This is a genomic window from Streptomyces sp. CNT360 (genome assembly GCF_000424785.1).
In genome coordinates this window covers 785,741-901,083 of record NZ_AUKO01000001.1, presented here as the reverse complement: position 1 = coordinate 901,083, position 115,343 = coordinate 785,741, and the positions used below count along the sequence as shown (strand labels likewise).

Sequence of the window (115,343 nt, the reverse complement as noted above, 5' to 3'; positions counted from 1 at the left end):
CGACGGAGAGCAACCATCCCATGTTCCATGCCGTCAGGGAGCGGGTCAGCATCGTGACCGACGAGAAGGCCCGATGGTGCTCACGCCAGATGTTCGCGATGACCGCGAAGCTGAGCAGGAAGCTCCAGATCTGGCTGAGGTGACCGGTGATCACCTCGCTGGCGCCCTCGTGAGCGGTCGCGACTTCCGGGACGATGTCCACCAGCGGAAGGATCAGCAGGGTGATGGAGATCGCGGTCACTGCGTCGGTGAAGAGGATCAAGCGCTCTCCGGAGACGCCCCCCTCGATTCTGTCCGACGGAACAGACGACTCCGCAGGGTTCCCTCCCGCCTCGGTTTCGTCGATGACGCCACTGGCACCCATGCGTGTGCACCTTTCCCTGTCATGCCCGCCGCGCCTGCCGTCGCTACCGGACTCCGATATTCGTGTACGTTCCAATGAACCGTACAGACTCCGTTCCTGGCGACGGCGGGGGCTTGATGGGACCGCTGATCCTCAGCACAGGGCCGTCTTGCCGCGGCGCGGCAGGAGGCGGCGGCTCGGAGGAGTTGCCGGGTGTCCTCCACCGGTGCATGGACTGCCCGACGCGTTGCCACTTCGAGCAGCGCGGCCATACGTCCAGGGGGGCCGCCCGACAAGGAACCCCCGACTCTCACCCCGGCCTGCTGGCCTTCGACCAGCGCTGGTGAGTGTATCCGGACGGAATATCGGACCAGGGGGCCGTCCCGGCCGGCTCCTGCTGTTCCGGCACGATCGATCCCACGACGCGGCTGATCACCGACGACGTGAGTGCCGGGCTCACCGGCAGCCGCCGCACACCACGCATGCCTGGTGGACGACGCAGGGAGGTGCGCGGCGCTCCGCCCGCTCCGAGGTGACCGCAGGCTCTTCGGGCGCGTGGGGCCGCATGCTCTTACCCTTTGCAACTTCCCTCTCCGGGCAGGGCCCTCTCCGCCTCGTCCTCGTTCCGCGCTGCACCGGGTCGCCGTCGAGTTCTCAGGGGGCGCATCTCAGGCGCCGGTGCCGAGAGCCCGCTCGAGCGAGTCGAGGGCGACGTCAACAACGGCGCGCAGCTCTTCCGCACTCGTTCCGGCTCTGCTCATGACGGCGAGGGACTGGTTCACGGCCGCGAGGTGGGTCGCGAAGGAACCGGCCGCCTCGTCCTGCAGGCGGCCGGCCTGCAGTGCGGCGCGCAGCCGGGTGTGCTGGAAGCCGACCGCCTCCCGCGCACGCGCCGCGACGCTCGCGCTCAGCACGGGAGTCGCCATGACGGTCTGGGCCACCAGGCATCCGTCGGGCAGAGCGGGGTCCGCAATGCGTTGCATGGTGACGTCGAAGAACGCCCGCACGGCCGCGAGGGGCTCCTCGGCGGCGCAGGACAACGCGGCGTCGTACTTGTCTCCATACCGTGCGCTGTAGCGATCCAGGCAGCGGACGAAAAGCGTGTCCTTGTCGCCCAGCGAGGAGTAGATGGAACTGCGGTTGAGCCCGGTGGCCCGGGACAGGTCCTCCACTGCCGTGTGTGCGTAGCCGGCCCGCCAGAACTGGATCATCGCGGCATCAAGCGCCGTATCGATGTCGAAGCGCTTCTTGCCTGCCACGCCGCACCTTCCTCTCGCCGGTGACCAGCTTCGCATCTTGAACCGATCGTTTCAAGATACGTTAGGGTGCAGGTACGGACATGGCCGGACGCATCGGCACGGCTCCACCGGCTGACTTGTGAAGGAGAAGCATGAAGGCTCCTGCAACCGCACCCCACGATCGGGGCAACCCGGTCCCCGACGTGCCACTGCCCGACCTGGCCGGTTTCACCCACCGCTGGGTCGACGCCGACGGCGTCCGGCTGCACACGGTCGAGGGAGGCCGACCGGACGGTCCGGCCCTCGTGCTGCTTGCCGGGTTCCCGCAGACCTGGTGGGCATGGCGCAGGGTGATGCCGCACCTGGCCGACCGATTCCACGTCATCGCGATCGACCTGCCGGGGCAAGGCCACTCCGAACGCCCGGACATCAGTTACGACACGCACACGGTCGCCGCGCACGTCCATGCCGCGGTCAAGGCGCTCGGAGACTCGGCGTACTGGCTGGTCGCCCACGACATCGGCGCATGGGTCGCCTTCTCCCTCGCGCTGAAGTACCCAAGCCGGTTGCGTGGTCTGGCACTGCTCGACGCCGGCATCCCTGGCATCACACTCCCCGACAGCATTCCGACCGACCCCGAACGGGCGTGGAAGACCTGGCACTTCGCCTTCCACCTCGTGCCCGACCTGCCCGAGACACTGCTCACCGGCCGCGAACGGGAGTACGTGGGCTGGTTCCTGCGCACCAAGACCTTCTCTCCCGACCTCTTCGACGACGCCGAGATCGAGCAGTACGCGGCGCCCGTGGCCGCCGCCGGTGGCCTTCGTGCGTCCCTGGCCTACTACCGGGACGCCGCCGAGTCGGCACGGAAGAACCACCTGGCACTGAAAGGCCAGCGCCTGACGATCCCGGTTCTCGGAATCTCCGGCAGTCACGGCTCCATCCCCGACATGGCGGCTTCCCTCAGGCCGTGGGCCGACGACGCCACCGGGGTCGTCGTGCCGGAGGCGGGACACTTCATTCCCGATGAACAGCCCGCCGCCGTCGCTGCCGCGCTGAGCGACTTCATCACCGGCAACGCTTGAGATGCGACAGAAGCAAGCGTACGGAACGGCACCCGAGCTTCGGGGGATTCTGCGGTAGCGCCAAGTGAACCCGACATGCCCGGAAACAGGCCCGGCCCAGAGACCTGGAGCGTGTCTCCTCGATGGGTTGATCACTGATCGGATGTGCCTGTCCGATCAGTGATCACAGACACGATGCGGGACCGGATCAAGCCGCTGATGCCGGCCGATCCGGTCCGCGCGGCGGTGGGCCGACCACCGCCGCACGAGCGAGGCCATCGCTTGGAAGCACCGCACCAGCTCACTCCGGCGCGACCTTTCCGACGCACCCGGACCGTTCCCCCAACGGCACACGCGCGGCTGATCGAAAGGTGCCGTCGCGTCGACGGCACCTGCGAGAGAATCCTCTTCGCGGTTCTGGCGGCGGTGGACGCTGATGACGACCTCGGACCGGACGGTGTCGCCGGACTCCACCGCCGTGCGGGCCCACCAGTACGTTGCCGGAGCGCTCGAAATCGGAGACGTACACGTCCGCGGCAAGCTGCGAGAGACACCAGGAGGACTCCATGCCGCTGCATCCCGTACTGCAATACCGCGACCCCCGCGCCGCTCTCGACTTCCTCCAGGAGGCGTTCGGGTTCGAGACCGTCCATGTGTACGAGGCCGAGGACGGTACCGTCGCCCACGCCGAGCTGCGCTTCGGGGACGGGATGGTCCTCCTCGGTACCTCCCGTGACAGCGGCGTGATGGGCGGCCTGGGACCGTGTGCGGTCTACGTGCCGGTCGCGGACCCGGACGCGCACCACGCCAGGGCGGCCGCCGCGGAGGCGGAGATCGTGATGCCGGTGACCGACATGGACTACGGCTCGCGGGAGTACGCCGCCAAGGACCCGGAGGGCAACCTGTGGTGCTTCGGCACGTACACGCCGAAGCCCTGACCGGCCCCCGCTCCGCCCTCCCGCCTTCAGTCCTGGGGCGTCTCCTGCTGGGCGCCGGCGAGTGCGGCGATCCCGTTTCCGGCCGCGGACCTGTCGACGCCCAGTCCGTGCAGCAGACCGGTTCCCTCCTGGAGCTCCTCGTGCTCCAGGAGGGCCAGCAGCAGGTGCTCGGTGCCGACGTGCTCGTGGCCCAGCCGCACGGCCTGGCGGAAGGTCAGTTCGAGAGCCTTCTTGGCCCCGGCGTCGAACGGTACGAGCGCCGGCATCGCGCCGTCCGCGGCCGGGGGCAGCGCGGCGGTGGCCGCCTCCCGGAGGACGTCGAAGGTGACGCCCTGGGCGGTGAGGGTCTGCGCGGCGAGGGCGTCCGGTTCGGCCAGCAGACCGAGCACCAGGTGTGCGGTGCCGATCTCGGCGTTGCGCGCGGTGCGGGCCTCGTTCTGGGAGGCCACGACCACGTTGCGGGCCTGCGCGGTGAAGCGGCTGAACCCCTGGCGCGCGTCCAGGTCCGCCGGCTCGCCGGGGTCCTTGGCCACGAAGCGCTTCTGGGCCGCCTGCCGGGTGACGCCCATGCTCGCGCCGATCTCCGTCCAGGAGGCTCCCGAGCGCCGGGCCTGGTCCACGAAGTGGCCGATCAGGTGGTCGGCGAGTTCGCCGAGGTGGTCGGCCGCGACCACCGCTCCGCTGAGCTGGTCCAGGGCGTCGGGATGGGTCTTCTTGATGGCCTCGATCAGGTCGTCGAGGCGGACGGGCTGCGTCATGCTCACTGTGTTCCCCATGTGGCAACCGTAGGTTGACAGTCGCGTGACGTCAACCGCCGGTTGACAGCTCGTGCGGGCGTGCGCGGTCCCGTGGGAGGGCGGGCCGTCTCAGCCGGTCAGGGTCGAGAGGTATGCGGTCACCTCCTGCGGGTCCGTGGTGACCAGCGCGAGGTAGCCGTCCGGGCGGACCAGGTGGAGGCCGTCGGCGTCGTAGGGCGGTGCGGCCGCGACCGGGTGGGTCCGCACGTAGGGCGGGAGCCCCCGGGGAGGGGCGGCCTCGCCGACGGCCAGGAGGCTGAAGTGCGGGCCCCGCAACAGGTCGAACACCCGCGCCGGGGCGCCGTCGGCCCCCGTGAGACGGGCGTCGGGGGCACGGTCGCCCGGCGCGAGGGAGCCCGGGTGAGGCGTGGCCGGGCGGCGGGTCAGCGGGCTGTCGGGGTAGGCGAGGCCGAGTTGGTTGGTGTCGGCACCCCGGCGGGCGGCCCTCCCGTGGAGGCGGGTGGAGAGGCCGAGGATGTGGGCGGCCACCGGGGCGCGCTCCGCCTCGTAGGAGTCCAGCAGTGCCGTACCGGCCTGCCCCGCCAGCACCATGCCGAGCTTCCAGCCCAGGTTGTAGGCGTCCTGCACGCTGGTGTTGAGGCCCTGCCCGCCGGCGGGGGAGTGGATGTGGGCGGCGTCGCCCGCGAGGAGGACGCGGCCGGAGCGGAAGCGGTCCGCCAGTGCGGCGTTGACCCGGAACTCCGAGGCGTGGACGACCTCTTCGAGCTGGTCGGCGGCCAGGTCCGTGCGGGTGGTGAGCAGCCGGCCGAGGGTTCGTAGGAGCCCGCCGGCCCCGCCGTCGCCGTCCGGTCCGCCGTCCAGTCCGGCGTGCTGTGCGGCGAGTTGGAAGGTGTCCGTGCCCGCCAGTGGGCACAGGGCGAGGGGTCCGTGCTGCGCGTCGTACCAGGCGTGCCAGTGGCCCCGGTCGAGTCCGGTGACGCGCACGTCCGCGACCACGGAGGGCTCGGGCTGCACCGTCTCGCCCGTCATGCCGATGCCGAGCGTGCCCCGCACGGTGCTGCGGCCCCCGTCGCACCCCACCGCGTACGCGGCCCGCACCGTGCGTGCCCCCTTCCCGCTCGCCAGGTGAGCCCTCACCCCGGTGGCGTCCTGTTCCAGGCCGGTCAGGGCCGTGCCGAACTCGACGTCTCCGCCCAGTCGGCGCAGCCGGTCCAACAGCAGCTCCTGGGTGCGCCACTGGGGCAGCATCCACACCTCGGCGTAGGGGGCGTCGGGGCGGGGTTCGGCGCGTTCGACCATGTCCCATTCGACCGGGGGCCGCCCGTCCCGGCGTACCAGCATCCGCGGGTAGGGGCCGCCCGCCTCCCGTACCGCGTCGACGATCCCCAGGTCGTCGAAGACCTCCATGGTGCGCGGCTGGATGCCTTTGCCGCGGGAGCCCGGGAAGAGGGCCTCGCCGCGCTCGACGACGTGGACGCCGATGCCCCGCCGGCGCAGTTCGCAGGCGAGCGTGAGGCCGGTGGGCCCGGCGCCCACAACAAGGACGCCGGTGGGCGGCGCGGCAGGTCCCGCTTCCTTAACGCCGTTAAATTCAGTCATGGCGGAAGCATCTGCTTAACGCCGTTAAGATGTCAACCGTGGCTGCCGAGAACGCCCCCGAGAGGGAACCGGAGAGGACGCCGCGGACGGAGCCGGCCACGAGGCCGGAGGGCGCCTCGCGGACGACCGGGACCGAGGCACGCCCCCCGCGCCGCCGCCCGGCACGGAAGAAGCCGGCACCCCCGCGGCTGGACCGCGCACAGGTCGCCGCCACCGGGCTGCGGCTGCTCAACGAGACCGGCCTGGAAGGGCTCAGCCTGCGCCGGATCGCCAAGGAACTGGACGTACAGGCGCCCGCGCTCTACTGGCACTTCGACAGCAAACAGGCGCTGCTGGACGAGATGGCCACCGCCATGACCCGCGATCTGGCCTCCGCCCCCGACCAGCTCTCCGCCACCGCCGGCTGGGACGCCTGGTTCGCCGAGAGCCTGCGGCTGCTGCGCCGGGTACTCCTTCGCTACCGCGACGGCGCGAAGGTCTACAGCGGAACCCGGCTGACCACCACCGAGCACGGCGCGGGCCAGGAGCGCTACCTGAAGCGCATGACGGACGCCGGCTTCACCGTGCACGCCGCCGCCCGCGCCTACGTCGTCGCCTTCAGCTACACCCTCGGCTTCGTCATCGAGGAGCAGGCCGTCCAGCCCGCCCCCGGCGAGCGCACGCCCGGCTACGACCCCGCCGAACGTGCCGCCCGCATGGCCGACCACCCCCTCGCGGGGCAGGCCGGCGCCGACCTGTTCACCGACTACGACGCCCGCTTCGAAGAAGGTCTCCAGGCCGTGATCGCGGGCCTGCGGGCGACGGTGCTGCGCCTGCCCTCCGACGGCCCGCCGCCCGCCGGCGTCTGACCTCAGCCCAGCGTGGCCCGCTTGAGCGCACGGGCACGGCGCGCCACCCTGCGGACCGCCGGACTGCGGGGCACGAACGCGAACTGCCGGGGCACCGCGCCCGGGAGCGCCAGCGCGGTGAGGCGGCGACGCTTGAAGTAGCGGCGGGTGGCCGGCGACAGGTGCTCGGTGAGGTAGCGCTCGGCCTCCGGACGCAGGTGGGGGAGGATCTGCGGCTGCATGCAGAAACCGACCGCACGGACCAGCCCCGACAGCTCCGCACCCGCCACCGGCCGGAACCCGGCGCCCGTGGCCGCGTCCAGGTCCGGAAGCAGCGCGTCCACCAGCGTCACCGGTATCCGGTTGCTGTTCTGGTACGGCGCCACCCGCTCCAGCAGCTGGCGGGTTCCCGTACGGGCGACCGGCAGCCCGTAGAAGGCCGACGCGGTCAGCAGGGCCGTGGAGAAACAGCCCACCACCAGCGCCGGGCGCATCCGCGCGTACAGCGTCTCGGCCAGCACGGGCGCGGTCAGAACGGTCAGGCCGACGCCCAGCTCACCGGCCTCCTTCTCCAGCGTGCGGGAGTAACGGGCCGGAGCCAGCGGATGCGGCTTGAAGACGACCTCCCCGTGACCGCGTGCGGCCGCTCCGCGCAGCATGCGCAGGTGGAGCTCCTCCTCCTCGTCACCGGTGAGGATGTCCAGCGCGGACAGGTACTGGCCCAGCAGCAGCGCCCCGCCGTGCGGCGCCCGGGTCACCGACGGCGGCACGTCACCGGAGAGGTCGGCCAGGACGGCCCGGAAGGCGTCCGTGGGCACCAGTTCGGCCGCCACCCCGAACTCGGTCAGCAGCAGCGGGGCCAGCGAGGGCACCAGGTCCAGGTGCAGAAGGCGGCGCACCCGCCCGCCCACCAGCGGGTCCAGCTTGTTGCGGGTCGGCCCGTAGCTCATCAGCCCGTCCGCGTACACGTCGACGGGCGCGTCCGCGAACAGCCGCGCCACCGCGAGCGCCGGCTCGACCTGGAGGGACTCCAGCACGAGGACGACGTCGTCGCCGGGCCCGTCGCCCAGGCCCCACAGCGACCGCAGGTACCGCTCCCACAGCGGGGCGTCGTCCGGCCGGGGCGACCACCCGGAGGGATGGAAGGGGCGGATCGTCTCGTTCCACGACAGCACCCGGTCGAAGCGGTCACGCAGCCGTGCGAACCCCGGCATGGCGTCCAGTGCCGGCGCCGTCTCGGGGTTCCCCGCGTTGTTGCTCACCAGCAGCAGCCGCTGGTCCGCGCCCTCGAAACAGCCCGCGTCCAGCGCGGCGGCGAGCGTGGCGGCCCCGTAGAGGGTGGAGGCGAAGAAGATCTGCGTACGCATCAGGCAGCCGCCTCCGTCCGCGGGCGCCCGCCCGGGGCGGCGGACCCGGACGGACCGGGGCGCCGCCGGAGCCGCCGCAGCCGGGCGGCGCGCTCGGCATCCATCGAGTCCAGGGCCTGGTCCAGCACGTCGGCCGGCAGCCGCTTGAGGGCTGCCGCGCTCCGCGCCCGCAACGTGCGGGCCACCTGCGGCTCGAACCGGCCGCTGGTCAGGTGGTGCGAGATGATCGCGCAGTAGGTGCGGACCGCCTTGGGCAGCAGCACCTCCGCGTCGCGGTCCCGCGCCGTCTCCTCCACCACCTGGTCGAAGGCGCGGATGAAGTCGAGCTGCCGCACGTCACCGATCTGCGTGAGCGACGAGGCCACCCCCCGCCGGTAGAAGACCCCCAGCAGCCCGACGGCCGCGAACGAACGCGCCTCGCGGTGCAGCCGCCAGATCCACGGCCGGTCCTCTGCGGTGCGCAGTCCGTCGGTGAAGTGCAGCAACCCCGCATCCAGCAGCCGTCGGTGATAGACACCCGCCCAGGCGTAGGCGTAGTCCACGGACGTGCTGCGCCCGGCGGGCAGGATCGCCGCGCGTGGATCGTCCACCACCCCGCGCCGGCCGTGCGGCACCCGCGCCAGCGTGCGGGCCCGGCCCGTGCACTGCACGTGGTCGGTGCGGACGAAGTCGCAGCCCAACTGCTCGATGCACGCCACCAACCGCGTGCAGTGACCCGGGGCCAGCCAGTCGTCCCCGTCCAGGAACGTGACGAACTCGCCGCTCGCCCGGTCCAGACCCGTGTTGCGCGCGGTCGCCAGCCCGCCGTTGCGGGAATGCCGCACCCGGACCACCCGCGCGACATTTGAGAGATCCTTTTCGGCGCGCTCCAGAATCGCCGGGGTCTCGTCCACAGAGGCGTCGTCGACGAGAATGAATTCGAAGTCCCGGCGGGCGTTCGCACTGAGAGACCGGAGCGTTTCTGCGGCGTATGACTGCACGTTGTAGAACGGCACGATGACGGAGAGCTTGACCACCCGACGGACGGTAGGTCCTGCGGCGCCATCCGTCGTGACCTGCGGCGGGCCACCGGGTGAACGGCGCGTGGCGGGACGGTGAACGGGGCCTGGGCGCAGCCTCGTCGGCCGTTCGGCGGCACGCTGTTAACCGTATGTTGCCTTCGCGTTGGGCCGCCCCGGCGCATCCCTTCCTAACGTCGGCGACGTGCCCTTGCGAGAAACTTCGAATCCCGTGAAAGCGCCGTCGCGGCGGACAGTCGCCGTGCTCGCGGATTCCGACACCCGGTGGAAATGGGGTGCCCTCACCGCCCGCAGGCTGATGCCCGACGCACACCTCGACGGGCTGCTGCTGCGCGGTCGCGCCACCCCCACACCGCGCCAGCTCGCCGAGGTCGGCGTGACCGTCGAGAGCCTGCGCGAGGTCACCACGCGCCAGTTCCTGCGCGCCGCCACCGCCCCCGGCGCCTACGACGTCCTCGTCCTCGCCTGCGTCGGCGGCGCCGTCCAGGCCATGCTCCACGGGCTGCGCCAGGCGGTCACGGCCACCGGCCCCACCCGCGCCACCGGTGTCACCGGTGGCACCGGCGTCACCGGCGAGGAGAGCCAGACGTCCGGGAGTGCACGGATCGGTACCCGGGACGCGTGCGTGCGACGGCCCGTGATCGTCACCGGATACGTCGGCGTCGTCTACGAGAAGCTGACCGACGGATTGCTGCTCCGGCACGGCGCCGACCTCGTCCTGGCCAACTCGGCCTACGACGCCGACCGCTTCCGCGCCGTGTACGAGGGGGTGGGCGCCGACGCGAGCGGCGTGGTCGAATGCGCCCTGCCGTTCCTCGCCGATCGCGCCGGTCCGGGTGGTGCCGGCGGACGCGGAGACGCCGTCGCCCCCGCGCCGCCCGCAGCGGGGAGCAGCGGCAGCGGGTGCGGGCCGTTCACCGTCGTCTTCGCGGCACAGCCCTCCGTGCCGGCCTCACACGCCGACCGCGCCTACCTGCTGCGCCGGGCCGTGACCCACGCCCGGCGGCACCCCGAGCGCGAGGTGCTGATCAAGCTGCGCAGCAGGCCCGGCGAACACACCACCCACATCGAGGAACTGCCCTACCAGAAGCTCGCCCGCAAGGTGCCCGGCGGCGACGGCCCCAGGAGCGGTCTGCCGCCCAACTGCCGCCTCGTCTACGGCAACATGGGTGAGCTCCTGGACCGGGTGCGCCGCACCGGCGGAATGCTCGTGACGGTCAGCTCCACCGCCGCGCTCGAATCCCTCCACCGGTCCGTACCCACTGCCGTCCTCACCGACCTCGGGATCCGCGAAGCCCTGGGCAACCACTACTTCACCGGCTCCCACTGCCTCGCCTCCTGGGACCAGCTCGACGACGGCCTGCTGCCCCGGGTGGACGAACAGTGGGCACGCAGCCAAGGAATCCTCGGCGGCGACAGGTACGCGCCCGCACGCCGACGCGTCGCCGCACTCACCGGCCTCGCCCGACAGCGCGGCCTCGCACCCCCGGCGCCGTTCTACACGCCACGCACCGCCCCCGGTTACCTGCCCGGCATCCTGCGCCGCTACGGCCTCGCCCCCGACGGCACACCACTCGGCGGGCCCCTCACCGGCGCGGACGACGCGGCCGACGGCGCCGGGGACCACCCGGAGGCGGCCACCCTCGGTGCGGCCGGGCGCGGCCTGGTGCGGCGCGCCGTGAGAGAGGCGGCACGCGGCGCCTACCGGCACGGGGTGCAACGCGTCGCGCCCCTCATCCGGAAGGCGGGCGAGCTGTGACGCCGCCGGCCCGGAAGGCGGGCGCACCGACGACTGCCGTGACCTCTCGCGCCCGGAAGGCGGGCGAACCGATGAGGCCGCTCGACCGGAGAGCGGGTGAGCGATGACGCCGCGCCCGCTGTCCTGCCCGCACGCCGGGACGCGGCCCCGGCCGCGCTCCTCGGACGGTCCCGCCGCCCCCGCCCGGCCGCCCGCGCCGTCACCCGGAGACGGCTTCCTGCCCCAGTCCCCGCCCGACCCTGGAGCCCCCATGTCGTCGACCCCCGTCGTCCTCGCGGTGATACCCGCCCGAGGCGGATCCAAGGGAGTGACCGCCAAGAACCTGGCCCCCGTCGCCGGGATCCCGCTCGTCGCCCGCGCCGCCCGGGAGTGCCTGGCCGCCCGCAACGTCACCGACGTCGTCGTCTCCACCGACGACCCCGCCATCGCCGAGGCCGCCCGCTCGGCAGGGGCCCAGGTCGTCGAACGGCCCGCGGAGATCGCCGGAGACCTGGCCAGCAGCGAGGCCGCCGTCCTGCACGCCATGGACGCGTGGACCGCGCGGCACCGTACGCCCCCGCACACCGTGCTGCTCGTCCAGTGCACCAGCCCGTTCCTGGTGCGGGACGACATCGAGCGGGTCGCCGCGGCCGTCGTCGAGGACGGTGCCGACAGTGCGCTGAGCGTGGCGCCCTTCCACGGATTCGTCTGGCGCGACGGTGCCGCGGCCGTCGAGGCGGAACCGCACAGCGCGTACGGCGTCAACCACGACCGCGCCGTACGCCCACGCCGCCAGGACCGGCCCGAGGACCTCCTGGAGACCGGCGCCGCCTACGCCATGGACGCCGCGGGCTTCCGGAAGGCCGGGCACCGGTTCTTCGGGCGGACCGCCGTCGTACGCACCGACCCCGCGCGCGTCCTGGAGATCGACGACCCGCACGACCTCGACCGCGCCCGCGCGCTCGCCCCCCTCCTGGACGCACACCGCGACGGGCCCGACACCCTGCCCACCCGCGACGACGTGGACGCCGTCGTCCTCGACTTCGACGGCACCCAGACCGACGATCGCGTGTACGTCGACTCCGAGGGCAGGGAGACCGTCGCCGTCCACCGCGGGGACGGGCTCGGCATCGCCGCCCTGCGCCGCGCCGGACTGGAAGTGCTCGTCCTCTCCACCGAGACCAACCCCGTCGTCGCCGCCCGCGCCGCCAAACTGCGGCTCCCCGTACTGCACGGCATCGACCGCAAGGACCTCGCCCTCAAACAGTGGTGCGAGGAGCGGGGCATCGCTCCCGAGCGTGTGCTCTACGCCGGGAACGACGCGAACGACCTGCCGTGCTTCGCCCTCGCGGGCTGGCCCGTCGCCGTCGCCGACGCCCACGACGCGGTACGGGCCGCCGCCCGCGCCGTCACCACGCGGGGCGGCGGTGCGGGCGCGGTACGCGAGATCGCGGGGTGGCTGGTGGGGGCGGAGTTGGGTGGGGGTGGGGGTGTGGCCGCGCCTGTGGGCCCACCCATAAAGGAAACCCGCCCGAACCCGGCGCCCACCCCCGCCGCCTCCTGACCTGCCAGAACCCTACCGCCGGTCACCCCACCGCCCCCCTCCCCTGCCACCGACCCCCTCTGTCCTCATCCCAGAAGGAAACTCCCGGAAATGGTGAACATGAGCACCCCCTCCCACGCCCAGCCGCACACCTCCACCACGGCTTCCCCCTCTGCCGCTTCCGCCGCCGCCCGTCCCCGCACCCGTGCGCTCGGTACCAGGACGGTCGGCCCCGGCCACCCCGTCTACGTGACGGGCGAGATCGGCATCAATCACAACGGTGACCTCGACAACGCTTTCGCCCTCATCGACGCCGCCGCCGAGGCGGGGTGCGACGCGGTGAAGTTCCAGAAGCGCACTCCGGAGATCTGCACCCCCCGCGATCAGTGGGATCTGGAACGGGACACTCCGTGGGGGCGGATGACCTACATCGACTACCGGCACCGCGTGGAGTTCGGCGAGGAGGATTACCGGGCGATAGGTGAGCACTGTGCCGAGCGCGGTATCGACTGGTTCGCCTCTCCCTGGGACGAGGAGGCCGTCGCCTTCCTGGAAAAGTTCGACGTGCCCGCGCACAAGGTGGCATCGGCTTCCCTCACCGACGACGACCTGCTGCGTGCCCTGCGGGCCACCGGCCGGACCGTCGTCCTCTCCACGGGCATGTCGACGCCCAGGCAGATCCGGCACGCCGTGGAGGTGTTGGGCAGCGAGAACATCGTGCTGTGTCACGCCACCTCCACCTACCCGGCGAAGGCGGAGGAGCTGAACCTGCGCATGATCCACACGCTGCACGAGGAGTTCCCCAACGTCCCGATCGGGTACAGCGGCCACGAGACGGGGCTGCAGACGACGCTGGCGGCTATCGCTCTGGGCGCGGTCTTCGTCGAGCGGCACATCACGCTCGACCGCGCCATGTGGGGTTCCGACCAGGCCGCCTCGGTGGAGCCGCAGGGACTTTCCCGCCTGGTGCGGGACATCCGCACCATCGAGGAGTCCCTCGGTGACGGTGTGAAGAGGGTGTACGACAGCGAGCTGGCCCCCATGCGCAAGCTGCGTCGCGTCAAGGGCGTGGTCGCGGAGGCCGCCGAGGGGGCCGTGGTGGCCGGGGACCGCGAGCCGGTCACTGTCTGACGGCGCCCGAGACGGCCTGCCGGGGGAACGGAGCGTGTGCGTCGATGTCCCGTAGCGGCTCCGTTCGCGGAGCACCAGCGGACGAGTCCGTGAGCGGTGCCGGGGGAGGAGCCACCCTCGGTGCCGTTTCCGGGTGCGCGGGCGGGGCTCTGGCTTTCGTCGAGAGCCCCGTCCAGCTCCTCAACGTCCTCGAATGGGCGCACAATCATCCCGCGCCGGCGGCGGTCGGCCCGTTGACCCTGGTCGTTCTGCCGCCGACCGACCCGATGACCCGTGGGCAGTTGCGCCGCATGGCCGAGCTGGCCCGGGACGAGGGCATCGCGGTGCGCTGGCAGGAGGCCCGCGACGGCGGGTTGGGGGCGTTGGCCACGCTGCTCGCCCTCGCCCGGCGGGTGCGCCGGGCCCGTGCTCTGGTCATCGGGGATCCGTTCTCGCGGTATGTCCAGCTGTTGCTGGCTCTGACGCCGGTGCGTGCGGGGCGCCGTGTCACCGTCGTCGACGACGGCACCGCCACCATGGAGTTCGTTGCTCAACTGGCCCGCGGTGAGCGTTTCGTCCGCTGGCACCGCAAGGGTGCGCGGGCCGGGGCGCGCGGGCTGCTGTTCGCTCCGGTGTCGCGCCGCGCCCGCCGTTGCCTGACTCCGCGTGCCGACGGTTCCCGTCCGGTGGAGGTGTTCAGCTCCATGCCGGTGGAGCCGCCGGAGAACGTCACGGTGACGGCCAACGAGTTCGCCTGGACCCGTGCCCGTTTCGGTCCGCCCCGCCTGACGAAGGGCGCCGACCTGGTGGGCACCTCTCTCGTGGAGACGGGTGTGGTGGACGCCGAGCGCTATGTGACGGCCGTCGCCACGCTGGCCCGCGCCCACGGTGCGACCCGCTACTTCGCGCACCGCCGGGAGAGCAGCGAGAAGCTTCAGCGGGTGAGTGCTGCGACCGGGTTGGAGATCGTGCGTCCCGATCTGCCCCTCGAACTGGTCGCCCGGCGCGGCCCGGTCGGCCGTACGATTCTCAGCTTCCCCTCCACCGTCGTCCACACCCTCCCGCTGGCCCTGGCGGGTACGGCGGTGACCGTCGCCGTCTGCGACATCGACCCCGCCTGGCTCACCACCGCCGCCTCCCCCCGGGCCCAGGGCTTCCTGTCCGGCGTCACGGGCACAGCCCGAGGCGCCCACCGGCTGCCCCCGGTGGTGCCGCAGCCGCAGCGGAGTGCTTGACCGGATCGTGCCTACCGTCCGGCTCCTGCGTGACGGGGTGCTTCGTCGGGCCGGTCCGAGACCAAGCGAACAGGCATACCCAGCCCCAAAGCGACATAACCGCCGCCTGGTCGAGATTTTCTTCCCCTGAGAGGTTGAACTTTTGTGGATCTCTCTCCAGTTGCGGCTTCGGTGCGCCTACCCTGCGACCATGAACGAACTCCTGTCCCCTGCAGCCCCGGAGGTAGACGCACGCGGAGCCGCCGGCGTACTTCCCGAGCTGCCCGGCCGCCTGACCGACCCCCTCCGGCGCGAGCTCATCGCCTTCCGTCGCGACCTCCACATGCACCCAGAGCTGGGCAACCAGGAGTTCCGCACGACGACCGCGATCAAGACCCGGCTGGAGCGTGCCGGGCTGCGCCCCAAGGTGCTGGCCATGGGTACGGGCCTCATCTGTGACATCCACCCCGGCCTGGGCAAGGACGGGGAGGCTCCCATGGAGGGGGAGGCTCCGGGCGGGGGCGCCGTGCCGTTGCTCGCGTTGCGGGGTGACATCGACGCGTTGCCCATCCCGGACACCAAGGAGGTGCCGTACTGCTCGACGGTCCCCGGGCGGGCGCACGCGTGCGGGCACGACGTCCACACCACTGTGGTGCTCGGTGCCGGTCTGGTGCTGGCGGAGCTGGCCCGCGCCGGGGCGTTGCCGCGTCCGGTGCGGCTGTTGTTCCAGCCTGCCGAGGAGGTGCTGCCGGGCGGTGCTTCGGATGCCGTGGACTGCGGGGTGCTGGACGGGGTCGGCGCGATCCTGGCGGTGCACTGCGATCCGCGCGTGGACGCGGGCCGTATCGGGCTGCGTGCCGGCCCGATCACCTCGGCCTGCGACCGGTTGGAGGTGGCGCTGAGTGGCGCGGGCGGTCACACTGCGCGTCCCCATCTGACGACCGACCTGGTCACCGCTGCCGCGAGGCTCGTCACCGACGTGCCGGCGCTGTTGGCGCGACGGGTGGACGCGCGGTCCGGGATGGCGTTGACCTGGGGCCGTATCGAGTCCGGGCACGCGCCCAACGTCATTCCGCAGCGCGCCGAGCTGGCCGGTACCTTGCGCTGCCTGGATCTGCCGACCTGGCGGGAGGCCCCCGACCTGGTGCATGCGGCGATCGACGAGCTGGCGACGATGCACCGTGCCAAGTGCGAGCTGACGTATGTGCGGGGAGTGCCGCCGGTCGTCAACGAGCCTTCGGCGACGGCGCTGTTGCGGGAGGCGATGACGGCCCGCGCGGGTGCCTCCTGTGTCGAGGGCACGGAGCAGAGCCTCGGCGGTGAGGACTTCTCCTGGTATCTGGAGCACGTGCCCGGCGCCATGGCCCGGCTCGGTGTGCGGCCTGTGGGTGAGCGGCGCAGCCGCGATCTGCACCAGGGGGACTTCGATGTGGACGAGTCCGCGATCACCACGGGTGTCGAGCTGTTCACGGCCGCAGCTCTGCTGCACCGTTCCTGATCCCCGTCCCCGACCGCCGGCCGACTGTTCCCGGCCCACGCTGCACCGCTCCCGCCGCCGCCGTGTCCGACCGGAAGCTGCTTCGGGGGCCGGTGTCGTTGCGGGGGCGAAGGCCCTCTCCTCCGCCCGGGGGAGGGGGCCCGTTCGCGACGATCCGATAACAGCTGGTTCCCGGCTTCTTCTGCTGGAAATCTACGCGCGTTAATGTGTGCCCGTCTCAAGGACCGGAACCCAACTTCGGTGCCGGAACCGGTGCTTCCACGACCACAAAGGGGACTCCGTTGCGTCGGGTAACAAAACTGGCTGCCGCGGTCGCCGCCACCGCGACTCTCGCACTGACGGCCACCGCGTGCGGTGAGAGCTCTACGGAGTCGAGCGGCAAGAAGAACAAGGGTGTCGGGCTCGCGTTCGACGTCGGGGGCCGGGACGACCACTCGTTCAACGAGGCGGCGGCCCGGGGGACCGACAGGGCCGAGAAGAAGCTCGGCGTCAAGACGAAGGAGATGACCGCCGGCAACAACGAGACGGAGGAGACCCGCGAGCAGCGTCTCACCTCTCTCGCCAAGGCGGGCTACAACCCGGTCATCGGCGTCGGCTTCAACTACGGCAAGTCCGTCAACAAGGTGGCCAAGGACTTCCCGGACACGACGTTCGGCGTGGTCGACGAGCAGTCCCACGCCAAGAACGTGGTCGGCATGACGTTCGCGGAGAACGAGTCGTCCTACCTGGTGGGCGTGGCGGCGGCCAAGAAGACCAAGTCCAAGAAGGTCTCCTTCATCGGCGGCGTGGACAACGCGCTCATCCAGAAGTTCGAGGCCGGTTACGTCAAGGGCGTCAAGGACACCGACCCCAAGATCAAGGTGGAGGTCGACTACCTCTACAAGGAGTCCGACGAGGGCTTCAACGCCCCGGACCGCGCCAAGAACATGGCCAAGGGCATGCTCGCCCGCGGCAACGACGTGATCTACACCGCCGCCGGCCAGTCCGGTGCCGGGTCCATCGAGCAGATCAGCAAGAAGAAGGGCGCCTGGGCCATCGGGGTCGACTCCGACCAGTACCGCCAGAAGGGCCTGGGGAAGTACAAGGACGCGATCCTGACCTCCTCCGTCAAGAACGTCGACGTCGCGGTCTACGAGCTGATCAAGAGCGTGAAGAACGACAAGCCGCTGAAGGGGAACCAGACCTTCTCGCTGAAGGAGGACGGCGTCTCCGTCGCGACCTCGGGCGGCTTCATCGACGACGTCATGGGCGACATCGACAAGTCCAAGAAGGACATCGTCTCGGGCAAGGTGAAGGTTCCCGCCCGGCCGTGACGTTCCGCAGGCGGCCCCGGGTGCCCCCGCGCAGTGTGCTGCGCGGCGTGGCGTGCGGGGCCGCCGCTGTCCGTCTCCTCTTCCGCACTCCGTGTGCGCCTGATGTCCGCACGTGGTGTGCGTGCGATGTCCGCATCGTGTGTGCGCCTCTGCGCGGAGGGACTGTGCCCTTCGCGCCCGCCTTTCGAGCTCAACCAGGGAGCACGTCAGTCAAGTGTCCAGCGAGTCCAGCGGCAGCAGCAGCGCGCCGTCCGGTGCGGGCCCGGGGCCCGCACCGGACGGGAGCGCGGTCGAACTGCGCGGCATCACCAAGCGGTTCCCCGGCGTGGTCGCCAACCGCGACATCGACATCACGGTGGAGCGCGGCACCGTGCACGCGCTCGTGGGGGAGAACGGCGCGGGCAAGTCGACCCTCATGAAGATCCTCTACGGCATGCAGCGGCCGGACGAGGGCACCATCGCCATCGACGGCGAGGACGACGTCACCCTGCACAGCCCCGCGGACGCCATCGCGCGCGGCATCGGCATGGTGCACCAGCACTTCATGCTGGCCGACAACCTCACCGTGCTGGAGAACACGGTGCTGGGTGCGGAGAAGCTGCACGGTATCGGCTCCCGGGCCCGCCGGAAGATCAAGGAGCTGTCGGACGCCTACCAGCTGGGGATCCGCCCCGACGCCCTCGTCGAGGATCTGGGCGTGGCCGACCGGCAGCGGGTGGAGATCCTCAAGGCCCTCTACCGCGGCGCCCGCATCCTCATCCTGGACGAGCCGACGGCCGTGCTGGTCCCGCAGGAGGTCGACGCCCTCTTCGACAACCTGCGCGAGCTCAAGTCCGAGGGTCTGACCGTGGTGTTCATCTCCCACAAGCTGGGGGAGGTGCTCTCGGTCGCCGACGCGATCACCGTCATCCGGCGCGGCACCACCGTGGCGTCCGTACGGCCGCAGGAGACCAGCCCCCGGCAGTTGGCGGAGCTGATGGTCGGCAGCGAGCTGCCGTCCGCCGAGACCCGCGAGTCGACCGTCACCGACACCCCGATGCTGCGCGTGGACGGGCTGCACCTGACGGCCGTCGACTCCGACGGGGTCGAGCGTGCCGTGCTGGACGGGGTCTCCTTCACCATCCACAAGGGCGAGGTCCTCGGCGTCGCGGGGGTCGAGGGCAACGGGCAGGCCGAACTGGTCGAGGCCGTCATGGGGATGAGCGACCCGGACGGCGGCACACTGACCCTCGACGGGGAGGACCTCTCGCACGCCCCCACCCGCGTACGGCGGGAGAGCGGCATCGGGTACATCCCCGAGGACCGGCACCGGCACGGGCTGCTGCTGGACGCACCGCTGTGGGAGAACCGCATCCTGGGGCACGTCACGGAGAAGCCGAACACCGGCGGCCCTCTCTTCGGTGTTCCGGGCGCTCCGAAGCTGCTCGCGCTGGGGGAGGCGCGGGCCGACAGCGAGCGCATCGTGGCCGAGTACGACGTGCGGACTCCCGGCATCGAGGTCACCGCGGCCAGCCTGTCGGGCGGCAACCAGCAGAAGTTCATCGTCGGCCGCGAGATGAGCCACCGGCCCAAGCTGCTGATCGCCGCGCACCCCACCCGCGGGGTGGACGTGGGCGCGCAGGCCCAGATCTGGGACCAGATACGCGCGGCCCGCCGGGAAGGGCTGGCCGTGCTGCTGATCTCCGCCGACCTTGACGAGCTGATCGGGCTCTCCGACACGCTGCGGGTGATGTACCGGGGCCGTCTGGTCGCCGACGCGGACCCGGCGCACGTCACCCCGGAGGAGCTCGGCTCGGCCATGACGGGCGCGGCCAGCGGCCACCTGGAGCACCAGCAGGACGGCCAGGAGCGCCAGGACCCGGCGGACGCCCGTGGGAACGACGACACGAACGGGGGCGCCAAGTGAGCCGCCTGAAGGAGAAGTTCGGCGCGGGAGCGGTGCTCCAGGCGCTGGCGGCGCCCGCGCTCGCGCTCGTCGCGGCATTCGTCCTCTCCTCCGCCGTCATCGCGGCGACCGGTGAGGACCCCTTCCACGCCTTCTACGTGATGATCGACTTCGGCTCCAAGAGCGACAGCCAGGTCTGGATCATCAACAAGGCCATCCCCTACTACCTGTCGGCGGCTGCCGTGGCCATCGGCTTCCGCATGAACCTCTTCAACATCGGTGTGGACGGCCAGTACCGGGTGGCGGCCTTCTTCGCCGCCGTCGTCGGCGGAGCCCTCACCCTGCCCGGCATCGTCCAGATACCGTTGATCATCGTCGTCGCGATGGCCGTCGGCGCGGTCTGGGCGGGCATCGCGGGCTTCCTGAAGACGACCCGCGGGGTCAGCGAGGTCATCACGACGATCATGCTGAACTCCATCGCGGGCTCGCTGATCGGCTACTTCCTCTCCGAGGACAAGCTCGCCGTCAAGGACGGCAACCTCTTCCACACCCCGAACCTCCCCGGCTCCAGCCACTTCTTCCTCATCCCCACCTCGCCGGACCCGGTCTACGGCACCGTCGTCATCGCCGCCGTCATCGGTCTGGCCTACTGGTTCGTACTGGGCCGCACCCGCTTCGGCTTCGACCTGCGTGCCGTGGGACGCAGCGAGTCGGCGGCGAGCGCCAGCGGGGTGAGCGTGCGCCGCATGGTCGTCACCAGCATGCTGCTCTCCGGCGCCGTCGCCGGTCTGGTCGGTATGCCGACGCTGCTGAACAAGTCCTTCAACTACGGCACCGACTTCCCCACCGGCGTCGGCTTCACCGGCATCGCCATCGCCCTGCTCGGCCGCAACCATCCCATCGGCATGGGCCTGGCCGCCCTGCTGTGGGGCTTCTTGGAGCGCACCGGCATCCAGCTGGAGTTCGAGGGCTACAAGCAGGAGATCGTCGGCGTGATGCAGGGGATCATCGTGCTGTGCGTCGTCATCGCGTACGAGATCGTCCGCCGCGTCGTGCTGCGCCGCCAGCAGCGTGAGGTCGGAGCCGAACTGAGCGCCCGGGCGGGCGCGGGCACCGCCGGGCAGGACGAGACCGAGCAGAAGGCGGGGGCCACCGCATGAGCACCACCTCCACACCGTCCACGCCCGCCGCGCCGAAGAACGCGCCGGCCGCGCAGTCGTCGGCGGGCGGCCGGCGGAAGCTGTCCTACCCCGTCGTGCTCCTGCTCATCGCCGGCGGCCTGCTGCTGCTCTCCCTCGTGCGGACCGTCACCGGTGACGAACAGCTCTCCAACAGCGGCCAGTTCTCCACCGCGATCGCCGCCGCCGTCCCCATCGGCCTGGCCGGACTGGGCGGGCTGTGGGCCGAACGCGCCGGCGTCATCAACATCGGCCTCGAAGGCATGATGATGCTCGGCACCTTCGGCGCGGGCTGGATCGGCTGGCAGCACGGACCCTGGGCCGCCGTCCTCGCCGGGATCGTCGGCGGTGCCCTGGGCGGCCTGCTGCACGCGCTGGCCACCGTCACCTTCGGCGTCGACCACATCGTCTCCGGCGTCGCCATCAACATCCTCGCCCTCGGCGTCGTCCGCTACCTCGCCAAGCTGTGGTTCGGCGTCGACGGCAGCGACGCGGCCCAGGCAGGCGGCAACGACAAGCAGTCGCCGCCCATGGACAACATGCCGAGCTTCACCGTCCCCGGACTCGCCCACGGACTCGGCAGCATCGAGAAGCACCACTGGTTCCTCGTCTCCGACCTCGCCGGCATCCTGCGCGCCGTGGTCAGCGACGTCTCCTGGGTGACGGTGCTGACCGTCCTCCTGTTCGTCGGCAGCTTCTTCGTCCTGTGGCGGTCCCCCTTCGGGCTGCGGCTGCGCTCCTGCGGTGAGAACCCCGTCGCCGCCGAGTCCCTCGGCGTCAACGTCTACACCTACAAGTACGCCGCGCTGCTCGTCTCCGGCGCGCTCGCCGGGCTCGGCGGCGCCTTCCTCGCCATCGGCGTGCACTTCTACCAGGAGAACCAGACCGGCGGCCGCGGCTACATCGGCCTCGCCACCATGATCTTCGGCAACTGGCGCCCCGGCGGTGTCGCCATGGGCGCCGGGCTGTTCGGCTTCATGGACGCCCTGCGCGTCGTCGGCGGCGGCACCACCGTGCACGCCATGCTGCTCCTGATGGCCGTGCTGCTCGTCGGCCTCGCGGTGTGGAAGTTCCGCGCCGGGCTGCGGGGCGCACGCGGCGCCCGTATCCAGGCAGCCGTCGCCCTCGTTATCGCCGTGCTGCTCGTGCTGTGGTACGCGCTGACCGACACCGTGGCGCTGGAGTTCGTCGAGATGACGCCGTACGTCACCACCCTGCTGGTGCTCTCCCTCGCGGCCCAACGGCTCCGCGCCCCACGCGCGGTCGGCAAACCGTACCGACGAGGCGAGGGAACGTGAGCGTGACGGACGCACCCACCGACGCACCTGTCGACTGGCACACCCTGCGGGAAGCCGCCCGGGCCGCCATGGCCCGGGCCTACGCCCCCTACTCCGGCTTCCCCGTCGGCGCCGCGGCCTTGGTGGACGACGGCCGCACCGTCACCGGGTGCAACGTGGAGAACGCCGCCTACGGGGTCGGCCTGTGCGCCGAGTGCGGGCTGGTGAGCGACCTGATCGCGTCCGGCGGCGGGCGGCTGGCAGCCTTCACCTGCGTCGGCGGCGACGGCACGGTCGTCGCCCCCTGCGGCCGCTGCCGCCAACTGCTGTGGGAGCACGGCGGCGGCACCCTGCTGGTGGAGGCGCCCTCCGGGGTACGCCCCCTGTCCGAACTCCTCACGGACGCGTTCGGACCGGCCGACCTGGCCCGCGGCCTGCCCCGCTGAGGGGGCACCGCGCAGGGGCCCGCCGACAAGGGCCCCGGACAAGGGCCCGCCGGCAAGGCCCGCAGCGGGCTCGCCGAGCACACCTGCCGAGCACCAACGGGAGCCCACCGGCACCCCCGGAAGGAATCAGGGAGTACGCCCATGGACGCCATCTCCGTCATCCGCGCCAAGCGGGACCGCCAGGAGCTGACCGGCGAGCAGATCGACTGGGTCGTCGACGCCTACACCCGCGGCGCCGTCGCCGACGAGCAGATGTCGGCCCTCGCCATGGCCGTCTACCTCAACGGCATGACCCGCGCGGAGATCTCCCGCTGGACCGCCGCCATGATCGCCTCCGGCGAGCGCATGGACTTCTCCGTCCTGCCCCGGCCCACCGCCGACAAGCACTCCACCGGCGGCGTCGGCGACAAGATCACCCTCCCCCTCGCGCCCCTCGTCGCCGCATGCGGCGCAGCCGTCCCCCAGCTCTCGGGCCGCGGCCTCGGCCACACCGGCGGCACCCTGGACAAGCTGGAGTCGATCCCCGGCTGGCGGGCGTCGCTGTCCAACCCGGAGATGATGGACGTCCTGCGCGACGTCGGCTCCGTCATCTGCGCCGCGGGCGACGGCCTGGCCCCGGCGGACAAACGCCTCTACGCGCTGCGGGACGTCACGGCCACGGTGGAGTCCCTGCCCCTGATCGCCTCCTCGATCATGTCCAAGAAGATCGCGGAGGGGACGGGTGCGTTGGTCCTGGACGTCAAGGCGGGCTCCGGCGCGTTCATGAAGAACGTGGACGACGCCCGCGAACTGGCCGCCACCATGGTGGAACTGGGCCACGACCACGGGGTGCGCACCGTCGCCCTGCTCACCGACATGAACACCCCCCTCGGCCGGACGGCGGGCAACGCGCTGGAGGTCCGCGAGTCGGTGGAGGTCCTGGCGGGCGGCGGCCCGGCGGACGTGGTCGAACTGACCCTCGCCCTGGCGAGGGAGATGCTCGACGCGGCGGGCCTGTCCGACGCCGATCCCGCCAAGGCCCTGGCCGACGGCTCCGCGATGGATGTCTGGCGCCGCATGGTCGCCGCCCAGGGCGGCGACCCGGACGCCACCCTGCCCCGTGCCAGGGAGCAACACGTCGTGACCGCCCCGCACTCGGGCGTGCTGACCCGCCTGGACGCCTACGCCGTCGGCCTCACCGCCTGGCGCCTGGGCGCGGGCCGAGCCCGCAAGGAGGACCCCGTCCAGGCGGGCGCGGGCGTCGAACTCCACGCCCGCGCGGGCGAGCACGTCACGGCGGGGGCGCCGCTGCTCACCCTGCACACGGACACCCCGGAGACGTTCCCCTACGCGGAGAAGGCCCTCGAAGGCGCCTTCGAGGTGGCCGAGTCCGCCCCGTACGAACCGACCCCCCTGATCCTGGACCGCATCGGATGACAACAGGACCCCGGCGTTCGGGTGCGGGGCGGGGTGGGCGCGTCCACCGTTGCCCGAGGTAGTGCTTCTGTCACGGCACCGAGGACGGGCCCACATTCTCGACCCGCGCACCCCGAACGCACGACAAGGTGAGGGGTTGCGCCCGGAGGTCTGCCCCGCCAGTTGGAGGCGGAGGCGATGCATGAGTTCTCGAACTCCGAAAGGCCGCCTGCTTGCTGGACAGGCAGCCGAGGCTCTGCTCGCGTGGCCCCGTAACGTATCCGAGTCCGGGTGATGGGCCATCGTCGTCAGCGACGGGAGGTCCACAGAGGGCGCTTCGACTGCGGTAGTGGGTCTGGTCTCCTTTCTGCACGACGCAGCGACGGGGGAATTGCAAACGTCGATGCATTCCTGGGGCCCCGCCAGCGGGACCGCACACCTGCGCTTGGGGTAGACGGGATCGGCATACTGGTCGCTTCATCAGGATTGAGACCAGAGCGGGAGGGAACCGGAAGCTGACAGGAAGGCCAGTCATGCTGTTGGGCTGCTGGGGCCTCCCGTTCTTGGTCCTGGGGGTGCTGTTCATCACCGATTTCACAGGTTTCACGGAGAGCGCCTTCGAGTTTTCTCAAACAATCTCCCCACCTCAAGTTCAGCCCGTCCGGGAAACCTTCGAGCGGTTGGATCGATTTTCGTCGTTGGACCCCTGTTCATGATTGGTGGCGGCTTCTCAGGTTCCTGAAATGACCTGTCGCCATCGCTAATGACCTGTCGCCATCGCTCTTGAGGTGAAGGTGAGTCACGCTCGGCTGCCCGATCACAAATTCCGCTCTCGTCCAGCACGGGATCGCGCCTGCATGCGTGCGAGCGCGATCCCACCTCATCACCGTCACCGAACGCAATCTCGCACGTCGGCTGCCGACGGCAGGCGCGGGTTTCGGCCCGCCGGCGGGCAGGGCCGTCGGCGATGGCTCAGCGCCCGGTCAGGTACGGCCCCAGGAGGCGGCCCAGGTCCGCCATGGCGTGGGGGGTGCCCAGGGTGGCGTGGGTGTAGGGGAGGTCGTGGACGGTGAGGGGACCGGTGACAAGGGGGCGCCAGGACTCCGGGGTGGGTGGGGGAGTGGGGGCGTGGGCCGGGTCGGTGCGGGTGGCACGGACGTAGAGGGCCGGGCCCGTGCAGGGGGCGGGGGCGGTACAGGTCGGCAGCAGGGCGGCGTAGTGGGTCAGCATGCGGGTGACCGCGGCCAGTTGGGCGTCGTCGGCCGGGCCGGAGCCGAGGGCCTCGGCCACCAGGCGCCGGACCAGTTGCGGGTGCGCGGCCGGGTTCACGCGGACCGTCGGATCGACCGGTGCGGCGTCCAGCAGGGCCAGCAGCTCGATCTCCTCGCCCTCCGCCTGGAGATGGGCGGCGATCGCGTGGGCGAGGGCGCCGCCCAGGGACCAGCCCAACAGCCGGTAGGGCCCGTGTTCTTGTACGGCGCGGATCTGGACGACGTACGCGGCGACGAGTTCCGTGAACGTCGTCGCCAGGGGGCCGTCCGCCGTGCGGAGCCCCTGGGCCTGGAGGGCGTGGACGGGAACCGTCGGCGGCAGATGCGGGGGGAGTGTGGCGTAGCACCAGCCGAGGCCGCCCGCCGGGTGGACGCAGAACAGCGGCAGGTCGTCACCGGCCGCGCGCAGCGGCAGCAGCATGGCGTAGGCGTCGTCCGCGGCGGGGGCCGACCCGGTCGCCGTGTCGAGCAGCTTCACCAACTGGGCGACGGTCGGGGCGTGGTAGAGCGCTCCCAGGGACACGTCGGCACCGAGGTCGGCGCGGATGCGGGTCAGCAGCCGGGTGGCGGTCATGGAGTGGCCGCCGAGGGCGAAGAAGTCGTCGTCCAGGCCGACCTCGGGTACGCCGAGCACCGTGGCGAAGAGGGCACACAGGGCGCGTTCCCGCGGAGTGCGTGCCCGGCGTGCCGGGGCGTCCTGAGCGGGGACGGCCACCTCGGCCGGGGTCGGCAGGGCGGCGCGGTCCAGTTTGCCCTGCGGGGTGAGCGGCAGTGCGTCGTGAGTGACGTACACCGCGGGCACCATGGCGGTGGGCAGACGGCGGGCCGCCCACGAGCGCAAGGCGGCGGGCCGCAACTCCGTGTCGTCGAGCTCCACCTCGTCGATCGGGCCGCCGACCCCGACGCCGGTGGAGTGGGTTCCGGTCGAGCCGGTTGGGGACGGGTCGGTCGTGGCCCGGCTGATCGTGGCCGGGCCGGTCGTGGCCGGGCCGGCCTCCGGCGGGGCTGTCCCGGTCGGCTGGGCGCCGTTGAGGCCGCCGGTCCCGGTCGGATCGCCGGTCCCGGTCGCCCCAGATCCGTTCCGGTCGCTTCCGGCAGGCCCGCTGCCGGCAGGGCCGCTCCCGATAGGCCCGCTCTCGGCGGGGCCGCCCCCGGTTGAGGCGGCCCCGGGTTGGCTGCTCTCGGCCGGAGCGGCGCCGAGTCGGTTGCTTCCGGCTGGGGCGGCCGGGAGCTGGCTGCTTTCGGCTGGGGCGGCCCTGAGCCGGTTGCTTTGGGACGGGGCAACCCCGAGCCGACCGCCTCCGGTCGGGGCGGCGTCGGGGTGGTCGCTTCCGGGCTGGCCGTTTCCGGTTGGGGCGGTGTCGGGCTGGTCGCTCGCGGGCTGGTCGCTCCCGAGCTGGCCGCTCCCGGTTGGGGCCGCTCCGGGCTGGCCGCTCCCGAGCCGGTCGCCTCCGGTTGGGGTCGCTTCGGGCTGGTCGCTCCCGAGCCGGTCGCCTCCGGTTGGGGTCGCTTCGGGCTGGCCGCTCCCCGGCTGACCGCTTCCGGTCGGGGTGGCGTCGAGCTGGCTGCTCCTGAGCTGACCGCTTCCGGTCGGGGTGGCGCCGGGCTGGTTGCTCCCGGGCTGACCGCTCCCGGGCGAGGTGGCCCCGAGCTGGTCGTTTCCGGGCGAGGTGGCCCCGAGCTGGTCGTTTCCGGGCGGGGTGGCCCCGCCCGGGCCTGCGGTGCCTGTCCGGCCGTTTCCGGTCATCGTGCCGTTGCCGGTGGTGCCGGGGCCCGTCGGGCGGTGACCGGCCGGGTGGTGGCGGGTGGCGTCGCCGGGTGGCCGCGGCGCGGGGACGATGTGTGCCGCGAGCCGGAGGGGCCCCTCCGGCGAGCCCGTGCGCTGGGCCGCCACCACGACGTGGGCCACACGCGGGTGGCGGGCCAGTACGGCCTCCACCTCGCCCGGCTCGATCCGTACGCCGCGCACCTTGATCTGGGCGTCCGTACGGCCCAGGTACTCCAGTACGCCGTCCTCGGTCCACCGCACCAGGTCACCGGTGCGGTACATCCGCGCGACGGGCGCACCAGGCGCACCAGGCGCGTCGGCCCCACCGGGCCGGCCCTCGTCGAAGGGGTCGGGGACGAACCGCTGGGCCGTGAGGGTGTCCGCGTCGGCGCCCAGGTAGCCGCGGGCCACCTGGGCGCCGCCCAGGTGGAGTTCACCGCGTACGCCGGGCGGGACGAGCCGCCCGCAGCGGTCGAGAACGTATGCGTGGACGTTGTGCTGCGGCCGCCCGATGACGGGCCGGTCACCCTGCGCGTCGAGGCGGCACCAGACGGCGTCGACGGTGCACTCGGTCGGACCGTAGTAGTTGAGGACGGTGGTGTGCGGCAGGTTGCGCAGCCGCTGCCACAGGGCCGCGTCCAGCGCCTCCCCGCCGACCATGAGGGTGCCCGGGTGCGGGCCCTCGCCGGCGAACAGCCCGGCGTCGAGCAGTTGCCGCAGGTAGGAGGGGGTGACGTCGAGGAAGTCGAGGTTCCATTGCGCGATGCGTTCGACGAGCGCGGCCGGATCGTGCCGCACCCCGTCCTCGACCAGGTGCACCTCGTGGCCGGCCGCCAGGAACAGCCAGCCTTCCCACGAGGTGTCGAACGAGAACGAGGCCGTCAGGCCCGCCCGCAGCCTGGCGGCCCCTGCCGGGCTGCGCCGGGCAGCCGCGGGGGCGATGAGGGCGGCGAGGTGGTCGTGGAAGAGGTTGGCGAGCTGCCGGTGCTCGACGACGACGCCCTTGGGGCGGCCGGTGCTGCCCGAGGTGAAGGCCAGGTATGCGGCGTCGTCGGGCCGTGCGGGCCGCGGCAGTTCGCGCGGGGCGGGGTCGTCGGCGGGCTGCGCGGCGAGGGCGTGGTCGGTCTCGGTGGTGTCGGTCAGGAGGAACGGGACGCCGTCCACCGCAGGGGGGCCGCCCGGCGGGGCCGTCGAGAGGGCGCCGGTCGTGGCCCGGTCGGCCAGCACGCACAGCGGTGCGGCGTCCGCCAGCATCATCCGGGTGCGTTCGGCGGGGTGTCCGCTCTCCAGTGGCAGGCAGGCGGCGCCGGTCTTGAGGACGGCAAGGAGGGCGACGGCGTACGCCTCGCTGCGCGGCAGCGCCAGGGCGATCGTGGTGCCGGGGCCCGCGCCGCGTTCCAGCAGCAGGTGTGCGAGGCGGTTGGCCCGCGCGTTCAGTGCGCCGCGGGTGAGCACGGTCGCCTCGGCGAGGGGACCGCACACCACGGCGACGGCGCCGGGTTCCTCCCGTACCCGCTGCTCGAACGCGGCGTGCAACGGGGTGTCGGGCACCGCCAGTGCGGGCCCACGTCCCCAGGCGAGCACCTGCCTGCGCTCGGCCTCGGTCACCAGGTCGAGCTCCGCCACGCGCTGCGTGCCCGGGCAGGTGGCGAGCGAGCGCAGCAGGGTGAGGAAGCGGCGGAGGTGGGCGGCGACCTGCTCGGCCGGGTACGCCGCCGGGTCGGCCTGGAAGTCGATGCGCAGGGAGCCGTCGCTGGGCCGGTCGTAGACGTTGACGGCCATGCCGGTGACGGGGCCGTTGGACAGGTTGTGGAGGACGGCGGGGTGACGGCCGAAAGTGATCTTGGGGTCGTGGGTCATGACGTTGATGCCCCAGTCGGACCTGCCGTCGCCGCCGGCCGCCCGCGCGGCCCCCACGTCCCGCAGCAGGTACCAGAACGGGTACCGCTGGTGCCGCACCAGTTCCTTGGCGCCGGTGGCCGTGCGCCGCAGCAGTTCGTCGACGGTGCCCCGCGCGGGGGCGGGCACCCGCAGGGGGAGGACGTTCGCGAGCATGCACGGCACGTCGCGGGTCGCCCCGCCGCGCCCGGTGACGGTCACGTCGAGGACGACGTCGCCCCCGGAGCCGTCCGCGCCGCCGCCCGACGGCCCTGTCTCCCCTGCGCCCTCCGCCCCCTTGTCGCATCCGGCGTCGTCGCCGAGCCGGTGCACGTACAGGGCGAGCGCCGCCATCGCCGCCGTCGCCAAGCCCGTGCGGGCCCCGCGGGCGAGTGCGCGCAGGCCCACCGCGGCCTCGGGCTCCAGGTATCCGGTCTCCCGCACGAACGAGCGGGCCGGTCCCCGCCAGTGCCGCGGGGTGCGGCCGGGGGAGCCCCAGGCGGTGAGCTGTTCGGTCCAGTAGGCCCGGTCCCGTACGACCCGCTCCGAGCGGTGGTACGCCGCCTCGTCGTCCACGGCGTCGGCCAGGGGGCCGAGTTCCGACTCGGGGACGGGGGTTCCGCTCTCCAGTGCGGTGTAGATGCGGGCGAGCCGCGGCAGGAACAGCGACATGGCGTAGCCGTCCATGGCGATGTGGTGGATGGCCAGGTAGAGCAGGTACCGGTCGTCGGCCGTACGCAGCACCGCGAACGTGAAGACCCGGGAGCGGTGCAAATCCACCGGCTGTGAGAGGTCGGCCCACATCCAGGCGTGCGCGGCGGCGTCCGGGTCGGGCTCCTCGCGCAGGTCGACCAGCGGCAGCGGCCAGTCCTCGCACGGCTCGACGATCTGCCGGACGCACTCCCCGGTGTCTCCGACACCCCCGACGCCTCGGGGGTTCCCGGCGTCCCCAGCGCCCCCGGTCCCGCCCGCCGTTGCTGTCGTGCGGCTCGGCGCGGCGCCCCGGCTCGCCCGGTCGGCTTCCGCCTCGCCGGGCGTGGGCCCCTCGTCCTCGCCGGGTGCCGACCCTCCGCCACCGGCGCGCGTGACGAAGGAGACACGCAGAGCCTCCGTCTCGGCGACGGTACGCCGCAGCGCCCGCTCCAACAGCTCCGTGTCGACGGCCCCTTGGATCTCGACCGCCTCCGCGGCCCGGAAGCACGGGCTGTCCGGTTCGAGCTGCTGCGCGATCCACATGCCCGTCTGCGCCGCCGTCAGCGGCAGCCCTTCTCCGCTGCCGATCTGTCCCATCGAAACCAGCTCCCGATCGCACGCACACGTCCGGGAGCACAACGAGAGGGGCAGTCAGAGGGCACCTTCACAACTCGGCCCCGCCGCTTCGGGCCGGTTGCACTGCGGCTGCGCGCCCCGCTTCAGGCCCGTTCCGGGACCATCGCCGCGCGCCGGGTCGCGTACAGGGTGATCCCTCCCGCGAGCACCATGGCGCCCAGGGCCAGGGCGACGGTCGCCGTCCAGCCGCCCGCGGCGAACGCGGCGGCACCCAGCGCACCGCCCACCGAACTGCCCACGTAGTAGGCCATCTGGTACAGGGCGGAGGCCTGGGCGGGCCCGTGTGCCGCGGTGCTGCTCACCGAGCCGGAGGCGACGGCGTGCCCCGCGAAGAAGCCCGCGGTGACGAGGACGAGCCCGGCGACGACGGCGACGAGGCTGTCCGCGAGGCTCACCAGCAGCCCCACGGAGGCGGTACCGATGCCCAGGTACAGGGTGCCGCGCCGGCCGAGCCGGGCGTTGAGCCGCCCCGCGGTGGCCGAAGCGGCCGTACCCACCAGGTAGATGACGAAGACGGAGCCCACCAGGCCCTGCGAGAGGCCGAAGGGTTCGGCCACCAGCCGGTACCCGATCACGGTGTAGACGGCGCCGAAGACCACCATGAACAGCAGCCCGATCGCGTACAGCCGCAGCAGCAGCGGGTTGCCCAGGTGGGAGCGGACCGTGGCGACGACCCGCCGGGGGTGCAGCGGGACGGGGTTGAAGTGCCGGGCCTGCGGCACCAGCAGTCGGAAGGCGACGGCGCACAGCAGCGAGGTGAGGGCCACGGCGCCCAGCCCGGCCCGCCAGCCCCACGCCTCGGTCACCCAGCCGGTGAGGATGCGCCCGCTCATGCCGCCCACGCTGTTGCCCGCCACGAACAGTCCGACGGCGCCCACCAGGTGCTTGCCGCGCACCTCGTCGGAGAGGAACGCCATCGCCGAGGCGGGCACCCCGGCGACCGCCGCGCCCTGCAACGTCCGCAGGGCGATCAGCACGGGCAGGCTGGGGGCGAACGGGACGAGGAGTGCCAGGGCGACGGCCACCGCCATCGAGACGGTCAGCATGCGGCGGCGCCCGAAGCGCTCGGAGAGGGCCGCGAGCGGCAGGACCGCGACGGCCAGCCCGATGGTCGCGCCGGAGACGGTCCAGCTCGCCTGCGCGGGTGCGGCGTGCAGGGAGCGGGAGATCTCCGGAAGGAGGGCCTGGGTGGAGTAGAGCAGGGCGAACGTCGACAGACCGGCTGCGAACAGCGCCAGCCTCATCCGCCCGTGCCCGGGATCACCGGGGCTCAGCTTCGTCGCGTCCGAGGAGGCCGTGGTCCGTGCGGCGGCTGCCGCGGTCGTGTCTGCGGCGGCTGCGGTTCCGGCGGGGGTGTCGGCGGAGTGCGAAGAGGCGTCCACCGGGCCGGTGGACGCCCCGGTATCGAGAGCAGGCATGGCTCGAACGTACGAGCCCGTCTTTCATCCGTCCAATGCATGAAAGTGCGAGAATCGATCCCTGTACGCATCACCGCAGCTAGGGGCCCGGCGTGTCACCGTCACGCAACAGCAATGACACCTCCGTCACACCGTCGCGAGGCGGCGGCGTGGCGCCCCGCGACGCCGCGGCGCACCCCGCAGCGGCCTCCCCGGCGTACGTGCTCACCCCGCGGCTCGCCCAGTTCGCGGCGGTCGCCCGGCACGAACACGTCACCCGCGCCGCGCAGGAGCTCGGCATCCCGCAGTCCTCCCTCAGCCGGTCGCTGGCCCGCCTGGAGGAGGACCTGGGGGTGACCCTGTTCGCCCGGCACGGCCGTACCGTCTCCCTCACTCCGGCGGGCCACACCTTCCTGGCGTCCGCCGAGCGGGCCCTGACCGCCGTCGAACAGGCCGCCGAGGCCGTGCGGGCCGACGCCGACCCCGCCACCGGCAAGGTCGCCTTCGGCTTCCTGCACACCCTCGGCTGGGAGACCGTCCCCGAACTGCTGCGCGCCTTCCGCGCCGACCACCCGCGCGTCCGCTTCACGCTGGTGCAGAACTACGGTGACGCCATGCTCGACCGGCTCCGCGCCGGAGAGCTCGACCTGTGCCTGACCTCGCCCGTCCCGGACGCGCCCGACCTGGTCGCCCGCCGCCTCGACGAGCAGCGGCTGCGGCTGGTCGTCCCCGACGACCACCGCCTCGCCGGGCGCAAGCGGGTCCGGCTCGCGGAGGCCGCGGGCGAGTCCTTCGTCACCCTGGAGGCCGGATACGGCATGCGGCGCATCCTCGACACGCTCTGTGCCGAGGCCGGGTTCACCCCGCGGATCGCCTTCGAGGGGGAGGAGGCCGAGACCATCCGCGGGCTGGTCGCCGCCGGGCTCGGCGTCGCGCTGCTGCCGCCGCCCGTCTTCCCGCGGCCCGGCGTACGGGAGCTGACGGTGACCGCGCCGCGGGCCGTCCGCGAGATCGGGCTGGCCTGGTCGGCGGGGCGGCCCGACACCCTGCCCGTCGCCGCCTTCAAGAGGTTCCTGCTCGGCCGCAGAGGCCGCCTGCTGCGTACCGAGCCCGCCCACGTCGTCCACTCCGCACCGCAGGAGCAGCCATGACATCCGCTCACACCCCCGGCCACCAGCACGGCCACGGCCACCAGCACGGTGGCGGCCACGCCCACGGCCACGGCCTCACCGGTACCGAGCCCGACTGGGAGGCCCTCGCCGAGCATCTCGAACGCGAGGCCGAACTGAGCGTGCCGTTCCTGGAGGAGGCCGCCGCCTGGCTGCACGACCTGACCGGCACCCGCCAGGTGACCCGTGTCCTCGACCTGGGCAGCGGTCCCGGCGTCAGCACCACGGCCCTCGCCCACGCGTTCCCCGGTGCGGAGACGGTGGCCGTGGACAGCGCCCCCGGGCTGCTGGCACGCGCACGGGCCCGCGCCGAACGGGAGGGGCTGGCCTCGCGGATCACCACCCGCACCGCCGAACTCCCCGACGACCTGCCCGGGCTGGGCACCGCCGAACTGATCTGGACCAGCAACGTCGTCCACCACCTCGGCGACCAGCGTGCCGCGCTGGAGACGTTCGCGGGCGCGCTGCGCCCCGGCGGTGTGCTGGCCGTCCGCGAACGCGGGCTGCCCGCCCGCTTCCTGCCCCGCGACATCGGGCTGGGCCGCCCCGGCCTCCAGGCGCGGCTGGACGCCGTGGAGGAGGACTGGTTCACCGCCATGCGCGAGGAACTGCCCGGCCACACCCGCGCGGTGGAGGACTGGCCGGCCCTGCTGGTCGCCGCCGGACTGGCCCCCACCGGCAGCCGCACCTTCCTCATCGAGCACACCGCTCCGCTCGACCCGGTGGCCCGCGCCCACGTACGCGGCCGCCTCGAACGCTCCCGCACCCACCTCGCCGACAGCCTCGACGCCGAGGACCTGGCCACCCTCGACACCCTGCTGGACGACACCTCCCCCGACGGCGTCCTGCGCCGCCCCGACGTCTTCTTCCTGACGGCGACAACGGTGCACACGGCGGTACGCGCATAGGCCCCGCCCCTCGGCGCGGCGCGCGTGCGGGACAGCCGGTCCGCTCCACGCCCCCGGCGCCCGCGTCGAGGTGACCTGCATGCCACCTCGCTGCCCGACGAGGCCGCCGCCCGCGCCGACACCGTCCGCACCGGCCGCCCGGGGAGGCCACGCTTCGTGCGCGGCCTCCCGGCCAGGACGGCGCCGAGTCCACGGACCCCGCAGCCGTCGGCCCTCACGGGCCCCGCAGCGGTTGATCCGGAAACCGGTGCCAACCGGCCGCTACCGCAGGGTCTTCCCGAATCCGCTCGCCAGCGGCATCCGCAGCCCCAGCGGCGGCGGCGCCGCCAATGCGTCCGTCAGCGGACGGCACAGGTCGCGGGCGCACAGGGTGCCGAGTACGAAGTCCTGGGCCAGGGCGGCCACTTCGGAGGCGTACTCGCGCAGCCCGTGGCCGTCGGCGTGGACCTCGAACCGGCACACCTGCGCGTTGACCTTCTTGACGCGCTCCGCGAAACGGAAGGAGAGCTCCGGGTCGGCCCGGGTGTCGTTGGTGCCGTGCACCAGCAGCACCTGGCGGTCCCGCAGGTGCCGGACCGGTTCCTCGTCCCCGGCTGTGCCCCCGCCGTCCCTGTCAGCCATGCGGTCCTTGTCAGCCCTGCCGTCCCCGCCGTCCCCGCCGCCCAGGGCGGGGCCGAGCGCCACGACGGAGACGACCGCCGGGTGTCCGGCTGCCCGGAGGGCGGCCCGGCCACCGACGCCGCTGCCCACCAGGCAGACGGGCACGTCCCCGTACCGGCGGACGACTTCCTCCACCGCCCACTCCGCGTCCCGGACGACCTCCTCCACCTCCTGGCCACCCGGGAGTGCCCCGGCCCGCACGCAACCGCTCCCCGCCTCGTCGCGGCCCGGAACCGCGTCCGCCTCCGCGTCCTGGGGGTGCCCGTCGGACGGGTGCGCACCGGCACCCGCGTCCCGGAGGGGGCCCGGCGCCCCGTGGCCGGTGCGCGCGGCCTCCCGGGTGGCTTCCTCCGCCTCGTGGAGGACCGCGTCCGTGACGGTCCCGTCCGCTTCCCGGCGCACATCCGCGCTCAGGGCGCTCGCTTCGGCAGCCGGTTCCGCACCCGTGGCGGCCGTCGGCTCCGAGGGCGGGCCGGGCCGTGTGTCCTGGTCCGGTGGGGTGGTCGGGAGGGCTGGGGAGCCGGTGGGGCGGCGGCGCTCCGCCTCGCGCCCGCGGTCGGGGGCGCGGTAGCGCACGACGTGGACGACCAGCGGGTCCGTCCGCGAGTCGGCCCGCGCCAGCCGCCGTGCCAGCGTCCCGGCTGCGGCCGCCCCGGCTGCGGCGCCCCGCCACACGCGGCCACGGGCCCGTTCCGGCAGGACGAGTACGACGGCATGCGGCGCCTGCCGCACGGCCCCGTGGGGCCGTCCCAGACGTGCTTCCCTCTCGGGCAACGCTCGCTGAGCCATGGCGCAACAATGGCACGCTCCCGCGCGGAGGGAAGGGAGTTGGCACAAGGGAGTACCGAATCCACGGGGAAAGCGGAGTCCCGGGACGCGGACGCGGCGCAAAGTGCGCGGTCCCTCTGCGTTCTACGCGCGTAGGCGCTACAGTGCCGTGATGGTAAGCGAATCCGAGAGCACCTTTCCCCGGGGGGCCGGTCCGACGAGCACCGTCCCCACCCCGGAGCAGATCCGCCGGGCGCCGAAGGTCCTGCTGCACGATCACCTCGACGGCGGGCTGCGGCCCGCGACCGTCGTCGAACTGGCCCGCGAGAACGGCTACGACGCGCTGCCCGCCACGGACGCCGGACAACTGGAGACCTGGTTCCGCGAGTCCGCCGACTCGGGGTCCCTGGAGCGCTATCTGGAGACGTTCTCGCACACGGTCGGCGTGATGCAGACCCGCGACGCGCTCTTCCGCGTCGCGGCGGAGTGTGCGGAGGACCTGGCGGCCGACGGCGTCGTCTACGCGGAGATCCGGTACGCCCCCGAGCAGCACCTGCTCGGCGGACTGACCCTGGAGCAGGTGGTCGAGGCCGTCGACGAGGGCTTCCGCGAGGGGGAGCGCCGCGCCCGTGCCGCCGGACACCGCATCCGGGTGGGCGCGCTGCTGACGGCGATGCGGCACGCGGCCCGCGCGCTGGAGATCGCGGAGCTGGCCAACCGGTACCGCGACCTGGGGGTCGTCGGCTTCGACATCGCGGGTGCCGAGGCAGGCCACCCGCCCACCCGGCACCTGGACGCGTTCGAGTACCTCAAGCGGGAGAACAACCACTTCACCATCCACGCGGGGGAGGCGTTCGGGCTGCCGTCCATCTGGCAGGCCCTCCAGTGGTGCGGCGCGGACCGGCTCGGGCACGGGGTGCGGTTGATCGACGACATCCAGGTCGGCGAGGGCGGCGACGTCAAGCTGGGCCGGCTGGCGGCGTACGTGCGGGACAAGCGGATCCCGTTGGAGCTGTGCCCCACCTCCAACCTGCAGACCGGGGCCGCGTCCTCCTACGCGGAGCACCCGATCGGGCTGCTGCGCAGGCTGCACTTCAGGGCGACGGTCAACACCGACAACCGGCTGATGAGCGGGACGAGCATGAGCAACGAATTCGCGCAGCTCGTGGGGACGTTCCGCTACACGCTGGACGACATGCAGTGGTTCACCGTCAATGCCATGAAGTCGGCGTTCATTCCTTTCGATGAACGTCTCGCCATGATCAACGACGTGGTGAAGCCGGGATACGCCGAGCTCAAGTCCGAGTGGCTCTTTCCCGCGGCTGCGCGCTGACCCCTGGTGACCAGCGGTTCCGCCGCCACCGCGGGCGATGCGGGCGGCGGCGGAACACCTCGTCGCGGCGGTCGGCACAGGCTGCGGGAGGGCGACTTACGGCACTGCCGAGGTGTTTGCGACTCCTTCGAGATCCTGGCTACGTTCGCCGGGCTGTCCGAGCCCCTCACGGGCTGCTCACTCCTTCCGGGCCGCAGCACGAAGCCCCCACTCCGAGGACGTAGACACTGATGAAGCAGGTAGCCAAGAAGACCCTGGGCGTCGCCGCGATGGGTGCGGCCGTCGTCGTGGCCGGCGCCTCCGCCGCCTCCGCCGCCCCCACCGACACGCTCGGCGGTACCCCCGGCGGTCAGGCGCTCGGCCCGGTCACCAAGACCGCGGGCCAGACGCTGGGCGCCCTCCCGCTGGAGGAGGCCACCCAGGGCCTGCCGGGCGGGCTGTCCCAGCCGGTGGGCGTGGCCCAGGAGGCGCTGTCCGGCGCCCTGACCGGTACGCCGCTGGACGCGACCGAGACGGTGGCCGACAACGCGCACAAGTCCGCCGGCAAGGGCGAGGGCAGCAGCGACGCCAAGAGCTCGGCCCCCGGCGGCGGCATGATCGGCGGGCTGCCGCTCGGCCAGGCGCTGCCGGTCGGCGGTTCGCACTGACGGAGCGTGCGGTGCTGCGCTGAGGCGGCGGGCTCGCCGTCCGCGCACGGGCGTCGCGACACAGCGGCGGCGGGCTCCCCCACCCGGGGGAGCCCGCCGCCGCTGTGTCGTGTCCGGGCCGGGCGCCCGGCTGCCGGGCGCCCGGGGCGTCTCGTCCGGGGCCCGGCGGGATGCCTCACCACGCGGACCGGTGGTGCCGGCCCTCGCTGGGCAACAGGATCCACAGCGCCAGGTAGAGCAGGCACTGCGGTCCGGGCAGCAGGCACGAGACGAGGAAGAGCACCCGCATCGTGGCGGGTGTGGTGCCGAAGCGCCGGGCGAGGGCGGCGCACACGCCGGCGATCATCCGTCCTTCTTCGGGGCGGGCCAGTGCGGTCATGGGAGCTGCTCCTTCGTCGAGGTCCATCTGCCTTCGACGGTAGAGCGGAAAGCGGGACGAAACATCCCACTAGGGTGCTGTTCCGACCCTGGTACGCCTCGGGGTGGATCCCTGAGACGCTTCCTCCCGCAGCCGTACTCCGCCCTCGCCCCGCAGTCGTACCCGGCCCTCGCCGCCCGGCCGGCTCCGCTGCACGCGGTCACCGTCGGTACGACCGGCGCCGCCGGTGCGGCCGGGGTGGTGCGCCGGGCCGCCGCTGCCGACGCCGCCGGCGTCCCAGCTCCCGTCCCGGAAGCGCAGCCGGCGCCGTACCGTCGGGAAGACGAGCCCGGCGGCCAGGGCCACCCCCGCGGTGTTCAGCAGCACCGTGTCCACGTCGACGACGTGTCCCGGCACCCCCGCCTGCACCAGGGTGACCCCCACCGACACCATCGCCCCGGCGAAGGTGGTGCGGGCCACGGTGCCCGGCAGCGCCCGGTGCAGCCGTCCGGTGGCCAGGGGCAGCAGTACCCCGAAGGGGGCGAGCAGCAGCAGTCCCGGGGCGAGGTTGCGCACCGCGGTCCACGCTCCGTCCGCGAGGTCGGAGCGGATCGTGGCGAGCGGATGCAGATTCGTGGGCGTCACCCAGGGCACCGCCAGGGGGCGCAACGCCAGCCACCCGACGAGACACAGGTGTGCCGCCAGCAGGAGGAGTCCCACGGCGCGGATTCGGGAGGCGGAGGTCGGACCGCCGGAGCCAAGGCGCTGCACACCAGCAAGGACGTCACTGTCTTCGGCCGTGGTTCCGGCGGGGTGTCCCGGGCGGGTTCCGGCTGTGTCACACCCGTGTTCCCGGGCCGGCCCCCGTCCCCGCCTCGCCGGGTCCGTGAACGGTCACCGGCCCTGTGCGGGCGCCCGCCCCGGGAGCTCTTCGCTCACACCTGGGTGCCGGCCGTGTCGGCCGCTTGCGGGCGGGTGCGCAGAGCGGTGTCGCACTCGAACCGCTTCAGCGGCGCGGCCGACGCCCGCGCGGCGTCGCGGTCCTCCGCCTCGGCGTCCGTACGGGTCGCCCGGCCGTCCTGCGCGGCCGGGCGCCCCCCGTTCGTCCGTTTCCCGTCCACGGGGCCGCCGAGGACCACCCCGTCGTCGGCGTCGGCCGCCGCGGTGTCGGCGTACGTGCACACCAGTTGCGCCAGGGCGTACGACGGCAGCTCGTCCAGCGGCCTGCTCAGTCGCAGCGCCTCGTCCGGGTCGCCGTCCGCCGGTCCCTGGACCGTCAGGCCGTCGGGTACGGCCGTCTCGAAGCCCGCCGTGCCCTCGGGTGCGGTGGGCCGCCGCTGCAGTTCCTTCAGCAGCGTGCGCGCCACCGGCAGCCGCTCCGCCGCCGAGCGTCCGCCCGGCATGTGTACCTGCCGCTCGACGGGCGAGACACGTGAGCCGCACACCAGGTAGACCCGTACCGTGCGGTCCGTCCCGCCGCCCGACAGGCTCTCCGGGCGCTCCGGGTCGGCCGGGTCCTGCGGCAGCACGCACCCCACCCGGGAGGGTGCCGCGCCCGCGTCGACCGGTACGGAGGTGGCGCGGATGCCGCATGCGGCCGTCAGCGTGGTGAGGGCGCCCAGCAGGGCGAGCGGCAGCAGCCGCCGTCCGGCGCGGCTCATCGGTCCGCTCCCTCGTCCCGGTCCCGGCCGGCGCTCTCGTCCGCTGCGCCGTTCTCGCGCTCCCACTCCTCGGCCACCCGGCGGGCGTCCCGGGGCAGGGCGAGGGTGAAGACGGCGCCGCCCTCGCCCCGGGGGGCGTTGTGCGCGGTGATCTCGCCGCCGTGGATGTGGGCGTTCTCCATCGCGATCGACAGGCCCAGACCGCTGCCCTCCGAGCGCGGCCGGGAGGCGCTGGCCTTGTAGAAGCGGTCGAAGACGTGGGGCAGGACGTCCTCGGGGATGCCGGGGCCCTGGTCGGCGACCTCGATCACCAGCTCGTCACCGTCCCCGCCCGCGGGCCGTTCCCGGGTGCGCACCGACACCCGCACCGGGGAGCCGCCGTGCTTGAGGGCGTTGCCGATCAGGTTGGCGAGGATGACGTCCAGGCGGCGCGGATCGAGCCGGGCCATGATGCCGCGGTCGGCGTCCAGCTCGACCGCGTCCAGCCAGGCGCGGGCGTCGATGCAGGCGGTCACCTGGTCGGCGACGTCCACGTCGTCCAGCACCAGCTTGGCCGTGCCCGCGTCGAAGCGGGTGACCTCCATCAGGTTCTCGACCAGATCGTTGAGGCGCCGGGTCTCGCTGACCACGAGCTGCACGGCGGGCGCGATCATCGGGTCGAGGTTCTCCTGCTCCTCCTCCAGCACCTCGGTGACGGCCGAGATCGCCGTCATGGGGGTGCGCAGCTCGTGCGACATGTCGGCGACGAACCGCCGGCTGGACGCCTCGCGCGCGCTGAGCTCGTCCACCCGCTGCTCCAGCGAGGCCGCCGCCTCGTTGAAGGTGTGCGACAGCTCGGCCAGCTCGTCCGTGCCCGAGACCCGCAGCCGCGTCTCCAGCTTGCCCTCGCCCAGCCTGCGCGCCGCCTCGCCCAGCCGCCGCACCGGGCGCAGCACGGTCGTGGCGGCTGCCTGCGCCAGGAGCATCGCGCCGATCAGCGCCAGCCCGGTGGCGATCCCCAGCGACCAGGCCAGCGAGTTGAGGTCGTCGCGCTCGGGCTTCAGCGACTTGAGCAGGTAGCCGGTGGGTGTCGGCTCGTCGCCGGTCACCTTGGCGCCGCCGACCAGGAACGGGTCACCGTCCAGCGTGATGCGCTGCCAGTACAGGTGGTAGGGGTGCTTGTTCTGCTGGGTGAGGGGCCGCTTCTTGCCGACGGCGTTGCGCAGCCGCGCGGGCACGTCCGCCAGGCTGAAGTCGTCCTGGTTGGAGGCCGCGGCACACCGCTTGCCGCTCTCCGTCTCGTCGACGAGCAGCACCTGGTAGTTCTGCGAGCTGCGCGCCATCTTCGCGGCCGCCTCCCGCAGGTCCTGGCAGCTCACCTCGCGGGGCAGGCTGCCCGCGTCGTCCTCCATCGTCTTGCGGAAGTCGTTGAGGGCCGCGTTCTGGGCGCGGGTGAGGACGGCGTCGCGGTTGAGCCAGTAGGCGATGCCCGACGCGGAGACGGCCGCGGTCAGCGCCACCAGCGCGAAGACGACGACCAGGCGCAGCCGCAGCGAGGGCAGCACGCCGGCGAGCCGGGCGCGCAGGCGCTCACCGGGAGAGGGAGCGTCGGTCACTCGGCGGGTCCGTTCTGAGCGGTCGTGCGGTTCCTCACTGCGGCGGGTCCAGCCGGTAGCCGACGCCGCGCACCGTGCGGATCAGGGTGGGGGAGGAGGGCACGTCCTCGACCTTGGCCCGCAGCCGCTGCACGCAGGCGTCCACGAGCCGGGAGTCGCCCAGGTAGTCGTGCTCCCATACCAGGCGCAGCAGCTGCTGCCGCGACAGCGCCTGACCGGGGCGCCGGCTCAGCTCCAGCAGCAACCGCAGCTCGGTCGGCGTCAGTTGCAGGTCCTCACCGTTCTTGGTGACCGTCATGGCCGCGCGGTCGATGACCAACGAGCCGAAGGTGGCCGCGTCGTTGGACTCGCGCTCGCCGCGCCGCATGACCGCCCGGATACGGGCGTCCAGGACCCGGCCCTGCACCGGCTTGACGACGTAGTCGTCGGCGCCGGACTCCAGGCCGACCACCACGTCGATGTCGTCGCTGCGCGCGGTCAGCAGAATGATCGGCAACTGGTCGGTGCGGCGGATGCGGCGGCAGACCTCGAAACCGTCGATGCCGGGCAGCATCACGTCCAGCACGATCAGGTCCGGGCGCTGCTCGCGCAGCAGTTTCAGGCCGTCCTCGCCGGACGCGGCGGTCACCACGCGGTGCCCCTGGCGGGTCAGACCCATCTCCAGGGCGGTACGGACAGCGTCATCGTCCTCGATCAGCAACAGGAAAGGCACGCGCGCCATTCTGGCCCATGCCGCACCCATACTTCGACCGGCGGTCCGCACCCGGCAGCGACACACCCCGCGGAGGGGGCGCTGTGTGGCGTCCCGTCCCTTGTGACACCGCTGTGACAGACGGGGGACCTGGTCATGAAATCAGGGCGGCAGGGTTTACGTCATCAGGCAAGCGACCGGGTCGGCTCCGAGGGGGCGCGCGAGATGAACTCACTGCACGGCACCAACACCAGCGCAGTTCTTCACACGCGTCTGCACGTCCCCGCGGTTCCCGTTTCTCAGAACCGGTCGGAGATGTCGGGTGCCGAAACGGTCTCCTCGGCCTCCCCGCTGCTGGAGCGGGGCCGGGAGCCCGGGGTCGGGCGGGGATGCGCCCGCGGCGCCGGACGGATGCGTCCGCGGACCGTGTTCGGTCCCGCGGTCGAGGGGCTGAAGGGGACGGCCCCTGGGGGGAAGACGGGGGACCGGGGGGAGCAGGAGAAGGCCGGGAACCCGGGGGGCACGGGGGAGTACGGGAGCAAGGGGGGCTCCCGTGGCAGTGGCGAGTACAGGGAGGCGGCAGCTCTCGGCGCCGTCGGGGAACCGGCCGCGTCCGGGGTGGACGCGGACGCCGAGGCGGCGTTCACCGCCTACGTGCGCGAGCGTCGCGCCTCCCTGTACGCCACCGCCTACCACCTGACCGGTGACCGCTTCGAGGCGGAGGATCTGCTGCAGAGCGCGCTGTTCTCCACCTACCGTGCCTGGGGCCGGATCACCGACAAGGCCGCCGTGGGCGGATACCTGCGGCGCACCATGACGAACCTGCACATCAGCGCCTGGCGCCGCCGGAAGCTGAACGAGTACCCGACCGAGGAGCTGCCCGAGACCGCCGGGGAGCAGGACGCCATGCGGGGCACCGAGTTGCGCACCGTCCTGTGGCAGGCCCTCGCCAAGCTGCCCGAGTTGCAGCGCACGATGCTGGTCCTGCGCTACTACGAGGGCCGCACCGACCCGGAGATCGCGGACATATTGGACATCAGCGTCGGTACCGTCAAGAGCAGCATCTGGCGCTCCCTGCGCCGGCTCCGCGACGACGAGGTTCTCAGCTTCGGCCGCAACCAGGAAGAGAGCTTCGACGAACTGGTCGCCTGACCGGCACGCCGCCGGCACGGCACCGCCACAGACGTCCACCTGGCCCCGCGGGGACACGGGGTGCAGGGGGACACGGGGGACACGGGGGAACGGGGAATAGGGAAAAGAGAGCGGTTCCGCCTGGACCGGGGGTCCGGACGGAACCGCTCTCTTGTGTTCTCCGCGCCCGTTGCGCTTGTTGTGTTTCCTGCGCCCCCACGGGGTGTCAGTCGCGCGGCGGCTGCTCGTCGAGGGCCGCGAGGTGGGCGGTCAGGTCGTCGGTGAAGCGCGCGAGAAGGTGGCCGAAGGTCTGCCGGTCCTGGGCGGACCAGTCGGCGAGGGCGCCGGTGAACCAGCCGATGAGGGTGCGCATGTAGCCCTCGGCCGCCGCCGCGCCCTCCGGGGTCGCCTCGATCAGGCGGGCCCGCTGGTCCTTCGGGTCCGGGACGCGCGCGATGAGTCCGCGTCGCTCCAGCTCGTTCACCTGCCGGGTCACATGGGGGCCCGCCACCTGCATCCGCGCGGCGATCTCGCCGATCCGCAGCGGGCGGTCCGCCATGTGCAGCATGAGCAGCACCGTCATCGCCGGCCGGTCCACGCGCACCCCGGCGCCTTCCAGGGCGCGTTCCGGCAGCCGGCCGCGGTTGAGCGCGTTGCCGAGCTGTGTCAGCCGGGGAAGCACGGCCAGCACTTCCTGCTCGCTCATTCCCGCGGTGCTGTCCGGCTGCTGGGGGTCCATCGCGATCGACTCCTCTTAGATACCTAAGTTAGGTATATAGTTTCTGCTGTGGGGCGTACGGCCGGAGCCGTCGCGCCCCGCACGAAGGTACCTAACGTACGTATGCGGTCGGGTCGCTCCGCGTCCGGCCGGGAGAGGGGCAGACATGAGCACGGCAACCGGGCGGACCGTCCTCGTCTCCGGGGCGGGCATCGCAGGGCCCGCGCTGGCCTACTGGCTCCACCACCACGGCTTCCGGGTCACGGTGGTGGAGAAGGCCGAAACGCCGCGGGACGGCGGTTACCCGATCGACATCCGCGGCACCGCGCTGGAGGTGGTGAAGCGGATGGGCCTCCTGCCGCGGCTGAGCGCCGCGCACATCGACAGCCGCCGGATCACCTTCCTCGGCGCCGACGGCGACACCGTGGCTTCGGTGCGGCCGGAGGCCCTCACCGGCGGGGTCGAAGGCCGGGACCTGGAGATACCCCGCGGGGATCTCGCATGCGCCCTGTACGACGCCGTCCGCGAGGACGTCGAGTTCCTCTTCGGCGACTCCCTCGCGGCACTCCACCAGCACCGCGACGGGGTGGAGGTGGCGTTCCGCGGCGGCACGCGGCGCACCTTCGACCTGGTCGTCGGCGCCGACGGGCTGCACTCCCACACCAGGAGCCTGGCCTTCGGGCCCGAGGAGCGCTACCACCGCTACCTCGGCCGCTGCTTCGCCGGCTTCACCATGCCCAACCACCTCGGCCTCGCCCACGAGGGCGTGATGTGGAACGTGCCGGGCAGGTCCGCGACGCTCTACGCCGTCAAGAACTCCGGCCACGTGCACGCGTTCCTCAGCTTCGCCCGCCCGCAGCCGCCCTTCGACGCCTTCCGCTCGCCCGGCGCGCAGCGCGAGCTGGTCGCGGAGGTCTTCCGCGACGACGCGTGGGAGATCCCGCGGATGGTCGCCGCGCTGCGTCAGGCCGACGACCTGTTCTTCGACGTCATCAGCCAGATCCGGATGGAGCGCTGGTCCACCGGGCGGGTCGCCCTCGTCGGTGATGCCGCCCACGCCCCGTCCTTCCTGGCGGGGCAGGGGTCGAGCATGGCGCTGGTCAGCGCCTACCTCCTCGCCGGTGAACTGGCGGCGCACGACGACCACGCAACCGCCTTCGCGGCGTACGAGGAGCGCGCACGCCCGTTCGCGGAGCTGAACCAGGCGCTCGCCACGGCGGGCGGCACCAGCGTCCTGCCGCTCACCGCCGAGGAGTTGGCGGCGCGCAACCGCGCCCTGCACGAGCCCTCCCGGCTCCCCGGCGACCAGGGGAGGGCCGCCGCTTCGTCGCTCGTCCTCCCCGAGTACGCCGCCCTGCGCTGACGCGCCCACGCGAAGGAAGGACCGCTCCTTCGCGGGCTCAGCGCAGGGGGGCCGTCGCCTCCGCGGTGGTGCGCAGGCGGGAGATGCGGGCGTGGGCCTCCTGGTGGGCGCACGGGGTGGCGCCCAGGGCGCGGTGACGGGCGACGAGGGCCGGTTCGGTCCGCATGAGGCGCCAGCCGCGGCTCAGCAGCACGGGCAGCGGCTTGCGGGCCTCGCGGACGTCGCGCAGCAGGCGCCGGCGGAACGTGGTGGCGGGGTGGCCGCGCAGACAGATGGCGTCGGCGAGCAGGCCCAGGGCGGCGCAGCGGGTGGCGATGTCGGCGGCGAAGATGCCCTCCGCGACGAAGAGGGGGGAGCCGGCCAGGTCGAGGCGGTCCGCGCCGGTGCGGGCGCTGCGGGAGATGTCGTACCGGGGAGCGGTGGTGGTGCCCTCGCGGCACAGCTGGGCGATGGCTTCCACGGCGGCCTCGGCGTCCCACGAGAGGGGGGAGTCCCAGTCGACGGCGGCCCCGACCACGGGCAGGGTGGGATCACCGGCCTCCTTGTAGAAGTCGTCCAGGCGCAGGACGGGCAGTCCGCTGCGGGCGGCCAGCCGGGTCTTGCCGGAGCCGGAGGGGCCGGTGAGGAGGACGACCCGGGCGGGGGCCGGTGCGGCCGCCGGCGTGCCGGTGCGGTGCGGGGCGTCGCAGGTGTCGCTGGAGTCGGTCACGGGCAACGATTGTCCGCCATCAGCCCGGTGTGTTCGAAGGCGCGTGCGGAAACCGGGCGAAGTGGGGAGTCCGGCTCCTGTTGCGGTGCGGGCGGGCGACGGACGGTACGCTCCGGCGCGGGGCCCGAGGGGAAGCCGAAGGAAGGCCGAGGGAATCGGGTCGTCGCAACCCGGCACGGGCCCTCCCGGAAACCGCGCCTGGACAGGGAGAATGGCATCTTCGGCAACCAGGTATCCGATGGAGGAAGGAGGCCCTCCCGTATGGCACAGGAAGTACGCGGGGTCGTCGCACCCGGCAGGAACGAACCCGTGCGGGTCGAGACGATCGTCGTCCCCGACCCGGGGCCCGGCGAGGCCGTCGTCCAGGTGCAGGCGTGCGGCGTGTGCCACACCGATCTGCACTACAAGCAGGGCGGGATCAGTGACGATTACCCCTTCCTTCTGGGGCACGAGGCGGCAGGCGTCGTCGAGGCAGTCGGCGACGGCGTCACCGATGTGGCGCCCGGCGACTTCGTGGTCCTCAACTGGCGTGCCGTCTGCGGCCAGTGCCGGGCCTGCAAGCGGGGCCGGCCCTGGTACTGCTTCGACACGCACAACGCCAGGCAGAAGATGACGCTCAAGGCCGACGGCCGCGAGTTGGAGCCCGCCCTGGGCATCGGCGCCTTCGCCGACAAGACGCTGGTGGCTGCGGGGCAGTGCACCAAGGTGGACCCGGCGGTCTCGCCGGCCGTCGCCGGGCTGCTGGGCTGCGGCGTCATGGCCGGGATCGGCGCCGCGATCAACACCGGTCAGGTGACCCGCGGCGACACGGTGGCCGTCATCGGCTGCGGCGGGGTCGGGGACGCCGCCGTCGCGGGGGCGCGGCTGGCGGGTGCGGCGAAGATCATCGCCGTCGACATCGACGACCGCAAGCTCACCACCGCCGAGAAGATCGGTGCCACCCACACGGTCAACTCCTCCACCGCCGACCCCGTCGAGGCGATCCGCGAGCTGACCGGCGGGTTCGGTGCGGACGTGGTCATCGAGGCGGTGGGTCGGCCGGAGACGTACAAGCAGGCGTTCTACGCCCGCGACCTGGCCGGCACCGTCGTCCTCGTCGGCGTACCGACACCGGAGATGCAACTGGAGCTGCCGCTGCTGGACGTCTTCGGGCGGGGCGGTTCCCTCAAGTCGTCCTGGTACGGGGACTGTCTGCCCTCGCGGGACTTCCCGATGCTGATCGACCTGCACACCCAGGGCCGGTTGGACCTGGGCGCGTTCGTCACCGAGACGGTCGGCCTGGACGAGGTGGAGCAGGCGTTCGAGCGGATGCACGCGGGCGACGTGCTGCGTTCGGTGGTGATGCTGTGATGGCGGCCCGTATCGATCACCTCGTCACCAGCGGGGAGTTCCGCCTCGACGGGGAGACCCACCAGGTCGACAACAACGTGTGGATCGTCGGCGACGACACCGAGGCCGTCGTCATCGACGCGGCGCACGACGCGGCCGCCATCGAGGCCGCGCTGGGCGGGCGCACACTGCGCGCCATCGTGTGCACGCACGCGCACAACGACCACATCGACGCGGCCCCTGAGCTGGCCGACCGCACCGGTGCACCGATCCTGCTGCACCCGGACGACCGCGTCCTGTGGGACATGACCCACCCGGACCGGGTGCCCGACGGCGAGTTGGCCGACGGGGGCACGGTGGTTGTGGGCGGCACCGAGCTGACCGTGCTGCACACCCCCGGCCACGCTCCCGGCGCCGTCTGCCTGTACGCCCCGGGGCTGGGCACCGTCTTCACCGGCGACACCCTCTTCCAGGGCGGCCCGGGCGCGACGGGGCGCTCCTTCTCCGACCACCCCACCATCGTCCGCTCCATCAAGGAACGGCTGCTCACGCTGGCGCCCGAGACCGTCGTACGGACGGGCCACGGGGACAGCACGACGGTGGGGGCGGAGACCGGCAACGTGTGACGGCCGGGCGGCGGGCTCCCCGAGGCCGGGTGCCCGCCGCCCGCCTACTGCCGGTAGCCCTCCAGGAAGCGGCCGATGCGGGAGATCGCGGCGTCCAGGTCGTCGGCGCGGGGCAGGGTCAGGACGCGGAAGTGGTCGGGGCGGGCCCAGTTGAAGCCGGTGCCCTGCACGACCTGGATCTTCTCCCGCAGCAGCAGGTCGAGGACGAAGCGCTCGTCGTCGTGGATCCTGTGCACCTCGGGATCCAGCCGCGGGAAGGCGTAGAGGGCGCCCTTCGGCTTGACGCAGCTCACCCCGGGGATCTCGTTGAGCTTCTGCCAGGCGACGTCCCGCTGCTCGTGCAGCCGGCCGCCCGGCAGGACGAGTTCCTCGATGGACTGGCGGCCGCCGAGGGCCGCCTGGATGGCGTACTGGGCGGGGGCGTTGGGGCACAGCCGCATCGAGGCGAGCATGCCCAGGCCCTCCAGGTAGTCACGGGCGTGCTGCTTCGGCCCGGAGACCAGCAGCCAGCCGGAGCGGAAACCGGCCACCCGGTAGGCCTTGGACAGTCCGCTGAAGGTGAGGCAGACCAGGTCGGGGGCCAGTGCCCCCACGTGGTGGTGGACGGCGCCGTCGTAGAGGATCTTGTCGTAGATCTCGTCGGAGAGGACCATCAGCCCGTTGCGGCGGGCCAGATCGAGGATCCCTTCGAGCAGCTCGCGCGGGTAGACGGCGCCCGTGGGGTTGTTGGGGGAGATGATGACCACGGCCTTGGTCCGGGGCGTGATCCTGGCGGCCATGTCGTCCAGGTCGGGCAGCCACCCGGCCTGCTCGTCGCACACGTAGTGCACCGCCTTGCCGCCGGCCATCGTCGTCACGGCCGTCCACAGCGGGAAGTCCGGGGAAGGGATGAGGATCTCGTCGCCGTCCTCGACCAGCGCCTGGACGGCCATGGACACCAGCTCCGAGACGCCGTTGCCCAGATAGACGTCGTCCACGTCGGCCTCGGGGAAGCCGCGCTGCTGGTAGTGCTGGGCAACGGCCCGGCGCGCTGCCAGGATGCCGCGCGACTCGGTGTAGCCGTGCGCCTGGGGGAGCATCCGCACCATGTCCTGGATGATCTCCTCGGGCGCCTCGAAGCCGAAGAGCGCCGGGTTTCCGGTGTTGAGGCGCAGCACGCTGTGTCCGGCCTCCTCCAGCGCGTCGGCCTGCTCGATCACCGGACCGCGGATCTCGTAACAGACCTCGCTGAGCTTGTTCGACTGCCGGAACTCCATGCTCGCCCGCCCTCTCCTGGTCCTCACTCGGCTACTTGGTTCTACCAAGTGCAGACTTGGAAAGTCCAATGACATGTCTAGACTGACGGACATGCCGAGCCACGCGAGCACCAGCCCCAGCGCCAGCGCACCCACCAGCGCCGGCACCAGCCGACCCCGGCGCAGCTACGACCAGTTCTGCGCCGTCGCCCGTGCTCTCGACTCCGTCGGGGACCGCTGGACGCTGCTCATCGTCCGCGAACTCCTCGCCGGCCCCCGCCGCTACACCGACCTCCACGCCGACCTGCCCGGCGTCAGCACCGACATGCTCGCGGCGCGGCTCAAGCACATGGAGGCCGAGGGTTTGGCCGAACGGCGCCGCCAGCCGAAACCGGCGTCCGGATACGTGTACGAGCTCACCGCCCGCGGCCGGGCACTGCTGCCCGTCCTGACCGCCCTCGCCACCTGGGGCGCCCCTGCCCTGGGCGGACCCGGCCCCACCGACGCCGTCCGCGCCCACTGGTGGGCGCTGCCCCTGCGCGACGCCGTGCGGCGGGCCGTCGGTCAGGAGGCCACCGGCACCGTGGACATCGCGCTGCCCGAGGGCGTCTTCCACCTGCGGCTGGGCGACGCGCAGGAGGGCCCGGTGTACGCCGAGGGCGCCGCGCCGCACCCCGGCGACCTGCGCCTCGAACTGGACACCGCCGCCTGCGCCGCCCTCGCGGACGGCTCCCTGACACTGCGGGACGCCATCCGCGTGGGGACGGTCCGGGCGGCCGGGGACGGTGCGTTGGCGCAGGCGTTGGGAGCGGGGGCCGCATGAGCCTGGGGTCCGCCGCTTGACCTTGACGCCCGTGTCAAGGTTTTAACGTCCTGACCATGTTGAAGGAGAGCGAGATGCGGATCGGAGAGCTGGCGAAGCTGACCGGCGTCAGCCCCCGGTCCCTGCGCTACTACGAGCAACAGGGCTTCCTGGCGCCCCTCCGCGCCGAGAACGGCTACCGCGAGTACGGCGAGCTGGACGCCGTACGGGCTGCGAACATCAAGGACGCCCTCGACGCCGGTCTCACCCTGGACGAAGTCCGCCCCGCGCTGGTCAACGGCTGCCTGGACGCGCCGTTGCGGCAAAGCCCGTACTGCGCCGACGAGTTGCAGCGGGCCACCGACCGGCTCGCCGCACTGGACGACCGGATTGCCGCGCTCCAGGAGCTGCGCGGCCGGCTCGCGAAGCACATCGACGAGACCGTCATCCGCCGCCCCGTGGAGGGCACCGGCTGACGGCCGCCGCCGCACGCGGGCCGGAACCCACGGCGCCGCGCCGATCAGCCATGCCCTGCTACCGCCCTCCCCGAGCCGCCCCCGCCACCGGAACGACGGCACGGCCGTCGCCGGGCTGCCGCCTGGGAGCGCCGCCGACCTGCGGATGAGCGAGCCGTCGGGAGGCCCTGGACAACCACAGGAGTACGCAGTGACACATCTTGACGCGGAACCGGGGCCCGGAGAGCCGGATATCGGTGTACTCCCGAGTCGACGCCGGTGGGCGCTCGTTCTCCTCGCCGGAGCGCTGGCACTGGACACCGGCGGGGCCGCGGTCATCAACGCCGCCTTGCCCTCCATCGGCCATGAGTACGACATCGACAGCTCCACGCTGCAATGGACGATGACCGCCTACTCCATTGCGTTCGCCGGGTTCCTGCTGTTCGGGGGCAGGGTTGCGGACGTCCTGGGCCGCCGGAAGATTTTCGCAGTGGGCGTCGCGCTCTTCGCCGTGGCCTCGCTGGGCGCCGCGCTCGCCCCGACCGTCTGGGTGCTGATCACGGCTCGGGCACTTCAGGGGATCGGTGCAGCACTGTCCGGCCCCGCGTCGCTTGCTCTGCTCACCCAGATCTTCCCCGAGGGACCGCAGCGGAACCGGGCGCTGGCGGTCTATGCGGCGACCGGCGGGTCCAGCTTCAGCGTCGCGCTGGTCATCGGCGGGGCTCTCACCGACGCCCTCGGCTGGCGTTCGGTGTTCGCCGTCAGCGTCGTCGTCGGAGCTGCGGTACTGGCAGGGGTCCGGTCGGTGCTTCCCGCGGGCCGGCGCCGGCCGCGCCCCCTGGACATCCCGGGCGCGGTCCTGGTCAGCATGGGTATCGGCCTGGTCGTGTACGGCGTGAGCGAGGGCAGTGAGGCCGGCTGGGGCTCCGCACAGGTCCTGCTCTCCCTGGCGCCGGCCGTGATCGTGCTGGCGGGCTTCGTCGTGTGGGAGAAGGGGCGTACGGAGCCGCTGCTTCCGATGAGCGTCTTCCGCAGCCCCCCGGTGCGGGCCGCCTCCCTCACCGGTGCTGTCTTCTACACCGGCGCCGGCGGGCTGCTGTTCTTCTCGCCGCTGTACGCGCAAGGGGTACTCGGCTACTCGCCGTTCGAGTCCGCAATGGCCGTCCTGCCCGTGGGCGTGGTCGTGGTCATCAGCTCGCAGATCGCCGGACGTCTGATGTCGCCGGCGGCCTACAGGCCCATGATGGCCGTCTGCCTGGTTCTCATCGGAACCGGCGTCACGCTGTGGGTGGGCACACCGGAAAACGGCTCGTACTGGGCGCACATGCTCCCCGGCATCGTGGTCATGAGCACCGGCCAGGGTCTGGGGTTCGGCGCGATGACGGCCGCCACGCTGGAGGGCCTGCCGCCCCACCGGCACGGAGTCGCCGGCGCGGTCAACGTCACCGCTCAGCAGATCGGCAACAGCGTCGGTCTGGCCGTCCTGGTCGCCGTTTCGACCGGTGTCAGCGGCGGTGCCACCGACCCGGCCGGTCAGCTCTCCGGCTTCCACGCGGCGTACTGGGTGGCGGGCGCCCTCGGTCTTCTGGGCGGGCTGACCGTGTGGCTCACCAGGTTTTCCAAGGTGGACACCGAGCCCTCAGCCCCGAAGGAGGCCACGTGACACATCCGGCCGGACGTACCTGAACACCGACCGACCCGCGACCACCGCCCTGACCTCGTCACCCTCGCCCGCGTCGCCCTCGTCCGTGCTGGTGTCCGGCTGCCCGCCCCGCATTTTCCACCGGGGCGGGCAGGCCCTCCTGTCCTGCGGTCAGGCGCCGATGGGGTGCCAGACCGTCTTCGTCTCCAGGAACGCCGAGAGGCGGTCGAGGCCCGGGGTGGCCGTCCAGTCGGCGGAGCCGGGGGAGGGGCGCAGCACCCGCTTGAGGTTCTCCGCGGCGGCGGTCTCCAGTTCGGTGGCCAGTTCGCTGTCCGCGCCCGCCAGGTCGATGGCGTCGACGTCCTGGTGGGCGGCCAGCGGGCGGGCCAGTTCGGCCGTGTCGCCGGAGAGCACGTTGACCACCCCGCCGGGCACGTCGGAGGTGGCCAGCACCTCGGCGAGGGAGAGGGCGGGCAGCGGGGCGGTACGGGAGGTGACCAGCACCGCCGTGTTGCCGGTGACGAGCACCGGCGCGAGGACGGAGACCAGGCCCAGCAGCGAGGACCGCTGCGGAGCCAGCACCGCGACCACGCCCGTCGGCTCCGGGGTGGAGAGGTTGAAGTACGGGCCCGCGACCGGGTTGGAGCTGCCCAGCACCTGGGCGACCTTGTCGGACCAGCCCGCGTACCAGACCCAGCGGTCGATCGCGGCGTCCGTCGCCGCCAGGGCCTTCGCCTTGGAGAGGCCCTCCGCGGCGGCCACCTCGGCGGCGAACTGCTCGCGGCGGCCCTCCAGCATCTCCGCGACCCGGTAGAGGACCTGCCCCCGGTTGTAGGCCGTGGCTGCGGACCAGGTGCCGAACGCCTTGCGGGCGGCGACGACCGCGTCCCGCGCGTCCTTGCGGGAGGCCAGCGGGGCGTTGGCCAGCCACTGGCCCTTTCCGTCGGTCACCTCGTACACCCTGCCGCTCTCGGAGCGGGGGAACTTCCCCGCGACGTACAGCTTGTAGGTCTTCAGGACGGTCAGCCGCCCCCGCGACGTCTCAGGCGTGCTCAAGGTAGGCCTCCAGACCGTGCCTGCCGCCCTCGCGGCCGTAGCCCGACTCCTTGTAACCGCCGAACGGGGAGGTCGGGTCGAACTTGTTGAACGTGTTGGCCCACACCACGCCGGCCCGCAGCCGGTCGGCCATCTGCAGGATGCGCGAGCCCTTCTCCGTCCAGATCCCGGCCGACAGCCCGTAGGGCGTGTTGTTGGCCTTGGCGACCGCCTCGTCCGGGGTGCGGAAGGTGAGCACCGACAGCACCGGGCCGAAGATCTCCTCGCGCGCGATGCGGTGCGCCTGGCCGACGTGGGTGAAGACGGTCGGCGCGAACCAGTAGCCCTCGCCGGGCAACGCGCACGGCGCCGACCAGCGCTCGGCGCCCTCGGTCTCGCCCGCCTCGGCCAGCTCGGTGATCCGGGCGAGCTGCTCGGCGGAGTTGATGGCCCCGACGTCGGTGTTCTTGTCGAGCGGGTCGCCGACGCGGAGCGTGGACATCCGCCGCTTGAGCGCGTCCAGCACCTCCTCGTGCACCGACTCCTGGACGAGCAGACGGGAGCCCGCGCAGCACACCTGGCCCTGGTTGAAGAAGATGCCGCCCACGATGCCCTCGACGGCCTGGTCGAGCGGGGCGTCCTCGAAGACGATGTTGGCGCCCTTGCCGCCGAGTTCCAGGGTGAGGCGCTTGTCCGTGCCCGCGACGGTACGGGCGATCTGCCGCCCTACGGCGGTCGAACCGGTGAAGGCGACCTTGTTCACGTCCGGGTGCGCCACCAGGGCCGCGCCCGTCGCCCCGTCACCGGTGACGATGTTGACCACCCCCCGGGGCAGCCCCGCCTGACGGCAGATGTCCGCGAAGAACAGCGCCGACAGCGGCGTCGTCTCCGCGGGCTTGAGCACCACCGTGTTGCCGGCGGCCAGCGCGGGCGCGATCTTCCAGGCGAGCATCAGCAGCGGGAAGTTCCACGGGATGACCTGCGCGGCGACACCCAGCGGGCGCGGGTCGGGGCCGAAGCCCGCGTAGGAGAGCTTGTCCGCCCAGCCCGCGTAGTAGAAGAAGTGCGCGGCGACCAGCGGCAGGTCCGCGTCCCGCGACTCGCGGATCGGCTTGCCGCTGTCCAGCGTCTCCAGGACCGCCAGCTCGCGGGAGCGCTCCTGGACGATGCGGGCGATCCGGAAGAGGTACTTGGCGCGCTCGGCCCCCGGCAGCGCCGACCACGGCCCGAACGCGGTGCGGGCCGCGCGGACTGCCGCCTCGACGTCCTCCTCACCGGCGTGGGCGACCTCCGACAGCACCTCCTCGGTGGCCGGGGCGAGCGTCTTGAAGACCTGGCCTGCGGCGGCCTCACGGAACTCGCCGTCGACGAACAGACCGTAGGAGGGGGCGATGTCGACGACCGCGCGTGACTCGGGGGCCGGGGCGTAGGCGAAAGGCTGCGCGCTGCCGGGCGGGGTGCCGGGCGGGGTGCTCGGGTCGGTCACGGCTCAGTCCACCGTTACGTAGTCGGGGCCGGAGTAGCGGCCGGTGGTCAGCTTCTGACGCTGCATCAGCAGGTCGTTGAGCAGGCTGGAGGCGCCGAAGCGGAACCAGTCGGGGCTGAGCCAGTCCGCGCCCGCCGTCTCGTTCACCACCACCAGGTACTTGATCGCGTCCTTCGCCGTGCGGATGCCGCCCGCCGGCTTGACCCCGACCTGCCGCCCGGTGGCCGCCCGGAAACCGCGGACCGCCTCCAGCATGAGCAGCGTGCCGGGCGGGGTGGCATTGACGGCGACCTTGCCGGTGGAGGTCTTGATGAAGTCGGCGCCCGCCAGCATCGCCAGCCACGAGGCGCGGCGGATGTTGTCGTAGGTGGCCAGCTCGCCGTTCTCGAAGATCACCTTGAGATGGGCGGCACCGCACGCCTCCTTGACCGCACGGATCTCCTCGAACACCTGGAGATAGCGGCCCGCGAGGAAGGCGCCGCGGTCGATCACCATGTCGATCTCGTCCGCCCCCGCGGCGACCGCCTCCCGGGTGTCGGCCAGCTTGACGGAGAGCGCGGCCCGCCCGGAGGGGAAGGCGGTGGCGACGGACGCCACCTTGATCCCGCCCGTCTGCGCGTCCGTCTGCGCCGCCGCGCCGAGGTCGGCCAGCGCCTGCTTGGCGGTGGCCGCCATGTCGGGGTAGACGCAGACGGCGGCGACACGGGGGGCGGTCCGGTCGGTCGGGTCCGGGTTCGCGGCCTTGGCGCACAGGGAGCGCACCTTGCCCGGGGTGTCGGCGCCCTCCAGGGTCGTCAGGTCGATCATGGAGATCGCCAGATCGAGCGCGTACGCCTTGGCGGACGTCTTGATGGACCGGGTCCCCAGCGCGGCGGCCCGGGCCTCCAGCCCGACCGCGTCGACACCAGGGAGTCCGTGCAGGAAGCGGCGGAGAGCGGCGTCGGAGTGCGTGACGTCCAGGAGGGAGTCCCTCCCGGCGTCGCGAGGGGCCGCATCGGTAGACATGCTCACCAGGGCACCATATCTACGCGCGTAGCCACCTGTCACCCCTGTGGTTCCGCGTTCTGCGGGGGCGCTTTTACGGGAGGGGTTCCGGCTGCGCGGGCGGTTCCGTGAAGGGGGCGCGGTCGTGCCGGGCCGCGCTCGGTGGGTAGCCGGCAGCCCGCTTCGCATTGCCTGGCTGCCAGGCATCAGGGCTCGTCGAGCAGGGACTCAAGAGCGTGCGCCCATGAGTAGGCGGCTCCCTTGCCCTGCTTCGGGGGATGCGGCTCACCCGGGGTGAACACCACCCGCACGCCCTGCTCCCGGAGTGCTTCCACGGCTCGGGTCACTGCCGGTTGGGCTCCGAGGGCGGTGCTCCAAAACGGTGCCGCCGCGACCGGCACCCCCATGTGCACGGCTTCCGCGGGAACACCCAGCGACACGGTGTCGGTGATTCCCGCAGCCCACTTGCATGCGCTCGTCGTCGTGAGTGGAGCGACGAGCATCGCGTCCGCTCTCGGCAGCCCGCTGGACTCACCGGGCAGGGCGTACTGATGCCGCACCGGGTGCCCGGTGAGCGCCGCCAACTCGGCTGTGCGCTCCCCCCACCACTTCGCAGCCGTCGGGGAGAGAACGAGGCAGGTGTCCCATCCGGCGGCTTGTGCGGTGCGGACACCCTCGTCGATGTGCTGGGCGGGGCCTGCTGCACACGCGATCAGGTAGAGCACGGGCTGGGTCATGCGCGGAGTCCACATCGTCGGGCAAGGCCACGCAACTCGCGACCGGGTATCGGCACAAGCTCCAGGAGCCGCGCCACCAAGCGGGTCACGGAGGGGCGAGCGACCTCCTGAGGCGCGAGTCGTTCTGCTTCCAACAGATCGCGGACAGCGTCTTCCCTGCGGCCCGTCGAGGCCGACGCACGTGCAGTCGTGACGAGGTGCCGGGCCCGACGTTCCCGCCCCAGTCCCGACACGGCCACGGGATCGATTCGCTGCGCGGCCTCGACCGCCGACCCTGCGTCGTCGAGCCGCAGCAGGACATCGACCTCGTGCAGCGCGATGTTGGTCGGACCGAAGCCGGTGAAGTCACGACTGTCCCTGCCCCACCGGCCTGCCACCTCCTCGGCATCGACCAGGCGTTCGGCAGCTGTGGCGACAGCGTGCGGCGTTCGCCCGCCCCCGGTCGCGCCGACTGCGGCCACCAGGTACAGCATGCCCAGCGTGGACAGCCCGGTCGGGCCCGCTCGTTCCAGGTCGGGGCGCAGTGTGGCCGCGGTGGTCGTCGCATGGTCGACCGCGGCGGCGTGCCGCTGCTGGTACATCAGTCCGCGTGCGACGCGCCGTGCAGCGCCACCGATGGACACGGGGTCCCCGGAAGCCTCCGCGGTGGTCAGCCCCCGTTCAGCGGCAAGCACTGCGGAGGTTCGGACGAGCACTCCGTACTTGTAGAGCAAACTGGCCGTCAGTTGGTACGCGCGGGACAGGAGTACGGTGGCTTCCCCGCCGGACACAGCGGTGCGGTGAGCGTCCGCGAGTACGGCAGGCAGCTCCCGGGCGGCGGCCGCGTAGTGGCAGGATGCCCAAGCCTGGCAGCAGTACATGACGCGCCGTCTGAGGTCATCGACAGGGAGGACGGCGCCGGTCCGGGACGGAGCGTGCAGGCAGTCGGCGAGCGCGGCCACCGCGGCAGGCAGAGGCGGCACCGGTGTTTCCGGAGCAGGGTCGGTCACGAGCCGTTCCAGAGGGATGCCCAGGACTTCGGCAGCCCGCTCAAGGACGGACAGCCTGGGGTCTGTCTGCCGGTGCCCCCCTTCCAGGTCCTGCACCCAGCGGCGGGACTGCCCCATGAGGCGTCCGAAGTCCCCCTGCGTCAGTCCGCGCCGGCCGCGCCAGTAGGCGATGCGTCGGCCGATGCCAGTCTGCATGGAGACCTTCCCGCCAGGGCACGCACTTTGCGTGCTCGCTGCTGTTGTACCCGCTCTACGGTGCGCATACATACGGAACGCAGCGAAGGAGCCGTGGTGAGAATCAACGAGTCGTCAACGCTGTGCCGCCGCGGCCTTGCCCCGCGCGCTGCGGCTGCGCCGCTTGCGGCATCCCGGAGCTCACCGGGGCCGTGCCGTTGGGCGCTTGCCGGCGCCCGTCCAGGCTCCGCCTCGGCCTGCCCGGTAGCTCATCACCCGGTCGAGGCGGTTTCCAGAAGGATCACAGGAACAGACCCCTCAGGAGGTACACAGTGGAATCAACTCCGTGGCTTACGAGGGCCGACGGTGGCAACCCGCAGGATGACAGCGACTCGGGCAACAAACATGGTGGCGGCGGCTCCGACGAGGGTGGGAACACCTCGGACGGGCAGGGACCGGCGGACGGTGAGTGATCGGGTTGGACGGGCAGGGCACGAAGGGGGTCGGCCCGGCAGGGCTGGCCTCCGTGTTGAGGAGGAAAGGCGCGCTGACACCGGACTGGCTGCCCGCCTACCAGGCGGTGCCGCGAGACGCCTTCGTGCCCGACACGCTGTGGCCGGGGACGGCGGGCGGCAACCGGCAGGGTGAGGTGATCGACCGGAACGTCGACCCGGCGCGGTGGTGGCGCACCGTCTACAGCGATGTTCCCCTCACCACGCAGTGGGACGACGGCGCACATGCCGGCGCCGACAAGGGGCGGGCGCCCACCTCATCCAGCTCCATGCCGAGGATGGTCTTCTCCATGCTCGGCGCCCTCGGTGTGGAGTGCCGGAACCGGGTGCTGGAGGTCGGCACGGGTACGGGCTGGAACGCTGCGCTGCTCGCGTACCGGTTGGGGCCGGACAACGTCGTGACCATCGAGGTCGATCCGGGTGTCGCGGACGAGGCCCGGCGCCGGTTCGCTGCGATCGGGCTCACGCCGTTGTCCGTCGTCGGCGACGGCGCCGAGGGATACGGCGACGGTGCGCCGTACGACCGGGTCATCGCGACGTGTGGCATCGTGCGCGTCCCGTACCCCTGGGTCGAGCAGTGTCGGCCTGGTGGGCTCGTCGTCGCACCGTGGGGGCCGCCGTACGGTGGACAGGCCGTCGCACGGCTGCGGGTGGGCGAATGCGGCGTGGCCTCAGGGCCGTTCGTGATGTCGTCCGCCTTCATGCGCCTGCGGGACCAGCGTGACACGTTCCCCGCAACGAGCGCGTTCCCCGGGGCGGATCAGTGGCCGGGTGACGGGGAGCGGCGTACCTCGTCCTTGTCTCCCGACGACATGGGCGACTGGCATCACATGTTCACGCTCGGTGTCCAGGTGCCTGACATGTTCTGCCGGGTGTCGTGGGGTGAACGAGGTGCTTATCGGCTCTGGCTGTTGGACATGGCCGGTACCTCGTGGGCGACGGCCGACTACGCGCACGACCGGAGCGATTTCGAGGTCGTGCAGTACGGGCCGCGCCGGCTGTGGGACGAGGCCGAGGCAGTCATGTCCTGGTGGTGTGAAAAGGGCCGACCGCGGTTCGAGCGGTACGGGTTGACGGTCACGCCGCAGGGGCAACGGGTCTGGCTCGACCGCCCGGACAACCCGGTGCCTGTACGGGCACCGGGAGACCGTCCCCCTTGCCGTTCTGTTTCCCCGTGACGATCTGTGCGTGGTCAGCGCGTGAGCTCCAGAGCAGTTCGTGCAGATCTCGGGAATTCCGGTGGAACGATGGGTGGTGAGGGTGTCGGGCGTGAGCTGCCGGTCTCGTTGCTCCGTCCCCTGTGCCTCGCGCGTACTCGTCGCTCGGTTGCGGGTAGGCGAGGAGCGGGGCCGGTCAGGTGGGGTGGCCGGTCAGCAGGAGGGGCTGGAAGAAGTCGGTGTCCTCCGGCAGCCGCCACCGTGGTGCGGTCGGGCCGCCTCGACGGCGTACCCGGCCAGTTGGTCCCGGGCGAGCTCCGGGTAGGTGGCGTGCCACACCGGCGTTCCAGTCGGCGTGGACGCGGTGGTAGTCGTCCGCGAGCGCGTCGGAGAAGGCCGCGGTGTCCGCGTCGTGGAGACGGGTCATGGGCTCATGACGGGCGAAGGAACGGGTCTTCTGGGGAAGTTGTGCAAGGTGCGGCTCCGGAACGCGGTTCCGCAGTTCTCCGGAGTACGGACGGTTCCCGACCGCCACGAGCGTCCCCAGGGTGGCCGGACGGGCGCGGCTGGGGGGCGGAGACGGGCTGCGGTGGGGGTCAGGTGTGGAGCGGGGAAGGGCTGACCAGCAGGTTGCCCAGCTCGGTGTGCCGGTGCAGCACCGCCCGTCCGGCGCAGCCGTGGTGACCGGGCTCCGGCCCGGCAGGGCCGCGGTGTGGGCGGAGGCCGTGGCGTCGCTGAGGGGCGGGCGGCGGGCGATGCCGCTGGTGGTGTCTCCTCGGCGAGGAGCAGCGGAGGTGCAGGCGGGTCCCGCCCCGCAGCCGGGCCGAGGCACGGTACGAACCGCCCACCGTGCCCGACACCGACGGCAGGCCGCCGCCCACCGTGGCCGACGCCGACGCCGACGGCAGGCCGCCGTCCACGGTGGACGGCACCGGCGGCAGGACCGGTCCGGCGGGTCAGGTCACGTGCAGGGGCCCGTCAGGTGTATCGATGCCGTACCGCAATGTCCGCCATGCGGACGGTCGGGCACAATCGTGCGCATGACGAGCGAGGACAAGGGCCAGGGCGACCCGGAGGAGCGGGGCGGCCCGGAGGGGCAGGACGGGGGCGGCAGCAGCGCGGGGGAGGAGTTCCCCGACCGGGTGTACCGGTCCGCGGCAGGCATGGCGGGCGGCATCGTCCTGCTGGCCATCGGGCTGTGGCTGGCGGGCGACGCCGTCTTCGGCGGCGAGGGCCGCACCCCCTGGCTGGCGCTGGCCGGGCTGCTGTTCGCCGTACCGCTCGTCGTGGCCTTCACCCTGCGGCCCGCCGTCTTCGCGGGGGACCGGCGGCTGCGGGTGCGCAACCCCTTCCGCACCGTCGAGGCGCCCTGGGGGACCGTCGAGAGCATCCGCGCCGGGTACTCCAGCGAGGTCGTGGCGGACGGCGTCAAGTACCAGCTGTGGTCCGTGCCCGTCTCCCTGCGGGCCCGCAAGAAGGCGACCCGGCACAACGAGCGCCTCGCCTCCGGGCATCTGCCCCCGGCCGGTCGCGGCGGGATCTTCGGAGGGCGCGGCCTGCCCGCGGTGTCCGAGGCCGACACCAGTGAGCGGCGGGCCCCCTCCGACCAGACGATCGACGAGCTGCGCGGACTCGCCGAGGAGCACGGCGGGAAGGAGCAGGCGCAGGGCGCGGTCGCTGTCCGCTGGGCCTTCGAGGTCATCGCCCCGGCCGTCGCCGGTGCCGTCCTGCTGGCGATCCTGCTGGCCACCGGCTGACCGTGGGCCCTGGCCCGGACCCGCCCCCGGCCCGTCCGGGGGCGGCCGGGCGGCGGTCGGACGGGGACCGGCAGGCCGCGTGGACGGGCCCGGCGCCGCCCGCTTGCGGCACCGGCTGCCGCCGGACCTTCCACCGCCCTGTCGGCGGAGCCGCCCGCCCCCGCCGTTCGACCCACCATCCTGTCGGCGGTGCCGCCTGCCCCGCGCCGTTCGACGTCCTGTGACTCCCTCCCGTACGGCCCGGCGCCCACCCTGCGGAGCCGCACGGACCGGCGCCGTCCGCACAGGCACTCGCGTGCACAGGATTGAGTACGCGCACTCATGTCCGCCCCGCCACGGGCTCCCTAGCCTCCGTGACATGGGCATACACAGCACCGTCGCGCACGGGGCCGCACGCTGCGCGAGGGTCGGCATCCCCGGGGTCGCCGCCGCGCTTCCGGAGCGGGTCGTGGACTCCGAACAGCTTCGCCGGACCGTCGCCGGGCCCGCCGTCCGCGACCACCTCCCCGGCCGCCCGGCCACCGCCCGCGCCGCGGCCGAGGCGACCGCCCGCCTGGAGTCCCTCCTGACGCATACCGCCGTGCCGAGCGGCGCGGAGGCGCCCGGCGGTTACCGTGGCTCGGCGCTCGGCGAGGGGGCGGGACCGGGCGGGGCCGGGCCCGGCCGGAGTGCGGGGCGGGACCGGGAAGGGGCCGGACTGCGGAGCATGGTGGCGGTCGCCGCCGTCGTGACGACCGTGGCGGCGCTGCCGCGGGCCGTCGCCTGGTGCGCGGACGCCCGGCTGTGGGAGCAGGCCGCCGACGACCGTAGGCGGGACGCGCTCGTCAGCGAGCTGCTGCGGGTGACGGCGCCCTCCCCGCTGCTGCCCCGCGTTGCCGCCGGGGAGGCAGCACTGGCGGGGTGCCCGGTGCGAGGCGGTGACCGGCTGCTGCTGGTGGCGCGGCACGCGGCGCGGGCCCACCGCGACGCGCCCCGCGCCGCCGCTCCGGCACCGGCGCAGGTGGCTCAGCTCGTCTTCGGCGCGGGGCCGCACGCCTGCCCCGGGGCGCGGCCGGCCCGCAGCCAGTTCGCCGATCTGCTGGCCGCGCCGGCGCCGTACCGGCCCACCGTCGTGCGGGCCCGCGTCGACCGCCGCGCGACACTGCCCGCCTGGCGCACCCTCACGATCCGCGCCGACCGCGCCGACCGCGCCGACCGCACCGACCGCGCCCGTCGCGCCGGGCCCGGGTGCGGCCGCCACGGAACTGCCTCTGCTCGTCCTCCTGGGGAGACACCATGACCTGGACGATCGCCGTCACCGGAGCGAGCGGCTTCTGCGGCTCCTACGTCGCGCGGGCCGCCGCCGAGCGGGGCGCCGAGGTGGTGACTGTGGGACGGCGGCCCGGTCCGCCGGGCCGGCACGTGTACTGGGACGCGGCGCGCGGCGGGCCGCCGGATCTGGGCGGGGCGGACGCCGTGGTGCACTGCGCCGCCGCCGTGGGCGACCCGGCGCCGGGCTCGCCTGCCGAGGCTGCGATGCGGACGGTGAACGTCGCGGGTACGGCACGGCTGCTGGAGGCCGTACAGGACCGGCCCCTGGTGTGGGTGAGCAGCGCCGGCGTGTACGCGCCCGGCCCGGACCGCGCCCGGATACGGGAGGAGCACCCGGTGGGGGCGCAGCTCAACGCGTACGGGCGGACCAAGGCGGAGGGCGAGGCGGCGGCACTGGCGGCCGACGCCGTGGTGCTGCGGCCCCGTGCGGTCTACGGCGTGGGGACCCGCATCTGGTTCCGCGGCTGCTGGGCCGGGTACGGCGGGGGCTGTTGCTGCTGCCGGGGCGGGACGTGCAACTGAGCCTGACCGCCGTGGAGAACCTGGCGGACGCCTGTCTGGCCGCGGTCGAGGGTGCGGGGTGGCCGCCGGGCGCCTACAACATCGCCGACCCGGTCCCGTACCGCAGGGACGACGCGGTCCGCACCGTGCTGGCGGCGCACGGGGTCCACGCCCGCGTGGGCCATCTGCCGCTGCCGCTCGCCCGGGCGGCAGCGGCGCTGGTGGAGCGCGCGTCCCTGCTGCGGCCCGGCGTCGAACCGCCGCTCACCCGGTACGCCGTGGACCAGCTCGCGCACAGCGTCGTCCTCGACGTCACCAAGGCGCGCCGCCAGGGCTGGGCCGCCCCGCACACACTGGCCGACTACGCCCGCGCGGTCACCGCGCCACCGAGGAGGGGCCCCGCCCCGGGCTGACCGGCTCTTCCGCCCGCCTGTCCCACCCCGGCCCCGCCCTTACGCGGCCACGGCCTCCCCGGTGTCCTTCTCGACGCGTTCGACCAGGAGGCGGGCCTGAGCAGCGGGCAGGTCGACGCCGAAGACGCCGGCCAGCAGCTCGGGCAGCTCGTGCGGTGCGACGGTGCGCTCGGCGTCGGGGGAGAGGCCGGTGGCCGGCGTCGTCGTCCAGGTGAGGCCGTCGAGCTGGTCGGTGCGCTCGGCGCGGACCCGCTGCAAAAAGGGGCGGCGGTTGAAGGGGGAGTGGGAGCTGGTGGCGATGAAGTGGTTGCCCAGCGCGTAGTCCGCCGGGTACTGCGGGTCCTCGGTGAAGGTGTGCCGCGCCATCCAGGCGCCCTCGCCGTCCTGCTGGTGGAGGGCCCAGCCGGCGGCGCCGGGGGTGACCTCGGTGTGCCGCAGCAGGAACCGGCGGCCCTCGACGGTCGCCTCGCGACCGTCGGCCAGGTCGAGCACGTCCAGCGGGCTGGTGCCGAAGCCGATGTCGCTCAGCAGGCGGCGCCCGTCCACGGTGACGAGCAGCATGGCGTGCGTCGCCGGGCGTATCGCCGCCGAGCCCATCCGGATCCGCCCGGAGACGGCGGTGAAGTCGAACCCGAGGCGCTCCAGCGCCGCCGCGTACAGCACCACGTGTTCGTAGCAGTAGCCGCCCTGGCCGCGGCGCACCAGCTTGCCCTGGAGGTCGTCCAGATCGAGCGAGACCGACCGGTGCAGGTAGCTGTCCAGGTTGCCCCACCGCACCGACAGCACGTGCGCCCGGTGCAGCGCCCGCAGCGTCTCCAGCGAGGGGGTGCGCTCGCCCTGGTGTCCCAGCCGCGCCAGATACGCGTCGAGGTCCAGTTCCTCACCGTGCCACATGGTCGGTCCCTCCCTTTCCGGTGCAGCGGAGCCACGGAGGCGTCCATCGGCGCCAACCGGCGGGTGGAGGCAGCTATTCCGGTGTCCGGACGCCGAACGACGTAGCGTCCGCCCCCGGCGGTGCCGCTCGTGCGGCCGGTGCGCACCTCCCCCGGAACCGTCCGTGGTCCGCGCACGGAGGCCGCGGCCCCTACAGGCCCGTGGCCCGCTTCAGGTCCGCCTTGAAGCCGGCCAGGACGCGGGCGGCCCGTTCCCTGGCGGCGGGCAGGTCCGCGGCGTCGCGCACCGGGACGACGACCTCCAGGTAGCACTTGAGCTTCGGCTCGGTGCCGCTGGGACGGGCCACCACGCGCCCGCCCCCGACCCCGTCGCCGCCGGCGAGCCGGTAGCGCAGCCCGTCGGTGGGCGGCAGGCTCTCGGTGCCCTGGGTGAGGTCGTCCGTGCGGGCGACCTCCAGGCCGCCCAGCGTCGTCGGCGGCTCGGCGCGCAGCCGCTCCATCGCGGTGCCGATCAGCGACAGGTCCACCACCCGCACCGACAGTTGGTCGGTGGCGTGGACGCCGTACTCGACCTCCAGGTCGTCCAGCAGGTCGGTCAGCGTGCGCCCCGCCTGCTTGAGCTCGGCGGCCAGCTCCGCGACCAGCAGCGCGGCTGTGATGCCGTCCTTGTCGCGGACTCCCTGCGGGTCGACGCAGTAGCCCAGCGCCTCCTCGTAGCCGTACCGCAGCCCCTCGACGCGGGCCAGCCACTTGAACCCGGTCAGCGTCTCCGTGTACGGCAGCTCGGCGGCCTCGGCGATGCGCTCCAGCAGCGAGGAGGAGACGATCGTCGTCGCGAAGGTGCCCTTGGCGTGCTTGCGGATCAGATGAGTGGCCAGCAGCGCGCCCACCTGGTCGCCGCGGAGCATCCGCCAGCCGCCCTCGGCCACCGCGTCGGGGACGGCCACCCCGCAGCGGTCCGCGTCCGGATCGTTGGCGATGATCACGTCAGGGCGCTCGCCGTGCTCCGCCTCCCAGGCGCGCGCGGTCGCGTACGCGCACTCCATCGCGCCCGGTTCCTCCGGGTTGGGGAAGGCCACGGTGGGGAAGTCCGGGTCGGGTTCGGCCTGTTCGGCCACCGCCACGGGCGCTGCGAACCCCGCCCGCTCGAAGGCGGCCCGCGCCGTGCCGTGCCCCACCCCGTGCATCGCGGTGTGCACCACCCGCACCCCGCGCGGCGAGCCCTCGGTGAGGACGGCGCCGGTGCGCGCCAGGTAGGCGTCGAGCACGTCCCCGCCGAGCACCTGCCAGCCGGACTCCGCGCGGGGCACCTCGGTGAGCGGGCCGACGGCGGCGATCTCGTCCGCGATCTGCCCGTCGGCGGGCGGCACGATCTGCAGCCCGTCGCCCAGGTAGACCTTGTACCCGTTGTCGCGGGGCGGGTTGTGGCTGGCGGTCACCATGACCCCGGCAGCCGCGCCCAGGTGCCGCACCGCGAAGGCCAGCACCGGCGTGGGCAGCGGCGACGGCAGCACGGCCGCGCGCAGCCCCGCGCCGACCATCACGGCCGCCGTGTCGCGGGCGAAGTCGGTGCTCTTGTACCGCGCGTCGTAGCCGACGACCACCAGTGGCTGCTCATCCGCCTCGCCTCGGCGCCGCCGCAGGTGGGCGGCGATGCCGGCGGCCGCGCGGACGACCACCGCGCGGTTCATCCGCATCGGCCCCGCGCCCAGCTCCCCGCGCAGCCCCGCCGTCCCGAACTGGAGGGTGCCGGAGAACCGGTCCCGCAGCTCGTCCACGGCCCCGGCCCCGATCAGCTTGCCCAGCTCCTCGCGGGTGTCCGGGTCCGGGTCCTCGGCCAGCCAGTCACGGGCCCGCGCGAGCAGCGCCTCGTCGCTCTCGGGTACGTCGTCCCGCCGGCCGTCGCTCATGCTCTGTGTCCTGCCTTTCGGGGAAGCTGGGGAGGGTACGGGTGCGGTGCGGCCGACCCGGTGCGGCCCGGCCGGGTCCGGCTGCAATCCGGATCCGGGGCGCCGGATCAGAGGCGCTGGAGGACCTGGGCGAGCAGCGAGCCCATCCGGGTGGCCGAGTCGCGGCCGGCCTGGAGGACCTCCTCGTGGTTGAGGGGCTCGCCCGTCATCCCCGCGGCCAGGTTGGTGACGAGGGAGACGCCGAGCACCTCGGCACCGGCCTCGCGGGCCGCGATGGCTTCCAGGACGGTGGACATGCCCACCAGGTCACCGCCGATGGTGCGGACGAAACCGATCTCGGCGGGCGTCTCGTAGTGCGGCCCGGGGAGCTGGACGTAGACGCCCTCCTCCAGGGTCGGGTCGATCTCCTGGCACAGGGCGCGCAGCCGTGGCGAGTACAGGTCGGTCAGGTCGACGAAGGTGGCGCCGACGATGGGGGAGGCGGCGGTGAGGTTGATGTGGTCGCTGATGAGGACCGGCTGGCCCGGGCGCATGCCCTCGCGCAGGCCACCGCAGCCGTTGGTCAGCACGACGGTCTTGCAGCCCGCCGCCACGGCCGTGCGCACCCCGTGCGCGACGGCCGCGACACCGCGGCCCTCGTACGCGTGCGTACGGCCGAGGAAGACGAGCGCACGCTTGTCGCCCACGGCGTAGGAGCGGATCTTGCCGGCGTGCCCCGCGACGGCCGGCGGCGGGAAGCCCGGCAGTTCGGTGACGGCCAGTTCGTGGTCGGGCGCCCCGAGCGCGTCGGCCGCGGGTACCCAGCCCGAGCCCATGACGAGGGCCACGTCGTGGCTGTCCTCGCCGGTCAGGGCCCGCAGCCGGGCGGCGGCCTCCTCGGCGGCGCGGTAGGGGTCGTCGGGGGAGTGCGTAGTGGCTGAAGCGTTCACGCGACGAGGGTAGCCTTTTCTCGCCTACGCGCGTAGACGCGGGGCGCAACTCCGGACGAACACACGGACGAGAAGTGTGTGCGAGGGCCGCGATGTGTGCGTTCCGTGGCAACGGCCCGGTCTGCGGCAGCGCTCCGCCCGGTGCGGAGCCGCTTTGCGGGCGGCTGCGCTGTCCCTGTTGCCCGGGGTGCCCGGGTGGTCGCCTCGGAGCGGGGCCGGTGGTCCCGCGGGAGCCGGGGCGCGGACGCGCGGACGGCTCTACAGGAGCGCGGACGGCTTGCGCGGACTGCTGCGTGGAGCGCCGCTGCTCTTCCGCCATCTCGGACCGCCCGCTCCACTGGCACGACCCGCCCCTCCCGGACCCCGGTGAGGCGGTGACAGTGCTGGAGGCCGCGCTCACCGACCCCGCACCGGGGGCTGCCCGTGCGGCGGCCGAGGCGCTGATCGGGCTCGCCCTGCACGGCGACGACCCCGCCCTCACCGAGTGCTGCTGCCTGGCTGTCGGCGTCGGCGCTCCCTACGGCAGCCCCTGCTCGGGGCGGCCGGACGGTGCCTGGGTCACACCGCACGCCGGTTCGGGCGGCTCGGCGGCCGGCCCGCGCCCTCGCCGAGGAGCCGGCTGCCCGCGCGGGGCCGATCCCCAGGATGTGGACGGCCGGGCCCTGGACGGCCTCGACGAAGTCCGGCAGTACGCGCCGGTGCGGCCCTGAGACGGCGACCGGAGACCTCCTGCACCCGGGAGGGGTTCCGGGCGGCGCGGGCGCGCTCTAACAGGGGCGCTTGCGGAGCTCCATGACGTAGTCGTGCGGCGCTCCGGCCGACTCCGCGGCGTCGGCGACGTCGCCCAGGTAGCGGGCCGAGGGGAGGCCGCCCTCGTAGCCGTTGAGCACGTAGCACCAGGCGGGCTCCTCCCCGTCCAGCGTGTGCACCCGTACCCGCATCCGCCGGTATATGTCGAGGCCGACCCCCTCCCACCGGTCCATGGAGTCCTCGTCCATCGGGGCGATGTCGTACAGGGCGACGAAGACCTGCGACCGGGGCGCCTCGGCGAGGGTGGCCAGTGCGCCGTCCCAGCCCATGTGCTCGCCACCGAAGGTCAGCCGCCAGTCGGTGAGCCAGCCGGTGCCGCGGAGGGGGGAGTGGGGGGCGCGGCGGGCCATCAGGCGGGCGTCGAGGTTGCCGGCGTAAGCGGCGTAGAGCGACATCCCACGAGGGTACGGGACCCCCTCCCGGCGGGGTCCGGTCCGGGATCCGGTGGCGGCCCGGGCAGCCCCAGGTGCCCCGCGCGGGGCGGGTGCGGGACAATGGGTGCCGTGACTCGGATCGTGATCATCGGTGGCGGCCCCGGCGGATACGAAGCGGCCCTGGTAGCCGCGCAACTCGGCGCGGAGGTGACCGTCGTCGACTGCGACGGACTCGGCGGCGCCTCGGTGCTCACCGACTGCGTGCCGTCCAAGACCCTCATCGCCACCGCCGAGGTGATGACGAACTTCGACTCCTCCTACGAGGAACTGGGCATCCGCGTCGAGGACAAGACCCACGACCCCGACGACCCGGCCCGGGTCGTGGGCGTGGACCTCGGCAAGGTCAACCGGCGCGTCAAGCGGCTGGCCCTGGCGCAGTCGCACGACATCACCGCCTCGGTGACCCGGGCGGGCGGCCGGGTGATGCGGGGCCGCGGCCGGATCGAGCCGGGGCAGGCCACGGACGGCTCCCGGGCCGTGACGGTGACGGCGGCGGACGGCAGCCAGGAGAAGCTCACGGCCGACGCGGTCCTGGTTGCGACGGGCGGGCACCCGCGCGAGATACCGGACGCGCGCCCCGACGGCCAGCGCATCCTGAACTGGACGCAGCTCTACGACCTGGAGGAGCAGCCGGAGGAGCTGATCGTCATCGGCTCCGGCGTGACCGGTGCCGAGTTCGCGGGCGCCTACCAGGCGCTGGGCTCCCAGGTCACCCTGGTCTCCTCGCGGGACCGGGTGCTGCCGGGTGAGGACCCGGACGCCGCGGCCGTGCTGGAGGACGTCTTCCGCCGCCGCGGTATGGATGTGATGAGCCGGTCCCGTGCGGCCTCCGCCAAGGTGACGGACGACGACCGGGTGGAGGTCACCCTCCAGGACGGCCGGACGATCACGGGCACGCACTGCCTCGTCGCGGTCGGCGCGGTGCCCAACACGGCCGACATGGGGCTGGAGGAGGCGGGTGTCCGGCTCAAGGAGTCGGGCCACATCTGGACCGACAAGGTCTCGCGGACCTCGGCGCCCGGTGTGTACGCGGCGGGCGACTGCACCGGCGTCTTCGCGCTGGCCTCGGTGGCGGCGATGCAGGGCCGGATCGCGATGTACCACTTCCTGGGCGACACGGTGAATCCGCTGGACCTCAAGACGGTCTCCGGGAACATCTTCACCGACCCGGAGATCGCCACGGTCGGCTACTCGCAGGCCGACATCGACAAGGGCGTCATCGAGGCGCGGGTCGTCAAGCTGCCGCTGCTGCGCAACCCGCGGGCGAAGATGCAGGGCATCCGGGACGGCTTCGTGAAGCTGTTCGCCCGGCCCGGGACGGGCATCGTGGTCGGCGGTGTGGTCGTCGCGCCGCGGGCGAGTGAGCTGATCCATCCGATCGCGATCGCCGTTGACAACAATCTGACCGTCGAGCAGATCGCCAACACCTTCACGGTGTACCCGTCGTTGACGGGCTCGATCGCCGAGGTGGCGCGCCAGTTGCACACCCGCAAGCTGTCTGAGCTGCACTGAGTACGTCCGAGGTCGCCGGACCTGTCCCAAACGAACCCCTATACCACGTTCGGTGCCGCCGTACGAACAACTTCTGTTAATCGGCGCATACCGCTGAAACGAGACGGTCGTTGGCGTTACTGTCAGTTTCGTGTTCGCTGCGGAACGTCGTCAATTGATCCTTGAAATGGTGCGGGCCAACGGAGCGGTTTCGCTCCGGGAGCTCGCCCGCGTCGTCCAGACCTCCGAAGTGACCGTACGCCGGGACGTACGGGCCCTGGAGGCAGAAGGGCTGCTCGACCGTCGGCACGGCGGCGCCGTGCTCCCGGGCGGCTTCACCCGGGAGTCGGGCTTCCCCCAGAAATCCCAGTTGGCCACCGCGGAGAAGACGGCCATCGCCGACCTCGCCGCAGGGCTGGTCACGGAAGGCGAGGCCGTCGTCGTCGGGGCCGGTACCACCACCCAGGAGCTGGCCCGCCGGCTCGCACGGGTCCCCGGGCTGACCGTCGTCACCAACTCGCTGCTGGTGGCCCAGGCGCTGGCGCACGCCAACCGGGTGGAGGTGGTGATGACAGGCGGCACGCTGCGCGGCTCCAACTACGCGCTCGTCGGCAGCGGCGCCGAACAGTCCCTGCACGGGCTGCGGGTCTCCCGCGCCTTCCTCTCCGGGAGCGGACTGACCGCCGAACGCGGCCTGTCCACCTCCAACATGCTCTCCGCGAGCGTGGACCGGGCGCTGGTGCAGGCGGCCGGCGAGGTCGTCGTCCTCGCCGACCACACCAAGCTGGGGGCCGACACCATGTTCCAGACGGTGCCCACCGACGTGATCACCCGGCTGGTGACGGACGAACCCCCGCCGCACGACGACCGTGCCGAGACCGAGTTGCAGGCGCTCGCCGACCGCGGCGTCCAGGTCGCCGTCGCCGGTACGGGAGGGGCCGGGGCCCCGCCGCACACCGAGCGGGCCCGCCACGACGTGCCCATGCCCACCCCGCGGCGGGCCACCGCCCAGGGAGGGGGCCCGGGCTCTCCCGCGGCCCCCACCCACCTGCGGCCCACCCCGGCGCCGGGCAACCGCGTCGCGGACCTCGCACCAAGACGCCGCTAGCCCCGCCCTGCCACGGGCGCACCGCCCCGGTACGGGAGACGGCGGCGGGCCCGCACCTGCGGGCCCGCCGCCGTCTCACCGTTCTCGGCGCCTGCTCAGTCCTTGAGCTCGCAGATGACGGCTCCGGAGGAGACGGAGGCGCCGATCTCGGCCTTGAGGTCCTTGACGGTGCCGGCCTTGTGCGCGTTCAGCGGCTGCTCCATCTTCATCGCCTCCAGGACGATGACGAGTTCACCTTCCTCGACGACCTGCCCCTCCTCCACGGCGACCTTCACGATGGTGCCCTGCATGGGGGAGGCGAGGGAGTCGCCGGAGGCGGCGGAGCCGGACTTCTTGGCGGCCTTCCGCCGGGGCTTGCGGGCACCGCCCTCGACGGCGGCCCGCGCCAGCGGCATGCCCAGCGACGAGGGGAGGGAGACCTCCAGCCGCTTGCCGCCGACCTCGACGACGACCGTCTCGCGGGAGGCCTCGGTGTCCTCGTCCTCGCCGTCCTCGCCCGCCGGTGCCGCGAACGGCTTGATCTCGTTGACGAACTCCGTCTCGATCCACCGGGTGTGGACGTCGAACGGCTCGCCCCGGCGCCCGCTGATCTCGGGGGCGAACGCCGCGTCGCGGACCACCGTGCGGTGGAAGGGGAGGGCGGTGGCCATGCCGGTCACCTCGAACTCGTCCAGCGCCCGGGCCGCCCGCTGGAGGGCCTGGCCGCGGGTGGCGCCGCTGACGATCAGCTTGGCCAGCAGGGAGTCCCAGGCCGGGCCGATGACCGAGCCGGACTCCACACCGGCGTCCAGCCGCACGCCCGGACCGGAGGGCGGTGCGAAGGTGGTGACGGTGCCCGGGGCGGGGAGGAAGTTGCGGCCCGGGTCCTCGCCGTTGATGCGGAACTCGAAGGAGTGACCGCGCAGCGGCGGGTCGTCGTAGCCGAGCTCCTCGCCGTCGGCGATGCGGAACATCTCGCGCACCAGGTCCAGTCCGGTGACCTCCTCGGTGACCGGGTGCTCGACCTGGAGGCGGGTGTTGACCTCCAGGAAGGAGATCGTGCCGTCCTGTCCGACGAGGAACTCGCAGGTGCCGGCGCCCTCGTAACCGGCTTCCCGCAGGATCGCCTTGGAGGCGCGGTACAGCTCGGCGTTCTGCTCGTCGCTCAGGTAGGGGGCCGGGGCCTCCTCGACCAGCTTCTGGTGGCGGCGCTGCAGGGAGCAGTCACGGGTGGAGACGACGACCACGTTGCCGTGCTTGTCGGCCAGGCACTGGGTCTCCACGTGGCGGGGGCGGTCCAGGTAGCGCTCGACGAAGCACTCGCCGCGGCCGAAGGCGGCCACCGCCTCGCGCACCGCCGAGTCGTACAGCTCGGGGACCTCCTCCAGGGTGCGGGCGACCTTCAGGCCGCGGCCGCCGCCGCCGAAGGCTGCCTTGATGGCGATGGGCAGCCCGTTCTCCTCGGCGAAGGCGACGACCTCGTCCGCGCCGGAGACCGGGTCCTTGGTGCCGGCGACGAGAGGGGCTCCCGCGCGCTGCGCGATGTGCCGGGCGGCGACCTTGTCGCCCAGGTCGCGGATGGCGTGCGGGGGCGGGCCGATCCAGTTGAGGCCCGCGTCGAGCACCGCCTGGGCGAACTCGGCGTTCTCCGACAGGAATCCGTAACCGGGGTGGACGGCGTCCGCCCCCGAGTCGGCGGCGGCCTTGAGGACCTTGCTCATGTCCAGGTAGCTGGCCGCGGGGGTGTCACCGCCCAACGCGAACGCCTCGTCCGCCACCCGGACGTGGAGTGCGTCCCGGTCCGGCTCGGCATAGACGGCGACACTCGCGATTCCGGCGTCCCGGCACGCGCGGGCGACGCGGACGGCGATTTCGCCGCGATTGGCGATGAGCACCTTGCGCACGATGGCTCCCTCCTTGAAACAAGCTGAGTTTAGGTACTGGCGACACCTGACGCCGAGCCGCCAAAGGGGGTGAGCTTGCCCACACGGAGTGTCATGCGCGCCTCGCGCGGAACCGGATCTCCCCTCGTCATCCCACGGTACGCCGCATCCGGCCGCCGGATGTCCGCCTGCCGGATGTGGGCTAACTCTCTGTCGGAGTCGCACGGAAGAAGCCGCTGTCTTTGTGGAAACTCCACGAGACGGCGGGGGAATCTTTGCTTCGGTCGTTTCCCTTGCCCCCGCTTGTACCCGCCAGTAGCGTTCGCTCTGCCGCGCGCACGCGTACCTGGAGTAACCCGGGCGCGTGCAGCGGTGGGCCGCGCAACGGGCGGTCCCTGCACGGTAGATGCAAGCCTTGGGAAGGGGTGGGCGCGGTGGCAGGGCGCAGACGGGCGGTGGCCGCGGTGACGGCGTTGGTGCTCACGCTGGAGGCCGCCGTGCTCGTGGGTCTCAATCTCTTCCTCGGCAAGGTCGCCGACGCCCAGCAGATGTCGCTCGCCGGTATCGACCCGCGCGCCATGACCGTCTCCGCGGTGATCGGCGCCGTCCTCGTCGGCGGCTACGTGCTCACCTGCGCGCTGATCCTCGCCCGCACCGCGCTCCGTGACCTGCCGCCGCGCGGCTTCTGGCGCATCGTGCTCATCAGCTGCGCCGTCGTGCACGGCGTCCTCGGCGCCTTCTGCATCGGACTGGTCGGCTGGAGCGCGTTCGTGGTGCTGATGGTCGTCCTCGGCCTCATCGTGTGGTCCCTGACCTGGTACGGCGAGGCCACCGGGCGCCCCGCCCGGCAGGACGCCGACCGGCCGGAGGCCGACCAGCCGGAGGCGGGCCCGCAGCACCCCGCCCAGGGCGGGATCAGCGCGCCACCCACAGGTCCGTGACGGGGACCCCGAGAACGGCCAGCAGCCTGCGCAGCGTCGGCAGCGAGAGGCCCAGCACGTTGCCGTGGTCGCCCTCGATGCCGTCCACGAACGGGGCCGAGCGGCCGTCCAGCGTGAACGCCCCCGCCACGTGCAGCGGTTCGCCGCTGGCCACATAGGCGGCGATCTCCTCGTCCGACGGGTCGCCGAAGTGCACCGTCGTGGACGCCGTCACCGAGCAGCGCTCCCGCGCAGTACGCGTGTCGACGGCATCGACGACGCAGTGCCCGGTGTGCAGCACGCCGGAGCGGCCCCGCATGTCCCGCCAGCGGGCGGTCGCCTCGGTGGCGTCCGCCGGCTTGCCCAGCGCCCGCCCGTCCAGCTCCAGCACCGAGTCGCAGCCGACGACGAGCGCCCCCGCGGCCTCCGGGCGCGAGGCCACCGCCTCGGCCTTCGCCTCGGCCAGCACCCGGGCCAGTTCCGAGGGGGTGGCTGCCTCGACCGCGTCCTCGTCCACGCCGCTGACGACGACCTCGGGCGCCATGCCGGCCTGCCGCAGCAGCGCGAGGCGGGCGGGGGACGCGGAGGCCAGGACGAGGCGCGGTGAGTTCATGCGGGCCATCGTAAGGACCCGCCACGGCGCCTGCCCGCCCGGCCGGGGACGGGACGGGGCGCGTGCCCGCCCGGGTACGGCGTGGTCAGGAGTACGCCACCGACAAGAGCAGCAGCATCGCCAGCGCGGTGGTCACCAGCAGCACCCAGCCGAGGCGGTGCACCTTCTCCTGCGTCCTGCGCAGTTCCGGCGGCGGCTCGTCGTGGGGGTCGGACCACAGCATGCGGTCCATGGTGGGACGCCACCGGGGCCCGCGCCTGAGTACGCGTACTCAGATGTACGCGCACTCAGCCGCGGGCCCCGGCGAGGCGAGGGCGGCGCCGGTGCGCCGCGGGGGTTCAGGCGGGCCAGAACGTGCGGCGCCAGGCACCCGGTCCGGGCGCCGGCAGGGGGCGCGGCACCGTGCGGGCCGGGTGCGACCAGGCGTCCGCCTGCCGCTGCCCCTCCTCTTCGGGGGGTGCGGCCGTGGCCCGGACCCGCACCACGGCCAGCGCCGCGGCCAGCTCCTCCGGCGTCGGATTGCCCCGCACCACCCGGATGGGCGGCTCGGCGGCACCGGCGGACGTCTCCAGGGGCTCTGTCATCGCGGCCTCCTCACAGCGGGATGTTGCCGTGCTTCTTCGGCGGAAGCTGTTCCCGCTTGTTGCGCAGGGTGCGCAGCCCGCGGGTGATGTGGCGGCGGGTCTCGGCGGGGCGGATCACCGCGTCCACGTAGCCGCGCTCGGCCGCCACGTACGGGTTGAGCAGCGCGTCCTCGTACTCCTGGGTGAGCCGGGCGCGCAGCTCCTCCGTCTCCTCCTCGCCCTCGGCGGCGGCCAGCTTCTTGCGGTGCAGGATGTTGACCGCTCCCTGCGCACCCATCACCGCGATCTGGGCGGTCGGCCAGGCGAAGTTCAGGTCCGCGCCCAGGTGTTTGGAGCCCATCACGTCGTAGGCGCCGCCGAACGCCTTGCGGGTGATGACCGTGACCAGCGGCACCGTCGCCTCCGCGTACGCGTAGATCAGCTTGGCGCCGCGGCGGATGATCCCGTCGTACTCCTGGTCGGTGCCGGGCAGGAAGCCGGGCACGTCCACGAACGTGAGGACGGGGACGTTGAACGCGTCGCAGGTGCGCACGAAGCGGGCGGCCTTCTCGCTCGCGTCGATGTTCAGACACCCCGCGAACTGGAGCGGCTGGTTCGCCACGACGCCGACCGACTGCCCCTCGATCCGGCCGAACCCGGTCACGATGTTCGGCGCGAACAGCGCCTGCGTCTCCAGGAACTCGCCGTCGTCCAGCACGTGCTCGATGACCGTGTGCATGTCGTACGGCTGGTTCGCGGAGTCCGGGATCAGCGCGTCCAGCTCGCGGTCCTCGTCCGAGGTCTCCAGGTCCGCGTCCTCCGGATAGGCGGGCGGCTCGGAGAGGTTGTTCGACGGCAGGTACGACAGCAGCGCCTTGACGTACTCGACGGCGTCCTTCTCGTCGCCCGCCATGTGGTGCGCCACACCCGAGGTCGCGTTGTGCGTACGGGCGCCGCCCAGCTCCTCGAAGCCGACGTCCTCACCGGTCACCGTCTTGATGACGTCCGGGCCGGTGATGAACATGTGCGAGGTCTGGTCGACCATCACCGTGAAGTCGGTGATCGCGGGGGAGTAGACGGCGCCGCCCGCGCACGGGCCGAGCACCAGGGAGATCTGCGGGATCACTCCGGAGGCGTGCGTGTTGCGGCGGAAGATCTCCGCGAACAGGCCGAGCGCCGCGACGCCCTCCTGGATGCGGGCGCCACCGCCGTCGTTGATGCCGACGATCGGGCAGCCGGTCTTCAGCGCGAAGTCCATCACCTTCACGATCTTCTCGCCGTAGACCTCGCCCAGGGCGCCGCCGAAGATCGTGAAGTCCTGCGAGAACACGCACACGGGGCGGCCGTCGACGGTGCCGTAGCCCGTGACGACGCCGTCGCCGTACGGGCGGTTCTGCTCCAGGCCGAAGTTGGTGGACCGGTGCCGGGCGAACTCGTCCAGCTCGGTGAAGGAGCCCTCGTCGAGGAGGAGTTCCACGCGTTCGCGGGCGGTCAGTTTGCCCTTGGCGTGCTGTTTCTCCACGGCGCGTGCGGAGCCCGCGTGGACGGCTTCGGCCGTGCGGCGTTCGAAGTCCGCGAGTTTTCCCGCGGTGGTGTGGATGTCGACGTCGTCGATGTCGGGGCTGTGCGGGGACATCTCGGAGGGGCTCCTTACCTTCGCGGCGGCGCGGGGCGGATGGGCTACCGGGGCGTAGGGTATCGGCGGTCGCGGGGTTGCGGGGTGCGGCGTTGTGCGGCGTTGGACACATCCGGTCAGTGGTCGGGACCCGGCTTCGTGGCCGTCCCACCTGTGAGGGCTGCGACCCCGGGCTCAGGAGCCCCCTTCCGGCAAGGCTTGATCCCGTTGACTTCGCGGTGACGCCCCGGTGGTTGACCACCTTGGTGCGTCCGGCGGCTTTCCTGCGGGTCCGAGTCGGGCCATAGCCTGGGGGGATGACGGGTAATCGTTGGTCCGATCTCAGTCGTCCGCCGCTTCGTGAGGGGGCCCTTCGCAGGGCGCTCGTCGGGGGGGATTCGCTGTGGACGGAGGTGGAGGTCGCCGAGACGCTCGAATCGACCCATACCGAGTTGGTGGCGCGGGCCCGGGCGGGGGAGGCCGGGGACGGGGCGGTTCTCGTGGCGGAGGGGCAGACGGCGGCGAAGGGGCGGCTGGGCCGGGCGTGGAGTGCGCCGCCGAGGTCGGGGCTGTTCTTCTCGGTGCTGCTGCGGCCGGACCCGCCGGCCGAACGGTGGGGGTGGATCCCGCTGCTCGCGGGGGTGGCGGCGGCGGGGGCTCTCGCGCGCACGGCGGGGGTGGACATGGGGTTGAAGTGGCCGAACGACGTCCTGGTCACCGTGGGCGAGGAGGAACGCAAGGTCGGCGGGATCCTCGCGGAGCGGGTGGACGAGGAGCAGGTGGTGCTCGGCATGGGGCTGAACGTGACGCTCGCCGAGGACGAGCTGCCGGTTCCCACCGCCGGGTCGCTGGCGCTGGCGGGAGCGCGGGGTACGGACCGTGATCCGCTGCTGAGGTCGGTCCTGCGGGCCTTGGAGGACTGGTACGGCCGGTGGTCCGCCGCGGACGGCGACCCTTCGGCGAGTGCCGTGCTGGAGGCGTACGCCGCGGGGTGCGTGACGCTGGGCAGGACGGTACGGGCGATGCTGCCGGGCGGGGACGACCTGGTGGGGGAGGCGGTCGCGGTGGACGGCGACGGGCGGCTGGTCATCGCGACGGAGCAGGGCGTGCAGCGTCCGGTCGCGGCCGGTGACATCGTCCATCTGCGTCCCGCAACCGGTAAGTGAGGTAGCGCACAACTGCCGTATGGTGGGCAATCGGCGGTGACATCGGGTGCCACCGGGCACGGGTGTCCCCCCCGGCGAGCGGGCCGGGGCCGCCGTGAGCAGGATCGGCAAGAGGAACGGAAGGGCTGTGCGCAGGGACGACGCGAGGCCGCGACACCACGCCGCGGAGGGTGTGGGGAGCCGCCGGTGACCGTGGACGAACCGGGCATGCCCGAGCCGGAGCCGGCGGGCGGCACGGATGACGCCGGGCGGGCCGGAACTTCCGACCCGGACGGCGACCCGGAGCACATCGGGCTCGGGGATCCGGGCCCGGCGGCGGGCGGCGGCCCGGAGGACTCCCACGAGGAGTCGGACGTCCCGGTGGACGACACCGACCCCAGCGCCCTGCGCATCGAGGAGCTGATCCTCGGCTCCGAACGCCAGTACACGCCCTTCCAGGCGGCCCGCGCCGCGGGGGTGTCGATGGAGCTGGCGTCCCGGTTCTGGCGGGCGATGGGCTTCGCCGACGTCGGTCAGGAGCGGGCGCTGACGGAGGCCGACGTGCTGGCGCTGCGGCGGCTGTCGGGTCTGGTGGAGGCGGGGCTGCTGAGCGAGCCGATGGCGGTGCAGGTGGCCCGCTCCACCGGGCAGACCACCGCGCGGCTCGCCGACTGGCAGATCGACTCCTTCCTGATGGGGCTGACCGAGCCGCCCGAGCCGGGGATGACGCGCAACGAGGTCACCTTCCCGCTGGTGCAGTTGCTGCTGCCGGAGCTGGAGGAGTTCCTGGTCTACGTCTGGCGCCGCCAGCTCGCCGCCGCGACCGGGCGGGTCGTCCAGGTCAAGGACGACGACGAGATGGTCGACCGCCGCCAGGCCATCGGCTTCGCCGACCTGGTGGGCTTCACCCGGCTGACGCGGCGCCTGGAGGACGAGGAACTGGGCGAGTTGGTGGAGGCGTTCGAGACGACCGCGGCGGACCTGGTGGCCGCGCACGGCGGGCGGCTCATCAAGGCGCTGGGGGACGAGATCCTCTACGTCGCGGAGGACGCGGGCACCGCCGCCGAGATCGGGGTGCGGCTGATCGAGACGATGGCGAACGACGAGACGATGCCCGAGCTGCGGGTCGGGATCGCGTTCGGGACGATGACGACCCGGATGGGCGACGTCTTCGGCAACACCGTCAACCTCGCCAGCCGCCTGACCTCGATAGCGCCGAAGGACACCGTGCTGGTCGACGGCGCCTTCCGCGCCGAGCTGACGGCCTCCGGCGCGGCGCCGGAGTCGGAGAAGGAGAGCGAGGACCTGTCCGGGTACCGGTTCGCGCTGCAACCCCTGTACCAGCGGCCGGTGCGTGGTCTGGGCGTCGTCGAGCCGTGGCTGCTGCGGCGGCGCGTCACCGAGAGCTGACACCCCTGGGGAGGGCTGCCGCGACCGTTATCGTGACGGCCATGGCGAACAGCGAGCAGACGTTCGGGGAGTGGGTGCGCGTCCGCAAGGACGGGCACGTCGCGGAGCTGGTGATGGACCGGAAGGGGGCCATGAACGCCGTCTCCACGGCGTTCGCGGGGGCGCTGGCCGACGCCTGCGCCGCCCTGGCCCGGGACGGTGACGTACGGGCCGCGGTACTGACCTCCACGCACGAGCGCGCGTTCTGCGTGGGCGCTGACCTCAAGGAGCGCAACGCGCTGAGCGACGCGGAGCTGGGTGCCCAGCGCCCGCACACCAGCGCGGCCTACCGGGGTGTGCTGGAGCTGCCGATGCCGACCGTCGCCGCCGTGCACGGGTACGCGCTGGGCGGCGGGTACGAGCTGGCGCTCTCCTGCGACCTGATCGTCGCCGACCCGAGCGCCGTGGTCGGGCTGCCGGAGGTCTCCGTCGGCGTGGTGCCGGGCGGGGGCGGTACCCAGTTGCTGCCGCGCCGGGTGGGCGCGGCCCGCGCCGCCGAGCTGATCTTCACGGCGCGCCGGGTGGAGGCCGCCGAGGCGTACGCACTCGGCATGGTCGACCAGCTCACCGAGGCGGGCGCGGCCCGCGAGCAGGCGCTGGCGCTGGCCGCCCGGATCGCGGGGAACTCGCCGGTGGGGCTGCGGGCCGCCAAGCGGGCGCTGCGCACCGGCTGGGGCATGGACCTGCGGGCCGGGCTGGAGGTGGAGGAGGCCGCCTGGCGCACCGTCGCCTTCTCCGGGGACCGTGCCGAGGGCGTCGCCGCGTTCAACGAGAAGCGGAAACCCGACTGGCCGGGTGCCTGAGCCGCGCGAGAGGCGGCGAGAAGGTGGCGCGAGTTGTGCCAAGAGACCCCCGCGACGCACGCGACGTACGTAGAGTGAGGCTCTCCGTAGGGGGCCGTGCGGCAGAACAGGGCGAAGACTTCTAATCTTGGCCGTATGGGCCGAATACCTCTCAGCGGGGACGCGGACGCGCGCTTGAGCGCCGTCGTCGGGCTGTCGCAGGCCATGGCGGCGGCGCAGACGTCCGCCCCCGCCCCGGCCCGCACCTCCGCCGCACCCGACCCCGAGACGGCCGCCGCCCTCTCGCACCGGGACGTCGCCCACGCGGCGGCGCAGGGCGCCTGCGAGGCGATGGGTGGCGCCTTCGCCTCCCTCTCCGTGTGGGAGCGCGCTCGCGGGCGGTTGCGGGTGCTGGTCAACATCGGGTCCCTGGCGCCGCAGGGGGCGGAGTTCCCCGAGGACGAGGCGTACTTCGTGCCGGGCTTCCTCCAGGCCGCCGAGGCGCCGCCAGGACGCCCGGCGAAGGGCGGCCGGGCCCCGGCCTGGGTGGCGGGGACGGAACCCGGCGACGGCGAGGAGGCCCCCCGCTACCGGAGGCCGGCCGCGGCACGGCGCCCAGGGCTCGGCTCCGGCGTGATCGCCCCGGTCGTGCTGCACGGGCGCGCCTGGGGCGAGCTGTACGTCGCCCGCGCCGAGGGGGAGCCCCCCTTCACCCGGGACGACGCCGACTTCGCCGCGGTACTGGCCGCACTCATCGCCTCCGGCATCGCCCAGAACGAACGGCTGGAGGAGGTCCGCCGCCTCGCCTACACCGACCCGCTGACCGGGCTGGCCAACCGCCGGGCCGTCGAGTCCCGGCTGGAGGAGGCGGTGGAGATGCACCGGGAACTGGGCACCGTCGTCAGCCTCGCCGTCTGCGACATCAACGGGCTCAAACGCGTCAACGACCAGCAGGGCCACGAGGCGGGTGACCGCCTGCTGGAGCGGTTCGCCGACGTCCTCTCGGCCTGCGCGGGCACCCTCCCCGGCGCCCTGGCCGGGCGGCTGGGCGGGGACGAGTTCTGCCTGCTGGCTGTCGGGCCGACCGCCGACGAGGTGGTACGGGCGGCCGAGGAGCTGTGCCACGGCGCGGCCGAACTGGAGCTGGGGGAGGGCGCGGCCTGCGGCGTGGCCTCCACCGGCGACCCGGTCGGCGACGTGCGCAGCGCCCACCGGATCTTCCGGCTCGCGGACGCCGCCCAGTACCGCGCCAAGGCGCTGCGCTCGGGCAAGCCGGTGGTGGCGGGCCGGGAGGGCGGCCCCGACGACCCGACCGTGCAGCTGGCCGCCGCCCCCGATCCACTCCGCACCTCCGTGGAGCGTCGCCGCTTCCGCCGGCACTGAGCGCGAGGGGGCCCGGCGGACCCGCGCCGTCGGCGGGTCGCCGGGCCGGACCGGTGCCGGGGCCGGGGCTCAGCCCTCGGTTCGGGACCCCGTCCGCTCCACGTCGGCAGCGGCGGGGGCCGCGTCCCGCTCCGACAGCGTCGCGCCCAGCGTCCGGGCGAAGGCGGCCGGGTGTTCGACGCACCCCAGGTGGCCGCCCGGGAACTCCCGCACCTCAGCGCCCACGGCCTGGGCAAGGGCGGTGGCGGCGGTGTGCTGGAGCTGGCCCCGGGAGGTTCGGCCGACGGCGACGACCAACCGGTCCGCGGCCGCCTTCAGCTCCGCGAGGTCCGGGCGGTGGTGGCTGAAGGACCGCAGCACGTGGCGGAGGAAGTGTGCGCTGCTCGCTCCGATCGCGGCCCGCAGCCCCTCGGTCGGCGCCGCGGGCTCCCCTTCGTCCCCGGCCGGGGCGACGGGCTCCGCCTCGCCGAGCACGGCCCCCATGCGCGCGTAGGCAGGGCCGACCCCCTCGCGCGCGGCGATCCCGCCGATCTCCGCGAAGGCGGCGAGCGCCGGGGCCGGGTCGGGCAGCATCCGCAGCAGCGGCGGCTCGTGCGCGACCGCGAGCCGCACCCTGGCCGGATGCCTGCTCAGCAGCTCGACCGCGGTGACGGCCCCGGAGCTGGTGCCGGCCACGTAGGCGGGCGCGTCGGGCGAGAGCAGGTCGAGCAGACGGCGGGCGTCGGCCGCGTGCACCTCGGGCTGCTGCTCCTCGCCGGGCACGTCCAGGGGGCTGCCGCTGATGCCACGGGGCGCGTAGGAGGCGACCGTGAACCGGCCGGCGAGTGCGGGGGCGACCCCGTGAAAGACCTCGGCGTTGCCGGCGCCGCCCGGTATCAGCAGCAGCAGCGGGCCGCCGCCGCGCACCTCGTAGTGGAGGGTCGCGCCGGGGACGGGCAGGGCACCGGTGCGCGGGGCGGGGTCGGCCGGCAGGTCAGTCATGGTCGTCGTTCTCCTCGTGGGTGGTGTCGGCCCGCGGCCAGCTGGCCAGCAGGAAATGGAGGGCGTCCAGGGAGCGGTGCCAGGAGGCGGCCGGTGCGCGCGGGTGGCTGAAGCCGGCGCGGGCCTCCAGGTCGGCGTAGCCGTGGAAGGCGCTGCGCAGCAGGCGCCCGGCGTCGGTGAGGTCGGGTTCGTCGAGGCCGTAGCCGCGCAGCATGGCGTAGGTGAGCTCGACGCTGCGGCGGTGTCCGGGCGACTCGGCGGCGCGTGCGGGCTCAAGCTGGAGCTGCCCCGCGGCGTAGCGGCCGGGGTGTTCGAGCGCGTAGGCGCGGAAGGCGTCGGCGAAGGCGACCAGCGCGTCCTTGCCCGCGCGTCCGGCGACGGCAGCGGAGATGCGGTCGGTCATCTCCGTGGCGGCCAGCATGCACAGCCGGACGCGCAGGTCGGCCAGGCCGCCCAGGTGCGCGTACAGGCTGGCGTCCCTGACGCCGAAGCGGCGGGCCAGTGCCGAGAGCGTGAGGTTGTCCAGGCCGCCCTCGTCCGCCAGTTCGGCTGCGGCCGTCACCAGCCGGTCCACTGTCAGTCCCGCACGTACCATGCGCACCCCTCCGTCGCCGCCGTGAGCGGGACCCTATGCCTAGGGGTCCTAGGCACTCACCTGGTTTTCCTAGGCAGGGGTCTGCAGGGGTCTACCGGGGTGGCCGTGACAGATGGCAATTCACTCATTAGGGTTCGTGAATATGAATATGCACACCGTGGTGGTGGGAAGCTCGGGCACCACTCCCGAGGAGGTCCTCGCCGTCGCCAGGGACGGCGCCCGCGTCGAGCTGAGCCCCGAGGCTGTGGAGGCGCTGCGCACCGCCCGCCGCTTCATCGACGACCTCGCCGCCCGGCCCGAGCCCGTCTACGGCGTCTCCACCGGGTTCGGCGCCCTGGCCGTCCGCCACATCGGCCCCGACCTGCGCGCCCAGCTCCAGCGCAACATCGTCCGCTCGCACGCCGCGGGCATGGGCCCCCGGGTGGAGCGCGAGGTCGTACGGGCCCTGATGTTCCTGCGCCTGAAGACCCTCGCCTCCGGCCGCACCGGCGTACGGCCCGAGGTCGCCCAGGCGATGGCCGACGTCCTCAACGCCGGCATCACCCCCCTCGTGCACGAGTACGGCTCCCTCGGCTGCTCCGGCGACCTCGCACCGCTCTCCCACTGCGCCCTCGCCCTGATGGGCGAAGGCGAGGCGGAGGGCCCCGACGGAACGGTGCGGCCGGCCGGCGAACTCCTCGCCGAGCACGGCATCACCCCCGTCGAGCTGCGCGAGAAGGAAGGGCTGGCGCTCCTCAACGGCACCGACGGGATGCTCGGCATGCTGCTGATGGCCTGCGCCGACCTCGCCCGCCTGTTCACCAGCGCCGACCTCGCCGCCGCGCTGTCCCTGGAGGCGCTGCTGGGCACCGACCGGGTGCTCGCGCCCGACCTGCACGCCGTACGGCCGCACCCGGGGCAGGCCGCCAGCGCCGCCAACATGCGCACCTTCCTGGCCGGCTCCGGGCTGACCGGCCACCACCAGGACGATGCGCCGCGGGTGCAGGACGCCTACTCGGTGCGGTGTGCCCCGCAGGTCGCCGGTGCGGGCCGGGACACCCTGGCGCACGCCCGTACGGTGGCCGAACGCGAGCTGGCCGCCGCCGTGGACAACCCGGTGGTGCTGCCGGACGGCCGGGTCGAGTCGAACGGCAACTTCCACGGGGCGCCCGTCGCCTACGTCCTCGACTTCCTCGCCGTGGCCGCCGCCGACCTGGCCTCCGTCGCCGAACGGCGTACCGACCGGCTGCTGGACAAGAACCGCTCGCACGGTCTGCCGCCGTTCCTCGCACACGACGCCGGAGTGGACTCCGGGCTCATGATCGCCCAGTACACGCAGGCCGCCCTGGTCAGCGAGCTCAAGCGGCTGGCCGTGCCCGCGTCGGTGGACTCGATCCCCTCCTCCGCCATGCAGGAGGACCACGTCTCGATGGGCTGGTCGGCGGCGCGCAAGCTGCGCACCGCGGTCGACGGGCTGGCCAGGGTGATCGCGGTGGAGCTGTACGCGGCCGCCCGCGCGGTGGAACTGCGGGCGGGGACGGTGGGCTCGGAACCCGGTGAGGCCGCACGCGCGGTGATCGCCGCGCTCCGGGAGGCGGGGGCCCAGGGGCCGGGGGAGGACCGGTTCCTCGCGCCCGACCTGGGGGCCGCGGAGGCGTTCGTCCGGTCCGGGGCCCTGGTGGCCGCCGCGGAGTCCGTCACCGGACCGCTTGCCTAGATACCGGGGGTCCTCGCCTGCTCGGCGCCCCGGTCGTGTTCCAACCGCGTCACAGTGTCGCCGTGACGGGTGGGATGGTCTGGTTTTTCGGGGGTAGCGTTGGCGGTGGGGACGAACCAGAGGGCGAACAGCACTCCGCCGGCCGCCGCTGCGGTCGCCAGAGGACGGCGGTGGACTGACAGCTTCGAGGGTCCGGCCTCGGACACGAAATGGCCTTCCTGGGTGCGCGTCGGTGCGGCGTACGGCTCGGGGGGCCGGCGTGAACCGGCGTGAACCGGCCGTACGCGGGCCGATGTTACTGACTGGTGGAGGCGAGGGGGAAGGCATGCTTCCGCTCATCCTGGGAACCGGAGTGGTTCTGCCCCGGAAAAACGGGACACGAGCCCGGACGGTGCGCGAACCGGTCGGACGCGTGTCCTAGACCACAGTTTTACCGAAAGTGGAACCGGTCATAGTCCCTCGTGCGTTCATATGCATGGAGCTGGAGCGCACATGTCCGACAACGGGCGCTGTGGGGGCTGAGCAGCTTTACCGGGAGACATGGGGTTCCGAAGGCAAATGGAGAAGCCAGTGATGACGGTGGGGAAGCACCGCAGGGGTCTCGCGGCCACGGCCGTGCTGCTCGGTGGGGTGCTCGCGCTCAGCGGATGCAACGGTGACGAGGGGGGCGACACCGAGAAGTCCGGCGCCAAGAACGACATATCCGCCGAGAAGGATGCTTCGCAGGCGCGAATAAAGATCGCCTCCAAGGACGGCGACACCAACGCGAGCATCAACAACGGCGGCAACGTCTCCGTCAAGGGCGGCAAGCTCACCAAGGTCACCATGAAGGCCGCCCAGAGCGGGACGGCCGTCGAGGGCACCCTCTCCGCCGACGGTGCGACCTGGAAGCCCAAGGAGCAGCTGGAGCGGGCCACCAAGTACGAGGTCACCGCCACGGCGAAGGACAGCGAGGGCCGCAAGGCCGTCGAGAACTCGGCCTTCACCACCGTCTCGCCGCAGAACAGCTTCATCGGTACCTACGCCGGCGAGGACGGTTCCACGGTCGGTGTCGGCATGCCGGTCTCGATCACCTTCGACAAGCAGGTCCAGAACAAGAAGGCCGTCGAGTCCGCGATCAAGGTCAGCTCCACCAGCGGCCAGAAGGCGGTCGGCCACTGGTTCGGCAACGACCGGCTCGACTTCCGCCCCGAGGAGTACTGGAAGCCCAACTCCAAGGTCACCCTCGACCTCGGGCTCGACGGCGTGAACGCGGGTGGCGGCAACGTCGGCGTCCAGGACAAGAAGGTCACCTTCGACATCGGCCGCCAGCAGATCAGCACCGTCGACGCGAAGAGCCACCAGCTGAAGGTGGTCAGGGACGGCAAGACGATCAAGACCATCCCGATCTCCTCGGGCAGCGCAGCCAACCCGACCTACAACGGCAAGATGGTGATCTCCGAGAAGCACAAGGAGACCCGGATGGACGGGGACACCGTCGGGTTCGGCCGCAAGGGCGCAGAGGGCTACGACATCAAGGACGTCCCCCACGCCATGCGGCTGTCCACCTCCGGCACCTTCATCCACGGCAACTACTGGGGCGCCCCCTTCGGGACGGGCAACACCAGCCACGGCTGCGTCGGCCTCAAGGACGCCAAGGGAGCCGGCGACCCGAACACCGACGGTGCCTGGTTCTACGAGAACTCGATGATCGGCGACGTCGTCGAGGTCAAGGGTTCCCCCGACAAGACCGTCCAGCCCGACAACGGCCTCAACGGCTGGAACATGGACTGGGCGAAGTGGCAGGAGGGCTCCGCGCTCTGACGCGGCCCTCGGCTTCGAACCGATGAGGGTGGCTCCCCGGCCGGGGAGCCACCCTCTGTCGTGTGCGCGCGCACGCAGGGGCGTACCCGTGAAGCGGGCGTGCTAGGCCAGCCCCAGCAGCTTCGGATCGGTGGCCAGCTCCCGCAGCGCCGCGCCCGGGTCGGCCACCAGACGGCGCGCCTCCAGGTCCATCACCCCGCCCACCCCGGTCAGTTCGGCGGCGAGCGTGCCGTCCACCCGCTGGATGAGCTGCCGCACCCGGAACGTCTTGCCCGCGCCCCACTCGAACGCGCAGCTCACCGTCGCCTCGTCACCGGCGCGCAGTTCCCGCAGATAGCGCACCGTCTGCTCCAGAACCACCGGGCCGACGCCCCGCGCCACCATGGCAGCCTGCTCGATCCCGGCCGCCTTCAGCACCGACCAGCGCGCGTGCTCCCCGTACTGGAGGTACACGGCCTGGTTCAGGTGCCCCTGGGTGTCGATCTCGTACCCCCTGACCGTCACCGGGACGGTGAACGGCTCCTCGGCGGCTGGCGGTTGGGACACGGTGCTCCTCCGTCTCACGCATGGGACCGGTGCCGGCCGCCCCTGCCCGCGAGGACATCGCCCGCCGCGGCACAAGCGGCAACACCGGCCACGCTATCCGCAATCCCGGCGCCGCGCGCCGGGGTCCCGAACCGGAGGGAGTACCCGATGGCCGCGTACGCCGTCCCCCGGCTGGAGAACCGGGAGGCCCACTCCGGCCTGACCGAGCAGGTGGAGCGCATCCGGCCCGCACTCGCCCCCTTCCGCGGCCGTTTCCTGCCGCACGGCGGGCAGCCGCAGACCCTGGGCACCTGGCGGGGCGGCGTCGTCCTCCTCTCTTTCCCCGACCTGGCGCCCGCCCCCCCGGCCTGGTAGAACTCACCGGCCTATCAGGAGCTGATTCCCCTCCGGCAGGCGCGAACAAGTCCACCATGTGAAAGCGGATTTCCGTTATGCGCCTACTTGGTGGCGGAGGACTGGCCCTTCCGGCGCCTCCGGGGTTTGCCCGCCGGTCTTTGCGACGGGGTGAATCGCGAAGGCGCCGACTGCGGGTCCGGCCGTCGACCGCCGTGTGTACCGGTGCGAACCGTCCCGCCTCCGGGGCGGGGCCGCCCTTCCGGGAATACCGCTGGCCGAAAAATGCTCTCCGTATGACGGAAGGGCTCTGGGTGGGTGCGTTCAGTGCCGGGCGGGTGCGCTCAGTGTTCCGGCGGGGCGGTGGCGATGCCCACCGGGCAGCTCACGCCCGTGCCGCCGATGCCGCAGTACCCCGCCGGGTTCTTGTCGAGGTACTGCTGGTGGTAGCCCTCGGCCGGGTAGAAGGGGCGGTCGGCGGCGGGAAGGATCTCCGTGGTGATCTCCCCGTGGCCGGAGGCGGTCAGAACCTGCTGGTACGCGGCGCGGGAGGCCTCCGCGGCGGCGGCCTGGGCGGGGGAGTGGGTGTAGACCGCGGAGCGGTACTGGGTGCCCGAGTCGTTGCCCTGGCGGAAGCCCTGGGTGGGGTCGTGCGCCTCCCAGAACCGCTTGAGGAGGGTCTCGTAGGACACCTTCGCCGGATCGAAGACGACGCGGACGACCTCGGCGTGCCCCGTGAGACCCGAGCAGACCTCCTCGTACGTCGGGTTCGGGGTGGGCCCGCCCTGGTAACCGACGAGCGTCGTCCAGACGCCGTCCGTCGTCCAGAAGACGCGCTCGGCGCCCCAGAAGCAGCCCATACCGAAGTCGGCGACCTCCAGGCCCTCCGGGTAGGGGCCCAGCAGTGCCGTACCCAGCACGGTGTGACGCTCGGGCACCGTGAACTCCCGCTCCGGGCGGCCCTGCAGGGCTTCCTCGGGTGTGGGGATCCGGTTGTTGAACCTGCCGAACAGCATGATGATCTCCGTAACGGACGTCGGAAGGGTGGAAGGGCTACCCGGGCCCCGGGACGGCCCGGCCCGGCTCCGGAAGCGGCCCGGCGCGGGAACGGCCCGCGAAGGGACAGGCCCGCGAAGCGGTCCGGCTCCCGGATCGGCCCGCAGCCGTCCGGCCCGGGGCGGCGACCCCGACCGGGGACGGCTCGCGCGTCCCGGCCCAGGGGCGGACCGGAGGGGCCCGGCCCGGAGTGGTCCGGGCGCAGCAGGCCGGCTCGCGTCTGTCCTCCAGGCCGGAAGCGCCCGCCGTCACGCGGGCGGCATCTGCCGCCGAGGTGGCCGGCGTGTGCCTTCCGGATGGCCGGCACCCGCCCGTCGAGCGGCGGGTACCCACCCGCCGGGCGGTCGGCACCTGCCGCCACGCGGGGCGCGGGTCTGTCAGCCCTGGGCGGGCTTCGAGGAGGCGGCCGGAGTGGAGGCGGCAGCCCCGTCCCCGGCGGCCTCGGCCTTCGGGGCGGCATCGGCGTCGCGGGAGGCGCCGGCGGTTCCGGCCCCGGCTTCGGTCTGCACGGCGGAAGCCGCACCGCTTCCGCCGAGCGGCGCGGAGCCGCCCGCCGGCGACTGCTCCTCGAAGTCGACCCGCTTCATGTGCTTGTTCATCGACTTCATCAGCAGCCAGACGGCGAGGCCGATCACCGCGAAGACGATGAAGCCGAGCACACCGGGAGTCACCTTGTTCTCGTCCAGGTCCTTGGCCAGCGGCAGGACCTGGACGAGCGTTGTCTGCGTGGGGCTCATGGCGTCAATTCTCGCGGATCCCCGCGAAGAGGTCGTCCTCGGGGAGGGAGGTCTCCACGAGGGACTTCGCCAGCTCGTACTCCTCGGTCGGCCAGACCTCCTTCTGGATGTCCATCGGTACGCGGAACCAGCCGCCGTCCGGGTCGATCTGGGTGGCGTGCGCGATCAGCGCCTTGTCGCGGATCTCGAAGAACTCGCCGCAGGGCACGAAGGTGGTCAGCTCGCGCTCCTTGACCTTCATCTTCTCCCAGCGCTCCAGCCACTCGGTGTACGGCGACTCCAGGCCCCGGTCCAGCATGGCCTGGTGCATCGCCAGGGTGCGCTGCCGGTTGAAGCCCTGGTTGTAGTAGACCTTCAGCGGCTGCCAGGCGGGGCCGAACTCCGCCTCCGGGTACTTCTCGGTGTCGGAGGCGTGCTCGAACGCGACCATCGTGATCTTGTGGGTCATGATGTGGTCCGGGTGCGGGTAGCCGCCGTTCTCGTCGTAGGTGGTGATCACCTGCGGCCGGAACTCACGGATCAGCCGCACCAGCGCCCCGGCGGCCTCGTCCACCTCCTGGAGCGCGAAGCAGCCCTCCGGCAGCGGCGGCAGCGGGTCGCCCTCGGGCAGCCCGGAGTCGACGAAGCCCAGCCACGCCTGCTTGACGCCCAGGATCTCCCGGGCCTCGTCCATCTCCTTCTTGCGCACCTCGTGGATGTGCTCCTGGACGTAGGTGTCGCCCTGGAGCTTCGGGTTGAGGATGGAGCCACGCTCTCCCCCGGTACACGTCGCGACCAGCACGTCCACCCCCTCGTCGACGTACTTCGCCATGGTGGCCGCGCCCTTGCTCGACTCGTCGTCGGGGTGCGCGTGCACGGCCATCAGTCGCAGTTGCTCAGTCACAACTCAATCCTCGTAAGTCGGCCATCGGCGCCCGCCTTCAGCGGAATCGCGGGCGGCTTCTATAGTGACCGAACCGGGCCCGTGATGTATTCCCGGTCCGACCCCGCGCCGCCGAGAGGAACGCGCCATGGCTGAAGTGCGCCAGAAGGTGCCCGAAGGGCGCTACGGGCGTACCACCGGGAGCTCCGCGGCACGCGGGGGGCCCGCGGGCGGCGCGGGGCGGGCCGAGGCGCGTACCGACCGTCGTCTGAAGCTCGCAGGCGGTGTGTTCGGCGTGCTGCTGCTCGCACTCGTCGGCTGGCTCGGCATCTCCTACATCGCAGGTCAGGACGTCAGCGCCGAGGTGATCAAGTACAAGGTCGTCTCCGACAGCGCGGTCGAGGTGCACCTGGAGGTGCACAAGGACAAGGGAGTCGCGGGGGTGTGCACGCTGCGCTCCCGCGCGGAGGACGGCGCCGAGGTCGGCCGCAAGACCGCGGCGTTCGACGCGGCGGCCGGCCGCGTCGACAAGGTGATCACTCTGCGTACCACCGCCCGCGCCACCAACGCCGAGCTGCTGGGCTGCGAACGGAAGCACTGAGCGCGGGCCCCCTGCGGACCACCGGGTGAACAGGGCACGCGCACCGTTGTGACCTGGGGCGAAGCTCGGTCCTTCTTCCCTTTTCTGCCGGAATTGTTAAGCTCGTGGTTTCGCCCACCAGTGAAGGCGCAGTCTTTCTGGTAGGGCGATTGCTGCATCAGCTCATCTATCCCAGTACCGACGAGGAGCACCTGTGACCCAGACCAGCGACAACGTCACCTGGCTGACCCAGGAGGCGTACGCCCAGCTCAAGGCCGAGCTGGAGTACCTGTCGGGTCCTGCACGTACCGAGATCTCCAAGAAGATCGAGGCGGCTCGCGAGGAGGGCGACCTCCGCGAGAACGGCGGGTACCACGCGGCCAAGGAGGAGCAGGGCAAGCAGGAGCTGCGGATCCGCCAGCTCCAGCAGCTCCTGGAGAACGCGAAGGTCGGCGAGGCTCCGGCGGACGACGGCGTGGTGGAGCCCGGCATGGTCGTCAAGATCGCCTTCGACGGTGACGAGGACGACACCATCACCTTCCTCCTGGCGTCCCGCGAGTACGCCAGCTCGGACATCGAGACCTACTCTCCGCAGTCGCCTCTGGGCGCGGGCGTGAACGGCAAGAAGGTCGGTGAGGACGCCGAGTACGAGCTGCCGAACGGCAAGATGGCCTCCGTCCGGGTCCTGGAGGCGAAGCCCTACCAGAGCTGAGGGGCGCCACCGGTTCCACCGGCCCCGCGCGGGCCGGGGTGGGCCGAAGCAGCGACGGCGGATGCGCGCGTGCGGTCGAGCACGGGGCGCATCCGCCGTTCGTTGTCCGCGGGACGCCTGCGGGGGCCGCCGTCCCGCCCGGCCCCCGGGCCGGCTCCGTCAGCGGGCCGGCTCCGTCAGGAGGTCGCGCTGCGGTACCGGTGCACCGCCAGGGTGCGGAAGACCGCGATGATGACGGCCGACCACAGCAGCGAGGCCCAGACGGGGTGCTGCATCGGCCAGGCGTCGGGCGTCGGGTAGCCGGGCGGCAGGTTGCCGAACAGCTCGCGGGCCGCGAGGACGGTGGAGCTGAACGGGTTCCACTCGGCGATGTGCCGGAGGAACGACGGCATGTTCTGCGAGGGCACGAACGCGATCGAGATGAACGTCAGCGGGAACAGCCACACCAGCCCTCCCGAGGTGGCGGCCTCCGGTGTCCGCACGGAGAGGCCGATCAGCGCGCCGATCCAGGTGAAGGCGTACCCCAGCAGCAACAGCAGGGCGAAGCCCGCCAGCGCCTTGGGGATGCCGTCGTGCGCCCGCCACCCCACCAGGGCCGCGACAGCGGCGAGGACGACGAGGGTGAGTGCCGTCTGCACCAGGTCGGCCAGCGTGCGCCCGGTCAGCACGGCGCCCCGCGCCATCGGCAGCGAGCGGAAGCGGTCGATGAGGCCCTTGTGCATGTCCTCCGCGATGCCGGCGCCCGAACCGGCCGTCGCGAAGGTGACCGTCTGCGCGAAGATGCCCGCCATCAGGAACTCGCGGTAGGAGGCGGCGTCCGTGCCCGAGCCGGGCACCTTGATCGAGCCGCCGAAGACGTAGCTGAAGAGCACCACGAACATGATCGGCTGGATGAGCCCGAAGACGACGACCTCGGGGATGCGCACCATGCGGATGAGGTTGCGCTTGGCCATCACCAGGGAGTCGGTGACCGACTGGAGGACCCCGCCGCGTCCCTGCGGTGCGGTGCCGGCTGTTGCCGCCTGAGCGCTCATTCCGCGGCCTCCTCGGGCTGCTGCCGCGCCGGGTCGCCGGCCGCGCGGTCGGAGTCGGCGGTCCGTGCCGCCTCCGCGGCGTGGCCGGTCAGGGAGATGAAGACGTCGTCGAGGGTGGGGCGGCGCAGGCCGATGTCGTCGATCTCGACCCCGCGGGCGTCGAGGTCCCTGATGACCTCGGCCAGGAGCTTGGCGCCGCCGGTGACGGGGACGGTCAGCTTGCGGGTGTGTTCCTCGACGGTGCAGCCCTCGTGCGCGGTGCCGCGCGACCCGAGCGGGTCGAGGATCTCGCGGGCGGTGGGGATGTCGGCCCGCTCGTGGACGACGACCTCGATGCGTTCCCCGCCCGTTCGGGCCTTGAGCTGGTCGGAGGTGCCGCGCGCGATGACCCTGCCGTGGTCGACGACCGCGATGTCGTGCGCGAGCCGGTCGGCCTCCTCCAGGTACTGGGTGGTGAGCAGCAGCGTCGTACCGCCCGCGACGAGCTCCTCGATGACCTCCCACAACTGCTGGCGGTTGCGCGGGTCGAGGCCGGTGGTGGGCTCGTCCATGAACATCACGGGAGGGCTGACGACCAGCGCAGCGGCGAGGTCGAGGCGGCGGCGCATGCCGCCCGAGTACGTCTTGGCCGTGCGGTCCGCCGCGTCGGTCAGGTGGAAGCGCTCCAGCAGCTCCGTCGCCCGCTTCTTCGCGTCCCGCGCGGACATCTGGTAGAGCTGCCCGACCATCTGGAGGTTCTCGCGGCCGGTCAGGTACTCGTCGACGGCGGCGAACTGTCCGGAGACGCCGATGGAGCGGCGCACCGCTGTGGGGTTCTTGAGCACGTCGACACCGGCGACGACGGCGTGTCCCGCGTCGGGCCGCAGCAGGGTGGTCAGCGCCCGGACCGCGGTGGTCTTGCCCGCGCCGTTGGGCCCGAGCAGGCCGAGCACGGTGGAGTCGGGGACGTCGAGGTCGACGCCGTCCAGAGCCCGTACGTCACCGAACGACTTCACCAGCCCCTCGGCGTGGATGGCACCTGGCATTGGAGGTCTCCCAGCGTATGGAGCGCGGAACTCTACGAAAAGGCTAGAACTGCCGGAAGTGTCCGGCATGTACAGCCCTACAGGTACACAGGGCATACAGGGCCATGTAGCGCAGTGTTCCGGGCCCGTGCGCAGCAGTATGCGACGACGCGATGTATCGCGTCAAGCGTCATTCGCGATACGTCGCGTCGCCTTCTGTCCGGCTCCGCTCGCGACCGTCCGGCTCGGCCCACGACCGCCCGGCTCAGCTCACGACCGTGTAACCCGCCGCGCGCAGTCCGGAGGCCACCTCGACGCAGTGCTCGGGCCCCTTCGTCTCCAGGTGCAGTTCCACCTCGGCCTCGTGGAGTCCCAGGCGCGGATCGGTGCGGACATGGCCGACGTCCAGCACGTTGGCATCGGCCACCGACAGCTTGCCCAGCAGCGCGGCCAGCGCGCCCGGCCGGTCCGAGAGGCGCAGCCGCAGCGACAGGTAGCGGCCCGCCGCCGCCATGCCGTGCCGCAGGGTGCGCTGGAGCACGAGGGGATCGACGTTCCCGCCCGACAGCACCGCCGCGACGGGTCCCTCGAAGGTGTCGGGGGCCGACAGCAGCGCCGCGACCGGGCTCGCGCCCGCCGGTTCGACCACCAGCTTGGCCCGCTCCAGGCAGAGCAACAGCGCGCTGGAGAGGGCGTCTTCGGAGACCGTGCGGACCTCGTCCACCAGGGTGCGGATGAGGGAGAAGGGGACATCGCCCGGCCGCCCGACCTTGATGCCGTCCGCCATCGTCGAGACCGACTCCAGCGCCACCGGTTTCCCTGCCGCCAGCGACGGAGGGTACGCGGCGGAGCCCTCGGCCTGCACGCCCACGAGCCGTACGTCGGGCCGCAGTGCCTTGATCGCCACCGCCATGCCCGCGAGCAGCCCGCCGCCGCCGACACCCACCAGCACCGTGCGCACCTCGGGGCACTGCTCCAGCAGTTCCAGGCCCAGCGTGCCCTGCCCCGCGACCACATGAGGGTGGTCGAAGGGGTGGATGAAGACGGCACCGGTGGCGTGCGCGTACTCCTTCGCCGCCTCCAGGGTCTCGTCCACCACCTGCCCGTGCATCCTCACCCGCGCCCCGTACTCGCGGGTGGCCGCCACCTTCGGCAGCGGGGCGCCCACCGGCATGAAGACCGTGGAGGCCACGCCCAGCAGCGAGGCGGCCAGCGCGACACCCTGGGCGTGGTTGCCCGCGCTCGCCGCGACCACCCCGCGCCTGCGCTCCTGCGGGGAGAGGCCGGCGATGCGCACGTAGGCACCGCGCAGCTTGAACGAGCCGGTGCGCTGGAGGTTCTCGCACTTGAGGTGGACAGGGGTGCCGGTCAGCGCGGAGAGGTGGCGGCTGCCCTCGACGGCGGTGGTGCGGGCGATCCCGGAGAGGGTCTTGTGGGCCCGGCGTACGTCGTCGAGGGAGACGGGCAGTTCAGGACGGGCGGTGTGGCGGGGTGGTGCGCTGGTGGACATGGCGCCAGTCTGGCAGTCGGCCCGTAACGGGCGTGGACGGTCACCCGGGGTGGTGCGCGTCACTGCTTCGTGCACAGGAGGTACGTACCGGGCTCGCTCCGCGTACTCTGTCCGCACCGGCTTCGGACTTCAGCCCCAACAAACCATCCCTAAACCGTCAAAACTCCTCAAAAACTCCCGCAGACAGACGAAGTGAGCGCACCTGCCATGCCCACGCACCCGGACATGACGACAGACACTCCAGACACCCCGGACGAGGAAGCCGAGATGCCTGCCGACAGCGGTGCCCCCTCCTCCACGGCTGTGCTCGACGCCCTGCAGCACCAGCTCGCCGTGTACGCCCGCCGCGCGGAGCAGACCCGGCTCGGCGGTCTCGGCCAGGCCCGCAACTCCATGGACCGCGCCGCCTACCTCCTGCTCAACCGGCTCGACCAGCAGGGCCCGATGGGCGTCAAGGCACTGGCCGCGGGCATGGGGATCGACTCCTCCACCGTCACCCGGCAGGTCGCCCCGCTCGTCGAGTCCGGCCTGGTGAAGCGGACCTCCCACCCGGAGGACGGCCGCGCGGTGGTGCTGCAGCTCTCCCCACGGGGTGTGGCCAGGCTGGAGGAGGTCCGCTCCTCGCGGCGCAACCTGATGCAGCTCATCACCCAGGAGTGGACGGAGGAGGAGCGCGGTACGTTCTGCAAGCTGCTGACCCGCTTCAACAGCGCGATGCTCGACCTGCATCCCGGCGGCCTCGCCCAGCCCTCCCGCCCCGCCGACTCCTGACCCGCCGGCCGTCCACCCACTCCGCTCCGTCCGGCTGCCCGGCCTGGAACGGGCCGTACAGGGGCGCGCGGACAGGTGGTTGCGCGCCTCTTGATTTGATCTGGCCGCCTGCCGTCCTATAGCTGGCACAGGAGACGCGCGGGAGACGCGCGCGGGAGGCGGCGGGGCGTGCGAGAGCGTCAGGCACGGCAGGAGCGCCTCCGCGCCCGGGAGTTCGAAGCGTTCGTCGCGGGTGCGGGTGGCCGGCTGCTGCATGCCGCCACCCTGCTGACGGCCGAACCCCCCGGCGCCGCACCCGAGGCCGAACGGCTCCTGGTGCGCGCCCTCGCCCGTACCCGGGCCGACTGGGGCCGCCTGCGCGGTGAGGACCCCTACGAACGCGCCCGGCAGGAACTGGCCGACTGCTTCGCCCGTACCGGACGGCGCCACCGGCGCTCCCGCGGCGGACTGCTGGCCGGCCTGCCCCCGCACGAGCGGATCGTGATGGTGCTGCGCCTGTACGAAGGGGTCGCCGAGGAACAGGTCGCCGCAGGTCTCGGGCTGCCCGTGGAGCGGGTGCGCACCCTGCAGACGCGGGCCATGGCGGCGGTGCTCAGCCGCCGCCCGCCCGCCCCGGTGGCGGAGGCGGCCGGTGAGTCCGCCTGACCGCAAGGAGACCGAAGTGCGGCGCCTGCTGGATCAGCACGCCCTCGACCACGTGCCCGCCGACCTCGCGGAGCGGGCCCTCGCGGACGGGGCGCGGCTGCTGCGACGGCGCCGGGCCCTGCGGACGGCACTGTGGGCTGCGGTGCTGGTGGGCGCGGTGGCGCTGCTGGCGTGGTCCCTCGCCCGGCAGCCCTGGGCGGCCCCGCCCCCGACGACGACCTCGCCGACGGTGGGCTGGTGACCGCCCTGCGGAAGAGGCCCGCCTGCCGGAAGGCGGTCATCTCCCGGCAGGCGGTCGCCTCCCGGGACCGGCCCGTCTCAGCCCAGCGCCTGGGACAGGTCCGCCAGCAGATCGTCCGCGGACTCGATGCCGACCGACAGCCGCACCAGATCGGCAGGCACCTCCAGCGCGGAGCCCGCCGCCGAGGCGTGGGTCATCCGTCCGGGGTGCTCGATCAGCGACTCGACGCCGCCCAGCGACTCGCCCAGGGTGAACAGCTCGCTCCGGTCGCACACGCGCACCGCGGCCTCCTCGCCGCCCGCGACCTGGAAGGACACCATGCCGCCGAAGCCGCGCATCTGCTTGGCGGCGATCTCGTGCCCCGGGTGCGAGGGCAGTCCCGGGTAGTAGATCTCGGACACCTGCGGGTGGGCCTCCAGGAGCTGCACCACGCGGGCCGCGTTCTCGCCGTGCCGGTCCATGCGCACGCCGAGAGTCTTGATGCCCCGCATCACCAGCCACGAGTCGAACGGTCCGGCGATGCCGCCCATCGCGTTCTGGTGGAAGGCCAGCTCGTCCCCGAGCGCGGGATCCGCGGTGACCAGGGCGCCGCCGACCACGTCCGAGTGCCCGCCCATGTACTTCGTGGTGGAGTGGACGACGACGTCGGCGCCGAGGGCGAGCGGCTGCTGGAGGTAGGGGCTGGCGAAGGTGTTGTCGACGACCAGCCGGGCGCCGGCCGAGCGGGCCACGTCCGCGACCGCCGCGATGTCGGTGATGCCCAGCAGCGGGTTGGAGGGGGTCTCCACCCAGACCGCCTTGGTGCGCTCACGCAGCGCGGCCCGTACGGCGGCCGGGTCGGAGGAGTCGGCGACCGACCACTGCACGCCCCACCGCTCGGCAACCCGCGCGAACAGCCGGAAGGTGCCGCCGTACGCGTCGTTCGGAATGACCACGTGGTCACCCGGGGTGAGCAGGGTGCGCAGCAGGCAGTCCTCGGCGGCGAGCCCGGAGGCGAAGGCGAGCCCGCGCCTGCCGCCCTCCAGCGCGGCGAGGTTCTCCTCCAGCGCGGTGCGGGTCGGATTCGCGGAGCGACTGTACTCGTAGCCGCCGCGCAGGCCGCCGACGCCGTCCTGCTTGTAGGTGGAGACCTGGTGGATGGGTGGAACCACGGCTCCGGTGGCCGGGTCGGCGGCCTGGCCCGCGTGGATGGCGAGGGTCTCGAAGCCGTGCGGCGGGGCCGAGGAGGCCGTCCCGTCCCCGCCGTCGGTGCGGTTGTCGCGCTGCTCACTCATGGAGGCGAGACTAGTGGGCCGTACGGTGGAGTGGGGCGTGCTCCTGAGAGCTCACCCCCGCGGACCGTCCCGACCGGCCTCCGCACCGTCCCGACCGTCCCGTGCACCGCCCGACAGCACCGACCGCCGCCCCGTCACAGCGTGGAGACCTGACGCCATGGAAGCCCTGTTCCTGCTGACCGCACTCGTCGCCCTCTTCGGTGTGGTGGTCTACCCGGCCATGCGCCGCAGACGGCTGGCGCGGGAGGGCAAGCAGGTGCTGAACCCGGTCCACGACCCGTCGGCCGGATACGGCTTCGTCCCCCGGGACGAGCTCGACGTCCGGCTGCCGGGCCCCGACAGGGAGCTGGTCGAGGCGCTGGAGGAGACCCAGCGCACCCAGGAGTGGGAGCCGGTGGCGCACCTGCTGGCGCTGACCGGTGACGAGTACGAGCTGCGCTGGCAGCGGGTGCTGTCCCTGGCGGGCGCGGCCGCGATGGAGCTGGCGCGGGCACGGGCGCAGGGACAGGCAGCCGGTGCCGACGGTCCGCCGGACGTGGTCTCCTTCAGCAAGGAGCGGGCCGCGGCGGCGCAGGACGCCCGGTGGCTGCGGCAGTGGCGGGCCCAGCAGCCGCGCGACCACGGCGGGGCACAGGTGTACGCCCAGTTCCTGGTCTTCCAGGCGCTGGCCGAGCCGGACTCGGCCGACCACCGCATCATCCTGGAGGAGGCCCGCACCGTCGCCCGGGACGCTGCCGCGCTCGCCCCCGACGACCCGACGCCGCACATCACCGAGCTGCTCATCGCCCGCCATCTGCACTACACCGAGGCCGACTTCGTGTCCCTGTGGGGCACCGTCCGCCGCTTGGCCCCGGACCACATGGGCGCCCACCTGGCGGCGCTGCCGTACTGGTCGGCGCAGTCGACGGGCTCCAAGGACAGGGCGGACGGTTTCGCCCGCGCGGCCGCCGCCGGTGCCCCCGAGGGCAGCCTGCTCGCGGCCCTGCCGCTGTTCGCGACGTACGACCACCTGCCCGACGTGAACATGGTGCGGGGCCTCTACCGGAGCGAGGACATCCGCCACGCCATCGAGGCCGCCGAGTACGCCGTCGACCAGGTCGAGGACGATCACCCCGTCCGGCCCCACGTGCTGCACCTCCTGATCTGGTTCCTGGTCCGCGCCGAGCGCTACGGCGAGGCCATGGAGGCTCTCGCCGCCGTGGACGGCCACGTGGGCGCCGTCCCCTGGGTCGACGAGGGCGACCCGGCCCTCGCCTACACCGCCTACCGGGCCCTGGCCGTCACCGGCTGGGAGTCCACGGGCGGCGCACGCGCCCCGCACTCCTGAGCGGCGTGTGCACCTCCGGGTCGCGATCACGGTCTCCGCGCCGCTGCCGGGAAGAGGCGTGCGGGACCCCGTCCATGGCTGGACCCACGACGCGGTCGGCATCGTTCCCGCGGCGTCTCCGAGCGTGTACGCGGCGCTGACCCACGACGACATGCCGTGAATGCGGCGGTTTCGCGACAAGAGCGCGCGGGCATGACAAGCGGATCCGGGTACTGAGCGCTGCTGTGGATGATGCACGCGGCGCACTGCCGAAAACGGGGAGTCCGTGGTTGATCCAACGTCTCCGGGATCCAGGTGCTGGTGCGCTCCACGGGGGGACGACGCATGCTCACGGGCCCCGCGAACCGGCTTCGGTTGAGCGATGAGATCAGTGAGGCCGCGCGCCGTGATCCGCTTACGCGCTCACGCGCCGCTGCCCTGGTACACCGCTACGGCCCTGTCGAGTTCGAGGTCGCTGTGCCGTACATGCTCGCCCGGTGGCCGCAACGAAGGTCCGACAGCAGATCGAGGCTCATCGCCGCTGGTGGGTCGGGATGGGGTGAGCCTGAAAGCATCCCCCGTGGTCGCCCGGGGTGGCCACGTCGCTTCCGGCCCTGCGGACAGCCGCCGCGGGAGCGGAATCGAGACCTCCCCGAGGGTTCCCGGCCAGCCTGACCTGAATGACTGGCCTGGCGGGACGTCAGGCCAGCGCCAGGCCCACGGTGACGGGCTTGACTGCCTTGACGAGGCCGGGAACGCGCGCCGGTGCCGCTCGGTTCAGCGGACATCCCCTCCGGTCCAGGGCGTCGAGCCCGAGCAGGTGCCGGTGGCGTGGGACCAGGAGCGTACGAACTGGCTGGCGGGTGTGGCCTCTCCGTACCTGGTCCCGGGCAGCCCGGTCGACTGATGGCCTCGGAAGCTTGAGGCTCTCGGGGAGGCGCGGCGCCGCAATGTGACGGTGCTGCTCAGTGTCGGATGCGCAGGCTGCTACTGGTGCCAGTGCACTTGGACGGTCAGGCATTTCTGACCCGGTGTGCTCAGCACCAGCATGGACACGTACGGCGAGAAGCTGAACCACAAGATGGGCGCTCGGGTCCGGGAGCAACGGACGGCTTCGCCGGAGTGGGAGCCTGAGCAGTACTTCAGCATCTGGCAGCGCCTTGGGGCGGCGTCCCGCCCCGGGGAGCGGGCGCGTAAGGCCCCGCCCCGGGGAGCGGGCGCGTAAGCACAGAGCTTCGACCCCGGTCCCGCTCAGGAGCGGTGTCGCACGCCAGGATGGAGAGGTCCGTGTGTCCGGCATCGGGACCGTGTTTGGCGTGACCAAGCAGTGCGGGTGCAGGGCGCCGTCCACGACGCGGCGGCGATCTGCGTCCAGCCTTCATCAGTACGTGCGCCGGTTCGCGCGCCAGCTGCGACCGCGAGCCCGTTGCCTGTCCAGGTGCTGGGCGGCTTGTTCCCTGGCGAGCACTGGCACGTTGCCGCTGATGGCGATCAGGTGCCGCCCCGGATCGTCGGGGTGCGCCACGGTCGGGACGTCCGAGGGTCCGAGGCCGGTACGGGGCCCCGCCACGACTGCGCGGTCAGGGCCGTTGACCGACATCGTCCACCGGCCGAGACAGCCGGAGATCTCGGCGTTGTACGACGACGGCATGCCGCAGCGGCTGGGGTGCGCATCGAGCACGAGGCCACTCCTCTGACACGTGCACGCTTGCGTCCTGCGGCGGAATATTTCGACCATGAGGGACAGGGGTGAGGCGCCTTGTGCCGCGGTGGTCGGCAGGGGTGTCACCAGCGGTGCAGTGGCCTACCCGCCGCGGAAGCTGCCTTGCTGCGGGCGACGACTGCGGGCTCACCTTCACGTTCCAGGCCGGCGCGGGTGGCGGCACATCGAAGCTCCGTGGGGCGAAGGCGACTTGGCGGGGTGACCTGCACAACTGAGTTTCGTTGCGTGAAGTCGCACCCCCACAGGCATCGTCACATGCCGTGCCCCGCGCACCTGCAAGACCACCCCGGCATCGCAAATCACCCTGCTCACCCCACCCCACCGTGACCTGCAACTTTGCAACGTCATTCGGACTTTGCAACAGCCCTGTCCATGGTCCTCAGCGCGGGTGGACAGTTACCGGCACTCCGTGCCAGGATCGTGTATCAGGGGTCAAAACTTCCTGATTTCAACGCGACGTAACGGGGGGTCGCTGGTTGATGTGGCGAAAAATTTCTAGCAATGAATATCGCGAAAACTTCAGCAGTCAGATGCGCTATTTATCGCCTGGAATGTCTGGCAGGCAATCCTATCCGCAGGCTGGGCGATCCCTGATGCAGACTGAAATAGCGCTGATGATCGATGACGGCATTCGTCGATACAGTATCGAGGGGATGCTTCGTTCACTCGACATCCAGCTGTCAGTGCAATCCATCACGGGCGTCGAGGATCTCTCGCGATGCCGCGACGGTCAGCTGGTCATTTCTGACAGCAATACTTTGGGATCTGTGCCTGGTGAGATCACTGAGAAGCTGCGCGTCCAGAACATACATGTACTGATCCTGGTGGATTCGGCGGACGTTGTCGAGCAATCATGGGTCGATCATGCAAACGGTTTCCTGGACTGGGCGGATCTCTGTCCCGAGATCCTGCGCGAAGCGATCGCCGATGTGCAGGCTGGACGATTTCATGTGTCGGTGACCATGGCGCGGAGATCCGTGACGACGTCCGACAAAGCCGGTAATGACGCGACCTCGAAGCGTGCGTCGATGATTGCACTGACGGCACGTGAACACCAAGTGCTGCGTCTGATTGCCAGGGGGCTGAGCAACCGACAAGTCGCTCGGTCGCTGAGTATCTCTGAACATGGAGTCAAACGCACGGTCGGCATCATTTTGGCCAAGCTCAACTGCCCGAATCGGACCCTTGCGGTTGTTCGGGCCATCGAGTCGGGGCTCCTCGCCATGTGAGGTGCCGACCGATTGATGGATTTCTCTCCGTCGGCACGACCAGTCCGAAAGATGCACTTGTTGTTGGTTGGCGTGCGGGTGGGGGAGGTGGGCGTGACTGGACTGCCCCGGATCATGATCGAGAATGCGACAGACCGCCCCTTGGGGTCGGCCTGCCGCTGCTCGACGAGTAAGCCGTGGAGGGCGGGGTATTCGCCATGGTGCGAAGCCGCTTATGCCTACCGCAATGGTACGGAGCTCCGGCTCCAGATGATCCCCGCAAGGCGTACGGCGGTTCCTGAAACGCCATGAATGTGCGTTCCATCGGCGCGAACCTCTCCTTCGCCTGGCCGACCGATGAGATTGCCGTCATGGGCGAGAAAGGCGCGGCGAACGTGGTGTTCCGCCAGCAGATCGCGGCGGCGGACAGCCCGGAGGCCCTGCGGGCCCCAGCGGTTCAAGGAGTACCGGCAGGACCTGATGCGTCCCTGTTACGCCGCCGAACGCGGACTCGTGGACGACGAGATCGACCCCGCCGAACCAGAACCCCTACTGACTGCGGCACTTGAGGCAACGCAGCGCAGGGTGGAAACGGAAGCCCGCAGGACAGAGGGATGTCTAGGGCCTGGCAGGTATGACCAGGCGCGACGGAGCGTGGTTGCGCCGATTCGACCCGGCGCCGGATGCCGATGTCCGGTCGGGCTGCTTCCCGCACGCGGAGGCTCGGCCACCTTCTACCCCAACTCCCGTGCGGCGGCGGTGACGGAGGCGATCCGGTGGACGCCGCCGAGCCGTCGCTGACCGTCGCGCCCGGGTCGGACCGGTGACGTGAGGCCCCCTCGCACCTACTCGGCATCAGCGATCTGCACATCAGCCATCCGGAGAACCGCCAGAGCGTGGAGAACCCGTGGCCGAGGGCGGACGACGACTGGCTCCTGGTCGCCGGTGTTGTCGGGGAGCTGACCAAGGACATCGGGTGGGCCCTGTGCACGCCACGGTGCCACTTGAGGTGTGGACGCCCCGCGAGGACCCGGTGCAGCTCCGGGGCGAGGAGAGATACCGCTACCTGGTGGAGCTGTGCAGGGGGAGGGACATCCTCACCCCGGAGGACCCCTACGCGGTGTGGAAGGGACGGGCGGGCCGGTGACGGCGGCGCCGCTGTTCTTGGCCTACGACTACAGCTTCCGTACGCCGACCGCCGCCACCAGGGAGGAGCCACTGGTGCAGGCGTACGAGAGAGGCGCGGTGCGCACGGATGAGTTCTTCCTCCACCCGGACCCCTGTCCCAGCCGAGAGACCTGGTGCGACGTTCGGGTGCGGCTGAGAGAGCGGCACCTCGCCGCGTGCGACCCGACCGGCCCCACCCGGTCTCCGGCCACGAGGCGCCGACCGGATGTCGAGGATGCCGACGTCGAAGTGAGCGTCGCGGCAGTTCCCTTCACGGCACGCATCATTTCTTCCCGCGGAACGGGCGGGAAGCCGGTCATTTCAAGGGCCGTTGGTCGGCCCAGCGAGATCGTGTGTCGCCGCTGTCGCCGTACCGGAGACGGTGGTCGTGCCGAGGCGTGGCCTGGACGGACACCGGCTTTGTACGGGGAGTTCGACCGGCAGCACATGCCCAGCTGGTCCCCGCGATCGTCCTGCCCACCCACGGCCCGAAAGCACCACCCCGGACCCGCCCGACGTCGGAGTCCCGAATCCAAGCAACAAATCGGCTTTACTGGGGAGTTGGGCAGGTGGGGACAGCCGGCAGCGGGGCGCCGGTGTCCTCTGCCGGTGAAACGCGAGCGGAGCCCGCGCAGTTCGGGCGGACCAGCGAGGGGGGCGTCCCGTCGTGTGGTGGAGCCTGGCGTGGGCTTGGAACGTGCGGGTGACTGCCCCGGGGGCGCATCCGCGGCCGGTGACTGCTCTCTGAACGCGAGGTAGGCCACGGCGCGAATCCTCTGGTGAACGGTCAGTTCAGCCGGAGGAGGACGCGATGGCCGTGTCCCAGTCCGAGCTGATGCCGCTGCTGGGGCGATACGGCTGGCGGAGTAGAGACGTCAGAGCGCTGTGCGAGCGGATGCGTCCGCTTCGCACCCCCGTCCGATCAGCTCCAGCGGCAGCCGAGCCTGCCAATGCTCACCCCTCGGCCTTGGCTCCTCGACCGGCAACTGAGCCGCGTACTGCACGTCGTGGCGATCAGCCTTTGACGACGCGAGCTCACGGTTCGCTGACACCGGACAGCCGGCCCTCCCGGCCGAAGCCACTGCGGCCGCGGTCACGGTTGCCTGCAGAGCGGGAGCCCGCTGCTGGTAGCGCACCTGGATCGATCATCACCGGACGCTCGCCGGTCCTCTCGTCGGAGGCGTACCGCGCGTGCTGGCCGTGCTCCCAGGAAGACGCCTGGCCGCAGCCGAACGGACCCGGATCACGAGAACGGCGACTGCCCTGGGCAACCGTACGGCGCGCGCCCCGAACGGCTACCCCGATCGGGGCGCCTTCTGTAGCTCCGTTGTAGATAGTCGAACAATCTAGCGCTTACTTCGGCCGGGTGACCAGGATTGATTCGGTCATTGGATGACGCCGTCATGGTTGGCAATATCAAGGGAGGCTCCATGAGCCGGTCCGAGCATGGGTGGAGCGCAAGTCGAAGTTATGTCTCGGAGATCCTCTCGCTGCTCGCAGCCGAGCCGGACCGAGATGTCGTTCATTGGCGTGGCGAAGCCTTCTCTGGCGGGGACCTGATTCGATCCGTGAGTGAAGCGTTCCGTGCACTGCGCGATCGCGGAGTGGGCAAGGGTGACGTGGTGGCGGTTCTTGTCGCACCCAACAGCCCCGAGATGCTCATCGTGCGGTACGCGGCGCATCTCCTCGGCGGCGCCGTGTGCTATCTGCGCACCATCAATCCGGGCACCAGGAACACGGTCCTTCCGCTGGAACACCAGATCCAGATGCTGCAGGAGACCGAAGCCGTCACTGTCTATACCGACGCCGAAGGTGCGGAGCGCGCGACGAAGCTCGCGGAGCGTACCGGGATACCGGTAACGCGACTTGACGGCAAGGACCGCAAGGGAGCCGTCCTCGCCGACGTCACCGATGTCTCGGAACCCGCGGCATGGGACCCCGGTGCGCTGGCCGTCATCAACTTCACGAGTGGAAGTACGGGACGGCCCAAGGGCATCCGCTTGTCCGGCCGTGCGTGGGAAGCCACGATGCGCGCATGGGTGGACATCGGTCGTCAATACGACTGCGCCTCGATCCTGCTGTCGACCCCGCTGAGTCACGCCGTTGGCGCGCTGGCAGACGCGGTCTTCGCCTTGGGCGGCACCATCCATCTCCAGGAGAGCTTCGACGCCGCGAAGTTCGTGGACGCCGTCTCCGCCGCGAAGGAGATCTCGTGGTCGTTCATGGCGACGAACCACGTCTTCCAATTCGTCGACCATCTGCTTGAGCGGGGAATCCGTGACCCTGAAGGAGTGGCAGCAGCGGGCTTGTCCGGGCTGCATGCGATTGCCTATGGCGGCAGCCCCGCTGCACCCGCCAGAATCGCCCAGGCTTTTGATCTCCTCGGCCCGGTTCTGACGCAGGGGTATGCGACGAGCGAGTCCGGGCACATCACGAACCTGACACCCATGGAGCACGGCGACCCGAAGCTTGCGGGCACCGTCGGGCGGCCCTTCTCCGGGGCGGAGATCATGGTCTGCAACGCGGACTCGGGTGCGCAGCTGGCGGCAGGTGAGATCGGTGAGGTCCGCGCCCGCTCGCCCCAGTTGATGGACGGCTACAACAAACTGCCGGAGTTGACCGCCCAGGTCCTCCGGGACGGCTGGTATTCCACCGGAGACATCGGATACCTCGACGAGCGGGGATATCTGACTCTCTTGGGACGGGTGGCCGATGTCATCAAGGTGGGTGGCGTCAAGGTGCATCCCCTCGTGCTCGAGGCGGAAATTCTTGCGCACCCGGGTGTCCGGCACGCCGCCGTGTACGGCGTTCGGGACGAGGACGGCAGTGAGCACATCCACGCCGCCATGGAATGCGATCCGGACGCGGTGGTCGACGTGGAGAAGATCCGCGCGGGAATTGCTGAATCGCTGTCCCCGATTCATGCGCCCGAGAAGATGCACGTATTGGACGCGCTGCCGATGAACAACAACGGCAAGCCGGACAAGGTGCTCCTGCGATCGAAATACGTCTAGCGTGTCCCGCGTAGACCCACTGGCTCCAACTTCCATGCAACCGCTACGTCGAGAAGGCGAGTAAATGAACGCACACCTGGCTTCGTACCTGAACGGGGAAATCGCCGGCGACCTTGCTGAAGGCAAGCGCGAATTCCTGGAGATCGGACGTCGTTCCGGAAGCTACCCCCTGGCCACGGCGTGGCGCGAAGGGGTGGGTTCGGAAATAAGCGTCTGGTGCAGCAACGACTATCTGGGAATGGGTCAGAACCACCAGGCCATCGCGGCCATGAAGGCCGCCATCGACACCCACGGCGTAGGCTCCGGCGGTTCCCGGAACATAGCGGGGACCAACCACTACCACGTGTCTCTCGAAAATGAACTGGCGGATCTGCACGGCAAGGAAGCCGCGCTCCTGTTCACCTCGGGCTACACGGCCAACGAAGGCTCGCTCACCGTGCTCGCGGCGATGCCCAAGGACACCGTCGTGTTCTCCGACGCGAAGAATCACGCCTCGATTATCGACGGCCTCCGGCACAGCGGTGCGAAGAAACACATCTTCCGGCACAACGACGTCGTCCACCTGGAAGAGCTGCTCGCGGCCGCTCCCGCCGACTGCCCGAAGCTCATCGTCGCAGAGTCGGTCTACTCCATGTCGGGCAACGTGGCGCCGCTCGCCGAGATTGCCGACCTTGCGGACAAGTACGGGGCCACGACCTTCATCGACGAGGTCCACGCGGTCGGCATGTACGGCCCGCAGGGCGCCGGCATCGCCGCTCAGGAAGGCATCGCCGACCGTTTCACGGTCGTGATGGGCACCTTGGCAAAGGGTTTCGGAACGGTCGGCGGCTACATTGCAGGTCCGGCCGCTCTGGTCGAAGCGGTGCGCACCTACGCGCGTTCGTTCGTCTTCACGACCTCGCTGCCGCCTGCGGTGGCTGCTGCTTCGCAGGCGTCGGTTCAGTACCTGCGTTCCTCCGATGTCGAGCGGAAGCTGCTCTCGGAGAATGCGCGGCGGCTGCACAGCCTTCTGATCGAGGCCGACATACCGTTCCTTTCCACGGACTCCCACATCGTTTCGGCCTTCGTCGGCGACGACGACATGTGCAAGCGGGCATCCCAGCTTCTCTTCGAGAAGTACGGGATCTACGTCCAGTCCATCAACGCTCCGAGCGTGCCCGCGGGCGAGGAGATCCTCCGGATCGCTCCGTCCGCCGTGCACGAGCAGAGCGATGTCGAACAGTTCGCCCGCGCTCTTCAAGAGATCTGGAAGGAACTGGACATTCCGACCGCGAGCGCCCGGGACCGGTTCGCGTCCGGGTTCCGCAGCGGCGGCGCCGACACCACCGCGGAAGACGGACAGCAGGCCTGATGACCATGTCAGTTGCCGGCGTGCTGGCCGACACGGCGGCGCAGCGACCGGCCCACTCCGCCTTGATCCACGAGGGCGAGCACATCACCTACGGGTGGCTGTGGGAACAGGCGCGTCGCTACGCCGCCGTACTGCAGGCCAACGGGGTACGGCCGGGAGACCGGGTCGCCGTGCTCCTGGCCGACACCCCGGAGTTTCCCGTGGTGTACTTCGGCGTGCTGGCGACCGGCGCCGTCGCGGTCCCGCTGAATGCCTTGTCCACGGCGGCGGAGGTCGAGCACGTACTGACCGATGCCGACGCCGGCTTTCTGGTGTGCGCGTCCGCGCTGCTCGACCAGGCGAGGAAACCGGCGGCGTGGCTCGGCACACCGCTCCTCACCGTCGGTCCCGGCCCCGCGGGCACCGTCGACCTGGAGCATGCGGCACAGGACACCGCGCCGGTCGAGACGCCCGCGGTGCGGGAACCAGACGATGTCGCCGTCGTGTTCTACACGTCCGGTACGACGGGTGAGCCGAAAGGCGTCATGCTCACCCACCGGAACATCCGGTACAACGTCGAGCGGATGGTCACCACTCCGTACGCGTTCCGGAGCGACGACGTGTTGCTCGGGTGTCTGCCACTGGCGCACGGCTTCGGTCAGCTCTGCGGCATGCTGACGGGATTCCGCGCCGGAATATCCATCGTCATGATGCCGAGGTTCTCCGGGCGGGAGGCCCTGGCGCTGATGGCGGAACACCGGTGCACGGTGTTCATGGGCGTGCCGACCATGTATGTCAAGATGCTCGACGCCGTGGCCCAGGGAGAGCCGGTCCCTCAGCTCGACCGCGTGTACAGCGGGGGATCGGCGCTTGCGACCAGGACCCTCGACGATGTCCGAAGCACCTTCGGTTGTCCGGTGTACGAGGGGTACGGGATGACCGAGACCTCGTGCAGCGTGGCCTATCACTACCCCGGCCTGACGTTCCGGTCCGGAACCGTGGGGGTCCCGATCACCGGCATCACCGTGGGTATTGCCCGGCCGGACTCCGACGGTATCGATCTCCTGCCTGCCGGTGAGGTGGGTGAGATCGTGGTGAGCGGTCCGACCGTCATGGCCGGATATCTCGGCCGCCCGGACATGACCGCCGAGGTAGTGACCGACGGCTGGTTCCGCACGGGCGATCTCGGCAGGCTGGACGGCGACGACTACCTCTCGGTGGTGGGCCGTAAGAAGGACCTGATCGTTCGTGGCGGCTACAACGTCTACCCGCGTGAAATCGAGGAGATCCTCGTCGGACACCCCTCCGTGGCACAGGTGGCGGTGATCGGCGTTCCGCACCCCGAGCTCGGCGAGGACGTGTGGGCGATCGTGGTGCCTGCCGAGCCGGAGGGCGCCGCCTCCGGCTCGGATCAGGAAATCATCGAATGGGGCAAGCAGCGTCTCGCCGCCTACAAATACCCCCGTCGAGTCGAATTCATTGACGCACTCCCGGTAGGAAGCAGCGGAAAGGTGCTCAAGCGGGTGCTCGTCTCGCAGTACGAGCCGACCGCCGGTTCGTAGCTTCGCCCCACCCCATGCGGCTCACCGGTCAGCGCAGCAACAACTCACGCATCGTACGCAACAATAGGTAGGGCAGCTCGACCATGGTTGAATTCCAAGCGGACATGTCGATATCGGACGAGGCGATCGCCGTCGTCGGTATGTCCTGTCGGCTGCCGCAAGCGGAGAACCCCGCCGAGCTGTGGCAGCTGCTGCGCGACGGCCGCAGCGCGATCGACGCGCCCCCGGAAAGCCGGCCGGAACTACCCGCGCGGCCGGGTGGCTACCTTGCGGACGTCAGCGGCTTCGATGCGGGGTTCTTCGGGATCAGTCCGCGTGAGGCGTCGTCGATGGACCCGCAGCAGCGCCTCATGCTCGAACTCGCCTGGGAGGCGCTGGAGGATGCCAGGATCCTCCCGAGAGGGCTCGCCGACAGTCGTACCGGCGTCTTCGCCGGCATCATCGCCGACGACTATGCCGCCCTCACCCACCAACAGGGGATCGACGGCATCAGCCGGCACACCCTGACCGGGCTCAGCCGCGGTGTCGTGGCCAACCGGATCTCCTACACGCTGGGTCTGCACGGCCCCAGCGCGGCCGTGGACACCGGCCAGTCCTCCTCGCTGGTCGCTGTGCACCTGGCAGCCGAGAGCCTGCGCCGCGGCGAGTCCGCCATGGCCATCGCCGGCGGCGTCAACCTCAATCTGGTGCCGGACAGCACCATCGGTGCGGAGAAGTTCGGCGCACTTTCCCCCGACGGCCGCAGCTTCACCTTCGACGCGCGGGCGAACGGATATGTACGGGGTGAGGGCGGCGCGTTTGTGGTGCTCAAGCCGCTGCACGCCGCTGTGGCGGACGGCGATCCGATCTACTGCGTGCTGCACGGCAGCGCGATGAACAACGACGGGACGACCGAGGGGCTCGCCGCACCGAGCCCGGTCGGCCAGCAGGACGTCCTGCGGCAGGCATACGAGCGCGCCGAGGTGTCCGCGGAGCAGGTGCAGTACGTCGAGTTGCACGGCACGGGCACCGAACTGGGCGACCCGGTCGAAGCGTCGGCTCTGGGCGCGGTCCTCGGTGACGGCCGCGCGGACGGAGCTGAGCTGCGAGTCGGTTCGGTGAAGACCAACGTCGGGCACCTGGAGGGCGCCGCCGGGATCGTCGGTTTTCTGAAGGCAGCGCTCTGCCTCCGTCACCGTGAGCTTGTGCCGAGCCTGAACTTCGAGACGCCCAACCCCGATATTCCGCTCGACGAGCTGAAGCTCGCCGTGCAGCAGAGCGTCGAGCCGTGGCCGCGGCCGAACGAGCCGCTCTACGCAGGTGTGAGCTCTTTCGGCATGGGCGGCACGAATTGCCACGTCGTGCTCTCCGACTGGTGCCCTGAGCAGGTGTCGGGGGTTGGGGTTGCGGTGGTGGCGGAGCGGGTGTCGGGTGCGGTGCCGTGGGTGGTGTCGGGTGGGTCGGCTGGGGTTTTGTCGGTGCAGGCGGGTCGGTTGGTGTCGTTTTTGGAGGGGCGGCCGGGGCTGGATCCTGTGGTGGTGGGTCGTTCGTTGGCTGTTTCGCGTACTCGTTTTGATCATCGTGCGGTGGTTGTGGGGGAGACGCGGGAGGAGTTGTTGGCGGGTGTGCGGGCGTTGGCGCAGGGTGTGCCTGCGGCGGGTGTGGTGTCGGGTCGTGTGGTGCCGGGTGGTTTGGTGGCGTTTTTGTTTTCGGGGCAGGGTAGTCAGCGTGTGGGTATGGGGCGTGAGCTTTATGCGGCTGAGCCTGTGTTTGCGGCTGCTTTTGATGAGGTTGTTGCGGTTCTTGATGTGTATGTGGGTCGGTCGCTTGCCGGGGTGATCGAGGGTGAGCCGGAGTTGCTTGATCGGACGGTGTTCACGCAGCCGGCGTTGTTTGCGGTTGAGGTGGCGCTGTTCCGGTTGTTGGGGCATTACGGGGTGGTTCCGGATTATCTGGTGGGTCATTCGGTGGGTGAGTTGGCGGCTGCTCATGTGGCGGGGGTGCTGTCGCTTGAGGATGCGGCGCGGCTGGTGTGTGTGCGGGCGCGGTTGATGGAGGGTGTGGCTCGGGGTGGGGTGATGGTTGCTGTGGGTGCGGGTGAAGCGCGTGTGGCCGGGTGGCTTGAGGGGCGTGCGGGTGTGGAGGTGGCCGGTTGCAACAGTCCTGTCAGCACGGTGGTGTCGGGTGATGAGGCGGCGGTGCTGGAGGTGGTGGAGCTGGCGCGTGCTGAGGGTGTGAAGGCGACGCGGTTGAAGGTGAGCCATGCTTTCCACTCGGCGCATCTGGACGGGGTGCTGGAGGAGTTGACCGAGGTTGCTCGGTCGTTGACGTATGCGGCTCCGCGGATTCCGGTGGTCTCGAATGTCACGGGTGAGGTGGTCGAGGAGTTCACGGCCGAGTACTGGGCTGTTCAGGCGCGTTCGGCGGTGCGTTTCGCCGATGGTGTCGGTACGTTGGCCGGTCTGGGTGTGACGGCGTTTGTGGAGCTGGGTCCTGGTGGGGTGCTTTCCGGTCTGGCGGGTGAGTGTCTGGAGGGCATCGAGGGCGTTGTCGTGGTGCCGGTGTTGCGTAGGGACCGTGCCGAGGTGCGTTCTGTCCTGACCGCGCTGGCCACCGTGCACACCCATGGTGTGGAGGTGGACTGGGAGCAGTCCCTGCCCGGATCCGGTCTGGTGGAGCTGCCCACCTACGCCTTCCAACGACAGCGCCACTGGCTGAACGCGCCGCGTACCGGCGATGCTGCGGGCCTGGGGCTCACGGCTGTCGACCATCCGATGCTGGCTGCCGTGATCGCGGAGCCGGACAGCGACGCGGTGCAGTTCTCGGCCCCGGTGTCGCTGTCCTCACATCCGTGGCTGGCCGATCACGCGATCGGCGGGACGGTCGTGGTCCCGGGCACGGTGTTCCTGGAGCTCGCGGGAGCCGCGGCCGACCAGTTGGGCTACGCCACCGTCGAGGAACTCACCGTCCAGGCGCCCCTGGTCCTCCCCAAGACGTCCGGCGTTCAGCTACGGCTGACCGTCGACGGGGCCGACGCGCGGGGCGACCGTCAGTTCACCGTGTACGCGCGGACCGGCGACGAGCCGTGGACCGCCCACGCGGCCGGCCTGCTCACGTCCTCGGTCCCCGCGCCGGGCGACTCCCTGGACCAGTGGCCGCCGGCCGATTCCACCCCCATCCCGCTGGACGGTGTCTACGACCGCCTCGACGACCTGGGTTACGGCTACGGGCCGGCCTTCCACGGCCTGCGCGCCGCGTGGCGCGCCGGTGACGACCTCTTCGCCGAGGTCGCCCTGCCCGACCAGCTCCGCACCGAAGCCGCACGCTTCGGGGCGCACCCCGCCCTCCTCGACGCGGTGCTGCACCCGCTTGTGCTCGTGCTGGAGGACGCGGACTCGGCGCAGGAGGACGGCACCATCCGGCTGCCGTTCTCGTTCTCGGGGTTTGCGCTGCACGCGGTCGGCCCCACGGTGCTGCGCGTCCGCTGGACCCGTACCGGCCAGGACACGGCCCGCCTCGCTCTCGCCGACGGCGCCGGCGCTCCGGTGGCGGCGATCGAATCGGTAGCCCTGCGGCCGATCGCCCGTGACCAGCTTGCCGCCGGCCCGGATGTGGAGTCCCTGTACAAGGTGGCCTGGGAGGCCGTCCCCGCGGCCGAGCCGGTCGCGGAGCAGCGGTGGGTCCGGCTGGGCGAGGCGCCCTACGCCGACCTCGCCGATCTCCGCGCCGCCGTCGACGCCGGCGCCGCCGCACCGGAGTTCGTGGTGCTCGGCGCGCAGGAGCTTGCCACCAGCACCGGTGACGTCCTTGAGCGCACCCACGCCACGGCGGCGCGCGGCCTTGAGGCGGTGCGGGAGTGGCTGGCCGCCCCGCAGTTCACCGAGAGCCGCCTCGTCCTCGTCGTACCGGACGGCGCGCTGCATACGGCCCCGCTCGTGGGCCTGACCCGCACCGCGCAGACCGAGCAGCCCGGCCGGCTGGTCCTTGCCCACGTCGACGAGGGTGGTACGGGGCTGCTGCCGACGGTGCTGGCTTCGGGGGAGCCCGAGGTGGCGGTGCGGGGCGGCGAGCTGTTCGTGCCTCGCCTGGCGCGCGCCGCGGGTGCCGCGGCGGACGCGGCTCAGGCGCTGGACCCGGAGGGCACGGTCCTGGTGACCGGTGCCCTGGGCACGTTGGGCCGGCTGGTGGCGCGGCGGCTGGTGACGCAGCACGGGGCGCGCCACCTGCTGCTGGTGTCACGCCGTGGCGGTGAGGCGCCGGGTGCTGCCGAGTTCGTGGCCGAGCTGGCCGAGTTGGGCGCACGGGCCCGGGTGGCGGCGTGTGACGTCGCGGACTTCGACGCGCTGAGCGGTGTGCTGGGCGAGGTCGCGGCCGAGCGTCCGCTGACGGCCGTGGTGCATACGGCGGGCGTCCTGGACGATGCGACGGTCGCGTCGCTGTCGGCCGGCCGGCTGGAGCGGGTGATGCGTCCGAAGGCGGACGCGGCCTGGAACCTGCACCGCCTCACCTCCTCCCTCGACCTCGCCGCGTTCGTCATGTTCTCGTCCATCGCCGGGATCATGGGCAACGCCGGCCAGGCCAACTACGCGGCCGCGAACACCTTTCTCGACGCTCTGGCGCAGCACCGCCGAGCCCGGAACCTGCCCGCCACCTCCCTCGCGTGGAGCCTGTGGGACAGCGCCGACGGGATGGCCGGAACCCTCGCCGACGCCGACGTCGCGCGGTGGAAGCGGAGCGGGGTCGTCCCGCTGACCCCGGAACTGGGCCTCGACCTGTTCGACGCGGGACTCGCCTCGGCCGAGCCGCTGCTGGTTCCGGCCGAACTCGACCAGGGCGCCCTGCGCTCCCGGGCCGAGGAGGACGCGCTCCCCGGGCTGTTCGCCGGTCTGGTCCGGGTGCGTCGCCGGCAGGCGGCCGCGGGAGCGGGCGGCGACGACTCGTCGTGGGCCCAGCGGATGATCGCGCTGGCGGCACAGGAGCGGGCGAAGGCCGTGCTCGATTCCGTGCGGGAGACGGTGGGGCTGGTCCTCGGGCACGGGGCCGACGCCGCCCTCGACCCGGCCAAAACCTTCACCGACACCGGCTTCGACTCCCTCACGGGCGTCGAACTGCGCAACCGGCTCAACTCGGTGACCGGCCTGCGACTGCCCACCACCCTCGTCTTCGACTACCCGTCGCCCCAGGCGGTGGCGGGCTTCCTGCTGGACCGGCTCGACGCGACCGAAGCGGCCGACGCCCCGTCGGCAGCCGCCCACGCGCCGGGACCGGAGCCGGTGGCCGCCCACGCCCCGGGGCTGGACGAGCCGATCGCCGTGGTCGGCATGGGCTGCCGCTATCCCGGCGGGGTCGCCTCGCCGGAGGACCTGTGGCGGCTGGTGGCGGAGGGCCGGGACGCGATCGACGAGTTCCCGTCCGACCGCGGCTGGGACGTGGAAGGACTCTACGACCCGGATCCTGAGAAGACCGGCACGTCGTATACGCGCAAGGGCGGATTCCTCTACGAGGCCGCGGAGTTCGACGCCGAGTTCTTCGGCCTGAGTCCGCGGGAGGCCAACGCGACCGACCCGCAGCAGCGGGTGCTGCTGGAGGTCGCGTGGGAGGCGCTGGAGCGTGCGGGCATCGACCCCGCCGCGCTGCGCGGCTCCCCGACCGGCGTCTTCGCGGGTGTGATGTACAACGACTACGGGTCGCGGCTGGGGAGCGCGCCGGAGGGCTTCGAGGGACATCTGCTGACGGGCACGATCTCGAGTGTCCTGTCGGGCCGGGTGGCGTACACGTTCGGCCTCGAAGGTCCGGCGGTGACGCTGGACACGGCGTGTTCCTCGTCGCTGGTGGCGGTGCACCAGGCCGCTCAGGCGCTGCGCCAGGGCGAGTGCTCGATGGCGCTCGCCGGCGGCGTCACCGTGATGTCCACGCCGACGACCTTCGTCGAGTTCTCGCGGCAGCGCGGCCTGTCGCCGGACGGGACCTGCAAGTCGTTCGCCGCCTCGGCGGACGGTACGGGCTGGGGCGAGGGCGCGGGCTTGCTCGTGCTGGAGCGGCTGTCGGACGCCCGGCGGCTCGGGCACGACATCCTCGGCGTGATCCGTGGCTCCGCGGTCAACCAGGACGGTGCGAGCAACGGCCTCACCGCCCCCAACGGGCCCGCGCAGGAACGCGTCATCCGCCAGGCCCTGGCCAACGCGCGCCTCGCTCCGCACGAGGTGGACGCGGTCGAGGCGCACGGCACCGGCACCCGCCTCGGGGACCCGATCGAGGCCAACGCGCTGCTGGCCACCTACGGTCAGGGCCGCGAAGAGCCGCTGCGGCTGGGCTCGCTGAAGTCGAACATCGGTCACACGCAGGCTGCCGCGGGCGTCGGGGGCATCATCAAGATGCTGATGGCGATGCGGAACGGGGAGCTTCCGGCGACGCTGCACGTGGACGAGCCGACGCCGCGCGTCGACTGGTCGGAGGGTGCGGTGGAGCTGCTCACCGAGCGCCGGGCGTGGCCTGAGGTGACGCGTCCGCGGCGCGCGGCCGTGTCCTCGTTCGGCATCAGCGGCACGAACGCGCATGTGCTCCTGGAGCAGGGTCCGGACCGGGCCGCAGCCGACGAGGCGGGGGTGGCGGGGCTGCCGCTGGTGGTCTCGGCGAAGAGCAAGGCGGCCTTGGCGGCGCGGGCCGGCCAGGTGCGCGAGCTGCTGGCCGCGGAGAGCGCCGACCCGTCGCGCGTGGCTTCGGCGCTCGCCACCCGGGCCCCGCATCTCCCCGTCCGGGCGGCGGTTTCGGGCGCCGGCCGGGACGAGCTGCTGGCGGGCCTCGACGCGCTGGCCTCGGGTGGGGCCGCGCCGAACCTGGTGCAGGGTGCGGTCGCGGGCCCGGGCAAGACGGTGTTCGTGTTCCCGGGGCAGGGCTCGCAGTGGCAGGGCATGGCGCTGGAACTCCTGGAGGCCTCTCCGGTGTTCGCCGCCCGGCTGGCGGAGTGCGAGCGGGCGCTGGCGCCGTATGCCGACTGGTCGCTGACAGACGTCCTGCGCGGTGCGGAGGGCGCCCCCGGCTTCGATCGGGTGGATGTGGTGCAGCCCGCGCTGTGGGCGGTGATGGTGGCCCTGGCCGCGCTGTGGCGGTCGGTGGGCATCGAGCCGGATGCGGTGATCGGCCACTCGCAGGGCGAGATCGCGGCGGCCGCGGTGTCGGGGGCGCTGTCGCTCGACGACGCGGCGAAGGTCGTGGCGTTGCGCAGCCGGGCGATCGTGAAGCTGGCGGGTACGGGCGGCATGGTCTCGGTGGCCCTGCCGGCCGACGAGGTCGGCGACCTCATCCGCCGTTGGGACGGCGCCATCGACATCGCCGCCCACAACGGGCCGCGCTCCGTGGTGGTCGCCGGCGAGGTGACCGCTCTTGAGGAGCTGGTCGCCCACTGCAAGGACGGCAACGTGCGCGCCAAGCGCATCCCGGTCGACTACGCCTCCCACTCCGCGCACGTCGAAAGCCTGCGGGACGAGCTCCTCGACGTCCTTTCCTCGGTCACCCCGC

At 72.2% G+C, this 115,343-nt stretch carries 96 protein-coding genes and 2 pseudogenes (2 of these 98 running past the window's edge); 55 read left to right on the top strand and 43 right to left on the bottom strand.

The genetic code is table 11. The features are described 5' to 3' along the window. Nucleotides 1-364: the 5' portion of a TMEM175 family protein gene (locus H297_RS0103830; RefSeq protein ID WP_078513704.1), read on the bottom strand. 338 nt of this gene lie to the left of the window's left edge; 364 of the gene's 702 nt are visible here — the first part of the coding sequence; the start codon lies at nt 362-364; its stop codon lies off the left edge, out of view. Nucleotides 365-1,011: 647 nt separating this feature from the next. Next, nucleotides 1,012-1,602 carry a TetR/AcrR family transcriptional regulator gene (locus H297_RS0103825; RefSeq protein WP_027735969.1) on the bottom strand — a complete coding sequence of 197 codons (591 nt, stop codon included), beginning with the start codon at nt 1,600-1,602 and terminating at the stop codon, nt 1,012-1,014. A gap of 131 nt (nt 1,603-1,733) precedes the next feature. Here H297_RS0103825 and H297_RS0103820 point away from each other — a divergent pair, with 131 nt between their 5' ends. Together H297_RS0103820 and H297_RS0103815 are read left to right on the top strand one after the other, a co-directional pair. Next, entirely contained in the window at nt 1,734-2,666 is a 933-nt protein-coding gene (locus H297_RS0103820; RefSeq protein ID WP_027735968.1) for an alpha/beta fold hydrolase, read from the top strand. 545 nt (nt 2,667-3,211) lie between these two features. Beyond that, the gene (locus tag H297_RS0103815; RefSeq protein ID WP_027735967.1) at nt 3,212-3,583 is read left to right on the top strand and encodes a VOC family protein; all 372 of its coding nucleotides are present in this window, start codon (nt 3,212-3,214) and stop codon (nt 3,581-3,583) included. A 26-nt stretch (nt 3,584-3,609) separates the two neighbouring features. Here H297_RS0103815 and H297_RS0103810 read toward each other — a convergent pair whose 3' ends face one another. Both H297_RS0103810 and H297_RS0103805 read right to left on the bottom strand, forming a co-directional pair. Then, nucleotides 3,610-4,359, bottom strand: a complete 750-nt coding sequence (locus tag H297_RS0103810; RefSeq protein WP_027735966.1) for a Clp protease N-terminal domain-containing protein — start codon at nt 4,357-4,359, stop codon at nt 3,610-3,612. 90 nt (nt 4,360-4,449) lie between these two features. Next, nucleotides 4,450-5,940 (bottom strand): FAD-dependent monooxygenase, encoded by a 1,491-nt coding sequence (locus H297_RS0103805; RefSeq protein WP_051351460.1) that lies wholly within the window; start codon nt 5,938-5,940, stop codon nt 4,450-4,452. 188 nt (nt 5,941-6,128) lie between these two features. Between H297_RS0103805 and H297_RS34320 the strand changes: the two genes are divergently transcribed. After that, entirely contained in the window at nt 6,129-6,788 is a 660-nt protein-coding gene (locus H297_RS34320; protein ID WP_051351510.1) for a TetR/AcrR family transcriptional regulator C-terminal domain-containing protein, read from the top strand. Between the two features lie 2 nt (nt 6,789-6,790). On the opposite strand, the gene H297_RS0103795 is transcribed toward H297_RS34320, so the two are convergent. Together H297_RS0103795 and H297_RS34315 are read right to left on the bottom strand one after the other, a co-directional pair. Continuing rightward, on the bottom strand, nt 6,791-8,134 hold the full coding sequence (locus tag H297_RS0103795; RefSeq protein WP_027735964.1) for a polysialyltransferase family glycosyltransferase: 1,344 nt from the start codon (nt 8,132-8,134) through the stop codon (nt 6,791-6,793). Continuing rightward, nucleotides 8,134-9,150 carry a glycosyltransferase family 2 protein gene (locus tag H297_RS34315; RefSeq protein WP_051351459.1) on the bottom strand — a complete coding sequence of 339 codons (1,017 nt, stop codon included), beginning with the start codon at nt 9,148-9,150 and terminating at the stop codon, nt 8,134-8,136. Before H297_RS34315 ends, H297_RS0103795 begins: the two co-directional genes overlap by 1 nt. 244 nt (nt 9,151-9,394) lie before the next feature. Here H297_RS34315 and H297_RS0103785 point away from each other — a divergent pair, with 244 nt between their 5' ends. The 11 genes from H297_RS0103785 (at nt 9,395) to H297_RS0103735 (ending at nt 23,771) form a co-directional block, all read left to right on the top strand. After that, a complete protein-coding gene (locus H297_RS0103785; protein WP_051351458.1) occupies nt 9,395-10,912 on the top strand; it encodes a DUF6716 putative glycosyltransferase in 1,518 nt (505 codons plus the stop codon). Between the two features lie 250 nt (nt 10,913-11,162). Beyond that, a complete protein-coding gene (locus H297_RS0103780; protein ID WP_027735962.1) occupies nt 11,163-12,455 on the top strand; it encodes an acylneuraminate cytidylyltransferase in 1,293 nt (430 codons plus the stop codon). 90 nt (nt 12,456-12,545) lie between these two features. Next, the gene (locus H297_RS0103775) at nt 12,546-13,565 is read left to right on the top strand and encodes an N-acetylneuraminate synthase family protein (protein ID WP_027735961.1); all 1,020 of its coding nucleotides are present in this window, start codon (nt 12,546-12,548) and stop codon (nt 13,563-13,565) included. A gap of 44 nt (nt 13,566-13,609) precedes the next feature. Then, the gene (locus tag H297_RS0103770) at nt 13,610-14,779 is read left to right on the top strand and encodes a hypothetical protein (protein WP_486589386.1); all 1,170 of its coding nucleotides are present in this window, start codon (nt 13,610-13,612) and stop codon (nt 14,777-14,779) included. A 190-nt stretch (nt 14,780-14,969) separates the two neighbouring features. Then, nucleotides 14,970-16,256 (top strand): amidohydrolase, encoded by a 1,287-nt coding sequence (locus H297_RS0103765; RefSeq protein ID WP_027735959.1) that lies wholly within the window; start codon nt 14,970-14,972, stop codon nt 16,254-16,256. Between the two features lie 281 nt (nt 16,257-16,537). Next, the gene (locus tag H297_RS0103760; RefSeq protein ID WP_027735958.1) at nt 16,538-17,569 is read left to right on the top strand and encodes a BMP family ABC transporter substrate-binding protein; all 1,032 of its coding nucleotides are present in this window, start codon (nt 16,538-16,540) and stop codon (nt 17,567-17,569) included. A gap of 214 nt (nt 17,570-17,783) precedes the next feature. Next, the gene (locus H297_RS0103755; protein WP_027735957.1) at nt 17,784-19,475 is read left to right on the top strand and encodes an ABC transporter ATP-binding protein; all 1,692 of its coding nucleotides are present in this window, start codon (nt 17,784-17,786) and stop codon (nt 19,473-19,475) included. Further along, nucleotides 19,472-20,614 (top strand): ABC transporter permease, encoded by a 1,143-nt coding sequence (locus H297_RS0103750; RefSeq protein ID WP_027735956.1) that lies wholly within the window; start codon nt 19,472-19,474, stop codon nt 20,612-20,614. The genes H297_RS0103755 and H297_RS0103750 overlap by 4 nt, the downstream gene beginning before the upstream one ends. Next, nucleotides 20,611-21,930 carry an ABC transporter permease gene (locus H297_RS0103745; protein WP_027735955.1) on the top strand — a complete coding sequence of 440 codons (1,320 nt, stop codon included), beginning with the start codon at nt 20,611-20,613 and terminating at the stop codon, nt 21,928-21,930. The genes H297_RS0103750 and H297_RS0103745 overlap by 4 nt, the downstream gene beginning before the upstream one ends. Before the next feature lie 2 nt (nt 21,931-21,932). Continuing rightward, nucleotides 21,933-22,355, top strand: coding sequence for a cytidine deaminase (locus H297_RS0103740; protein ID WP_027735954.1), 423 nt, complete (start codon nt 21,933-21,935; stop codon nt 22,353-22,355). A 141-nt stretch (nt 22,356-22,496) separates the two neighbouring features. Then, nucleotides 22,497-23,771: a thymidine phosphorylase gene (locus tag H297_RS0103735; protein ID WP_027735953.1), complete on the top strand. Its 1,275-nt coding sequence runs from the start codon at nt 22,497-22,499 to the stop codon at nt 23,769-23,771. Between the two features lie 951 nt (nt 23,772-24,722). Here the strand turns inward: H297_RS0103735 and H297_RS41120 are convergent. Together H297_RS41120 and H297_RS0103720 are read right to left on the bottom strand one after the other, a co-directional pair. Continuing rightward, nucleotides 24,723-29,957, bottom strand: a complete 5,235-nt coding sequence (locus H297_RS41120) for a non-ribosomal peptide synthetase (RefSeq protein WP_051351456.1) — start codon at nt 29,955-29,957, stop codon at nt 24,723-24,725. Between the two features lie 122 nt (nt 29,958-30,079). Next, on the bottom strand, nt 30,080-31,414 hold the full coding sequence (locus H297_RS0103720) for an MFS transporter (protein WP_027735951.1): 1,335 nt from the start codon (nt 31,412-31,414) through the stop codon (nt 30,080-30,082). A gap of 149 nt (nt 31,415-31,563) precedes the next feature. Here H297_RS0103720 and H297_RS34305 point away from each other — a divergent pair, with 149 nt between their 5' ends. Continuing rightward, nucleotides 31,564-32,544, top strand: a complete 981-nt coding sequence (locus tag H297_RS34305) for a LysR family transcriptional regulator (protein WP_051351455.1) — start codon at nt 31,564-31,566, stop codon at nt 32,542-32,544. Continuing rightward, a complete protein-coding gene (locus H297_RS0103710; RefSeq protein WP_027735950.1) occupies nt 32,541-33,470 on the top strand; it encodes a methyltransferase in 930 nt (309 codons plus the stop codon). Before H297_RS34305 ends, H297_RS0103710 begins: the two co-directional genes overlap by 4 nt. A gap of 261 nt (nt 33,471-33,731) precedes the next feature. Here H297_RS0103710 and H297_RS34300 read toward each other — a convergent pair whose 3' ends face one another. Beyond that, complete coding sequence (locus H297_RS34300; RefSeq protein ID WP_486589401.1) at nt 33,732-34,532, bottom strand: alpha/beta fold hydrolase; 801 nt, start codon at nt 34,530-34,532, stop codon at nt 33,732-33,734. Between the two features lie 538 nt (nt 34,533-35,070). Here H297_RS34300 and H297_RS34295 point away from each other — a divergent pair. Further along, nucleotides 35,071-36,231, top strand: a complete 1,161-nt coding sequence (locus H297_RS34295) for an adenosine deaminase (RefSeq protein ID WP_037792849.1) — start codon at nt 35,071-35,073, stop codon at nt 36,229-36,231. 230 nt (nt 36,232-36,461) lie between these two features. Then, nucleotides 36,462-36,878, top strand: a complete 417-nt coding sequence (locus H297_RS0103695) for a hypothetical protein (protein WP_027735949.1) — start codon at nt 36,462-36,464, stop codon at nt 36,876-36,878. Nucleotides 36,879-37,053: 175 nt separating this feature from the next. Here the strand turns inward: H297_RS0103695 and H297_RS0103690 are convergent, their stop codons facing one another. The 5 genes from H297_RS0103690 to afsQ1 form a co-directional block, all read right to left on the bottom strand. Then, nucleotides 37,054-37,257 (bottom strand): PspC domain-containing protein, encoded by a 204-nt coding sequence (locus H297_RS0103690; protein ID WP_027735948.1) that lies wholly within the window; start codon nt 37,255-37,257, stop codon nt 37,054-37,056. Nucleotides 37,258-37,326: 69 nt separating this feature from the next. After that, nucleotides 37,327-37,956, bottom strand: a complete 630-nt coding sequence (locus tag H297_RS0103685) for a VanZ family protein (RefSeq protein ID WP_037792569.1) — start codon at nt 37,954-37,956, stop codon at nt 37,327-37,329. A 215-nt stretch (nt 37,957-38,171) separates the two neighbouring features. Next, entirely contained in the window at nt 38,172-38,897 is a 726-nt protein-coding gene (locus tag H297_RS34290; protein WP_037792566.1) for a hypothetical protein, read from the bottom strand. Then, nucleotides 38,894-40,492: a sensor histidine kinase gene (locus H297_RS34285; RefSeq protein ID WP_051351454.1), complete on the bottom strand. Its 1,599-nt coding sequence runs from the start codon at nt 40,490-40,492 to the stop codon at nt 38,894-38,896. The genes H297_RS34290 and H297_RS34285 overlap by 4 nt, the downstream gene beginning before the upstream one ends. A gap of 34 nt (nt 40,493-40,526) precedes the next feature. Next, nucleotides 40,527-41,204, bottom strand: coding sequence for a two-component system response regulator AfsQ1 (afsQ1, locus tag H297_RS0103670; protein WP_027735946.1), 678 nt, complete (start codon nt 41,202-41,204; stop codon nt 40,527-40,529). Between the two features lie 204 nt (nt 41,205-41,408). Here afsQ1 and H297_RS0103665 point away from each other — a divergent pair, with 204 nt between their 5' ends. Then, nucleotides 41,409-42,335 carry a SigE family RNA polymerase sigma factor gene (locus H297_RS0103665; protein ID WP_027735945.1) on the top strand — a complete coding sequence of 309 codons (927 nt, stop codon included), beginning with the start codon at nt 41,409-41,411 and terminating at the stop codon, nt 42,333-42,335. Nucleotides 42,336-42,540: 205 nt separating this feature from the next. Here H297_RS0103665 and H297_RS0103660 read toward each other — a convergent pair whose 3' ends face one another. Then, nucleotides 42,541-43,053 (bottom strand): MarR family transcriptional regulator, encoded by a 513-nt coding sequence (locus H297_RS0103660; RefSeq protein WP_051351453.1) that lies wholly within the window; start codon nt 43,051-43,053, stop codon nt 42,541-42,543. 145 nt (nt 43,054-43,198) lie between these two features. Here H297_RS0103660 and H297_RS0103655 point away from each other — a divergent pair, with 145 nt between their 5' ends. Then, nucleotides 43,199-44,395 (top strand): FAD-dependent monooxygenase, encoded by a 1,197-nt coding sequence (locus H297_RS0103655; protein ID WP_027735943.1) that lies wholly within the window; start codon nt 43,199-43,201, stop codon nt 44,393-44,395. 37 nt (nt 44,396-44,432) lie between these two features. Here H297_RS0103655 and H297_RS34280 read toward each other — a convergent pair whose 3' ends face one another. Then, nucleotides 44,433-45,104, bottom strand: coding sequence for an ATP-binding protein (locus tag H297_RS34280; RefSeq protein ID WP_051351452.1), 672 nt, complete (start codon nt 45,102-45,104; stop codon nt 44,433-44,435). 261 nt (nt 45,105-45,365) lie between these two features. Here H297_RS34280 and H297_RS0103645 point away from each other — a divergent pair, with 261 nt between their 5' ends. Together H297_RS0103645 and H297_RS0103640 are read left to right on the top strand one after the other, a co-directional pair. After that, a complete protein-coding gene (locus H297_RS0103645; RefSeq protein WP_027735942.1) occupies nt 45,366-46,454 on the top strand; it encodes an S-(hydroxymethyl)mycothiol dehydrogenase in 1,089 nt (362 codons plus the stop codon). Continuing rightward, nucleotides 46,454-47,059: an MBL fold metallo-hydrolase gene (locus tag H297_RS0103640; RefSeq protein WP_027735941.1), complete on the top strand. Its 606-nt coding sequence runs from the start codon at nt 46,454-46,456 to the stop codon at nt 47,057-47,059. Before H297_RS0103645 ends, H297_RS0103640 begins: the two co-directional genes overlap by 1 nt. Before the next feature lie 44 nt (nt 47,060-47,103). On the opposite strand, the gene H297_RS0103635 is transcribed toward H297_RS0103640, so the two are convergent. Next, nucleotides 47,104-48,315, bottom strand: a complete 1,212-nt coding sequence (locus tag H297_RS0103635) for a pyridoxal phosphate-dependent aminotransferase (protein ID WP_027735940.1) — start codon at nt 48,313-48,315, stop codon at nt 47,104-47,106. 91 nt (nt 48,316-48,406) lie between these two features. Between H297_RS0103635 and H297_RS34275 the strand changes: the two genes are divergently transcribed. From H297_RS34275 to H297_RS0103620, 3 genes are all read left to right on the top strand, one after another. Next, complete coding sequence (locus H297_RS34275) at nt 48,407-49,117, top strand: winged helix-turn-helix transcriptional regulator (protein WP_051351451.1); 711 nt, start codon at nt 48,407-48,409, stop codon at nt 49,115-49,117. Between the two features lie 56 nt (nt 49,118-49,173). Continuing rightward, nucleotides 49,174-49,572 carry a MerR family transcriptional regulator gene (locus H297_RS0103625; RefSeq protein ID WP_027735939.1) on the top strand — a complete coding sequence of 133 codons (399 nt, stop codon included), beginning with the start codon at nt 49,174-49,176 and terminating at the stop codon, nt 49,570-49,572. A 190-nt stretch (nt 49,573-49,762) separates the two neighbouring features. Continuing rightward, nucleotides 49,763-51,214: an MFS transporter gene (locus tag H297_RS0103620; RefSeq protein ID WP_051351450.1), complete on the top strand. Its 1,452-nt coding sequence runs from the start codon at nt 49,763-49,765 to the stop codon at nt 51,212-51,214. 150 nt (nt 51,215-51,364) lie between these two features. Here H297_RS0103620 and H297_RS0103610 read toward each other — a convergent pair whose 3' ends face one another. The 5 genes from H297_RS0103610 to H297_RS0103590 form a co-directional block, all read right to left on the bottom strand. Continuing rightward, nucleotides 51,365-52,249 carry an aldehyde dehydrogenase family protein gene (locus H297_RS0103610; protein ID WP_027735937.1) on the bottom strand — a complete coding sequence of 295 codons (885 nt, stop codon included), beginning with the start codon at nt 52,247-52,249 and terminating at the stop codon, nt 51,365-51,367. Next, nucleotides 52,236-53,714, bottom strand: a complete 1,479-nt coding sequence (locus H297_RS0103605; protein ID WP_027735936.1) for an aldehyde dehydrogenase family protein — start codon at nt 53,712-53,714, stop codon at nt 52,236-52,238. Before H297_RS0103605 ends, H297_RS0103610 begins: the two co-directional genes overlap by 14 nt. Nucleotides 53,715-53,717: 3 nt before the next feature. After that, the gene (gene deoC / locus H297_RS0103600; protein ID WP_027735935.1) at nt 53,718-54,719 is read right to left on the bottom strand and encodes a deoxyribose-phosphate aldolase; all 1,002 of its coding nucleotides are present in this window, start codon (nt 54,717-54,719) and stop codon (nt 53,718-53,720) included. Nucleotides 54,720-54,904: 185 nt separating this feature from the next. Beyond that, the gene (locus H297_RS0103595) at nt 54,905-55,435 is read right to left on the bottom strand and encodes a flavoprotein (RefSeq protein WP_027735934.1); all 531 of its coding nucleotides are present in this window, start codon (nt 55,433-55,435) and stop codon (nt 54,905-54,907) included. Continuing rightward, nucleotides 55,432-56,619, bottom strand: a complete 1,188-nt coding sequence (locus H297_RS0103590) for a helix-turn-helix domain-containing protein (protein WP_027735933.1) — start codon at nt 56,617-56,619, stop codon at nt 55,432-55,434. The genes H297_RS0103595 and H297_RS0103590 overlap by 4 nt, the downstream gene beginning before the upstream one ends. A gap of 448 nt (nt 56,620-57,067) precedes the next feature. Between H297_RS0103590 and H297_RS0103585 the strand changes: the two genes are divergently transcribed. Beyond that, nucleotides 57,068-58,288: a methyltransferase domain-containing protein gene (locus tag H297_RS0103585; protein WP_486589385.1), complete on the top strand. Its 1,221-nt coding sequence runs from the start codon at nt 57,068-57,070 to the stop codon at nt 58,286-58,288. 175 nt (nt 58,289-58,463) lie between these two features. Here the strand turns inward: H297_RS0103585 and H297_RS0103580 are convergent, their stop codons facing one another. Next, on the bottom strand, nt 58,464-58,694 hold the full coding sequence (locus tag H297_RS0103580) for a hypothetical protein (protein ID WP_027735931.1): 231 nt from the start codon (nt 58,692-58,694) through the stop codon (nt 58,464-58,466). Nucleotides 58,695-59,307: 613 nt separating this feature from the next. On the opposite strand from H297_RS0103580, the gene H297_RS0103570 reads away from it, so the two are divergent. The 4 genes from H297_RS0103570 (at nt 59,308) to H297_RS43970 (ending at nt 62,249) form a co-directional block, all read left to right on the top strand. Beyond that, the gene (locus H297_RS0103570; RefSeq protein ID WP_027735929.1) at nt 59,308-60,024 is read left to right on the top strand and encodes a PH domain-containing protein; all 717 of its coding nucleotides are present in this window, start codon (nt 59,308-59,310) and stop codon (nt 60,022-60,024) included. Between the two features lie 358 nt (nt 60,025-60,382). Further along, nucleotides 60,383-61,303 (top strand): hypothetical protein, encoded by a 921-nt coding sequence (locus H297_RS34270; RefSeq protein ID WP_051351449.1) that lies wholly within the window; start codon nt 60,383-60,385, stop codon nt 61,301-61,303. Continuing rightward, nucleotides 61,300-61,857: an NAD-dependent epimerase/dehydratase family protein gene (locus H297_RS43975; RefSeq protein ID WP_486589384.1), complete on the top strand. Its 558-nt coding sequence runs from the start codon at nt 61,300-61,302 to the stop codon at nt 61,855-61,857. The genes H297_RS34270 and H297_RS43975 overlap by 4 nt, the downstream gene beginning before the upstream one ends. After that, nucleotides 61,848-62,249: a hypothetical protein gene (locus tag H297_RS43970; protein WP_486589383.1), complete on the top strand. Its 402-nt coding sequence runs from the start codon at nt 61,848-61,850 to the stop codon at nt 62,247-62,249. The genes H297_RS43975 and H297_RS43970 overlap by 10 nt, the downstream gene beginning before the upstream one ends. A gap of 39 nt (nt 62,250-62,288) precedes the next feature. Here the strand turns inward: H297_RS43970 and H297_RS0103555 are convergent, their stop codons facing one another. The 3 genes from H297_RS0103555 to H297_RS0103545 all read right to left on the bottom strand — a co-directional run bounded on the left by H297_RS0103555 (nt 62,289) and on the right by H297_RS0103545 (nt 65,981). After that, nucleotides 62,289-63,143, bottom strand: a complete 855-nt coding sequence (locus tag H297_RS0103555) for an arylamine N-acetyltransferase (RefSeq protein ID WP_027735928.1) — start codon at nt 63,141-63,143, stop codon at nt 62,289-62,291. Between the two features lie 190 nt (nt 63,144-63,333). Further along, on the bottom strand, nt 63,334-65,052 hold the full coding sequence (locus H297_RS0103550) for a phospho-sugar mutase (protein ID WP_051351448.1): 1,719 nt from the start codon (nt 65,050-65,052) through the stop codon (nt 63,334-63,336). 107 nt (nt 65,053-65,159) lie between these two features. Next, on the bottom strand, nt 65,160-65,981 hold the full coding sequence (locus tag H297_RS0103545) for a purine-nucleoside phosphorylase (protein ID WP_027735926.1): 822 nt from the start codon (nt 65,979-65,981) through the stop codon (nt 65,160-65,162). Between the two features lie 374 nt (nt 65,982-66,355). Here H297_RS0103545 and H297_RS34260 point away from each other — a divergent pair, with 374 nt between their 5' ends. Beyond that, nucleotides 66,356-66,691 carry a hypothetical protein gene (locus H297_RS34260; protein ID WP_158693633.1) on the top strand — a complete coding sequence of 112 codons (336 nt, stop codon included), beginning with the start codon at nt 66,356-66,358 and terminating at the stop codon, nt 66,689-66,691. A gap of 57 nt (nt 66,692-66,748) precedes the next feature. On the opposite strand, the gene H297_RS0103535 is transcribed toward H297_RS34260, so the two are convergent. Then, nucleotides 66,749-67,186, bottom strand: coding sequence for a gamma-glutamylcyclotransferase family protein (locus H297_RS0103535; RefSeq protein WP_027735925.1), 438 nt, complete (start codon nt 67,184-67,186; stop codon nt 66,749-66,751). A gap of 99 nt (nt 67,187-67,285) precedes the next feature. On the opposite strand from H297_RS0103535, the gene H297_RS0103530 reads away from it, so the two are divergent. Both H297_RS0103530 and H297_RS0103525 read left to right on the top strand, forming a co-directional pair. After that, a complete protein-coding gene (locus H297_RS0103530; RefSeq protein WP_027735924.1) occupies nt 67,286-68,737 on the top strand; it encodes an NAD(P)H-quinone dehydrogenase in 1,452 nt (483 codons plus the stop codon). A 166-nt stretch (nt 68,738-68,903) separates the two neighbouring features. Further along, nucleotides 68,904-69,824: a DeoR family transcriptional regulator gene (locus tag H297_RS0103525; RefSeq protein WP_027735923.1), complete on the top strand. Its 921-nt coding sequence runs from the start codon at nt 68,904-68,906 to the stop codon at nt 69,822-69,824. 95 nt (nt 69,825-69,919) lie between these two features. Here the strand turns inward: H297_RS0103525 and H297_RS0103520 are convergent, their stop codons facing one another. Next, the gene (locus H297_RS0103520; protein WP_027735922.1) at nt 69,920-71,707 is read right to left on the bottom strand and encodes an ATP-binding protein; all 1,788 of its coding nucleotides are present in this window, start codon (nt 71,705-71,707) and stop codon (nt 69,920-69,922) included. 413 nt (nt 71,708-72,120) lie between these two features. Between H297_RS0103520 and H297_RS0103515 the strand changes: the two genes are divergently transcribed. Beyond that, complete coding sequence (locus tag H297_RS0103515; protein WP_064744777.1) at nt 72,121-72,627, top strand: hypothetical protein; 507 nt, start codon at nt 72,121-72,123, stop codon at nt 72,625-72,627. On the opposite strand, the gene H297_RS0103510 is transcribed toward H297_RS0103515, so the two are convergent. The 4 genes from H297_RS0103510 to H297_RS0103495 all read right to left on the bottom strand — a co-directional run bounded on the left by H297_RS0103510 (nt 72,602) and on the right by H297_RS0103495 (nt 75,418). Further along, nucleotides 72,602-73,228, bottom strand: coding sequence for a Maf-like protein (locus H297_RS0103510; RefSeq protein WP_027735920.1), 627 nt, complete (start codon nt 73,226-73,228; stop codon nt 72,602-72,604). The genes H297_RS0103515 and H297_RS0103510 overlap by 26 nt on opposite strands. A 76-nt stretch (nt 73,229-73,304) precedes the next feature. Beyond that, a complete protein-coding gene (gene mmpB / locus H297_RS43610; RefSeq protein WP_199787132.1) occupies nt 73,305-73,442 on the bottom strand; it encodes a morphogenic membrane protein MmpB in 138 nt (45 codons plus the stop codon). 115 nt (nt 73,443-73,557) lie between these two features. Further along, a complete protein-coding gene (locus tag H297_RS0103500; RefSeq protein WP_051351447.1) occupies nt 73,558-73,803 on the bottom strand; it encodes an acyl-CoA carboxylase subunit epsilon in 246 nt (81 codons plus the stop codon). A gap of 10 nt (nt 73,804-73,813) precedes the next feature. Beyond that, nucleotides 73,814-75,418, bottom strand: coding sequence for an acyl-CoA carboxylase subunit beta (locus tag H297_RS0103495; RefSeq protein WP_027735918.1), 1,605 nt, complete (start codon nt 75,416-75,418; stop codon nt 73,814-73,816). A gap of 296 nt (nt 75,419-75,714) precedes the next feature. On the opposite strand from H297_RS0103495, the gene H297_RS0103490 reads away from it, so the two are divergent. From H297_RS0103490 to H297_RS0103475, 4 genes are all read left to right on the top strand, one after another. Beyond that, the gene (locus H297_RS0103490; RefSeq protein WP_027735917.1) at nt 75,715-76,563 is read left to right on the top strand and encodes a biotin--[acetyl-CoA-carboxylase] ligase; all 849 of its coding nucleotides are present in this window, start codon (nt 75,715-75,717) and stop codon (nt 76,561-76,563) included. Nucleotides 76,564-76,749: 186 nt separating this feature from the next. Next, complete coding sequence (locus H297_RS0103485) at nt 76,750-77,952, top strand: adenylate/guanylate cyclase domain-containing protein (protein ID WP_027735916.1); 1,203 nt, start codon at nt 76,750-76,752, stop codon at nt 77,950-77,952. Nucleotides 77,953-77,993: 41 nt separating this feature from the next. Continuing rightward, entirely contained in the window at nt 77,994-78,794 is an 801-nt protein-coding gene (locus H297_RS0103480) for an enoyl-CoA hydratase-related protein (RefSeq protein WP_037792555.1), read from the top strand. Nucleotides 78,795-78,929: 135 nt separating this feature from the next. After that, complete coding sequence (locus H297_RS0103475) at nt 78,930-80,156, top strand: diguanylate cyclase domain-containing protein (protein ID WP_027735914.1); 1,227 nt, start codon at nt 78,930-78,932, stop codon at nt 80,154-80,156. A 69-nt stretch (nt 80,157-80,225) separates the two neighbouring features. Here H297_RS0103475 and H297_RS34255 read toward each other — a convergent pair whose 3' ends face one another. After that, on the bottom strand, nt 80,226-81,137 hold the full coding sequence (locus H297_RS34255) for an alpha/beta fold hydrolase (RefSeq protein WP_037792552.1): 912 nt from the start codon (nt 81,135-81,137) through the stop codon (nt 80,226-80,228). Further along, nucleotides 81,130-81,732, bottom strand: a complete 603-nt coding sequence (locus H297_RS34250; RefSeq protein WP_037792551.1) for a TetR/AcrR family transcriptional regulator — start codon at nt 81,730-81,732, stop codon at nt 81,130-81,132. Before H297_RS34250 ends, H297_RS34255 begins: the two co-directional genes overlap by 8 nt. 142 nt (nt 81,733-81,874) lie before the next feature. Between H297_RS34250 and hutH the strand changes: the two genes are divergently transcribed. Both hutH and H297_RS0103455 read left to right on the top strand, forming a co-directional pair. Continuing rightward, nucleotides 81,875-83,428 (top strand): histidine ammonia-lyase, encoded by a 1,554-nt coding sequence (gene hutH / locus H297_RS0103460; RefSeq protein WP_037792548.1) that lies wholly within the window; start codon nt 81,875-81,877, stop codon nt 83,426-83,428. A 573-nt stretch (nt 83,429-84,001) separates the two neighbouring features. Then, nucleotides 84,002-85,231 (top strand): Ig-like domain-containing protein, encoded by a 1,230-nt coding sequence (locus tag H297_RS0103455; protein ID WP_027735912.1) that lies wholly within the window; start codon nt 84,002-84,004, stop codon nt 85,229-85,231. Nucleotides 85,232-85,333: 102 nt separating this feature from the next. Here the strand turns inward: H297_RS0103455 and H297_RS0103450 are convergent, their stop codons facing one another. Continuing rightward, a complete protein-coding gene (locus H297_RS0103450) occupies nt 85,334-85,777 on the bottom strand; it encodes an acyl-CoA thioesterase (RefSeq protein ID WP_027735911.1) in 444 nt (147 codons plus the stop codon). 147 nt (nt 85,778-85,924) lie between these two features. On the opposite strand from H297_RS0103450, the gene H297_RS34245 reads away from it, so the two are divergent. Continuing rightward, the gene (locus tag H297_RS34245; protein ID WP_051351446.1) at nt 85,925-86,131 is read left to right on the top strand and encodes a DUF1330 domain-containing protein; all 207 of its coding nucleotides are present in this window, start codon (nt 85,925-85,927) and stop codon (nt 86,129-86,131) included. Between the two features lie 323 nt (nt 86,132-86,454). Here H297_RS34245 and msrA read toward each other — a convergent pair whose 3' ends face one another. The 3 genes from msrA to mca all read right to left on the bottom strand — a co-directional run bounded on the left by msrA (nt 86,455) and on the right by mca (nt 88,786). After that, complete coding sequence (msrA, locus tag H297_RS0103440) at nt 86,455-87,126, bottom strand: peptide-methionine (S)-S-oxide reductase MsrA (protein WP_027735910.1); 672 nt, start codon at nt 87,124-87,126, stop codon at nt 86,455-86,457. Nucleotides 87,127-87,543: 417 nt separating this feature from the next. Next, complete coding sequence (locus H297_RS34240; protein ID WP_037792544.1) at nt 87,544-87,903, bottom strand: hypothetical protein; 360 nt, start codon at nt 87,901-87,903, stop codon at nt 87,544-87,546. Nucleotides 87,904-87,907: 4 nt separating this feature from the next. Beyond that, nucleotides 87,908-88,786: a mycothiol conjugate amidase Mca gene (gene mca, locus H297_RS0103430; protein WP_027735909.1), complete on the bottom strand. Its 879-nt coding sequence runs from the start codon at nt 88,784-88,786 to the stop codon at nt 87,908-87,910. 127 nt (nt 88,787-88,913) lie between these two features. Between mca and H297_RS0103425 the strand changes: the two genes are divergently transcribed. Further along, a complete protein-coding gene (locus H297_RS0103425; protein ID WP_027735908.1) occupies nt 88,914-89,366 on the top strand; it encodes a DUF4307 domain-containing protein in 453 nt (150 codons plus the stop codon). Between the two features lie 193 nt (nt 89,367-89,559). After that, entirely contained in the window at nt 89,560-90,057 is a 498-nt protein-coding gene (gene greA / locus H297_RS0103420) for a transcription elongation factor GreA (protein WP_027735907.1), read from the top strand. A gap of 176 nt (nt 90,058-90,233) precedes the next feature. Here the strand turns inward: greA and H297_RS0103415 are convergent, their stop codons facing one another. The 3 genes from H297_RS0103415 to ilvA form a co-directional block, all read right to left on the bottom strand. Beyond that, complete coding sequence (locus tag H297_RS0103415; RefSeq protein WP_027735906.1) at nt 90,234-91,091, bottom strand: ABC transporter permease; 858 nt, start codon at nt 91,089-91,091, stop codon at nt 90,234-90,236. Then, nucleotides 91,088-92,116 (bottom strand): daunorubicin resistance protein DrrA family ABC transporter ATP-binding protein, encoded by a 1,029-nt coding sequence (locus tag H297_RS0103410; RefSeq protein WP_027735905.1) that lies wholly within the window; start codon nt 92,114-92,116, stop codon nt 91,088-91,090. The genes H297_RS0103415 and H297_RS0103410 overlap by 4 nt, the downstream gene beginning before the upstream one ends. 244 nt (nt 92,117-92,360) lie before the next feature. After that, nucleotides 92,361-93,605, bottom strand: coding sequence for a threonine ammonia-lyase (gene ilvA / locus H297_RS0103405; protein WP_027735904.1), 1,245 nt, complete (start codon nt 93,603-93,605; stop codon nt 92,361-92,363). Between the two features lie 207 nt (nt 93,606-93,812). On the opposite strand from ilvA, the gene H297_RS34235 reads away from it, so the two are divergent. The 3 genes from H297_RS34235 (at nt 93,813) to H297_RS0103390 (ending at nt 95,262) form a co-directional block, all read left to right on the top strand. Beyond that, nucleotides 93,813-94,376 (top strand): MarR family transcriptional regulator, encoded by a 564-nt coding sequence (locus tag H297_RS34235; RefSeq protein ID WP_037792542.1) that lies wholly within the window; start codon nt 93,813-93,815, stop codon nt 94,374-94,376. A gap of 168 nt (nt 94,377-94,544) precedes the next feature. Further along, nucleotides 94,545-95,021, top strand: a complete 477-nt coding sequence (locus tag H297_RS0103395) for a sigma factor-like helix-turn-helix DNA-binding protein (protein WP_027735903.1) — start codon at nt 94,545-94,547, stop codon at nt 95,019-95,021. Beyond that, a complete protein-coding gene (locus H297_RS0103390; RefSeq protein ID WP_027735902.1) occupies nt 95,008-95,262 on the top strand; it encodes a hypothetical protein in 255 nt (84 codons plus the stop codon). The genes H297_RS0103395 and H297_RS0103390 overlap by 14 nt, the downstream gene beginning before the upstream one ends. Before the next feature lie 77 nt (nt 95,263-95,339). On the opposite strand, the gene H297_RS0103385 is transcribed toward H297_RS0103390, so the two are convergent. Beyond that, entirely contained in the window at nt 95,340-96,536 is a 1,197-nt protein-coding gene (locus H297_RS0103385) for a cystathionine gamma-synthase (protein WP_027735901.1), read from the bottom strand. Between the two features lie 157 nt (nt 96,537-96,693). Here H297_RS0103385 and H297_RS0103380 point away from each other — a divergent pair, with 157 nt between their 5' ends. Together H297_RS0103380 and H297_RS43965 are read left to right on the top strand one after the other, a co-directional pair. Next, nucleotides 96,694-97,863 (top strand): hypothetical protein, encoded by a 1,170-nt coding sequence (locus tag H297_RS0103380; RefSeq protein ID WP_027735900.1) that lies wholly within the window; start codon nt 96,694-96,696, stop codon nt 97,861-97,863. Between the two features lie 907 nt (nt 97,864-98,770). Continuing rightward, a pseudogene (locus H297_RS43965) lies at nt 98,771-98,869 on the top strand (hypothetical protein); the annotation flags it as partial. Between the two features lie 354 nt (nt 98,870-99,223). Here the strand turns inward: H297_RS43965 and H297_RS0103360 are convergent. Then, a complete protein-coding gene (locus H297_RS0103360; protein ID WP_027735898.1) occupies nt 99,224-99,523 on the bottom strand; it encodes a hypothetical protein in 300 nt (99 codons plus the stop codon). Nucleotides 99,524-100,044: 521 nt separating this feature from the next. Between H297_RS0103360 and H297_RS34230 the strand changes: the two genes are divergently transcribed. From H297_RS34230 to H297_RS43960, 7 genes and pseudogenes are all read left to right on the top strand, one after another. Then, the gene (locus tag H297_RS34230) at nt 100,045-100,794 is read left to right on the top strand and encodes a response regulator transcription factor (protein ID WP_078513697.1); all 750 of its coding nucleotides are present in this window, start codon (nt 100,045-100,047) and stop codon (nt 100,792-100,794) included. A gap of 190 nt (nt 100,795-100,984) precedes the next feature. Beyond that, nucleotides 100,985-101,340: pseudogene (locus H297_RS42540) on the top strand (carboxyl transferase domain-containing protein); the annotation flags it as partial. A gap of 409 nt (nt 101,341-101,749) precedes the next feature. Further along, on the top strand, nt 101,750-101,920 hold the full coding sequence (locus H297_RS43140; RefSeq protein ID WP_158693632.1) for a hypothetical protein: 171 nt from the start codon (nt 101,750-101,752) through the stop codon (nt 101,918-101,920). 1,450 nt (nt 101,921-103,370) lie between these two features. Then, nucleotides 103,371-104,954 carry a long-chain fatty acid--CoA ligase gene (locus H297_RS34220; protein WP_037792540.1) on the top strand — a complete coding sequence of 528 codons (1,584 nt, stop codon included), beginning with the start codon at nt 103,371-103,373 and terminating at the stop codon, nt 104,952-104,954. 64 nt (nt 104,955-105,018) lie between these two features. Beyond that, nucleotides 105,019-106,305 carry a 5-aminolevulinate synthase gene (hemA, locus tag H297_RS34215; protein ID WP_051351443.1) on the top strand — a complete coding sequence of 429 codons (1,287 nt, stop codon included), beginning with the start codon at nt 105,019-105,021 and terminating at the stop codon, nt 106,303-106,305. Then, a complete protein-coding gene (locus H297_RS0103335; RefSeq protein WP_027735897.1) occupies nt 106,305-107,846 on the top strand; it encodes an AMP-binding protein in 1,542 nt (513 codons plus the stop codon). The genes hemA and H297_RS0103335 overlap by 1 nt, the downstream gene beginning before the upstream one ends. An 83-nt stretch (nt 107,847-107,929) precedes the next feature. Then, nucleotides 107,930-115,343, top strand: the 5' portion of a protein-coding gene (locus tag H297_RS43960) for a type I polyketide synthase (protein WP_158693631.1). It continues 8,231 nt past the right edge of the window; 7,414 of the gene's 15,645 nt are visible here — the first part of the coding sequence; its start codon is at nt 107,930-107,932; its stop codon lies beyond the right edge, outside the window.

Coding starts and splice junctions, on each gene's coding strand:
- H297_RS0103475 (WP_027735914.1), top strand. CDS start 78,930: ATGGGCCGAATACCTCTCAGCGGGGACGCGGACGCGCGCTTGAGCGCC.
- H297_RS0103425 (WP_027735908.1), top strand. CDS start 88,914: ATGGCTGAAGTGCGCCAGAAGGTGCCCGAAGGGCGCTACGGGCGTACC.
- H297_RS43975 (WP_486589384.1), top strand. CDS start 61,300: ATGACCTGGACGATCGCCGTCACCGGAGCGAGCGGCTTCTGCGGCTCC.
- H297_RS0103625 (WP_027735939.1), top strand. CDS start 49,174: ATGTTGAAGGAGAGCGAGATGCGGATCGGAGAGCTGGCGAAGCTGACC.
- H297_RS0103385 (WP_027735901.1), bottom strand. CDS start 96,536: ATGAGTGAGCAGCGCGACAACCGCACCGACGGCGGGGACGGGACGGCC.
- hutH (WP_037792548.1), top strand. CDS start 81,875: ATGAATATGCACACCGTGGTGGTGGGAAGCTCGGGCACCACTCCCGAG.
- H297_RS34295 (WP_037792849.1), top strand. CDS start 35,071: ATGGTAAGCGAATCCGAGAGCACCTTTCCCCGGGGGGCCGGTCCGACG.
- H297_RS0103380 (WP_027735900.1), top strand. CDS start 96,694: ATGGAAGCCCTGTTCCTGCTGACCGCACTCGTCGCCCTCTTCGGTGTG.
- H297_RS34270 (WP_051351449.1), top strand. CDS start 60,383: ATGGGCATACACAGCACCGTCGCGCACGGGGCCGCACGCTGCGCGAGG.
- H297_RS0103770 (WP_486589386.1), top strand. CDS start 13,610: ATGTCCCGTAGCGGCTCCGTTCGCGGAGCACCAGCGGACGAGTCCGTG.
- H297_RS0103550 (WP_051351448.1), bottom strand. CDS start 65,052: ATGAGCGACGGCCGGCGGGACGACGTACCCGAGAGCGACGAGGCGCTG.
- H297_RS0103410 (WP_027735905.1), bottom strand. CDS start 92,116: ATGCCAGGTGCCATCCACGCCGAGGGGCTGGTGAAGTCGTTCGGTGAC.
- H297_RS34240 (WP_037792544.1), bottom strand. CDS start 87,903: ATGAGCCCCACGCAGACAACGCTCGTCCAGGTCCTGCCGCTGGCCAAG.
- H297_RS34275 (WP_051351451.1), top strand. CDS start 48,407: ATGCCGAGCCACGCGAGCACCAGCCCCAGCGCCAGCGCACCCACCAGC.
- msrA (WP_027735910.1), bottom strand. CDS start 87,126: ATGCTGTTCGGCAGGTTCAACAACCGGATCCCCACACCCGAGGAAGCC.
- H297_RS0103570 (WP_027735929.1), top strand. CDS start 59,308: ATGACGAGCGAGGACAAGGGCCAGGGCGACCCGGAGGAGCGGGGCGGC.
- H297_RS0103720 (WP_027735951.1), bottom strand. CDS start 31,414: ATGCCTGCTCTCGATACCGGGGCGTCCACCGGCCCGGTGGACGCCTCT.
- H297_RS0103795 (WP_027735964.1), bottom strand. CDS start 8,134: ATGCGTACGCAGATCTTCTTCGCCTCCACCCTCTACGGGGCCGCCACG.
- mmpB (WP_199787132.1), bottom strand. CDS start 73,442: ATGCTGTGGTCCGACCCCCACGACGAGCCGCCGCCGGAACTGCGCAGG.
- H297_RS34220 (WP_037792540.1), top strand. CDS start 103,371: ATGAGCCGGTCCGAGCATGGGTGGAGCGCAAGTCGAAGTTATGTCTCG.
- H297_RS0103805 (WP_051351460.1), bottom strand. CDS start 5,940: ATGACTGAATTTAACGGCGTTAAGGAAGCGGGACCTGCCGCGCCGCCC.
- H297_RS0103775 (WP_027735961.1), top strand. CDS start 12,546: ATGGTGAACATGAGCACCCCCTCCCACGCCCAGCCGCACACCTCCACC.
- H297_RS0103645 (WP_027735942.1), top strand. CDS start 45,366: ATGGCACAGGAAGTACGCGGGGTCGTCGCACCCGGCAGGAACGAACCC.
- H297_RS0103495 (WP_027735918.1), bottom strand. CDS start 75,418: ATGTCCCCGCACAGCCCCGACATCGACGACGTCGACATCCACACCACC.
- H297_RS0103635 (WP_027735940.1), bottom strand. CDS start 48,315: ATGGAGTTCCGGCAGTCGAACAAGCTCAGCGAGGTCTGTTACGAGATC.
- H297_RS34290 (WP_037792566.1), bottom strand. CDS start 38,897: ATGAGCCGCGCCGGACGGCGGCTGCTGCCGCTCGCCCTGCTGGGCGCC.
- H297_RS0103555 (WP_027735928.1), bottom strand. CDS start 63,143: ATGTGGCACGGTGAGGAACTGGACCTCGACGCGTATCTGGCGCGGCTG.
- H297_RS34230 (WP_078513697.1), top strand. CDS start 100,045: ATGTGGCGAAAAATTTCTAGCAATGAATATCGCGAAAACTTCAGCAGT.
- H297_RS0103580 (WP_027735931.1), bottom strand. CDS start 58,694: ATGACCCGTCTCCACGACGCGGACACCGCGGCCTTCTCCGACGCGCTC.
- H297_RS0103710 (WP_027735950.1), top strand. CDS start 32,541: ATGACATCCGCTCACACCCCCGGCCACCAGCACGGCCACGGCCACCAG.
- H297_RS0103525 (WP_027735923.1), top strand. CDS start 68,904: ATGGTGCGGGCCAACGGAGCGGTTTCGCTCCGGGAGCTCGCCCGCGTC.
- H297_RS34245 (WP_051351446.1), top strand. CDS start 85,925: ATGGCCGCGTACGCCGTCCCCCGGCTGGAGAACCGGGAGGCCCACTCC.
- H297_RS0103665 (WP_027735945.1), top strand. CDS start 41,409: ATGAACTCACTGCACGGCACCAACACCAGCGCAGTTCTTCACACGCGT.
- H297_RS0103695 (WP_027735949.1), top strand. CDS start 36,462: ATGAAGCAGGTAGCCAAGAAGACCCTGGGCGTCGCCGCGATGGGTGCG.
- ilvA (WP_027735904.1), bottom strand. CDS start 93,605: ATGTCCACCAGCGCACCACCCCGCCACACCGCCCGTCCTGAACTGCCC.
- H297_RS0103690 (WP_027735948.1), bottom strand. CDS start 37,257: ATGACCGCACTGGCCCGCCCCGAAGAAGGACGGATGATCGCCGGCGTG.
- H297_RS0103735 (WP_027735953.1), top strand. CDS start 22,497: ATGGACGCCATCTCCGTCATCCGCGCCAAGCGGGACCGCCAGGAGCTG.
- H297_RS0103535 (WP_027735925.1), bottom strand. CDS start 67,186: ATGTCGCTCTACGCCGCTTACGCCGGCAACCTCGACGCCCGCCTGATG.
- H297_RS0103415 (WP_027735906.1), bottom strand. CDS start 91,091: ATGAGCGCTCAGGCGGCAACAGCCGGCACCGCACCGCAGGGACGCGGC.
- hemA (WP_051351443.1), top strand. CDS start 105,019: ATGAACGCACACCTGGCTTCGTACCTGAACGGGGAAATCGCCGGCGAC.
- H297_RS0103590 (WP_027735933.1), bottom strand. CDS start 56,619: ATGCAGACTGGCATCGGCCGACGCATCGCCTACTGGCGCGGCCGGCGC.
- H297_RS0103820 (WP_027735968.1), top strand. CDS start 1,734: ATGAAGGCTCCTGCAACCGCACCCCACGATCGGGGCAACCCGGTCCCC.
- H297_RS0103765 (WP_027735959.1), top strand. CDS start 14,970: ATGAACGAACTCCTGTCCCCTGCAGCCCCGGAGGTAGACGCACGCGGA.
- H297_RS0103335 (WP_027735897.1), top strand. CDS start 106,305: ATGACCATGTCAGTTGCCGGCGTGCTGGCCGACACGGCGGCGCAGCGA.
- H297_RS0103640 (WP_027735941.1), top strand. CDS start 46,454: ATGGCGGCCCGTATCGATCACCTCGTCACCAGCGGGGAGTTCCGCCTC.
- H297_RS41120 (WP_051351456.1), bottom strand. CDS start 29,957: ATGGGACAGATCGGCAGCGGAGAAGGGCTGCCGCTGACGGCGGCGCAG.
- H297_RS0103660 (WP_051351453.1), bottom strand. CDS start 43,053: ATGGACCCCCAGCAGCCGGACAGCACCGCGGGAATGAGCGAGCAGGAA.
- H297_RS0103455 (WP_027735912.1), top strand. CDS start 84,002: ATGACGGTGGGGAAGCACCGCAGGGGTCTCGCGGCCACGGCCGTGCTG.
- H297_RS0103745 (WP_027735955.1), top strand. CDS start 20,611: ATGAGCACCACCTCCACACCGTCCACGCCCGCCGCGCCGAAGAACGCG.
- H297_RS0103815 (WP_027735967.1), top strand. CDS start 3,212: ATGCCGCTGCATCCCGTACTGCAATACCGCGACCCCCGCGCCGCTCTC.
- H297_RS0103480 (WP_037792555.1), top strand. CDS start 77,994: ATGGCGAACAGCGAGCAGACGTTCGGGGAGTGGGTGCGCGTCCGCAAG.
- H297_RS34250 (WP_037792551.1), bottom strand. CDS start 81,732: ATGGTACGTGCGGGACTGACAGTGGACCGGCTGGTGACGGCCGCAGCC.
- H297_RS0103490 (WP_027735917.1), top strand. CDS start 75,715: ATGACGGGTAATCGTTGGTCCGATCTCAGTCGTCCGCCGCTTCGTGAG.
- H297_RS0103500 (WP_051351447.1), bottom strand. CDS start 73,803: ATGACAGAGCCCCTGGAGACGTCCGCCGGTGCCGCCGAGCCGCCCATC.
- H297_RS0103655 (WP_027735943.1), top strand. CDS start 43,199: ATGAGCACGGCAACCGGGCGGACCGTCCTCGTCTCCGGGGCGGGCATC.
- H297_RS0103810 (WP_027735966.1), bottom strand. CDS start 4,359: ATGGGGAACACAGTGAGCATGACGCAGCCCGTCCGCCTCGACGACCTG.
- H297_RS34235 (WP_037792542.1), top strand. CDS start 93,813: ATGCCCACGCACCCGGACATGACGACAGACACTCCAGACACCCCGGAC.
- deoC (WP_027735935.1), bottom strand. CDS start 54,719: ATGTCTACCGATGCGGCCCCTCGCGACGCCGGGAGGGACTCCCTCCTG.
- H297_RS0103510 (WP_027735920.1), bottom strand. CDS start 73,228: ATGGCCCGCATGAACTCACCGCGCCTCGTCCTGGCCTCCGCGTCCCCC.
- H297_RS0103780 (WP_027735962.1), top strand. CDS start 11,163: ATGTCGTCGACCCCCGTCGTCCTCGCGGTGATACCCGCCCGAGGCGGA.
- H297_RS0103530 (WP_027735924.1), top strand. CDS start 67,286: ATGGGTGCCGTGACTCGGATCGTGATCATCGGTGGCGGCCCCGGCGGA.
- H297_RS0103595 (WP_027735934.1), bottom strand. CDS start 55,435: ATGACCCAGCCCGTGCTCTACCTGATCGCGTGTGCAGCAGGCCCCGCC.
- H297_RS34255 (WP_037792552.1), bottom strand. CDS start 81,137: ATGACTGACCTGCCGGCCGACCCCGCCCCGCGCACCGGTGCCCTGCCC.